General features: G+C 74.3%; 111 protein-coding genes and 4 tRNA genes (1 of these 115 running past the window's edge). 91 read left to right on the top strand and 24 right to left on the bottom strand.

The window, feature by feature from the left end; translation table 11 throughout:
- The 4 genes from ACI79P_RS04245 to ACI79P_RS04230 form a co-directional block, all read left to right on the top strand.
- A protein-coding gene (locus ACI79P_RS04245) for an asparaginase (RefSeq protein WP_456579778.1) crosses the window boundary here: on the top strand, positions 1-732 show its 3' portion. It extends 243 nt beyond the left edge of the window; only the last 732 of its 975 coding nucleotides appear in the window; the start codon falls outside the window, past its left edge; its stop codon occupies positions 730-732.
- 88 nt (positions 733-820) lie between these two features.
- Complete coding sequence (locus ACI79P_RS04240) at positions 821-1285, top strand: helix-turn-helix domain-containing protein (RefSeq protein WP_456579777.1); 465 nt, start codon at positions 821-823, stop codon at positions 1283-1285.
- A 34-nt stretch (positions 1286-1319) separates the two neighbouring features.
- Complete coding sequence (locus tag ACI79P_RS04235) at positions 1320-2093, top strand: hypothetical protein (RefSeq protein WP_456579776.1); 774 nt, start codon at positions 1320-1322, stop codon at positions 2091-2093.
- Positions 2094-2227: 134 nt separating this feature from the next.
- A complete protein-coding gene (locus ACI79P_RS04230; RefSeq protein ID WP_456579775.1) occupies positions 2228-2515 on the top strand; it encodes a DUF2516 family protein in 288 nt (95 codons plus the stop codon).
- Between the two features lie 25 nt (positions 2516-2540).
- On the opposite strand, the gene ACI79P_RS04225 is transcribed toward ACI79P_RS04230, so the two are convergent.
- Positions 2541-2744, bottom strand: coding sequence for a PspC domain-containing protein (locus tag ACI79P_RS04225; protein WP_456579774.1), 204 nt, complete (start codon positions 2742-2744; stop codon positions 2541-2543).
- Positions 2745-2785: 41 nt separating this feature from the next.
- Positions 2786-3625 carry a spermidine synthase gene (locus ACI79P_RS04220; protein ID WP_456579773.1) on the bottom strand — a complete coding sequence of 280 codons (840 nt, stop codon included), beginning with the start codon at positions 3623-3625 and terminating at the stop codon, positions 2786-2788.
- Between the two features lie 101 nt (positions 3626-3726).
- Here ACI79P_RS04220 and ACI79P_RS04215 point away from each other — a divergent pair, with 101 nt between their 5' ends.
- Complete coding sequence (locus ACI79P_RS04215) at positions 3727-4074, top strand: hypothetical protein (RefSeq protein ID WP_456579772.1); 348 nt, start codon at positions 3727-3729, stop codon at positions 4072-4074.
- Between the two features lie 7 nt (positions 4075-4081).
- On the opposite strand, the gene ACI79P_RS04210 is transcribed toward ACI79P_RS04215, so the two are convergent.
- Positions 4082-4945, bottom strand: coding sequence for a class I SAM-dependent methyltransferase (locus ACI79P_RS04210; RefSeq protein ID WP_456579771.1), 864 nt, complete (start codon positions 4943-4945; stop codon positions 4082-4084).
- 34 nt (positions 4946-4979) lie between these two features.
- Between ACI79P_RS04210 and ACI79P_RS04205 the strand changes: the two genes are divergently transcribed.
- Positions 4980-5987, top strand: a complete 1008-nt coding sequence (locus ACI79P_RS04205; RefSeq protein ID WP_456579770.1) for a UDP-N-acetylmuramate dehydrogenase — start codon at positions 4980-4982, stop codon at positions 5985-5987.
- A 79-nt stretch (positions 5988-6066) separates the two neighbouring features.
- Here the strand turns inward: ACI79P_RS04205 and ACI79P_RS04200 are convergent, their stop codons facing one another.
- Positions 6067-6855 carry an SDR family oxidoreductase gene (locus tag ACI79P_RS04200; RefSeq protein WP_456579769.1) on the bottom strand — a complete coding sequence of 263 codons (789 nt, stop codon included), beginning with the start codon at positions 6853-6855 and terminating at the stop codon, positions 6067-6069.
- An 84-nt stretch (positions 6856-6939) separates the two neighbouring features.
- Here ACI79P_RS04200 and mshA point away from each other — a divergent pair, with 84 nt between their 5' ends.
- The 4 genes from mshA (at position 6940) to ACI79P_RS04180 (ending at position 11216) form a co-directional block, all read left to right on the top strand.
- Positions 6940-8277: a D-inositol-3-phosphate glycosyltransferase gene (gene mshA, locus ACI79P_RS04195; protein WP_456579768.1), complete on the top strand. Its 1338-nt coding sequence runs from the start codon at positions 6940-6942 to the stop codon at positions 8275-8277.
- Positions 8274-8804, top strand: a complete 531-nt coding sequence (locus tag ACI79P_RS04190; protein ID WP_456579767.1) for a YbjN domain-containing protein — start codon at positions 8274-8276, stop codon at positions 8802-8804. The genes mshA and ACI79P_RS04190 overlap by 4 nt, the downstream gene beginning before the upstream one ends.
- A complete protein-coding gene (locus ACI79P_RS04185; RefSeq protein WP_456579766.1) occupies positions 8801-10384 on the top strand; it encodes an MFS transporter in 1584 nt (527 codons plus the stop codon). Before ACI79P_RS04190 ends, ACI79P_RS04185 begins: the two co-directional genes overlap by 4 nt.
- 70 nt (positions 10385-10454) lie before the next feature.
- On the top strand, positions 10455-11216 hold the full coding sequence (locus tag ACI79P_RS04180; protein WP_456579765.1) for a phosphoglyceromutase: 762 nt from the start codon (positions 10455-10457) through the stop codon (positions 11214-11216).
- 68 nt (positions 11217-11284) lie between these two features.
- On the opposite strand, the gene phoU is transcribed toward ACI79P_RS04180, so the two are convergent.
- Positions 11285-11950 carry a phosphate signaling complex protein PhoU gene (phoU, locus tag ACI79P_RS04175; protein ID WP_456579764.1) on the bottom strand — a complete coding sequence of 222 codons (666 nt, stop codon included), beginning with the start codon at positions 11948-11950 and terminating at the stop codon, positions 11285-11287.
- Positions 11951-12117: 167 nt separating this feature from the next.
- Between phoU and ACI79P_RS04170 the strand changes: the two genes are divergently transcribed.
- Both ACI79P_RS04170 and ACI79P_RS04165 read left to right on the top strand, forming a co-directional pair.
- The gene (locus ACI79P_RS04170) at positions 12118-13323 is read left to right on the top strand and encodes a sensor histidine kinase (RefSeq protein ID WP_456579763.1); all 1206 of its coding nucleotides are present in this window, start codon (positions 12118-12120) and stop codon (positions 13321-13323) included.
- Positions 13320-14009 carry a winged helix-turn-helix domain-containing protein gene (locus ACI79P_RS04165; RefSeq protein WP_456579762.1) on the top strand — a complete coding sequence of 230 codons (690 nt, stop codon included), beginning with the start codon at positions 13320-13322 and terminating at the stop codon, positions 14007-14009. The genes ACI79P_RS04170 and ACI79P_RS04165 overlap by 4 nt, the downstream gene beginning before the upstream one ends.
- Positions 14010-14073: 64 nt before the next feature.
- On the opposite strand, the gene ACI79P_RS04160 is transcribed toward ACI79P_RS04165, so the two are convergent.
- Entirely contained in the window at positions 14074-14262 is a 189-nt protein-coding gene (locus ACI79P_RS04160) for a DUF3072 domain-containing protein (protein WP_456579761.1), read from the bottom strand.
- 10 nt (positions 14263-14272) lie between these two features.
- The gene (locus tag ACI79P_RS04155) at positions 14273-14491 is read right to left on the bottom strand and encodes a hypothetical protein (RefSeq protein ID WP_456579760.1); all 219 of its coding nucleotides are present in this window, start codon (positions 14489-14491) and stop codon (positions 14273-14275) included.
- 81 nt (positions 14492-14572) lie between these two features.
- On the opposite strand from ACI79P_RS04155, the gene ACI79P_RS04150 reads away from it, so the two are divergent.
- Positions 14573-15658: a helix-turn-helix domain-containing protein gene (locus tag ACI79P_RS04150; protein WP_456579759.1), complete on the top strand. Its 1086-nt coding sequence runs from the start codon at positions 14573-14575 to the stop codon at positions 15656-15658.
- Here the strand turns inward: ACI79P_RS04150 and ACI79P_RS04145 are convergent.
- On the bottom strand, positions 15542-16381 hold the full coding sequence (locus tag ACI79P_RS04145; RefSeq protein WP_456579758.1) for a hypothetical protein: 840 nt from the start codon (positions 16379-16381) through the stop codon (positions 15542-15544). The genes ACI79P_RS04150 and ACI79P_RS04145 overlap by 117 nt on opposite strands.
- Before the next feature lie 82 nt (positions 16382-16463).
- Here ACI79P_RS04145 and ACI79P_RS04140 point away from each other — a divergent pair, with 82 nt between their 5' ends.
- Together ACI79P_RS04140 and ACI79P_RS04135 are read left to right on the top strand one after the other, a co-directional pair.
- Entirely contained in the window at positions 16464-17408 is a 945-nt protein-coding gene (locus ACI79P_RS04140; RefSeq protein WP_456579757.1) for a Ppx/GppA phosphatase family protein, read from the top strand.
- Positions 17408-18229: a hypothetical protein gene (locus ACI79P_RS04135; RefSeq protein WP_456579756.1), complete on the top strand. Its 822-nt coding sequence runs from the start codon at positions 17408-17410 to the stop codon at positions 18227-18229. The genes ACI79P_RS04140 and ACI79P_RS04135 overlap by 1 nt, the downstream gene beginning before the upstream one ends.
- Before the next feature lie 7 nt (positions 18230-18236).
- Here ACI79P_RS04135 and ACI79P_RS04130 read toward each other — a convergent pair whose 3' ends face one another.
- Positions 18237-18803, bottom strand: coding sequence for a type 1 glutamine amidotransferase domain-containing protein (locus tag ACI79P_RS04130; RefSeq protein WP_456579755.1), 567 nt, complete (start codon positions 18801-18803; stop codon positions 18237-18239).
- Between the two features lie 59 nt (positions 18804-18862).
- Between ACI79P_RS04130 and ACI79P_RS04125 the strand changes: the two genes are divergently transcribed.
- The 6 genes from ACI79P_RS04125 (at position 18863) to ACI79P_RS04100 (ending at position 22965) form a co-directional block, all read left to right on the top strand.
- Positions 18863-19165 (top strand): hypothetical protein, encoded by a 303-nt coding sequence (locus ACI79P_RS04125; protein WP_456579754.1) that lies wholly within the window; start codon positions 18863-18865, stop codon positions 19163-19165.
- Positions 19162-19980, top strand: coding sequence for a pyrroline-5-carboxylate reductase (proC, locus tag ACI79P_RS04120; protein WP_456579753.1), 819 nt, complete (start codon positions 19162-19164; stop codon positions 19978-19980). The genes ACI79P_RS04125 and proC overlap by 4 nt, the downstream gene beginning before the upstream one ends.
- A 357-nt stretch (positions 19981-20337) precedes the next feature.
- Positions 20338-20682, top strand: coding sequence for a helix-turn-helix domain-containing protein (locus ACI79P_RS04115; protein WP_456579752.1), 345 nt, complete (start codon positions 20338-20340; stop codon positions 20680-20682).
- A 163-nt stretch (positions 20683-20845) separates the two neighbouring features.
- On the top strand, positions 20846-20944 hold the full coding sequence (locus tag ACI79P_RS04110) for a 30S ribosomal protein bS22 (protein ID WP_012854759.1): 99 nt from the start codon (positions 20846-20848) through the stop codon (positions 20942-20944).
- A gap of 10 nt (positions 20945-20954) precedes the next feature.
- The gene (locus tag ACI79P_RS04105) at positions 20955-22061 is read left to right on the top strand and encodes an NAD-dependent epimerase/dehydratase family protein (protein WP_456579751.1); all 1107 of its coding nucleotides are present in this window, start codon (positions 20955-20957) and stop codon (positions 22059-22061) included.
- Entirely contained in the window at positions 22054-22965 is a 912-nt protein-coding gene (locus tag ACI79P_RS04100; RefSeq protein WP_456579750.1) for a lysophospholipid acyltransferase family protein, read from the top strand. The genes ACI79P_RS04105 and ACI79P_RS04100 overlap by 8 nt, the downstream gene beginning before the upstream one ends.
- 33 nt (positions 22966-22998) lie before the next feature.
- On the opposite strand, the gene ACI79P_RS04095 is transcribed toward ACI79P_RS04100, so the two are convergent.
- From ACI79P_RS04095 to ACI79P_RS04085, 3 genes are all read right to left on the bottom strand, one after another.
- Positions 22999-23901, bottom strand: a complete 903-nt coding sequence (locus ACI79P_RS04095) for an HAD family hydrolase (protein ID WP_456579749.1) — start codon at positions 23899-23901, stop codon at positions 22999-23001.
- A 112-nt stretch (positions 23902-24013) separates the two neighbouring features.
- Positions 24014-25150: a DUF5667 domain-containing protein gene (locus ACI79P_RS04090; protein WP_456579748.1), complete on the bottom strand. Its 1137-nt coding sequence runs from the start codon at positions 25148-25150 to the stop codon at positions 24014-24016.
- A gap of 112 nt (positions 25151-25262) precedes the next feature.
- Positions 25263-26015: a sigma-70 family RNA polymerase sigma factor gene (locus tag ACI79P_RS04085; RefSeq protein WP_456579747.1), complete on the bottom strand. Its 753-nt coding sequence runs from the start codon at positions 26013-26015 to the stop codon at positions 25263-25265.
- 201 nt (positions 26016-26216) lie between these two features.
- Here ACI79P_RS04085 and ACI79P_RS04080 point away from each other — a divergent pair, with 201 nt between their 5' ends.
- The 15 genes from ACI79P_RS04080 (at position 26217) to ACI79P_RS04010 (ending at position 40783) form a co-directional block, all read left to right on the top strand.
- Complete coding sequence (locus ACI79P_RS04080; protein ID WP_456579746.1) at positions 26217-27815, top strand: AMP-binding protein; 1599 nt, start codon at positions 26217-26219, stop codon at positions 27813-27815.
- The gene (locus ACI79P_RS04075; protein WP_456579745.1) at positions 27808-28047 is read left to right on the top strand and encodes a glutaredoxin family protein; all 240 of its coding nucleotides are present in this window, start codon (positions 27808-27810) and stop codon (positions 28045-28047) included. The genes ACI79P_RS04080 and ACI79P_RS04075 overlap by 8 nt, the downstream gene beginning before the upstream one ends.
- 244 nt (positions 28048-28291) lie before the next feature.
- Positions 28292-28951, top strand: a complete 660-nt coding sequence (locus ACI79P_RS04070; RefSeq protein WP_456579744.1) for a redox-sensing transcriptional repressor Rex — start codon at positions 28292-28294, stop codon at positions 28949-28951.
- Positions 28948-30300: a glutamyl-tRNA reductase gene (locus tag ACI79P_RS04065; RefSeq protein ID WP_456579743.1), complete on the top strand. Its 1353-nt coding sequence runs from the start codon at positions 28948-28950 to the stop codon at positions 30298-30300. The genes ACI79P_RS04070 and ACI79P_RS04065 overlap by 4 nt, the downstream gene beginning before the upstream one ends.
- Positions 30297-31283, top strand: a complete 987-nt coding sequence (gene hemC / locus ACI79P_RS04060) for a hydroxymethylbilane synthase (RefSeq protein ID WP_456579742.1) — start codon at positions 30297-30299, stop codon at positions 31281-31283. Before ACI79P_RS04065 ends, hemC begins: the two co-directional genes overlap by 4 nt.
- A gap of 91 nt (positions 31284-31374) precedes the next feature.
- Complete coding sequence (locus tag ACI79P_RS04055; RefSeq protein ID WP_456579741.1) at positions 31375-32919, top strand: uroporphyrinogen-III synthase; 1545 nt, start codon at positions 31375-31377, stop codon at positions 32917-32919.
- Entirely contained in the window at positions 32916-33935 is a 1020-nt protein-coding gene (gene hemB / locus ACI79P_RS04050) for a porphobilinogen synthase (protein WP_456579740.1), read from the top strand. Before ACI79P_RS04055 ends, hemB begins: the two co-directional genes overlap by 4 nt.
- A gap of 19 nt (positions 33936-33954) precedes the next feature.
- Positions 33955-34434: a hypothetical protein gene (locus ACI79P_RS04045; protein ID WP_456579739.1), complete on the top strand. Its 480-nt coding sequence runs from the start codon at positions 33955-33957 to the stop codon at positions 34432-34434.
- Positions 34431-35798 carry a glutamate-1-semialdehyde 2,1-aminomutase gene (gene hemL, locus ACI79P_RS04040; protein WP_456579738.1) on the top strand — a complete coding sequence of 456 codons (1368 nt, stop codon included), beginning with the start codon at positions 34431-34433 and terminating at the stop codon, positions 35796-35798. The genes ACI79P_RS04045 and hemL overlap by 4 nt, the downstream gene beginning before the upstream one ends.
- On the top strand, positions 35795-36427 hold the full coding sequence (locus ACI79P_RS04035) for a histidine phosphatase family protein (protein ID WP_456579737.1): 633 nt from the start codon (positions 35795-35797) through the stop codon (positions 36425-36427). The genes hemL and ACI79P_RS04035 overlap by 4 nt, the downstream gene beginning before the upstream one ends.
- Entirely contained in the window at positions 36424-36996 is a 573-nt protein-coding gene (locus ACI79P_RS04030; RefSeq protein WP_456579736.1) for a redoxin domain-containing protein, read from the top strand. The genes ACI79P_RS04035 and ACI79P_RS04030 overlap by 4 nt, the downstream gene beginning before the upstream one ends.
- Positions 36997-36998: 2 nt before the next feature.
- Positions 36999-37823: a cytochrome c biogenesis CcdA family protein gene (locus ACI79P_RS04025; protein ID WP_456579735.1), complete on the top strand. Its 825-nt coding sequence runs from the start codon at positions 36999-37001 to the stop codon at positions 37821-37823.
- Positions 37820-39439: a cytochrome c biogenesis protein ResB gene (resB, locus tag ACI79P_RS04020; RefSeq protein ID WP_456579734.1), complete on the top strand. Its 1620-nt coding sequence runs from the start codon at positions 37820-37822 to the stop codon at positions 39437-39439. The genes ACI79P_RS04025 and resB overlap by 4 nt, the downstream gene beginning before the upstream one ends.
- Positions 39432-40376: a c-type cytochrome biogenesis protein CcsB gene (ccsB, locus tag ACI79P_RS04015; RefSeq protein WP_456579733.1), complete on the top strand. Its 945-nt coding sequence runs from the start codon at positions 39432-39434 to the stop codon at positions 40374-40376. The genes resB and ccsB overlap by 8 nt, the downstream gene beginning before the upstream one ends.
- A gap of 116 nt (positions 40377-40492) precedes the next feature.
- On the top strand, positions 40493-40783 hold the full coding sequence (locus ACI79P_RS04010; RefSeq protein ID WP_456579732.1) for a hypothetical protein: 291 nt from the start codon (positions 40493-40495) through the stop codon (positions 40781-40783).
- A 23-nt stretch (positions 40784-40806) separates the two neighbouring features.
- Here ACI79P_RS04010 and ACI79P_RS04005 read toward each other — a convergent pair whose 3' ends face one another.
- A complete protein-coding gene (locus ACI79P_RS04005) occupies positions 40807-41019 on the bottom strand; it encodes a hypothetical protein (protein WP_456579731.1) in 213 nt (70 codons plus the stop codon).
- 48 nt (positions 41020-41067) lie between these two features.
- Between ACI79P_RS04005 and ACI79P_RS04000 the strand changes: the two genes are divergently transcribed.
- Positions 41068-41553 carry an Lrp/AsnC family transcriptional regulator gene (locus tag ACI79P_RS04000; RefSeq protein ID WP_456579730.1) on the top strand — a complete coding sequence of 162 codons (486 nt, stop codon included), beginning with the start codon at positions 41068-41070 and terminating at the stop codon, positions 41551-41553.
- Positions 41546-41872, top strand: a complete 327-nt coding sequence (locus ACI79P_RS03995; RefSeq protein WP_456579729.1) for a DUF4229 domain-containing protein — start codon at positions 41546-41548, stop codon at positions 41870-41872. The genes ACI79P_RS04000 and ACI79P_RS03995 overlap by 8 nt, the downstream gene beginning before the upstream one ends.
- Position 41873: 1 nt before the next feature.
- Here the strand turns inward: ACI79P_RS03995 and ACI79P_RS03990 are convergent, their stop codons facing one another.
- Both ACI79P_RS03990 and menE read right to left on the bottom strand, forming a co-directional pair.
- Complete coding sequence (locus ACI79P_RS03990; RefSeq protein WP_456579728.1) at positions 41874-42743, bottom strand: 1,4-dihydroxy-2-naphthoate polyprenyltransferase; 870 nt, start codon at positions 42741-42743, stop codon at positions 41874-41876.
- Entirely contained in the window at positions 42743-43864 is a 1122-nt protein-coding gene (gene menE / locus ACI79P_RS03985) for an o-succinylbenzoate--CoA ligase (RefSeq protein WP_456579727.1), read from the bottom strand. Before menE ends, ACI79P_RS03990 begins: the two co-directional genes overlap by 1 nt.
- 88 nt (positions 43865-43952) lie before the next feature.
- Here menE and ACI79P_RS03980 point away from each other — a divergent pair, with 88 nt between their 5' ends.
- Together ACI79P_RS03980 and menD are read left to right on the top strand one after the other, a co-directional pair.
- The gene (locus ACI79P_RS03980) at positions 43953-44915 is read left to right on the top strand and encodes an o-succinylbenzoate synthase (RefSeq protein ID WP_456579726.1); all 963 of its coding nucleotides are present in this window, start codon (positions 43953-43955) and stop codon (positions 44913-44915) included.
- On the top strand, positions 44912-46597 hold the full coding sequence (menD, locus tag ACI79P_RS03975; RefSeq protein WP_456579725.1) for a 2-succinyl-5-enolpyruvyl-6-hydroxy-3-cyclohexene-1-carboxylic-acid synthase: 1686 nt from the start codon (positions 44912-44914) through the stop codon (positions 46595-46597). Before ACI79P_RS03980 ends, menD begins: the two co-directional genes overlap by 4 nt.
- Before the next feature lie 3 nt (positions 46598-46600).
- Here menD and ACI79P_RS03970 read toward each other — a convergent pair whose 3' ends face one another.
- Positions 46601-47845: an isochorismate synthase gene (locus tag ACI79P_RS03970; protein WP_456579724.1), complete on the bottom strand. Its 1245-nt coding sequence runs from the start codon at positions 47843-47845 to the stop codon at positions 46601-46603.
- A 35-nt stretch (positions 47846-47880) separates the two neighbouring features.
- Here ACI79P_RS03970 and ACI79P_RS03965 point away from each other — a divergent pair, with 35 nt between their 5' ends.
- The 22 genes from ACI79P_RS03965 to ACI79P_RS03860 all read left to right on the top strand — a co-directional run bounded on the left by ACI79P_RS03965 (position 47881) and on the right by ACI79P_RS03860 (position 72113).
- Positions 47881-48600, top strand: coding sequence for a demethylmenaquinone methyltransferase (locus tag ACI79P_RS03965; protein ID WP_456579723.1), 720 nt, complete (start codon positions 47881-47883; stop codon positions 48598-48600).
- Positions 48597-49475 carry a DNA polymerase beta superfamily protein gene (locus ACI79P_RS03960; protein WP_456579722.1) on the top strand — a complete coding sequence of 293 codons (879 nt, stop codon included), beginning with the start codon at positions 48597-48599 and terminating at the stop codon, positions 49473-49475. Before ACI79P_RS03965 ends, ACI79P_RS03960 begins: the two co-directional genes overlap by 4 nt.
- A 61-nt stretch (positions 49476-49536) precedes the next feature.
- The gene (locus ACI79P_RS03955) at positions 49537-51063 is read left to right on the top strand and encodes a DUF222 domain-containing protein (RefSeq protein ID WP_456579721.1); all 1527 of its coding nucleotides are present in this window, start codon (positions 49537-49539) and stop codon (positions 51061-51063) included.
- Between the two features lie 128 nt (positions 51064-51191).
- Complete coding sequence (locus ACI79P_RS03950; protein WP_456579720.1) at positions 51192-51341, top strand: hypothetical protein; 150 nt, start codon at positions 51192-51194, stop codon at positions 51339-51341.
- A 7-nt stretch (positions 51342-51348) separates the two neighbouring features.
- Positions 51349-52008: a phosphoribosyltransferase gene (locus ACI79P_RS03945; protein ID WP_456579719.1), complete on the top strand. Its 660-nt coding sequence runs from the start codon at positions 51349-51351 to the stop codon at positions 52006-52008.
- 88 nt (positions 52009-52096) lie between these two features.
- Complete coding sequence (locus ACI79P_RS03940; protein WP_456579718.1) at positions 52097-53368, top strand: geranylgeranyl reductase family protein; 1272 nt, start codon at positions 52097-52099, stop codon at positions 53366-53368.
- 92 nt (positions 53369-53460) lie between these two features.
- A complete protein-coding gene (locus ACI79P_RS03935) occupies positions 53461-53823 on the top strand; it encodes an NADH-quinone oxidoreductase subunit A (RefSeq protein ID WP_091931123.1) in 363 nt (120 codons plus the stop codon).
- Between the two features lie 10 nt (positions 53824-53833).
- A complete protein-coding gene (locus tag ACI79P_RS03930; RefSeq protein WP_456579717.1) occupies positions 53834-54508 on the top strand; it encodes a NuoB/complex I 20 kDa subunit family protein in 675 nt (224 codons plus the stop codon).
- Complete coding sequence (locus tag ACI79P_RS03925) at positions 54505-55254, top strand: NADH-quinone oxidoreductase subunit C (protein WP_456579716.1); 750 nt, start codon at positions 54505-54507, stop codon at positions 55252-55254. Before ACI79P_RS03930 ends, ACI79P_RS03925 begins: the two co-directional genes overlap by 4 nt.
- 22 nt (positions 55255-55276) lie before the next feature.
- The gene (locus tag ACI79P_RS03920; RefSeq protein ID WP_456579715.1) at positions 55277-56608 is read left to right on the top strand and encodes an NADH-quinone oxidoreductase subunit D; all 1332 of its coding nucleotides are present in this window, start codon (positions 55277-55279) and stop codon (positions 56606-56608) included.
- Positions 56605-57687, top strand: coding sequence for an NADH-quinone oxidoreductase subunit NuoE (gene nuoE, locus ACI79P_RS03915; protein ID WP_456579714.1), 1083 nt, complete (start codon positions 56605-56607; stop codon positions 57685-57687). The genes ACI79P_RS03920 and nuoE overlap by 4 nt, the downstream gene beginning before the upstream one ends.
- Before the next feature lie 2 nt (positions 57688-57689).
- On the top strand, positions 57690-59018 hold the full coding sequence (nuoF, locus tag ACI79P_RS03910) for an NADH-quinone oxidoreductase subunit NuoF (protein ID WP_456579713.1): 1329 nt from the start codon (positions 57690-57692) through the stop codon (positions 59016-59018).
- Entirely contained in the window at positions 59015-61525 is a 2511-nt protein-coding gene (locus ACI79P_RS03905; protein ID WP_456579712.1) for an NADH-quinone oxidoreductase subunit G, read from the top strand. Before nuoF ends, ACI79P_RS03905 begins: the two co-directional genes overlap by 4 nt.
- Positions 61522-62991, top strand: a complete 1470-nt coding sequence (gene nuoH, locus ACI79P_RS03900) for an NADH-quinone oxidoreductase subunit NuoH (RefSeq protein ID WP_456579711.1) — start codon at positions 61522-61524, stop codon at positions 62989-62991. The genes ACI79P_RS03905 and nuoH overlap by 4 nt, the downstream gene beginning before the upstream one ends.
- On the top strand, positions 62984-63601 hold the full coding sequence (nuoI, locus tag ACI79P_RS03895) for an NADH-quinone oxidoreductase subunit NuoI (protein ID WP_456579710.1): 618 nt from the start codon (positions 62984-62986) through the stop codon (positions 63599-63601). The genes nuoH and nuoI overlap by 8 nt, the downstream gene beginning before the upstream one ends.
- The gene (locus ACI79P_RS03890) at positions 63598-64452 is read left to right on the top strand and encodes an NADH-quinone oxidoreductase subunit J (protein WP_456579709.1); all 855 of its coding nucleotides are present in this window, start codon (positions 63598-63600) and stop codon (positions 64450-64452) included. Before nuoI ends, ACI79P_RS03890 begins: the two co-directional genes overlap by 4 nt.
- Positions 64449-64748, top strand: coding sequence for an NADH-quinone oxidoreductase subunit NuoK (nuoK, locus tag ACI79P_RS03885; protein WP_246982456.1), 300 nt, complete (start codon positions 64449-64451; stop codon positions 64746-64748). Before ACI79P_RS03890 ends, nuoK begins: the two co-directional genes overlap by 4 nt.
- A 36-nt stretch (positions 64749-64784) precedes the next feature.
- Positions 64785-66692: an NADH-quinone oxidoreductase subunit L gene (gene nuoL, locus ACI79P_RS03880; protein ID WP_456579708.1), complete on the top strand. Its 1908-nt coding sequence runs from the start codon at positions 64785-64787 to the stop codon at positions 66690-66692.
- Between the two features lie 34 nt (positions 66693-66726).
- A complete protein-coding gene (locus ACI79P_RS03875; RefSeq protein WP_456579707.1) occupies positions 66727-68310 on the top strand; it encodes an NADH-quinone oxidoreductase subunit M in 1584 nt (527 codons plus the stop codon).
- The gene (nuoN, locus tag ACI79P_RS03870) at positions 68307-69845 is read left to right on the top strand and encodes an NADH-quinone oxidoreductase subunit NuoN (RefSeq protein ID WP_456579706.1); all 1539 of its coding nucleotides are present in this window, start codon (positions 68307-68309) and stop codon (positions 69843-69845) included. The genes ACI79P_RS03875 and nuoN overlap by 4 nt, the downstream gene beginning before the upstream one ends.
- Entirely contained in the window at positions 69845-70900 is a 1056-nt protein-coding gene (locus tag ACI79P_RS03865; RefSeq protein WP_456579705.1) for a polyprenyl synthetase family protein, read from the top strand. The genes nuoN and ACI79P_RS03865 overlap by 1 nt, the downstream gene beginning before the upstream one ends.
- Before the next feature lie 10 nt (positions 70901-70910).
- A complete protein-coding gene (locus ACI79P_RS03860; protein ID WP_456579704.1) occupies positions 70911-72113 on the top strand; it encodes a PQQ-dependent sugar dehydrogenase in 1203 nt (400 codons plus the stop codon).
- On the opposite strand, the gene ACI79P_RS03855 is transcribed toward ACI79P_RS03860, so the two are convergent.
- Positions 72097-72783, bottom strand: coding sequence for a pyridoxamine 5'-phosphate oxidase family protein (locus ACI79P_RS03855; RefSeq protein ID WP_456579703.1), 687 nt, complete (start codon positions 72781-72783; stop codon positions 72097-72099). The two genes, ACI79P_RS03860 and ACI79P_RS03855, sit on opposite strands and share 17 nt — an antisense overlap.
- Before the next feature lie 90 nt (positions 72784-72873).
- Here ACI79P_RS03855 and pdxR point away from each other — a divergent pair, with 90 nt between their 5' ends.
- Positions 72874-74250, top strand: a complete 1377-nt coding sequence (gene pdxR, locus ACI79P_RS03850; RefSeq protein ID WP_456579702.1) for a MocR-like pyridoxine biosynthesis transcription factor PdxR — start codon at positions 72874-72876, stop codon at positions 74248-74250.
- Positions 74251-74407: 157 nt separating this feature from the next.
- Here pdxR and ACI79P_RS03845 read toward each other — a convergent pair whose 3' ends face one another.
- Both ACI79P_RS03845 and ACI79P_RS03840 read right to left on the bottom strand, forming a co-directional pair.
- Positions 74408-75499, bottom strand: coding sequence for a 2-oxoacid:ferredoxin oxidoreductase subunit beta (locus ACI79P_RS03845; protein WP_456579701.1), 1092 nt, complete (start codon positions 75497-75499; stop codon positions 74408-74410).
- Positions 75496-77466: a 2-oxoacid:acceptor oxidoreductase subunit alpha gene (locus ACI79P_RS03840; protein WP_456579700.1), complete on the bottom strand. Its 1971-nt coding sequence runs from the start codon at positions 77464-77466 to the stop codon at positions 75496-75498. Before ACI79P_RS03840 ends, ACI79P_RS03845 begins: the two co-directional genes overlap by 4 nt.
- Before the next feature lie 215 nt (positions 77467-77681).
- Here ACI79P_RS03840 and htpX point away from each other — a divergent pair, with 215 nt between their 5' ends.
- On the top strand, positions 77682-78551 hold the full coding sequence (gene htpX, locus ACI79P_RS03835) for a zinc metalloprotease HtpX (RefSeq protein ID WP_456579699.1): 870 nt from the start codon (positions 77682-77684) through the stop codon (positions 78549-78551).
- 11 nt (positions 78552-78562) lie between these two features.
- Here the strand turns inward: htpX and pstS are convergent, their stop codons facing one another.
- A complete protein-coding gene (gene pstS, locus ACI79P_RS03830; protein WP_456579698.1) occupies positions 78563-79663 on the bottom strand; it encodes a phosphate ABC transporter substrate-binding protein PstS in 1101 nt (366 codons plus the stop codon).
- 130 nt (positions 79664-79793) lie between these two features.
- Complete coding sequence (locus tag ACI79P_RS03825) at positions 79794-80285, bottom strand: YajQ family cyclic di-GMP-binding protein (RefSeq protein ID WP_456579697.1); 492 nt, start codon at positions 80283-80285, stop codon at positions 79794-79796.
- Positions 80286-80389: 104 nt separating this feature from the next.
- On the opposite strand from ACI79P_RS03825, the gene ACI79P_RS03820 reads away from it, so the two are divergent.
- Positions 80390-80471, top strand: a tRNA-Tyr gene (locus ACI79P_RS03820).
- A gap of 59 nt (positions 80472-80530) precedes the next feature.
- Here ACI79P_RS03820 and ACI79P_RS03815 read toward each other — a convergent pair.
- Positions 80531-80962: a pilus assembly protein TadG-related protein gene (locus ACI79P_RS03815; RefSeq protein ID WP_456579696.1), complete on the bottom strand. Its 432-nt coding sequence runs from the start codon at positions 80960-80962 to the stop codon at positions 80531-80533.
- Between the two features lie 818 nt (positions 80963-81780).
- Between ACI79P_RS03815 and ACI79P_RS03810 the strand changes: the two genes are divergently transcribed.
- The 6 genes from ACI79P_RS03810 (at position 81781) to ACI79P_RS03785 (ending at position 85729) form a co-directional block, all read left to right on the top strand.
- Positions 81781-84186: a putative bifunctional diguanylate cyclase/phosphodiesterase gene (locus ACI79P_RS03810; protein ID WP_456579695.1), complete on the top strand. Its 2406-nt coding sequence runs from the start codon at positions 81781-81783 to the stop codon at positions 84184-84186.
- Between the two features lie 187 nt (positions 84187-84373).
- Positions 84374-84446: transfer RNA gene (locus ACI79P_RS03805), tRNA-Thr, on the top strand.
- Positions 84447-84502: 56 nt separating this feature from the next.
- Positions 84503-84576: transfer RNA gene (locus ACI79P_RS03800), tRNA-Met, on the top strand.
- Between the two features lie 106 nt (positions 84577-84682).
- Positions 84683-84847, top strand: coding sequence for a 50S ribosomal protein L33 (rpmG, locus tag ACI79P_RS03795; RefSeq protein ID WP_014378026.1), 165 nt, complete (start codon positions 84683-84685; stop codon positions 84845-84847).
- A gap of 31 nt (positions 84848-84878) precedes the next feature.
- Entirely contained in the window at positions 84879-85325 is a 447-nt protein-coding gene (locus ACI79P_RS03790) for an FAS1-like dehydratase domain-containing protein (protein ID WP_456579694.1), read from the top strand.
- Positions 85322-85729, top strand: coding sequence for a MaoC family dehydratase (locus ACI79P_RS03785; protein WP_456579693.1), 408 nt, complete (start codon positions 85322-85324; stop codon positions 85727-85729). Before ACI79P_RS03790 ends, ACI79P_RS03785 begins: the two co-directional genes overlap by 4 nt.
- Positions 85730-85780: 51 nt before the next feature.
- On the opposite strand, the gene ACI79P_RS03780 is transcribed toward ACI79P_RS03785, so the two are convergent.
- On the bottom strand, positions 85781-87037 hold the full coding sequence (locus ACI79P_RS03780) for a pyridoxal phosphate-dependent aminotransferase (protein ID WP_456579692.1): 1257 nt from the start codon (positions 87035-87037) through the stop codon (positions 85781-85783).
- A 239-nt stretch (positions 87038-87276) separates the two neighbouring features.
- Between ACI79P_RS03780 and ACI79P_RS03775 the strand changes: the two genes are divergently transcribed.
- The 20 genes from ACI79P_RS03775 (at position 87277) to ACI79P_RS03680 (ending at position 111379) form a co-directional block, all read left to right on the top strand.
- Positions 87277-87352, top strand: a tRNA-Trp gene (locus ACI79P_RS03775).
- Between the two features lie 70 nt (positions 87353-87422).
- The gene (gene secE / locus ACI79P_RS03770; protein WP_456579691.1) at positions 87423-87956 is read left to right on the top strand and encodes a preprotein translocase subunit SecE; all 534 of its coding nucleotides are present in this window, start codon (positions 87423-87425) and stop codon (positions 87954-87956) included.
- 48 nt (positions 87957-88004) lie between these two features.
- On the top strand, positions 88005-88910 hold the full coding sequence (gene nusG / locus ACI79P_RS03765; protein WP_456579690.1) for a transcription termination/antitermination protein NusG: 906 nt from the start codon (positions 88005-88007) through the stop codon (positions 88908-88910).
- Positions 88911-88958: 48 nt separating this feature from the next.
- Positions 88959-89390: a 50S ribosomal protein L11 gene (gene rplK, locus ACI79P_RS03760; RefSeq protein ID WP_456579689.1), complete on the top strand. Its 432-nt coding sequence runs from the start codon at positions 88959-88961 to the stop codon at positions 89388-89390.
- 97 nt (positions 89391-89487) lie between these two features.
- On the top strand, positions 89488-90198 hold the full coding sequence (rplA, locus tag ACI79P_RS03755) for a 50S ribosomal protein L1 (protein ID WP_456579688.1): 711 nt from the start codon (positions 89488-89490) through the stop codon (positions 90196-90198).
- Positions 90199-90544: 346 nt separating this feature from the next.
- The gene (gene rplJ / locus ACI79P_RS03750; protein ID WP_456579687.1) at positions 90545-91138 is read left to right on the top strand and encodes a 50S ribosomal protein L10; all 594 of its coding nucleotides are present in this window, start codon (positions 90545-90547) and stop codon (positions 91136-91138) included.
- Positions 91139-91155: 17 nt separating this feature from the next.
- Positions 91156-91548 (top strand): 50S ribosomal protein L7/L12, encoded by a 393-nt coding sequence (rplL, locus tag ACI79P_RS03745; RefSeq protein ID WP_456579686.1) that lies wholly within the window; start codon positions 91156-91158, stop codon positions 91546-91548.
- 327 nt (positions 91549-91875) lie between these two features.
- Entirely contained in the window at positions 91876-93000 is a 1125-nt protein-coding gene (locus tag ACI79P_RS03740) for an ABC transporter ATP-binding protein (protein ID WP_456579685.1), read from the top strand.
- Positions 92997-93812, top strand: a complete 816-nt coding sequence (locus ACI79P_RS03735; RefSeq protein ID WP_456579684.1) for an MlaE family ABC transporter permease — start codon at positions 92997-92999, stop codon at positions 93810-93812. Before ACI79P_RS03740 ends, ACI79P_RS03735 begins: the two co-directional genes overlap by 4 nt.
- Positions 93812-94681 carry an MlaE family ABC transporter permease gene (locus tag ACI79P_RS03730; protein ID WP_456579683.1) on the top strand — a complete coding sequence of 290 codons (870 nt, stop codon included), beginning with the start codon at positions 93812-93814 and terminating at the stop codon, positions 94679-94681. Before ACI79P_RS03735 ends, ACI79P_RS03730 begins: the two co-directional genes overlap by 1 nt.
- A gap of 7 nt (positions 94682-94688) precedes the next feature.
- A complete protein-coding gene (locus ACI79P_RS03725) occupies positions 94689-96068 on the top strand; it encodes an MCE family protein (RefSeq protein ID WP_456579682.1) in 1380 nt (459 codons plus the stop codon).
- Positions 96065-97132, top strand: coding sequence for an MCE family protein (locus ACI79P_RS03720; RefSeq protein ID WP_456579681.1), 1068 nt, complete (start codon positions 96065-96067; stop codon positions 97130-97132). Before ACI79P_RS03725 ends, ACI79P_RS03720 begins: the two co-directional genes overlap by 4 nt.
- Complete coding sequence (locus ACI79P_RS03715; RefSeq protein WP_456579680.1) at positions 97132-98151, top strand: MCE family protein; 1020 nt, start codon at positions 97132-97134, stop codon at positions 98149-98151. Before ACI79P_RS03720 ends, ACI79P_RS03715 begins: the two co-directional genes overlap by 1 nt.
- On the top strand, positions 98151-99407 hold the full coding sequence (locus ACI79P_RS03710; protein WP_456579679.1) for an MCE family protein: 1257 nt from the start codon (positions 98151-98153) through the stop codon (positions 99405-99407). The genes ACI79P_RS03715 and ACI79P_RS03710 overlap by 1 nt, the downstream gene beginning before the upstream one ends.
- Positions 99404-100663 (top strand): MCE family protein, encoded by a 1260-nt coding sequence (locus tag ACI79P_RS03705; RefSeq protein ID WP_456579678.1) that lies wholly within the window; start codon positions 99404-99406, stop codon positions 100661-100663. The genes ACI79P_RS03710 and ACI79P_RS03705 overlap by 4 nt, the downstream gene beginning before the upstream one ends.
- The gene (locus ACI79P_RS03700) at positions 100660-101928 is read left to right on the top strand and encodes an MCE family protein (RefSeq protein ID WP_456579677.1); all 1269 of its coding nucleotides are present in this window, start codon (positions 100660-100662) and stop codon (positions 101926-101928) included. The genes ACI79P_RS03705 and ACI79P_RS03700 overlap by 4 nt, the downstream gene beginning before the upstream one ends.
- A gap of 69 nt (positions 101929-101997) precedes the next feature.
- A complete protein-coding gene (locus ACI79P_RS03695; protein ID WP_456579676.1) occupies positions 101998-102621 on the top strand; it encodes a hypothetical protein in 624 nt (207 codons plus the stop codon).
- Between the two features lie 325 nt (positions 102622-102946).
- Positions 102947-103462: a hypothetical protein gene (locus ACI79P_RS03690; protein WP_456579675.1), complete on the top strand. Its 516-nt coding sequence runs from the start codon at positions 102947-102949 to the stop codon at positions 103460-103462.
- A gap of 387 nt (positions 103463-103849) precedes the next feature.
- Positions 103850-107356: a DNA-directed RNA polymerase subunit beta gene (gene rpoB, locus ACI79P_RS03685; protein ID WP_456579674.1), complete on the top strand. Its 3507-nt coding sequence runs from the start codon at positions 103850-103852 to the stop codon at positions 107354-107356.
- A gap of 117 nt (positions 107357-107473) precedes the next feature.
- Positions 107474-111379 carry a DNA-directed RNA polymerase subunit beta' gene (locus tag ACI79P_RS03680; protein ID WP_456579673.1) on the top strand — a complete coding sequence of 1302 codons (3906 nt, stop codon included), beginning with the start codon at positions 107474-107476 and terminating at the stop codon, positions 111377-111379.
- Positions 111380-111639: 260 nt separating this feature from the next.
- On the opposite strand, the gene ACI79P_RS03675 is transcribed toward ACI79P_RS03680, so the two are convergent.
- Positions 111640-112680: an LLM class F420-dependent oxidoreductase gene (locus tag ACI79P_RS03675; RefSeq protein WP_456579672.1), complete on the bottom strand. Its 1041-nt coding sequence runs from the start codon at positions 112678-112680 to the stop codon at positions 111640-111642.
- Positions 112681-113078: the final 398 nt, after the last annotated feature.

Here is a 113078-nt window from a genome sequence, read left to right as displayed (position 1 = left end):
TCGCACACCGGCGAGGACGGGCACCGCGACGTCGTCGCGGCGATGCTCGCCGCCGTGGGGCTCGGGCCCGACGACCTGGGCTGCCCGCCGGCCCTGCCGCAGCACGAGCCGACGAGGGCGGCCTGGTTGGTCGCCGGGCGCTCTCCGGAGCGGCTCGCCATGAACTGCTCGGGCAAGCACGCGGCGATGCTCTCCGCGTGCGTCGCGGCCGGCTGGCCCACGGCGGGCTACCTGGCGCGGGAGCACCCGCTCCAGCAGGCGATCGAGGCACGGCTGGGCGAGGCGGCCGGCGAGCCCGTCGCGGCCGTCGTCGTCGACGGGTGCGGAGCGCCCCAGCACGCCCTCTCGCTCACCGGCCTGGCCCGCGGCGTGCTCTCGCTCGTGCAGGCCCCCGAGGGCACGCCGTCCCGGTCGGTCGCCGACGCCGTGCGTGCGCACCCCTGGTTCGTCGCCGGCACCGGCCGCGAGGACACCGACCTCATGCGCGCCGTCCCCGGCCTGCTGGTGAAGGGCGGCGCCGACGGCGTGCACGTGGCGGCGCTGCCGGGCGCGGGCGCCGTGGCGCTCAAGCTCGACGACGGCGGCGACCGCGGCCGGACTCCGGCGCTCGCGGCGGGCCTGCGCCGGCTCGGCGTCCCGGGCGAGGTGCTTGCTCCGTGGGCGCGGACGCCCGTGTCCGGCGGCGAGGGTGTCGTCGGCGAGGCCCGGGAGTCGGCGGCGCTCGGCGCCTGACCAGCGCAACCGCGGTGTGGCCGTCCTCACGCCCGGGTGCTAGCCGCTCCGCTTGCAAGAGCTAGCACCCGGGGCTACCGTCGTAGGCGTGCAGACCCCCGGTGAGTTCGTCCGCGAGCAGGTGACCACGGTCCGCTCCACGGTGGACCGGGTCGCCGGCAGCGTCGCCGACTCGGTCGCCGACGCCTCCCACGTCTCGGCGGTCGGCTCGTCGGTGGGCGACTTCATCCGCGAGCAGCGCAGCGCCGCGCGCGTCTCGCTGCGCGAGCTCGCCCGCACCGCCGGGGTCAGCAACCCCTACCTGTCCCAGGTGGAGCGGGGCCTCCGCAAGCCGTCGGCGGAGATCCTGGCGTCGATCGCCCGGGGCCTGAAGATCTCGGCCGAGACGCTCTACGAGCAGGCGGGGATCCTCGACCGGCGTTCCGGGAACCCGGACACCGTGGCGGCGATCCGTGCCGACGACGCGCTGTCCGAGCGGCACAAGGCCGTCCTGCTCGAGCTCTACGAGACCTATGTCCGCGAGCACCGGGCTTCCTCCCCGGCCGCCGGCTGAACCTCCCCCACCTCCCACTCCCAAGGAGTCCGGCATGACCCCCACCCAGACCGTGAAGCAGTACGGCGAGTTCGCCGTGGCCCAGGGCCGCACCCTCGCCGAGCAGGCCCGCACCCCGCTGCTCGCCTTCGTCGGCGCCGGTGACCTCGCCGTCGAGCGCGCCCGCACCGTCGTCGCGCAGTTCCGCAGCACCGCCGAGGCGCTGCCGGGCGAGGCCCAGGTCCAGGCCGACCTCGCCGTCAAGGAGGCCCGCACCCGGGCCGCCGAGGCCGCCGGCAACGCCCGCACCACGGCGCAGCAGCTCGCCGTGGCCGTGCGCCCGGAGACCCTGCGCAGCACCGTCGCCGGCCTGGTCGGGACCGCCCGCACCCAGGCGCTCACCACCGTCGAGGCGCTCGCCGAGCGCGGCGCCGTCGTCGTCGAGGACCTGCGCCGCCAGCCCGGCGTCCGCCGGGTCGTCCGTCGCGCCGAGGAGACCGTCGACGCCGTCGAGGAGCGCCTCGAGGACGTCATCGAGGAGAGCGCCGAGGCCGTCGTCGAGGCCTCCAACGAGGTGACCTCGGTGGCGCAGAAGACGGCCGCCAAGGCCACCAAGGTCGCCGCCAAGGCCGAGGACAAGGTCGAGGACGCCGCCGAGGCCACCAAGGCCACCGCCGAGGAGGCCGTCGCCGCCCCCGAGCGGCCGGCCGCCAAGAAGAACACCTCCGCCGCCCGCAAGTCGCCGGCCAAGGCCACCTCGGCCCGCGTGTCCCGGGCTCGCACGGCCAAGCCGGCCGACCCGACCGCCGTGCCCGCCAAGAAGAACTGACGCCACGGCACCCCCGACCAGGGCCCCGGAGCTGCGACCAGCGCTCCGGGGCCCTGTCGCGTCCCGCCCCTGCTTCCGGGCGAGCCGCCGGCCGACCGGCCCGGCGGAGCGGTCGGCGCGGGTAGGCTCGGGTCATGGGCGTGTTCGACGGGTGGCTGCTGCTGCTCCTCTACTGGGCCTCCCTGGCGCTGACCGCCTGGGCGTTCGTGGACGCCCTCATCCGGCCGGCCGCCGGGTACGTCGCCGCCGGCAAGCTGACCAAGCCAGGGTGGGCCGCGATCACCGGCCTGGCCCTGCTCGTCATCCTCTGGACGCAGACGCCGCTGTCGCTGCTGGGCCTGCCCGCCGTCATCGCGGCGATCGTCTACCTCGTCGACGTGCGCCCCGCGGTCGGCGGGATGCGCCGCGACAACACCTGGTAGCAGGCGGGCGCTGCTCCGGCAGGGTTCAGGGCCGGTCGTCGGCCGGCATGAGGACCCAGAGCAGCAGGTAGGCGACGAACTGCGGGCCAGGGAGCACGCAGGAGACCACGAACGCCACGCGCAGGCCGTTGCGCGAGAGCCCGTAGCGCCGTGCGATCCCGGCGCAGACGCCGGCGACCATCTTGTGGCGGGTGTCCCGGCGCAGCCGGTAGGGGGCAGGCGTCGTCATGGACGCAGCCTAGGTCCACCGGCGGGGTGCCCGTGCCGCGTTCAGCGGCCGAAGACGCCCTCCGGCGGTTCGGGCGACGGCTCGGCGTCGGCGTCGGCGACCGGTCGCGCGTTGCCGGTGAAGCGGTCGAGCTCGGCGCCGTCCACCACCCGCGAGGGCATCGGGTCCCGCGCGCACGCACGGCTGAGCTCCGCGAGCGGCAGCGGCGCGTCGGAGGCGACGGCGACCAGGTTGCCGAAGCGCCGGCCCCGCAGCGTGCCCGGCTCGGCGAGCAGGCAGACGTGGCGGAAGGCGGTGCGGAGCGTGGCGACCTGGCCCCGCGCGAAGCGCAGCGGCGGCCCGTCCGCGACGTTCGCGGCGTAGACGCCGCCGGGCCGGAGGGCCCGCGCGACCTCCGCCGCGAACTCGACGGTCGTCAGGTGGGCGGGCGTGCGTGCGCCGGCGAAGACGTCGGTGACGACGACGTCGGCGCTGCCCGGGTGCAGCGCGGTCAGCGCCTCCCGCGCGTCGGCGGCCCGCACCCGTACCCGGGCCGTGCGGGGCAGGGGCAGGTACGCGCGCACCAGGTCGGTGAGCGGCTGGTCGATCTCGGCGACCCGCTGGCGGGACCCGGGGCGGGTGGTGGCCACGTAGCGGGGGAGCGTCAGCGCCCCGCCACCGAGGTGCACCACGTCGAGGGGCGCACCCGGCTCGGCGGCGGTGTCCAGCACGTGCCCGATCCGGCGCACGTACTCGAACTCCAGGTGGGCCGGGTCGGCGAGGTCCACGTGCGACTGCGGGGTGTCGTCGAGCATCAGCACCCACGATCCGTCGCGGTCGGCGTCGGCCAGGAGCTCGGCGGTGCCGCCGTCGACGGGGACCGGCCCCGGCGGCGTCCTCACCGGCGCGCCGTCCCCACCCGGCGCTCGGCCGTCCCCGCTGTCATCCGGGCCATGGTCCCACCGGCGGACTCGGGGTGCCCGGAGTGGCTACCGTCCCGGGCGTGCGCCGGGTCCACCTCTCCCCGCGGGAGATCACCGCCTTCGGCAGCCGTGGCGTCTCCATGGTCCCGCCGGCCCGGGTGCTCGAGCCGGTGGCCGGCTTCGCCGTCCACGTGGCGACCTACGCGGCCGGCGCGGTCCTGGGCCGGCACGAGACCCGCCTCTGGCAGCTGCTCGCGGTCGTCTCCGGGGACGGGTGGGCGGCCGGCGCCGACGGCGTCCGGGTGCCGCTGGCCGCCGGCGACGCCGTCCTGTGGGAGCCCGGTGAGCTGCACGAGAGCGGATCGGACGGCGGGTTCGTCGCCGTCGTCGTCGAGTGCCCGGTGGCGCCGGTCCCTCCCGAGGGCTGAGGCGCGGTCAGACGGGCGCGACCGCCGACCACCGCACGGTCACCTCGCCGTGCCGCCAGCGCCGGCTGGAGCCGACCAGCGGCCAGCCCTGAGCGCTCAGGCCCTCCACCGCGGCCGTCCAGCGCTGCCGCGGGCCGAAGGTGCCCATCCCGGCCGCGGCGGCCCAGGCGGCGTCGAAGGCGCGCAGGAACCCGTGCACGGGCTGGCCCGGCACGTTGTGGTGGATGAGCGCCTTGGGCAGCCGCTCGGCGAGGTCGGAGGGGGTCGCGATGTCGGAGACGCGCGCGGCGAGGGTGAGGGTGAGCGGGCCGTCGGCGTCCAGCGCCACCCAGGCCGAGCGGCGTCCCCACTCGTCGCAGGTGCCCTCCACGAGCAGCCCGCCGGGCGCCAGCGCGCCGCGCATCGTGTCCCAGGCCCGGGCGGCGGACTCCTCGTCGTACTGGCGCAGCACGTTGAAGGCGCGGACCAGCACAGGGCGCAGGCCGGCGAGCTCGAACCCACCGACCCGGAAGTCCACCCGCGGCGGGTCGCGGTCGGCGGCCACCGCCGCCACCCGGTCCGGGTCGATCTCCAGGCCCACGACCTCCAGGCCGTCCACCTCCGGGCCCAGGCGCTCGACCAGCTCCAGCGTGGTGACGGCGGAGGAGCCGTAACCCAGGTCGACGACGAGCGGGTGCGCGGCGTCGCGCAGCCGCGGCACCTGCGTGGCCACCAGCCAGCGGTCGACCCGGCGCAGCCGGTTGGCGTTCGTGGTGCCGCGCGTCGGCAGGCCCAGCGCACGTGCCCGCCCCGCGGCCAGCCGCGGCGCCCGGCGCTGCGCCCGCGGGGACAGCGAGGCCCGGCGCTTGTGCTCGTTCCCCGGCTCGGTCACCGGCCAGGAGCCTAGCCCCGGCTACCGTCGAGCCGTGCAGGTGCGATCCGACGTCCCCCTCGCGACGCTCACGACCCTGGCCGTGGGCGGCCCCGCCGACCGGCTGGTGGAGGCCGAGAACGCCGCCGAGCTGGTGGCGGCGGTCCGCGACGCCGACGAGTCCGGCCGCCCGCTGCTGCTGCTCGGCGGCGGCTCGAACCTCATCGCGCCCGACGAGGGGTGGCCCGGCGACGTCGTCGCCGTCCGGTCGCGGGGCGTCGTGCGCACCGGCGACGTCCTGACCGTGCAGGCGGGGGAGGACTGGGACGCCCTGGTCGCGCAGACGGTCGAGCAGCGGCTGGCCGGCATGGAGGCGCTCTCGGGCATCCCGGGCTCCACCGGGGCGACCCCGGTGCAGAACGTGGGCGCGTACGGCCAGGAGGTCGCGCAGACCATCACCGCCGTCCGGGTGTACGACCGCGCCGAGAAGGTCGAGCGCACCCTCGCGCCGGCCGAGTGCGGGTTCGCCTACCGCGACAGCCGGCTCAAGCGGGAGGCCGGCCGGTTCGTCGTCCTCGAGGTGGACTTCGCGCTGCATCCCGGTGAGGTCTCCCGGCCGGTCGGCTACGCGGAGCTGGCCCGCACCCTCGGCATCCAGGTGGGGGAGACCGCGCCGCTGGCCGCCGTCCGCGACGCCGTCCTGGCGCTGCGCCGGGGCAAGGGCATGGTCTGGGACCCGGCCGACCCCGACTCCCGCAGCGCCGGGTCGTTCTTCACCAACCCGATCGTGCCCGCCGAGCGGGCGGTCGAGGGCTGCCCGAGCTGGCCGGCCGGGGACGGGCAGCTCAAGCTCAGCGCCGCCTGGCTGGTGCAGCACGCCGGCTTCGGCCGCGGCACCCGCGACGGGCGGGTGGGCACCTCGTCGCGGCACAGCCTGGCGCTCACCACCGAGGACGGCGCCACGGCCGCGGAGCTGCTCGCCTTCGCCGGGAGGGTCGTGGCCGCGGTCGAGGAGCGGTTCGGCGTCACCCTGGAGCGCGAGCCCACCGCCGTCCGCCCCTGATCGCTGTTGATCATCGGCGAATGGCTGCCCGCCACGCCGGTGGTCGCAGCCAGATGACGATGATCAACGGGGAGTTCGGTCAGATTTCCTCCCGGTGCACCTTGTGCTGGGCGGCCTGGGCGCGGGGCCGGACCACCAGCAGGTCGACGTTCACGTGGTGCGGGCGGGTGAGCGCCCAGGCGATGCAGTCGGCGACGTCCTCGGCCACCAGCGGCTCCCGCACACCGCGGTAGACGGCGTCGGCCCGCTCCTGCGAGCCGGTCCGGTTGAGGGAGAACTCCTCCGTCCTCACCATCCCGGGGGCGATCTCGATCACGCGGACGGGGTCGCCGCAGAGCTCCAGGCGCAGGGTCTCGGCCAGCGTGTGCACCCCGTGCTTGGCCGCCGTGTACGACGCCCCGCCCTCGTAGGAGATCAGGCCGGCGGTGGAGCCCACGAACAGGACGTCGCCCGCGCCGGAGGCCCGGAGCTTCGGCAGCAGCGCCTTGGTCAGGCGCACGGTGCCGAGCACGTTGACCTCGTAGGTGCGCGCCCAGGAGTCGAGGTCGGCCTCGGCGACGGGGTTGGTGTCGAATGCGCCGCCGGCGTTGTTGACCAGCACGTCCACCCGGTCCAGGGCGGCGGTGAACGCCTCCACCGACGCGGGGTCGGTGACGTCGAGGGGCAGGGCGCGGCCCCCGGTGGAGGCGGCGAGCGCCTCGAGGCGCTCCAGCCGGCGCGCGCCGAGGACGACGTCGAAGCCCTCGGCGGCGAGCCGGCGGGCCGTGGCCGCCCCGATCCCGCTGGAGGCGCCGGTGACGACGGCGGTGCGACCGGCACCGGGCAGGGGGCCGTCCCCCGCAGGGGTCGAGGGTGAGGTATCTGACATGCCCCCATCTTGGCGCTGTTGCAAGATGGAGGACCGACAGGGGTGCTGGTCGGGGGCCCTCGCAGAGCAGAGCGGAGGTCCGTGGTGCCCGCTCGCCGCTTCCCCGCACCCGGCCGCCCGGCACGCGTCGCGACGCTGTCGGTGCACACCAGCCCGCTCGACCAACCCGGGGCGGGCGACGCGGGCGGCATGAACGTCTACGTCGTCGAGGTGTCCCGCCGGCTCGCCGCCCGCGGCATCGAGGTCGACATCTTCACGCGGGCCACCTCCAGCGAGCTGCCGCCGGTGGTCGAGATGACCCCGGGCGTCACGGTGCGGCACGTCAGCGCCGGCCCCTTCGAGGGCCTGGGCAAGGAGGAGCTGCCCGCGCAGCTCTGCGCCTTCACCGCGGCGGTGCTGCGCGCCGAGGCCCAGCACGAGCCGGGGCACTACGACGTCGTGCACTCGCACTACTGGCTCTCCGGGCAGGTCGGCTGGCTGGCGCGCGACCGGTGGGGCGTGCCGCTGGTGCACACCGCGCACACCCTGGCCAAGGTCAAGAACGAGGCGCTGGCCGACGGCGACCGCCCCGAGCCGCGCGCCCGGGTCATCGGCGAGGAGCAGGTCGTGGCCGAGGCCGACCGGCTGATCGCCAACACCGACGAGGAGGCCCGCCAGCTCGTGCGCCTCTACGGCGCCGACCCCGCGCGCACCCTCGTCGTCCCGCCCGGGGTCGACCTCGGCCGGTTCACGCCCGGCAGCCGGGGCGCCGCCCGCCGCGCCGTCGGCGTGCGCGAGGACGCCGTCGTCCTGCTCTTCGTCGGGCGCATCCAGCCGCTCAAGGCGCCCGACGTGCTGCTGCACACCGCCGCCCGCATGCTGGCCGACGACCCGGCGTTGCGGGCGCGCCTGCAGGTGCACGTGGTCGGCGCGCCCAGCGGCACCGGCCTGGACGCGCCCCGGCAGCTGGAGCAGCTGGCCCGGTCCCTGGGCATCGCCGACGTCGTCCGCTTCCACCCGCCGCAGCCGCCCGCGCGGCTGGCCGAGTTCTACCGCGCCGCGGACGTGACGGTCGTGCCCAGCCACAACGAGTCCTTCGGGCTCGTCGCGCTGGAGTCGCAGGCCTGCGGCACCCCCGTCGTCGCGGCGGCCGTGGGCGGGCTGCCGACGGCGGTGCGCGACGGCGTCTCGGGGGTGCTCGTCGACGGGCACCGCGCCGACGACTACGCCGGTGCGGTGCGCGCGGTCCTCGCCCGCCGCGAGCTGCTGGCCGCCGGCGCCGGCCGGCACGCGGCCGGGTTCTCCTGGGACCGCACCGCCGACGCCCTCGTCGAGGCCTACACCGCCGCCGCCGCCGAGATGGCGGCCCCGAGGGCGCGCTCGCTGCGGGAGCGGCGGCCCGGATCGCTGCGGGCCCTGCCCGGGATGGGGGTGGCCCGGTGAGCCGGACCGTCGAGGAGCTCGACGCCGTCATCGACCAGACGCTGCGCGAGAACGAGCTGGTGCACGACCACCCGCGGCCGGGCACCTGGCTGGTGGACCTGCCGGGGACGCAGAAGCTCAAGACGGTGTGCGGGCTGGTCGTCGGCGACCACGCGCTGCGGGTGGAGGCGTTCGTCTGCCGCCAGCCCGACGAGAACCGCGAGCAGCTCTGGACCTACCTGCTGCAGCACAACGCCCGCATGTACGGCGTCGCGTACTCGATCGACTCCGTGGGCGACGTCTACCTGACCGGGCGGCTGCCGCACGCCGCCGTCACGCCCGAGGAGCTCGACCGGGTGCTCGGGTCGGTCCTGAGCTACGCCGACGACCACTTCAACACGATGCTGGAGATCGGCTTCGGCACGTCGATCCGCCGGGAGTGGGACTGGCGGGTCAAGCGCGGCGAGTCGCTGCGCAACCTGGAGGCCTTCGCGGCGTTCGCCGACCCCGGTCGCCGCCGGACCGCCGACCCCGCCCCCGGGGAGTGACCGCGACCGACAGGCCGCGCCCGGACGCGGCCGCGTCCGGGGAGGAGCAGGGACCCGGCTACGAGCGCCGGTGGTGGGTGCTGGCCACCATGACGGTCTGCCTGCTCGTGGTGATCATGGGGAACACGATCCTCAACGTCGCCCTCCCGACGCTGCAGCGGGAGCTCGAGGCCAGCCAGGGCGAGCTGCAGTGGGCCGTCGACGCCTACATCCTCGTGTTCGCCGGCCTGCTGTTCACCTGGGGCGTCATCGGCGACCGGATCGGCCGCCGGCGGGTGCTGCTCATCGGGCTGGGCGTCTTCGCCGTGGCGTCGGTGTTCGCCGCGCTGAGCGACAGCCCCCTGGAGCTCATCGTCTGGCGGGCGGTGATGGGCATCGGCGGGGCGGCGGTCCAGCCGACGACGCTGGCGGTCATCACCAACGTCTTCCCGCCCCGCGAGCGCGGACGGGCGATCGGCGTCTGGGCGGGGACGGCGGGGATCGCCGTCGCGGGTGGGCCGCTGGCCGGGGGTGCGGTCCTGGAGCACTTCTGGTGGGGCGCGGTCTTCCTCGTCGGCGTCCCCGTCGCGGTGCTGGGCATCGCTGCCGTGCTCGCCTTCGTGCCCGAGTCGAAGGATCCCTCCCCGGGGCGGCTGGACCTCCCCGGCGTGCTGCTGTCGATCGTCGCGCTGGCCGGCCTGGTCTACGGGATCATCCACGGCGGTGGCGGCGCGGGGTGGACGACGCCGGGCGTCCTGGTGCCGCTGCTCGGTGGCCTGGTCCTGCTGGCCCTCTTCGTCTGGCTGCAGCGCCGCTCGGCCCACCCGGCGCTCGACGTCTCGCTGTTCCGCAACCCGGCGTTCTCCGCCGCCGCCGCGGCCCTGGGGCTGAACTTCTTCGCGCTCCTCGGCGCCACCTTCTACCTGGTGTTCTACCTGCAGGGCGCGCGCGGCTACTCGCCGTTGCAGAGCGGTGCGGCGCTCATCCCCGTCGCGCTGGGCATGGCGCTCATGGCGCCGCGCAGCTCCGGGCTGGCCGAGCGGTTCGGGGCCAAGGCCGTGTGCGCGTCCGGCTTCCTGCTCATCACCCTGTCCTTCCTCGGCGTGCAGCTGCTCGACCTCACCTCGCCGGTCTGGCTGCTGCTGGTGGTGCTCTCGGTGCAGGGGCTCGGCATGGGCGCGGTCATGGCCCCCGCGACCGAGTCGATCATGTCCGTGGTGCCGCGGGAGAAGGCCGGTGCCGGGGCCGCGGTCAACAACTCGGTGCGGCAGGTGGGGGGCGCCCTGGGCGTCGCGATCCTGGGCTCCCTGCTCGCCGCCACCTACTCCGCCCAGCTGGGCTCCGCGGCGGACGGGCTGCCGGCGGGTGCGCGCGACGACGCCCGGCAGTCGATCGTCGCGACGCTCGACGCCGTCCGCCGGGCGCAGGCCGAGGCGACGCCGGAGGCCGCCCGCGCCGCGGCCGCGGTGGCCGACCCCGCCCGCGAGGCCTTCGTCACCGCGATGCACCTGACGGCGATCGGCACGGCGGCCGCGACCCTCGTCGCGGCAGTGGTCGTGCTGATCTGGCTGCCCGGGCGGGCGCGGTCGGCCACGCGCTGACCCGGGAGGGCGGTGGGACCCGTCCGGGGCTCCGCTGCCCGCGACGGCGACGTCGGGCAGGATGATCGCCGTGACGACCTCCACGGGAACCCTGGTGCTGCTCCGCCACGGCGAGAGCGAGTGGAACAAGGCCAACCTCTTCACCGGCTGGGTGGACGTCCCCCTCACGGAGAAGGGGCGCGAGGAGGCCGCCCGCGGCGGGCGGCTCATGGCCGAGCACGGGCTGCTGCCCGACGTCTCGCACACCTCGCTGCTGCGCCGGGCGATCATGACCGCCGAGCTGGCCCTGCACGAGGCCGACCGGCAGTGGATCCCGGTGAAGCGCTCGTGGCGGCTCAACGAGCGGCACTACGGCGCCCTGCAGGGCAAGGACAAGGCCGCCACGCTCGCCGAGTACGGGGAAGAGCAGTTCATGACCTGGCGGCGGTCCTACGACACCCCGCCGCCGCCGATCGAGCCGGGGAGCGAGTTCTCCCAGGACGGCGACGCCCGCTACTCGTTCCTGCCGCCGGAGGCGCGCCCGGCGACCGAGTGCCTCGCCGACGTCGTCGTCCGGATGCTGCCGTACTGGTACGACGCGATCGTCCCGGACCTGCGGCTCGGGCAGACCGTGCTGGTCGCCGCCCACGGCAACAGCCTGCGGGCGCTGGTCAAGCACCTCGACGGCATGGGCGACGACGAGGTCGTCGGCCTCAACATCCCGACCGGGGTGCCGCTGCGCTACGACCTCGACGACGACCTGCGCCCGGTGAAGACCGGGGGCGAGTACCTCGACCCCGACGCCGCGGCCGCCGCCATCGAGGCGGTGAAGAACCAGGGTAAGAGGACCTAGTCGCCCCCCACGCCTCGCTGACGCTCGGCGCGGGCCCCTGCGACCAGGCCGAAGGGACCCGCACCGGGTCATGCCTGACCGGCGGCCTCGGATTCCCAGCGCTCGCCGGTGACCAGGTAGCAGACGCGGCGGGCGACGCTGACCGCGTGGTCGGCGAAGCGCTCGTAGTAGCGGCCGAGCAGCGTGATGTCGATGGCCGACTCGATGCCGTGCGGCCAGTCCTCGCTCAGCAGCTGGCGGAACAGCCCGCGGTGGATCTGGTCCATCGCGTCGTCGTCGGTCTCCAGCTCCTTGGCGGCCTGGACGTCGCGCTTGGCGATGACCGTCGCGGTCTTGGTGATGAGCAGCTCGGCGACGTTGCCGGCCTCCAGGAAGGCCGGGCGGACCTCCTGGGGCACGGCGTGGTCGGGGAACCGCATCCGCGCCACCTTGGCGATGTGCGCGGCCAGGTCGCCCATCCGCTCGAGGTCGGCGACGATCCGCATCGCGGTCGTGATGGTCCGCAGGTCACCGGCCACCGGCTGCTGGCGTGCGAGCAGGGTGAAGGTCCGCTGCTCGATGTTCTCGCGCGTGGCGTCGATCTGGTCGTCGCCCGCGATCACCAGGTCGGCGAGGGCGACATCGGCGTCCAGCAGCGCCGTGGTCGCCGTGCTCATCTGCGACCCCACGGAGTTGGCCATCTCCACCAGGCAGGCGTTGATGTCGTCGAGTTCCTCGTGGTAACTGTCCCGCACGGTCGTCCTCTCGTCGTGATTCACCGGCGACAGTAGGCGCGGCCGGGACCGATCCGGCCGCGGCGAGGTGAACTCCGGCCCTCCCGGCGGTGAACAGTGCCCGGTCGGAGCGGTGAACCTCTCGCCGGATCATGGTCCCCCGCCCACGTCCACCTAGCATCTGGGCCGTGAGTCCACTGGTCGCCCTGGTGGTCGGCCTCCTCCTGGGTGGGGTGGTGGCCGCCGCCGTCGTCATCATCCGCTCCCGTCCCGACCTGGGTCGCCACCCCCTCGACGGGGCCTCCGTCCCGCTGCCCGAGGCGACGCTGGCGCGGCGGCTCGTGGACCTCATGGACCCGGCCCTCGTGGTGGTGGGCATCGACGACGCCGTGCTGCTCGCCAACCCGGCGGCCCGGGCGCTGGGCATCGTCCGGGGCACCCGGTTGCTCGTGCCCGAGCTGCTGACGCTGGCCCGAGCGGTGCGGACCGGCGGGACCCGGCGCGCCGACGTCCGGCTGCCCGGGGACGTGGTCGGCGCCGGGCCGCGGCTGGTCGGGGTGCACGGCGTGCGCCTCGACGGCGGCACGGTGCCGTCCCCGGGCCCGGTCGCGCTGGTGCTGCAGGACGTCACCGAGGCGCGGCGGGTGGAGGCCGTGCGCCGCGACTTCGTCGCGAACGTCGGCCACGAGCTGAAGACGCCGGTGGGCGCGCTGGCGCTGCTGGCCGAGGCGATCGAGGGCGCGGCCGACGACCCCGAGGCGGTGCAGCGCTTCGCGGCGCGCATCGCCCACGAGGCCGACCGGCTGGGCCGCCTGGTGCGCGAGCTGATCGACCTCTCCCGGCTGCAGGGCGGCGAACCACTGCCCGAGCTGGTCCCCGTGGAGGTGGACCGCGTCCTCGGCGAGGCGGTCGACCGCACGCGCACCGCCGCCCGCGCCAAGGAGCTGGAGATCGTGCTCGGGGGGCAGCCGGGCCTGGTGGTCCGTGGCGTCGAGAGCCAGCTGGTCACGGCCGTGACCAACCTGCTGGCCAACGCGGTCGCCTACAGCACCGGGAAGAGCCGGGTCGCCGTCGCCGCCCGGGCCCGGTCGGGGTTCGCCGAGATCGCCGTGACCGACAGCGGCATCGGCATCCCGCGGGCCGACCGGCACCGGGTGTTCGAGCGCTTCTACCGGGTGGACCAGTCCCGAGCCAGCAGCACCGGGGGAACCGGGCTGGGGCTCGCGATCGTCAAGCACGTCGCCAGCAACCACGGTGGTTCGGTGACGGTCTGGAGCGAGGAGGGGCTGGGGTCGACCTTCACCCTGCGCATCCCGCTCGACGGTTCTTCCGAGAGCCCGGCGGCGGAGTCGTCCGCCCCCGCAACCCAGAATCTGGAGAACGAGCACCTATGACCCGTGTCCTGGTCGTCGAGGACGAGGAGTCCTTCTCCGACGCCCTGTCCTACATGCTGCGGCGGGAGGGGTTCGAGACCGTCGTCGCCGCCACCGGGCCCGACGCCCTGGCGGAGTACGACCGCGGTGGAGCCGACATCGTCCTGCTCGACCTCATGCTCCCCGGCCTGCCCGGGACCGAGGTCTGCCGGGCGCTGCGGAGCCGCGGCAACGTGCCGATCATCATGCTCACGGCCAAGGACGGCGAGATCGACAAGGTCGTCGGCCTGGAGCTGGGCGCCGACGACTACGTCACCAAGCCGTACTCGGCGCGGGAGCTGGTCGCCCGCATCCGCGCGGTGCTGCGCCGCCGCGGCGAGGCGGCCGACGCGCCGCCCGCCGAGGGCGGGGTGCTGGTCGCCGGCCCGGTGCGCATGGACGTCGAGCGGCACGTGGTCGCGGTGGACGGCGAGCAGGTGGCCCTGCCGCTCAAGGAGTTCGATCTGCTCGAGTTCCTGCTGCGCAACGCCGGGCGGGTGCTCACCCGGGCGCAGCTGATCGACCGCGTCTGGGGCTCGGACTACGTCGGCGACACCAAGACGCTCGACGTCCACGTCAAGCGGCTGCGGGCCAAGCTCGAGCCCGACCCCGCGAACCCGAAGTACCTGCTGACGGTGCGGGGCCTGGGCTACAAGCTCGAGGCCTGAAGAAGGACCCCGTCCTCCCCACCCCTCGCACGCTCGGGGTGGGACCCGGGACGGGGCCGGGGTCCTACGACTTCAGGTCGTCGATCTTCTTGGAGGCGTCGGCCTTCGAGATGTCCTCGGGGATCTCCTCGTCGGTCCCCCGGGCGAGCGTCTCGAGGTAGCTCTTCTGCGCCCCGGTGGCGGGCTCGTCCCCGGTCACCCAGTCGTCCGGGTCCTTCTCGGTGGTCTGGTCGGCAGCGGTCGGTTCGCTCATGTGTTCGATGCTAGGCCGGGTGCAGCTCGGGCGCCTGCCGGACGGGAGCGGCGGCGCGGGCGGCCTGCGTCGCCGCCCACCGCCGGCCGGTCGGGTAGACGTGGACCGCCCCGCAGGCGGGGCACTCCACGTGCAGGGCGATGTGCGTCGGGTGGTTGGTGACCGACCGGATGCGCCGGTCGGCGACCAGCTCGTCGGTCCTGGTCACGGGGCAGGTGATCAGCAACATGGGAGAAGCGTGGCGCCGGCCGTCCGCCCGCACGAGTGGCAGGAGTGACCGCTAGCGCAGCTTTTCTGCCATAGTCTGCGCATGGCATCCGGACGCCCGCTCGTGGTCAGCCTCGTGGTCGGCGAGGGCCTCGTCGCCAGCTTCGGGCTGGGGGTGAGCAACGAGGTGTTCGGCTACGACCGTCCCGAGATCGGCCTGCCCCGCTTCGACTTCGCGCTCGTCGCCGAGCAGCCGGGCGTCCTGCGCACCGACACCGGCATCGGGATCCTCGTCGAGCACGGCCTCGACCGGCTGGACCGGTCGGACATCGTGCTCGTCACCGCCTGGGAGGTGGTCGACCGGCGCCCCTCCCCGGCGCTGCTGGACGCCCTCCGGCGGGCCCACGCCCGGGGCGCGATCCTGGTGAGCCACTGCACGGGCGTCTTCGCCCTGGCCGCCACCGGCCTGCTCGACGGGCTGCGGGTGACCACGCACTGGCGCTACGCCGGCGAGCTGGCCGCCCGCTACCCGCAGCTCGAGGTCGACCCGGCGGTGCTGTACGTGGACAACGGGCGCATCCTCACCGGGGCGGGCACGGCGGCCGGCGTCGACGCGCTGCTGCACCTGGTGCGCCGCGAGTGGGGCGCCGCCGCGGCCAACGCGCTGGCCCGCGAGATGGTCGTCCCCCCGCACCGCGACGGCGGGCAGGCGCAGTTCATCGACGCCCCGGTGCCCGCGTGCTCCGACGACCTGCTCGGTCTGGTGCTCGAGTGGGCCGGGCAGCACCTGGCCGAGGAGCTCTCCGTCGACGTCCTCGCCCGGCGGGCGCTGATGAGCCCGCGCAGCTTCGCCCGGCGGTTCAAGGCGACCACCGGGACGACGCCGCACGCCTGGCTGCTCGCGCAGCGCCTGGCGGCCGCCGAGGAGCTGCTGGAGAACAGCGACGCGCCGGTCGAGGAGATCGCCCGGCTGGTCGGCTTCGGCACCGCGGCCGGGCTGCGCGAGCAGTTCACCCGCCGGCGCGGGGTCTCCCCGCGGGCGTACCGGCAGACCTTCCGGGCCGGGGCGGTCTCACGCCTCGGGACGGCGCCGGTGCAGCTGGACGGGCACCGGCCCGGCGAGGGCGGGGCTGGCCGGGTGCGGCGCGATCAGCCCCTGGTCGAGCCGCAGCTCGGCCAGCCGGCGTAGCTCGTCGTACGCCGGGCCGCCGAGCAGCGCGACCAGCTCCGCGGCGTAGGTCTGCACCAGCGGCTCGGGGGAGACGTGCGCGGTGGGCGATCCGGTGCACCACCAGTGCAGGTCGTGGCCGCCGGGCCCCCACCCGCGCCGGTCGAACTCGCCGATCGTCGAGACGAGCACCCGCGTGCCGTCGGGCCGGTCCACGTGCTCCTGCTCCCGGCGCACCGGCAGCTGCCAGCACACGTCGGGCTTGGTCGTCAGCGGGTGCAGTCCGGTGCGCAGCGCCATCCGGTGCAGCGCGCAGCCCGCGCCGCCGGCGAACCCGGGCCGGTTGAGGAAGACGCAGGCGCCGTCGACCACGCGGGTCCGCAGCGACCGCGCCGGCTCGCCGGCGGCGCCACCCTCCGGCGGGTCCTCGGCGTCGTCCTCCTCGGTCCACCCGCCGCGTCCGGCGGGGGCGAGCTGCCAGTCCTCGTCGGTGAGGTCGGCCACCGCGGCGGTGACCCGGTGGAGGTCGTCCTCGTCGGTGAAGAAGGCGCCGTGGGTGCAGCAGCCGTCGTCCGCCCGTCCCTCCACCACACCGGCGCAGCCGCGGCCGAAGACGCACGTCCACGCCGAGGTGAGCCAGGTCAGGTCGGCCCGGACCAGGTGGTCGGGGTCGGCGGGGTCGGGGAACTCCACCCATTCGCGGGCGAAGTCGGGGGCGACCTCGTCGGGGGGCTCGTTCCGCACCGGGCCAGCCTAGAAGGACCCCCCGTCGTCCCACCTGGCTGCGCTCGGCGCGAGCCCCGGGGGAGCCGGGCAGACTGGTCCCATGCGACTCGGTGTGCTGGACGTCGGCTCGAACACGGTGCACCTGCTGGTGGTGGACGCCCACCGCGGCGCGCACCCCACGCCGATGCACGACGACCGCTGGCTGCTGCGGCTCGCCGAGCAGATCGGCGACGACGGGATGCTGTCCAAGGCGGGGGAGAAGGCGCTCCTGCGCGCGGTGCAGAACGCCTGCGTCCAGGCCGAGAAGCAGGGCTGCGAGGAGCTCCTCGCGATGGTGACCTCCGCCATCCGCGACGCGGCCAACGGCCTCGAGGTGCTCGACCGCGTCCGCGAGCGCACCGGCGTCGAGCTGCAGGTCCTGAGCGGCGAGGACGAGGCGCGGCTGACCTTCCTCGCCGTCCGCCGGTGGTTCGGCTGGAGCGCGGGTCGGCTGCTGATCTTCGACATCGGTGGCGGGTCCCTCGAGCTGGCCAGCGGCGTCGACGAGGAGCCGGACGTCGCCCTGTCCCTGCCGCTCGGCGCGGGTCGCATGACCCGGCGTTTCCTGCCCGAGGCGCAGCGGGGCGGGCGGCCGGACCTGGCGGCGCTGGACGAGCTCGCCGACTACGCCGGCGGGCTGATCGAGCCGGCGGCGAAGAAGCTCCGCGGCGCCGGGGCGCCGGACCTGGTGGCGGCCACCAGCAAGACCTTCCGCACGCTCGCCCGCCTCACCGGTGCCGCCCCCTACTCGGCGGGGCTGCAGGTCTCGCGCGAGCTGACCGCCGACGGGCTGGGGCAGCTGGTCGGCTTCATCTCGCGGATCGAGAGCTCGGCGCTGGCCGAACTGCGGGGGGTCTCGCCCGACCGAGCGCACCAGGTTCCCGCCGGTGCCGTCGTGGCTGCCGCTACGCTGCGTGCGCTCGACGTACGGTGCGTGCGGATCTGTCCGTGGGCCCTGCGCGAGGGAGTCATCCTCCGCCGGCTGGACTCGTTGGGAGGGGCGTGATGACCGAACCGGACTGGAACCCGGACACGGGAGGTCGCTCGCTCGCCGAGATCCTGCGCGAGGCCGGCATCGAGTCGGCCGCCCGCACCGCCCGCCGACGGCGCTCCGACGACGACGACGAGACCGGGATCCGCCAGCGGCGCGCCGACGCGGGGGGCGACCGCGCCGGCTACGGCCGGCGCCGCAGCGACCTGCAGGGCCCGGAGCCGGCCCCGGCCGCGCCGGCCCGTGACAGCCGGGCGTCCGGGCGGGCCGCCGATCCCGTGACCGCGGCCATCCCGGGGCTGCGCCCGGACCGCAAGCCCGGTGTCCCGCACCCCTCGGGCCCCGTGCCGCCACTGCGGCGGGCCGCGGGGGAGGAGGCGGCGCGCAGCGCCCACAGCGAGGCCGATCGCGCCGGGGCGCAGCGCACGGCCACCCGCCGGGCAGCCCGGGGGGCCACGGCCGCCGGCGCGACCCCCCGCGACAACGTCGCCTCGACCGGGCCGATCCTCGTCGTCCGGGCGGACGACCCGGAGGCCGACCTCGAGACCACCCCGCGCGAGAGCGCGCTGGCCTGGCTGCGGTTCGCCGGCGAGCTGGTCATCGCCCTCGCGGCGGGGGTGGGCATCTACTTCGCCGCCACGGTGCTCTGGGAGATGATCCCGCACCTGGCCGTCTTCCTGGCGCCGCTCGCGGTCACCGGCCTCGTGGCCGGGGTCAACCTGTGGCGGGAGCGCCAGGGCGCCGAACCGGTGGGCGCCCGGCTGCTCGCCGTCCTGGTGTTCGCCGGGACGCTGCTCACGATCGCCCCGGCGGCCACCCTCCTCGCGACGTCCTGACCGCCGGTCAGGCGTCGGCCGGCTCGGCGTCGCGCGACGCGGCGAACTCGTCGACGATCGCCGCCCCGAACGCGTCGAGGTCGTCGGGCTTGCGGCTGGTCACCAGGTTGCCGTCGACCACGACCTCCTCGTCCACCCACTGGGCGCCCGCGTTGCGCAGGTCGGTCTGCAGCGAGGGCCAGGAGGTCATGCGCCGGCCACGCACGACGCCGGCCTCGATGAGCACCCAGGGGGCGTGGCAGATCGCCGCCACCGGCTTCCCGGCGTCGAAGAAGGCCTTGACGAAGGTCACGGCGTCGGCGTCCGCGCGCAGGAAGTCGCCGTTGATCACGCCGCCGGGCAGGACGAGGGCCGCGTAGTCGTCCGGGTCGGCCGAGCCCAGGTCGGTGTCGACCGTCCGCTTCTCGCCCTTGTCGATGTGCTCGTAGGCGGTGATGGTGCCCGTCGAGAACGAGACCAGCTCCGGCTCCGCACCCGCCTCCTCCAGCGCCTGCCAGGGGCGGTCCAGCTCGACCTGCTCCACACCGTCGGTGGCCAGCACGGCCACCCTCATCCCGTCCAGTTCTCCTGCCATGGGGGCGGCGCTACCCGGCACCCGGAGGCGGCACACGCCCGCGCACTACGGTTTCGGGCGTGCCCGTCCGCCTGCGCGCCCGCCGGTTCCGCGCCCGCGCGGCCCTGCGTCCCGGGGGCGCCGTCCGCGCGGCAGGCCGCTGCCTCGCCGCCCTCGTGGCGGGCGACGGGGAGCCGCCCGTCGCGATCGTCGATCCACGACAGATCGCCATCACCGGTGAGCGCGCGGCCCGGAGCGGCCGCGCGCCCGACAGCTGGGAGCACGTCATGCACTGGGGAGCCCCGACCGAGGAGCAGCACCGCCTGCTCGCCGCCGGCCACGCCGTCCGCGTGCCGGCGCCCGTCGCGGGGGTGCGGTCGTGACCGCCACCGGCCGCCGCGGCCTGGCCATCATCGGCGGCGGCAAGATCGGGGAGGCGCTGCTCTCCGGCCTCGTCCGGCGCGCCGGGGCCGACGGGCTCCTCGTCGTCGAGCGCAGCGCGGGGCGCGCCGCGGAGCTCACCGGGCGCTACGGGGTCCCCGCGGTGGGGCTCGCCGACGCCGCGGCCCGGGCGCGGGTGCTGCTCCTCGCGGTGAAGCCGCAGGACATCGAGACGCTCCTCGGCCTGGTGGCCCAGCACGTCGACACGGGGCACCTGGTCGTCTCCGTGGCCGCGGGCGTGCCCACGGCGCGCATCGAGGCGGCGCTGCCGCCCGGCGTCCCGGTCGTGCGGGTCATGCCGAACACCCCCGCGCTCGTGGACGAGGGCATGAGCGTGCTCTCGGCCGGCGCGCACGCGGGGGAGGAGCACCTCGACGAGGCCGAGGCGCTGCTGGCCGCGGTCGGGCAGGTGCGCCGGGTGCCCGAGTCGCAGCAGGACGCCGTCACGGCGCTGTCGGGCAGTGGCCCCGCCTACTTCTTCTACCTCGTCGAGGCGATGGTGGACGCCGGCATCCTGCTGGGCCTGCCGCGGGCGCTGGCCGCAGACCTCATCGTCCAGACGGCGCTGGGCGCGGCGGTGATGATGCGGGACTCGGGCGAGCACCCGGTCCAGCTCCGCGAGGCGGTCTCCAGCCCCGGTGGCACCACGATCGCCGCGATCCGGGAGCTGGAGAAGCACGGCGTCCGCGCCGCGCTGATGGCCGCCATCGAGGCGGCCCACGCCCGTTCGGTGGAGCTGGGCCGCGACGAGTCCTGACGACGAGTCGTGACGACAAGTCCTGACGTCGACCGGGCGGGACGCGGTGCCCCCGCCTTCTCGTGTCGACAGGTCGACGGGCACCCGGCGTGAGCGGACGAGCACGGTAATGCACATCTGCGCGGATCGGTACGACGCTGCGTCACCGACTTCTCACCGTGTCGCGAAACGCGCCGGGACGGGTGTGCACCGTGTTGCATACGTGTAGTTCTGCCTAGGACGGACCGGTCCGCCTGTTCGTTTCACCCATCGCTTCCGTCACGCGCGTCCCCTTACTCTCAGTACCAGCGCGTGCGTGTTCAGTTGCCGGTGGGGAAGCCGGCGCCACGACACGAGCTAGGTTCCGGAGACGAAGACATGACCATGCCCCAGCGCCACGCTGCCGCCACCGTCGTCCGTCCGGGGATGCCCATGCCCCGTCAGATGGGTCGCCCGATGAACGCCGCGGCGGTCGCCCGCCCGGTCCCGGCCCAGCACCCCGCCGCCATGCCGATCGGCCGCCCGGCCGTCCCGGCCCCCCGCGCCGCCGTCACCTTCCTGACCGTCGCCGAGGTCGCCTCGATGATGCGGGTCTCGAAGATGACCGTGTACCGCCTCGTCCACGCCGGCGAGCTCTCCGCCGTCCGCGTCGGCCGCTCGTTCCGCGTGCCGGAGCGCGCCGTGCAGGACTACCTGCGCGACGCCTACACCGACATCGCCTGAGAACGGTCCCGTCCTCCGGGACGGAGCCACGTCGTCTCCTCCGAGCCGCCCGCGGCAGCGTCGCCGCGGGGTGGCTCGGGTACGCTCGGTCGCCGGGCGAGGGCGGGACACGGTCCAGCTGCCGCGTTCGAGCTGATCATTTCGCGAAGTCGGGAGAGCACACGTGGGTTCGGTCATCAAGAAGCGGCGCAAGCGGATGGCGAAGAAGAAGCACCGCAAGCTGCTGAAGAAGACGCGCGTCCAGCGCCGCAACAAGAAGTGAGCTGAGGCTCGTGCCGCCCGCGGTCGTCCTCGTCACCGGTGTGAGCCGGTGGCTGGGTGGCGCGCTGGCGGCCGAGCTCGCCTCCGATCCGCGCATCCAGCGGGTCATCGGGGTGGACACCGTCCCCCCGTCGCCGGCCATGCTCCGCCGGCTGGGTCGCACCGAGTTCGTGCGGGCCGACATCCGCAACCCGCTGATCGGCAAGGTCATCGCCGCGGCGTCGGTCGACACCGTCGTGCACATGAACATCAGCTCCACGCCCGCCGGCTCCGGTGGGCGGGTGCCGATGAAGGAGCTCAACGTCATCGGCACGATGCAGCTGCTGGCCGCCTGCCAGCGCGCGTCGTCGGTGCGCCGGTTCGTGCTGAAGTCGACCAGCGCCGTCTACGGCGCGTCCTCGCGCGACCCGGCCGTCTTCACCGAGACCATGCAGGCGCGCCAGGTCCCCTCCGGCGGGTTCGCCCGGGACAGCGTCGACATCGAGGGCTACGTGCGCTCCTTCGGGCGCCGCCGTCCCGACGTCGACGTCGCGGTGCTCCGCTTCACCAACTTCATCGGTCCGCGCATCGACTCGCTGCTGACCGGCTTCCTCCGGATGCCGCTGGTGCCCACGGCCCTGGGCTACGACGCCCGGGTGCAGCTGCTGCACGAGGACGACGCCCTCGCGGTGCTGACCCGGGCCACCACCGGCGACTTCGTCGGCACCGTCAACGTGGGCGGTGAGGGCACCCTCCTGCTGTCGCAGGCCATCCGCCGCCTCGGTCGCATCGAGGTCCCGCTGCCCTCGCCGGCGCTGGGCTCGGTCGGGCGCCTGTCGCGCCGGTTCGGCTTCGTCGACTACTCCCCGGAGCAGATGCGCTTCCTCAACTTCGGCCGCGTCGTGGACACCACGGTGCTGCGCACCACGTTCGGCTGCACCCCCCGCTACACCACCGCGGCCGCCCTGGCGGACTACGCGCGCACGGTGCCCCCGGTCCTCGACCCGGGGGCCGTCCGGGCGGTGGGCGGCGGGCTGCGGTCGGTGCTGGGCCGGCTCGGCGACACCGCCTCGGCCGTGGAGCACCGGTTCCGGCCGGCCCCGCCGGCGCCGGGGCTGCGGGCGGTGCGCGATGCCTGAGGCCCGGGTCATCCGGCTGCGCCCCGAGGACGACGAGCCCCGTGTGGCCGCACCCTCCGCACCCCCGGGGTGGGAGGAGCAGCTCGCCGGCGGCGTCGACTTCCTCCAGCGCCGGCTGACCGGCGAGTACGAGACCGACGAGTTCGGCTTCGACCCCGACCTCGCCGACCACGTCCTGCTCCCGGCGCTGCGCCCGCTGTTCCGCCGGTGGTTCCGGGTGGAGACCTTCGGCCTGGAGAACGTGCCCGCCGACAGCGGGGCGCTCGTGGTGGCCAACCACTCCGGCACCCTCCCGGTGGACGCGCTCATGACCACCGTGGCCCTGCACGACGAGCACCCGGCCGGACGCCGGTTCCGCCTGCTCGGCGCCGACCTCGTCTTCGAGCTGCCCGGGGTCGGCGCGCTGGCCCGGAAGTTCGGGGCCACGCTGGCGTGCAACGAGGACGCCGAGCGGCTGCTGACCGGCGGCGAGCTGGTGGGCGTCTTCCCCGAGGGGTTCAAGGGCATCGGCAAGCCGTTCCGCGAGCGCTACACGCTGCAGCGCTTCGGCCGGGGCGGCTTCGTCTCCGCGGCGCTGCGCACCGGGGCGCCGATCATCCCGTGCGCCATCGTGGGCGCCGAGGAGATCTACCCGATGATCGGCAACGCCCGCACCGCCGCCCGCCTGCTGGGCCTGCCGTACTTCCCGGTGACGCCGACGTTCCCGCTGCTCGGCCCCCTGGGTCTGGTGCCGTTGCCCTCGAAGTGGCTGATCGCCTTCGGCGCCCCGATCGAGACGGCGTCCTACGGCCCGGCCGCGGCGGAGGACCCGATGCTGGTCTTCAACCTGACCGACCAGGTGCGCGAGACGATCCAGCACTCGCTGTACCAGCTCCTGCTGCAGCGCAGGAGCGTCTTCAGCTGACCGCCCGCGCCGAGCGGACGAGGGTCCTTCTTGTCACCACGGCAGCTTGTTGCGGCGGCGCAGGGCGATCGTGCCGCCGACGAGCCCACCGGAGACCGCGGCCGCGGCGACCGTGGGCAGCCCGATCTTCGCCGCCTTCCGTCCGGTACGGAAGTCGCGGATGGTCCAGCCCCGGGCGCGGGCCTCGGCGCGCAGCTCGGTGTCGGGGTTGACCGCCACCGCCGTGCCGGTCAGCGAGAGCATCGGCAGGTCGTTGGCCGAGTCGCTGTAGGCGGTGCACCGGGAGAGGTCCAGGCTCTCCCGCTCGGCGAGCGCGAGGACGGCCTCCGCTTTCGCCGGGCCGTGCATCAGCTCGCCGACCAGCCGGCCGGTGTACCGCCCGTCGACGATCTCCGAGACGGTGCCCAGCGCGCCGGTCAGGCCCAGCCGCTGGGCGATGATCGACGCCAGCTCCACCGGCGTGGCCGTCACCAGCCACACCCGCTGGCCGGCGTCGAGGTGCTGCTGCGCGAGCACGCGGGTGCCCGACCAGATGCGGTCGGCCATCAGCTCGTCGTAGATCTCCTCGCCGGCCTGCTGGATCTCCGAGACCTCACGGCCGGCGACGAAGGCCAGCGCGTTCTCCCGGATGGTGAGCATGTCGTCGGCGCTCTCGTTGCCGGCGATGCGGAACTTGGCCTGCTGCCAGACGAAGCGCGCCAGGTCCCGGTTGGAGAAGTACTTGCGCGCCGCCAGCCCGCGGGCGAACCAGAACAGCGAGGCGCCCATCATCATCGTGTTGTCGACGTCGAAGAAGGCCGCGGCCGTGAGGTCGGGCTCGACGGCGGGCGGGCTCGCGACCTCGGCGGCCGCGGCCGAGGCGGCGCCGGCGACGTGGGCGCGGATCTCCTCGTCGGTCTGCGCGGCGCGGCGACCGCGCACGGACAGTCGGGGCACGGCGACCTCCCTCACTCGATCCGTTCCGCTGCACCGGGAACTGGGCTTGGCGCCGTCCCCCTGCACCGCCCCTGCGACCCTAGCCGGGCCGGCAGCCCGGCCGAGGCGGTGGTCAGCAGTCGCCGATGGTGATCAGCGGCGGCAGGCAGACGTCCAGCGGGCCCGGCAGGGGGACGGCGACCACCGGCGGGGGCGTCGTCGTGGTCACGCTGCCCGTACCGGGGCCGGCCGGCACCGGCAGGCTCGGCACGGGGGGCGGCGCGAGGCCGGTCGGCGCGGGGGTCGCGACGGTCGTGGGCCCGGTGCCCCGCGCCGGGGGCCCGGGCTCACCCGCCGGCCCGCGGGCGGGCGGAGCGGACGGCGCCGCGGGGCCGGTGGAGACTGCCGAGGGCGGGACCTCCGTGCGGGGGTCGGCAGGCGCGGGGCCGGGCGGCTCCTCGGCGACGGTCGCCGGGCCGTCGGTGGAGCAGGGCCCCGGGACGGGGCCGAGGGCGTCGTCCCGGAGGACGGCCGGGCCCGCCTCGCACTGCAGCGCCCCGCGGAGCCCGTCGACCCGGCTGGTGAGCGCGTCCAGCAGCGCGGTGGACCGCCCGAAGGCCGGTGCGGCGTCCGCCGGCACGTCGTCGGCCAGGGTCGCGAGCGCACCCGACTGCTCGGCGGTCCAGCGGGCCAGGACGTCCAGCGGCGCGGGGTCGAGGGTCTGCACCGCTCGCCCGGTGAGCCAGCCGGCGCCCTCGGTGGTGTGCTGGTCCATGGTCTGCAGCGTGCGCGCGACCAGCGCCGGCTCCCCCGTCCCGGCCAGGCGGGTCAGCTCCTCCAGCCGGGTGGCGGCCAGCTCCAGGAGGGTCTGGCCGCGGCTGTCGCCGGCGAGGGCGAGCTGGGTCTGCTCGGTGCCGCGCTTGAGGTCGTAGAGGGGGTCGCCCGGCTGCGCGCCGGCCGCCACGGCGACCAGCGCAGCCAGGCCGGTCACGCCGACCGCCGCCCCGGCCAACCCGGCGGTGATCCGTCCCCGCCACCGCGACGGCGGCCGGTCCACCGCGCGGGCGGCGAGCAGCCGCCGGCCGAGGGAGCCGGGCGCCGGCTCCGGGGTGCGGACGGCGGCCATCGCCACGAGGCGGGCGCGCGCCCGGGCCCGGTACTGGGGGTCGGGACCCGTGTCGAGCTGCGTGGCGAGGGCCTCGAGACGGGCGGCTACCGCCGCCTCGGTGCCAGGACCGGTCAGCGTCGAGCCGTCCTCGGGCCGGATCACCCGCCACCTCCCGTCCTCGCCTCGGCGCAGCTCCCGGTTCCGGCGGGGGACCGCCAGGACCTGCCCAACGACGCAGCGGTCCCGCCGGTTACGGCCGGCCGCGCGGCACGGGTCACCGCAGCCCCTCCGGGAGCAGGCTCGCCAGCCGCCGGACCGCCCGGTGCTGCAGCGCCTTGATGGCGCCGTCCTTCTTCCCCATGATCTCGGCAGTCTCGGAGACGGAGAGACCGTGCAGGAACCGCAACACGATGCACTCCTGCTGCTCGCTCCCCAGCTGCCGCACGCAGGCGAGCAGCTGCTCGTTGGTGAGGTGCTGCAGGACGGCGTCCTCGGGGCCGTCGGTGGCCCGGTCGGCGTCCCGCATGTCCGCGGTGCTGACCTCCAGCCGGAAGCGGCTGCTCTTGACCTGGTCACGGATGATGTTGCGGGCGATCGTGACCAGCCAGGCGCCGACGTCGCGACCCTGGAACGACAGCGAGTCGATCCGCCGGAGCGCGCGCACGAAGGTCTCGCTCGTGACGTCCTCGGCCGTCGCCCGGTCGCCGACCCGGTGGTAGACGTACCGGTGCACCAGCGTCACGTAGTGGTCGTAGAGCCTGCCGAAGGCCTCGGCGTCCCCGGCCTGCGTCCGGCGCACCAGCTCCCAGACGTCGACGTCGCCGGCCGCCACCGGGCCCGGGTCGACCTCGGCGAGCTCCGCGACGACCTCGGTGGGCAGGTCGGCGGCGTCGGGCGCGGCGACCGGGGGGCCGGCGGGCGGGTGGGCCCCCACGGGCACGGGCAGGGCCTCGGAGCTCGCGCGTGGGAACGGCGTCGGACGCGGGCGGGGCTCGGCGGACCGCTCGGCATCCAGCGGGTGCGGCATGCGGGCGTTCGACCTCCTCATCGGCCCGCTGTGCCTGGACCGTTCTCGTGCGCAGGGCGCGCCGGAACCGTGCAGGGGGGCTGCGGCGCGGCCCCCATGGTGACAACATCGCCCCTGGCCGTCCACGGCAGCCTGCCCCCGCGCGCCTCCGAGCGCACGCCGGGGCACCGGCTGCGTGCCGCACCGACGACAGGAGATGCAGTGTCCGAGGCAGGCACCTCGCTGGCCGCGCTCGTCCGTGCGGCCGCGCAGCGCGACCCGGACGCCCTGGCCGTGGTGGCCGGCGACCGCCGGCTGACCTGGGGCGAGCTCGACGCCTCGGCCGACCGGGTCGCGGCGGGGTACGCCGGCCGTGGGCTGACCGCGGGGGACCGGGTCGCCGTCCAGCTGCCCAACGGGGTGGACTGGCTGCGCGCGGTGCTGGGCGGGCTGCGTGCGGGCCTCGTGGTCGTCCCGGTGAACACCGCCTACACCGACCCCGAGCTCGAGCACGTGCTCACCGACTCCGGCGCCGCGCTGCTCGTCGCCACCGGCGTGCGCGACCCGCTGGCCGGGGTCCCGGTCTGCCCGGGGCCGCCCGAGGCCGAGGGGCCGTCGCCCACGGTGGCCGACGACCCCGCGGCGCTGGCCTTCCTCTGCTACACCAGCGGGACCACCGGCCGACCGCGTGGCGCGATGCTCACCTCCGGCGCGCTGCGGGCCAACCAGGAGCAGTGCCTGGCCATGACGCCGCCGCCCGTCCGCGCCGACGACCGGGTGCTGCTGGTGCTGCCGCTGTTCCACGTCTACGGGCTGAACGCCGGCTTCGGGCTGGTGGCCGCCACCGGCGCCTGCGCGGTCCTGCAGGAGACCTTCGACCCGCGCGCGTGCCTCGCGCTGATGGCCGACGAGCAGGTCACCGCCGTCCCGGGGGCGCCGCCGATGTACCAGGCGTGGCTGGCCGTCGCCGACGCCGACAACCTCGAGGACCCCGACCACCCCGACGCCGAGCTCCGCCGCGCGTTCGCCGCCGTCCGCATCGCCTCCGCCGGCGCCGCGCCCCTGCCCGAGCAGGTGTGGACGGCGATGCGCGAGCGCGCCGGCGTCACGGTGTGGGAGGGCTACGGCCTCACCGAGGCCGCGCCCGTCGTGGCCAGCACCCTGGCCACCGGCCGGGCCAAGCCGGCCTGCATCGGCGGCCCGGTGCCCTGGCTGGAGCTCGCGCTGCGCGACACCGCCCTCGCGGCACCGCCCACGGCCGACCCGGCCGGCGGCGACGGGGGCGAGGACGGCGCCGACGAGGGCCCGGGGGAGATCTGGGTGCGCGGCCCGAACCTCTTCTCCGGCTACTGGCCCGACGGCGCCGACGGGCCGGACGCGGACGGGTGGCTGGGCACCGGCGACCTCGCCTACCGCGACGCCGACGGCGACCTCCACCTCGTCGACCGGCGCAGCGACCTCATCCTCGTCAGCGGCTTCAACGTCTACCCGGCCGAGGTGGAGCGGGTCCTCGACCAGCACCCCGCGGTGGCGGAGAGCGCGGTCATCGGTGTGCCCGAGCCGCGCACCGGGGCAGCGGTGCAGGCCGTCGTCGTGCTGGCGCCGGGGGAGCGGCTCGCGGTCGAGGACCTGCAGGCGCACGCCGCGGAGTCCCTGGCGCGGTACAAGGTGCCGACGTCGGTCCACTTCCTCCCGTCGCTGCCGCACTCGCTCACCGGCAAGGTCAGCCGGGCGCGGCTCCGCGAGCTGGGCCTCACCGGCGCCGACAGCGACGCCGACGAGACGGTGCCCGCCGCCACCGGCGAGGCCGGCGATGGCTGAGCGCCTGCAGCTGCTGGTGCGCGACGGGTGCCACCTCTGCCTCACCGCGGCCGAGCAGCTGGCCCCCCTCGCCGCGCACGCCGGCCTGCAGGTCGTCGAGGTCGACGTCGACGCCGACCCGGAGCTGCAGGCCGAGTACGGCGACCGGGTGCCGGTCCTGCTGCTCGACGGCCGGGAGCACTCCTACTTCACGCTCGACGTCCCCCGGTTGCGGCGGGACCTCGGGGTGTAGGCCCGGGCTCCGACGCCCACCCCCCGTCCGGGTGGCGGCGGCCCGGCGGCTACCGTGGTCTCCACCACATCTGTGACCCGATCGGCCCAGGTCAATGGGCCGATGCGGCCCCGGCGACTTTGTTCCTGCGTTCACAAGCGGTTACCGTGGCTGTCGCGAGCGCTTCGTGCGCCCGCGTCCCCGATGTCGTAGCCCCGCCCCCGGCGCCCGCCGGGCCCCCGGGCGCGACCGCTGTGGAGAGCCCGTGATCCAGCCGCGGCCCCGGTCGATCCCGGAGGCCACCGTCGCCCGTCTGGCCGTGTACCTGCGGGTGCTGACCAGCTTCGCCGACGGCGGCCGGACCACCGTCTCCTCCGGCGACCTGGCCTCGGCCGCGGGGGTCAACCCGGCCGGCCTGCGCAAGGACCTGTCGCACCTGGGCTCCTGCGGGGTGCGCGGGGTCGGCTACGACGTGCGCGCCCTGCGCGAGCGCATCGCCCGCGTGCTGGGCGCCGAGCGCTCCCGCGCATGCGTGCTCGTGGGTATCGGCAACCTGGGGTCGGCGCTCGCCGACTACGCCGGTTTCGGCAGCCGGGGTTTCGAGTTCGTCGGCCTCCTCGACGCCGCGCCGAGCCGGGTCGGCCAGCGCATCGGCGGGCTGACCGTGCAGGACGTGGCCGACCTCGACGCGGTGGTCGCGGCCACCCAGGCCTCCATCGGGGTCATCGCGACGCCGGCCGACGTCGCCCAGCAGGTCTGCGACCGGCTCGCCGCGGCCGGGGTGAGGAGCATCTTGAACTTCGCGCCGGTGACGCTGTCGGCCCCCGCGGGCGTCGACGTCCGCCACGTCGACCTCTCCGTGGAGCTCCAGGTGCTGGCCTTCCTCGGCCACCAGCGGGTGCCCGTGGGGGAGGAGTCAGCATGAGCCTCCTGGCGGTGGGCGTGAGCCACCAGACCGCACCGGTCGCGCTGCTGGAGCAGTTCGCGATGGGTCCCGACGAGCGGGTGAAGGCGCTGCACGAGCTGGTCGGCAGCGACCACGTCAGCGAGGCCCTGGTGCTCGCCACCTGCAACCGCGTCGAGGTGTTCGCCGAGGTCGAGCGCTTCCACGGCGGCGTCACCGACGTCAGCCGGGTGCTGGCCCGCCAGGCCGGCGCCACGGTGGAGGAGCTCTCCCCGTACGTGACCGTGCACTACGAGGACCAGGCCGTGGCCCACCTGTTCACCGTGGCCGCCGGGCTGGACTCGATGGTCGTCGGCGAGACCCAGGTGCTCGGGCAGCTGCGCGCCGCCTACGCCCTCGCCCGCGAGGAGGGCACCGTCGGCCGCGCCCTGCACCCGGTCGCCCAGCGCGCGCTGCGGGTGGGCAAGCGGGTCCACTCCGAGACCGGCATCGACCAGGCCGGCGCCTCGCTCGTCTCCGTGGCCCTGGACCGGGCCGAGGCCCGCATCGGCGCCCTCGCCGGCCGGCCCGTCCTCGTCGTCGGCGCGGGGTCCATGGGCGCGCTCGCCGCGACGACGCTGGCCCGTCGCGGCGCCGACGTGGTCGTCAGCAGCCGCACCCCGGCCTCCGCCCGGCGGCTGGCCGAGGCGGTCGACGGCCGCGCCGTTCCCCTGACCGGCGTGGGCGAGGAGCTCGCCGCCGCCGCCGTGCTCCTCACCTGCACCGGCGCGACCGGGCTGGTCGTCGGCACCGACGTCGTCGCGCAGGCGATGACCGACCGGGGCGACCGGCCGCTGGTGGTCATCGACCTGGCCCTGCCCCGCGACGTCGACCCCGGCGTGGCCGCGCTGCCCGGCGTGCACGTCGTGGACCTGGCCCTCCTGCAGGGCGAGCGGCACGACGGCGAGACCACCGCGGGGCCGGTGGCGGCCGACGACATCAGCGCCGCCCGGGCCATGATCGAGGCCGAGACGGCGCTGCTGCGCGCCGAGCGGCAGGCCGCCGAGGTCGGGCCCACCGTCTCCGCGCTGCGCAGCCAGGCCGCCGAGGTCGTGGACGCCGAGCTGCTCCGCCTGGCCGGCCGGCTGCCCGACCTGGACGGCCGGGCCCGCGCGGAGATCGCGCGCACCGTGCGCCGCGTGGTCGACAAGCTGCTGCACGAGCCCACCGTGCGGGTCAAGGAGCTGGCCGCCACACCGGGCGGCACCGACTACGCCGGCGCGCTGCGGGCACTGTTCGGTCTGGGCATCGACGCCGACGTCACCCCCGGCGCCGGCCGGCTGGCCGACGCCGTCACCGTCGACCCCGACCGCCCGGGAGGCCCGGCATGACCGCCACCGACGTGCAGGTCACCGCCGCCCCGGTGGCGGGGACCGCCGTCCCGCTGCGGCTGGGCACCCGGGCCAGCGTGCTGGCCCGGACGCAGTCCCAGGCCGTCGCCGATGCCCTGACCGCCGCCACCGGCGTGCCGGTCGAGCTCGTGCTGATCAGCACCGAGGGCGACCGTTCCTCGGCGGCGATCGCCCAGCTGGGCGGCACCGGCGTGTTCGTGACCGCGATCCGCCGCGCCCTGCTGGACGGCGAGATCGACCTGGCGGTGCACAGCTACAAGGACCTGCCCACCGCGCCCGAGCCGGGGCTGAACCTGGCCGCGGTGCCGGTGCGGGAGGACCCGCGCGACGCCCTGGTGGCCCGCGACGGGCTGACGCTCGGCGAGCTGCCGCCCGGCTCGCGCATCGGGACCGGCGCCCCACGCCGCGTCGCGCAGCTGCGGGCCCTCGGCCTCGGCCTGGAGATCGTGCCGATCCGCGGCAACGTGGACAGCCGGATGGGCCGCGTGGCCGGCTCGCCCGGCGGCCCGGGTGACCTGGACGCCGTCGTCCTGGCCCGGGCGGGGCTGAGCCGGATCGGCCGCACCGACCGGATCACCGAGACCCTCGACCCGCTCCAGGTGCTGCCCGCCCCGGCCCAGGGGGCCCTGGCCGTGGAGTGCCGCACCAGCGACGCCCGCACCCGGGAGCTGCTGGGCCGGCTCGAGGACGCCGCCACGCGCGCCTGCGTGGCGGCCGAGCGCGCCACCCTCGCCGCGCTCGAGGCCGGGTGCAGCGCCCCGGTCGCCGCGTACGCCGAGGTCGCCGAGGGGGAGAGCGGCCCCGAGCTGTTCCTCCGCGCCTCGGTGACCGCCCTGGACGGCAGCGACTCCCTCCGCGGGTCGGCCACCGGGCCGCTGACCGACGGCGCCGCGCTCGGCCGGGGCCTCGCCGCCGAGCTGCTCGACCGGGGCGCGGCCGCGCTCATGGCGGCCGGCGAGTGACCCCCCGCCCCACCCAGACCCCAGAAGACGCCCGATCGCCTCGGGCCATACCAGACGCCCGACGCAGTCGGGCCAGGATCAGGAGCACGCGATGACGCGCTTGCGCAAGACCGCAGGCCACGCCGGCCGGGTCGTGTTCGTCGGCGCCGGCCCGGGCGACCCGGGCATGCTGACCGCCCGGGCGAGCGCCGCGCTGGCCGAGGCGGCGGTGGTCCTCGTCGACCCCGACGTCCCCGCCGCAGTCCAGGACGCCGTCCGCGAGGCCAACCCGGGGACCGAGCTCACGCCGGTGTCCGGCGAGCCCGCCGAGGTCGCCAAGGGTGCGGTCGCGGCCGCCAAGAACGGCGCCGTCGTCGTCCGGCTGGTGACCGGTGACCCCTACACCTCCGACGACGTGGTCAAGGAGGTGCTCGCCGTCGGGCGCACCTCCGTGCCCTTCGACGTGGTGCCGGGCGTCGCCACCGCCACCGCCGTCCCCGCCTTCGCGGGGGTCGCGCTGGGCAGCACCGCGGTGACGGCGGACCTGCGCAGCGGCGTGGACCTCCCCGCGCTGGCCGGCGCCGCCGCGGCGGCCGGTGGCACGCTGGTCCTGCAGGGCACCGCCGACCAGCTCCCGGACGCCGCTGTGCGCCTGGTGGAGGGCGGCCTCTCCGGCAGCACCCCCGTGGTCGTGACGACCGGCGGCTCGGGCACCGGCCAGAAGAGCCTGGTCACCAAGCTCTCCGCCGTGGCGGAGAAGACCGCCGGGCTGGACCCGCTGAGCGGGCCCGTGGTGGCCACCGTCGGCACCGCCGTCGACAAGCGCGGCCGGCTGTCCTGGTGGGAGAGCCGCCCCCTGTTCGGCTGGCGGGTGCTCGTGCCGCGGACCAAGGACCAGGCCGGCGAGATGAGCGACCGGCTGCGCGCCTACGGGGCCGTGCCGGTCGAGGTGCCGACGATCGCCGTCGAGCCGCCGCGCAGCCCGGCCCAGATGGACCGCGCCGTCAAGGGCCTGGTGACCGGCCGCTACGGATGGATCGTCTTCACCTCGGTCAACGCGGTGAAGGCCGTGCGGGAGAAGTTCGTCGAGCTCGGCCTGGACGCGCGCGCCTTCGCCGGTGTGAAGGTCGCCTGCGTCGGCGAGCAGACGGCCGAGGCCGTGCGGGACTTCGGCATCCAGCCGGAGCTGGTGCCCACGGGTGAGCAGTCCAGCCAGGGCCTGCTCGCCGACTTCCCGGAGTACGACGACGTGCTCGACCCGATCGAGCGGGTGCTGCTGCCCCGCGCCGACATCGCCACCGAGACCCTCGCGGCCGGGCTGGTCGAGCGCGGCTGGGAGATCGACGACGTCACCGCCTACCGGACCGTGCGGGCCGCCCCGCCGCCGGCGGCGGTGCGCGAGGCGATCAAGGGCGGTGGCTTCGACGCCGTCTGCTTCACCTCGTCGAGCACCGTGCGGAACCTGGTCGGCATCGCCGGCAAGCCGCACGCCAAGACCGTGGTCGCGGTGATCGGCCCGGCGACCGCCGCGAGCGCGCAGGAGTTCGGGCTGCGGGTCGACGTGCAGCCGGAGACGGCCGCCGTCGCGCCGCTGGTCGACGCGCTGGCCGAGTACGCCCTGTCGCTGCGCGAGGCGGAGGGCGGCGAGGGGAAGTGACCGGCTCGGGTGGCGGGGCGGGACACGTGCAGGGCGCGAACCCGGGCTTCGCACGCGGGCGCCGGCTGCGGTCGACGCCCGCGCTGCGGCGGCTGACCGCGCAGACCCGGGTGGCCCCGGCCGACCTGGTGCTGCCGGTCTTCGTCAAGGAGGGCATCGACGCCCCGGTGTCCATCGGCTCGATGCCCGGCGTCGTCCAGCACACGCAGGACTCGCTGCGGAAGGCCGCGCACGAGGCGGCCGAGGCCGGCATCGGCGGGCTGATGCTCTTCGGCATCCCGTCGGGCAAGGACCCGGTCGGCTCGCAGGCCGACGCCGCCGACGGGGTGGTCAACGTGGCGCTGCAGAACCTGCGGGCCGACCTCGGCGACGAGCTGGTGCTCATGGCCGACCTCTGCCTGTGCGAGTACACCGACCACGGGCACTGCGGCGTCGTCACCCCGGCGGGCGTGGTGGACAACGACCCGACCCTCGACCGGTACGCCGCCGTGGCGATCGCGCAGGCGCAGGCCGGCGCCCACCTGGTGGCCCCCAGCGGGATGATGGACGGCCAGGTGGCGGCGATCCGCGCCGGGCTCGACAGCGCCGCGTTCACCGAGGTGCCGATCCTGGCCTACGCGGCCAAGTACGCCTCGGGCTTCTACGGCCCGTTCCGCGAGGCGGCCGAGGGTGCCCCGCAGTTCGGCGACCGGTCGACCTACCAGATGGACCCGCCGAACGCCGACGAGGCGCTGCGCGAGGTGGCGCAGGACCTGGCCGAGGGCGCCGACGCGGTGATGGTGAAGCCGGCGCTGCCCTACCTGGACATCGTGGCGCGCGTCGCCGAGGCCGTGCAGGTGCCGGTGAGCGCCTACCAGGTCAGCGGCGAGTACGCGATGGTCGAGGCGGCCGCCGCCAACGGCTGGGTGGACCGCGAGCGGGCGATCCTCGAGACGCTGGTCGCCATCCGCCGCGCGGGCGCCGGCCAGGTGCTCACCTACTGGGCCGTCGAGGCCGCGCGGCTGCTCACCCGCTGACCCGGTGGTGGTCGGGGACATGGCGTACGTCGAGCCCGGGGGCTCCTGGCGGCCGTTCTGGCTGGTCGCCGGGGTCCTCGCGCTCTTCGTCGTCTGGGACCTGGTGCTGCCCGGGCCCGACGTCCCGCCGCTGGTCTGGGTGGTCACGCTGGTCGCGGTGCCCGGCGTCGTCGCCATCGGCTGCCTCTCCGCCCGCCGGGTGTGGACCGTCCGGGTGGACGCCGACGGCCTGGCGGTGGGCCGCGAGCAGGTGCCGCTGCGCGAGATCGACGCGACGGCGCTGCGGGAGGCCGACGCCGGGGTCGACGCCGGCGCGCCCGTGCTCGGCGGGGGCTGGTCGCTGCCACGCGGCCGCACCGGGCTGCCGCTGCGGCTGACCGACGGCCGGACGGTGCTCGTCCCGACCCGCGACCCCGCGGCGCTGCGGGGGGCCCTGCTGGCGGGTGTGCGCCACGCCTCCGAACGGTCGCCCGGCGCAGAGGGGACACTGGGGACGTGACCTCGCTGGACAGCCCGCCCTACACCTACGAGGCCCCGGTCTCGGCCGGCCTCTTCGCCCGCGGTCAGGAGATCACCCCGGGCGGGGTGAACAGCCCGGTGCGCGCCTTCCGCGCCGTCGGCGGCACGCCGCGCTTCATGGCCCAGGGCTCCGGTCCCTGGATCACCGACGCCGACGGGCGGCGCTACGTGGACCTGGTCAGCTCGTGGGGGCCGATGATCCTGGGCCACGCGCACCCCGCCGTCGTCGAGGCGGTCACCGCCGCCGCGCGCCGGGGCCTGTCCTTCGGCGCCCCCACCGAGGGCGAGCTGGAGCTCGCCGAGGAGATCCGGGCCCGCGTGGCGCCGGTCGAGCGGGTCCGGCTGGTCAACTCCGGCACCGAGGCGGTCCTCTCGGCGGTGCGGCTGGCCCGCGGCGCGACGGGCCGTCCCCTGCTGGTCAAGTTCGCCGGCAACTACCACGGGCACGTCGACGCGCTGCTCGCCTCGGCCGGCTCCGGGGTCGCGACGCTCGGGCTGCCCGACACCCCCGGCGTCACCACCGGGGCCGCCGCCGACACGATCGTGCTGCCCTACAACGACGTCGCCGCCGTCGAGGCCGTCTTCGCCGAGCGGGGGGCGCAGATCGCCGCGGTGGTCAGCGAGGCGGCGCCGGGCAACATGGGCGTCGTGCCTCCCCTGGACGGGTTCAACGCCCAGCTGCGCCGGATCACGGCCGCCCACGGCGCGCTGCTGGTCCTGGACGAGGTCATGACCGGCTTCCGGGTCTCGCGGTCGGGCTGGTACGGCCTGGACCCGGTCGACGCCGACCTGTTCACCTTCGGCAAGGTGATGGGCGGCGGGCTGCCCGCGGCGGCCTTCGGGGGGCGGGCCGACCTCATGGACCACCTCGCGCCGAGCGGGCCGGTCTACCAGGCGGGCACCCTGTCGGGGAACCCGGTGGCGGTCGCGGCGGGCCTCGCCACGCTGCGGAACTGCACCGACGAGGTCTACGCCCGCTGCGACGAGGTCTCCGCCGTCCTGCGCGGGGCCGCGAGCGCCGCGCTGTTCGCCGCCGGTGTGCCGCACCGGGTGCAGCAGGCCGGCAACATGTTCTCGATCTTCTTCGTGCCCGACGAGCGGCAGGTGCGCGACTACGACGACGCCCGCACGCAGGACGTCTCCCGCTACACCGCCTTCTTCCACGCGCTGCTCGCCCGCGGGGTGTACCTCCCGCCGTCGGCGTTCGAGGCCTGGTTCGTCAACGCGCAGCTCGACGGCGAGGCCCTCGACCGCGTGCTGGAGGCCCTGCCCGCGGCGGCCCGCGCCGCCGCCGAGGCCGATGCCCACCGCACCGGCGCGATCGACAGCGAGCGCTCCTCGTGACCACGACCGTCGTCCACCTCCTCCGGCACGGCGAGGTGCACAACCCCGCCGGCGTGCTCTACGGCCGGCTGCCCGGCTACCGGCTGTCGGCCGCCGGCGAGGCCATGGCGGTCGCGGCCGCGGAGTGGTTCCGCGGCCGGGACGTCGTCCACCTGGTGTCCAGCCCGCTGGAGCGGGCCCGGCAGACCATCCGCCCCCTGGCCGAGGCCACCGGGCTGGAGGTCGCCGTCGACGAGCGGATCATCGAGGCGGGCAACGCCTTCGAGGGCACGGTCGTCGGCCGCGGGGGCGGCGTCTTCCGGGCGCCCCGCAACTGGTGGAAGCTGCGCAACCCCATGGAGCCCTCCTGGGGCGAGCCGTACGTCGAGATCGCCGCGCGCATGATCGCCGCCGTCGAGGCCGCCCGCGACACCGCCCGCGGCCACGAGGCCGTGCTGGTCAGCCACCAGCTCCCCATCTGGACCACCCGCCTGCACGTCGAGGGACGCCGCTTCGCCCACGACCCCCGCCGCCGGGAGTGCTCGCTGGCCAGCGTCACCTCGCTCACCTACGAGGACGACCGGTTCGTGGGCGTCGCGTACGCCGAGCCGGCCGGCGCCACCGACCCCGACGCGGTGCCGGGCGCATGAGGAAGGTGCTCACGGCCGTCCTGGCGACGGCGCTGCTCGCCGGGTGCAGCACCGGCTCCGACGCCGTCGACGTCAACAACGGCGGCGAGTTCCGCTTCGTGGCCGGCACGCCCGCCGGCGAGGTCATCCCGGCCGACGAGCGGCAGGCCGCGCCGCGGTTCACCGGCGAGCTGCTGGACGGGAGCGCCTTCGAGTCGACGACGCTGGACGGCGAGATCGCGGTGATCAACTTCTGGGGCTCCTGGTGCCCGCCCTGCCGGGTGGAGACGCCCGAGTTCGAGGAGGTCTACGGCGAGGTCGGGGCCGAGGGGGTCGAGTTCCTCGGCATCAACGTCAAGGACGACCGCCAGCTGGCGCAGGCCTTCCTCGACGGCAGGGAGATCACCTTCCCGTCGTTGTTCGACCCGCGCGGCGAGGTCGCCCTGGCGTTCCGCGACTACCCGGCCAACGCGATCCCCTCGACCGTGGTGCTGGACCGGCAGGGTCGGGTGGCCGCCGTGTACACCGCGGCGGTGCAGCAGGACGACCTGCGCGGCACCCTGGACCTGCTGCTGGCGGAAGGGGCCTGACCGTGGGGGAGACCTTCGCCGGCCTGGTCACCGACGGGCCGCTGCTCGTGGCGGCCGGCGTCGCCGCGCTCGTGGGGCTGATCAGCTTCGCCTCGCCCTGCGTGCTGCCGCTGGTGCCCGGCTACCTCTCCTACGTCACCGGGCTGGTCGGCAGCGGCACCCGGACCGCGGCCGCCGCACCCGCGCCCTCCGGGGGTGGCACGGCGACGGCGGTGCGCGCGCCGGTGGACGACCGCGCGCCCCGCGGTCGGGTGGTGCTCGGCGCGCTGCTGTTCGTGCTCGGCTTCACCCTCGTCTTCGTGGCCTTCGGCGCCGCGTTCGGCGGGCTGGGCCGGCTCCTGGTCGAGCACGCCGAGACCCTCAACCGGGTCTTCGGGGCGATCACGGTCGTCGTCGGGCTGGGCTTCCTCGGCTGGCTGCCGCTGCTGCAGCGCACCAAGCGGCTCCGCGCGCGGCCGGTCACCGGGCTCGCCGGGGCCCCGCTGCTGGGCATCGTCTTCGGCCTGGGCTGGACGCCCTGCCTGGGGCCGACCCTCGGCGCGGTCTACTCGCTGGCGGTCTCCGAGGCCACCGCCGGGCGCGGCGCGCTGCTGGGCGTCGCCTACTGCCTGGGCCTCGGCGTCCCCTTCCTGCTGGTGGCGCTGGGCGCCCGCTGGGCCGTCGGCGCCACCTCGTTCCTGCGCCGGCACGCCCGCGCCGTCACCCGCTTCGGCGGCGCCGTCCTGGTCCTCATCGGCCTGCTCCTGCTCACCGGCGCCTGGGCCGAGATGATGGGCTGGCTGCGCTCGTGGCTGGCGGCCACCGGCTTCGGGGACTCGGCGCTGTGAGCGTCGAGGCACCCCCGCGGCCGGCTGCACCCGCCCCGCCCCCCGGGCCCTCGGCGGGCCGGCGGCTGGGCGGTCTGCTGCTGCGCTGGTGGCGGCGGCTGACCGCGATGCGCACGGCGATCGTGCTGCTGTTCCTGCTGGCGCTCGCGGCCGTGCCCGGGTCGCTCCTGCCGCAGCGGGCGCTGTCGCAGAACAACGTCAACCAGTACTTCGCCGACCACCCCGAGCTCGCTCCGGTGCTCGACCGGCTCTACCTCTTCGACGTCTTCAGCTCGCCGTGGTTCGCCGCGGTCTACCTGCTCCTCTTCGTGTCGCTGATCGGCTGCGTGCTGCCGCGCGCCGCCGAGCACGCACGGTCCCTGCGCACCCCGCCGCCGCCGGCACCGCGGAACCTCCTGCGGCTGCCGGACTCCGGGCGGCTGACCGCGCCGGCGGCCCCCGGCGCCGCGCTCGACCTCGTCGAGGAGGAGCTGCGGGTGCGCCGCTTCCGGGTCGTCCGCCGCCAGGGCGCGCGCGGGCCGGAGCTCTCGGCCGAGAAGGGCTACCTCAAGGAGACCGGCAACCTGGTCTTCCACCTCTCCCTGCTGGCCCTCCTGCTCGGCCTGGCCGGGGGGAAGCTGTGGGGTTACGAGGGCAGCATCCTGGTCACCGAGGGGCAGGGCTTCTGCAACTCCTTCCAGCAGTACGACACCTACTCCGCGGGCCCCTTCGTCGACAGCGGCGACCTCAACGCTCTCTGCGTCGACCTCGACCAGTTCCGCGCCGAGTACGAGGAGAACCTCACCGCCGCCTCGTTCACCGCCGACATCCGCTACGGCGCCCCCGCCGGAGAGGAGCGCTCCCGGACCATCGGCGTCAACGACCCGCTGCGCCTCGACGGTGACCGGGTCTACGTCACCGGCCACGGCTTCAGCCCGACGTTCACCGTCACCGTGCCGGACGGGACGACGTTCACCGACCTGACCGTGCCCTTCCTGCCCACCGACCAGCAGACGATGGCCAGCGAGGGCGCGCTCAAGCTGCCCGACGTCCCCGGCCAGGAGGAGCAGCTGGCGGTGGAGGGGTTCCTCGCCCCCACCGGCCTGCTGCAGGGTGGCGTGCTCACCTCGGTCGACCCGCGGCCGCTCGCGCCGCAGGTGGCGCTCATCGCCTACTCCGGCTACCTCGGCCTCGACTCCGGCCTGCCGCAGTCGGTCTACTCGATCGACCAGAGCCAGATCGAGCGCGGCCGGCTCACCGAGGTCGGTGCCGCGAACCTGTCGGTGGGGGAGACGCTGGACCTCCCCGACGGCACCCGGGTCACCTTCACCGGGGTCAAGGAGTTCGCCGCCCTGCAGTACTCCCACGATCCCGGCCAGCTGTGGGTCCTGGGCGCGGCCATCGCCCTGCTCGGCGGGCTGCTCGGCATGCTGCTCCTCCGCCGCGAGCGCGTCTTCGCCCGGGCCGAACCGGCCGCCGGCGGCGGCGGTACCGTGCTCACGCTGGCGTCGCTGACGCGCGGCGGTGGCGAGGGCGGCTCCCGGTTCGAGGCCCTGTCCGACGACCTGCGGGACGCGCTGGCCGCGGCCCCGCCCGCCCGCACCGCACCCGATCCGGAGGTCCCCCCGCGTGACTGACCCGTCGCTGGCCGAGCTGTCGGACAGCCTCTTCTCCGTGAGCGTCGCCATCTACTCCGTCGCGCTGCTCGCCTTCTGCGCGCAGCTCGCCTTCGGCCGGCGCGTGTCCCGGACCCGCGAGCTGGCCGCCGTCGGCGCCGGCTCCGGCGGCGGCACCCCCGAGCAGGTCCCGGCCGGCGAGACGCCGCGGGGCAACCGGTGGGGGCTCGCCGCGATCGGGCTGACCGTGCTGGGCGCGCTCACCCACACCGGCATCCTCGTCACCCGCGGCCTGGCGACCGACCGCCTGCCGTGGGGCAACATGTACGAGTTCGCGACGGCGGTCGTGCTGGTCGCGGTCGTGGCGTACGTGGTGCTCGCGGTGCGCACGCCCAACCTGCGGCACATCGGCGTCTTCGTGCTCGGCCCGGTCGTGCTCTCGCTGGTGGCCATCGGGCTGGGCCTCTACACCGAGGCCGCGCCCGTCGTCGCCGCGCTGCGGTCCTCCTGGCTGGCCATCCACGTCACCGCGGCGATCCTCGGCTTCGGCATCTTCATGGTCAGCGGCATCGCCAGCGCCCTCTACCTGGTGAAGTCGCGCCCCGGCGCGGACGAGGGCACCGGCGTCGTCTCCCGGCTGCCCGCGGCCGCCACCCTCGACCGCGTCGCCCACCGCACCGCGGTGCTCGGCTTTCCGATCTGGACCTTCGCCGTCATCGCCGGCGCCATCTGGGCCGAGGCGGCCTGGGGCCGCTTCTGGGGCTGGGACCCGAAGGAGACCTGGTCCTTCGTCGCCTGGGTCGTCTACGCCGCCTACCTGCACGCGCGCACGACGCCGGGCTGGCGCGGGCGCAAGGCGGCGTGGGTGAACGTGGTCGGCCTCGCGGTCATGATCTTCAACCTGACCTTCGTCAACCTGGTCTCCAGCGGGCTGCACAGCTACGCCGGGGTCGAGTGACGGCCTCCCCCGTCCGGGCAGCGCCGCGCCGTCAATGCCGCCGGTTGTCCGGCCCCCGTGCTTCCATGCCCCCATGGAGCTGACCAGCAGCGCACCGGCAGGTGGGGAGACGTCCCGTGGGTAGGCACGAGGCCGCCGAGGGCGCGTCGCCGCACCCGCTCGTCGCCGCGGCGCTCGCCGGCCGGCCGGCCGACGCGGCCGGCGGCCACCGCCACGCGCCGCCGGCCGTGGCCGAGCAGGGCGACCTGGGCTGGCCGGGCGACGAGCCCGCCCCCGGGGGAGGCGGGCTCGGCTGGCCGGGCGACCTGGCCGCGGACGAGCAGGCGGCGGAGCCGCCGGCCGTCACGGCGGGCACACCGCAGAAGCGCGGCTGGCGACGCCTGTTCGGCGCGGCACCGGCCGCCTGAGAGGGAGACCTCTCCGCCGGGTCCTACGTGGGGGAGCCGTCGTCCCGGCGGGCCCGCCGCTCGAGCTCGCGGAGGAACTCCGGGTCGTCGTCGGGAGCCACGAACTTCACCGGGCCCCGGGGCCGCTGCGGGCGGCGGGCGGGGCGTGCGCTCCCCTCCGGGCCGGCGTTGGCCGCGGCGCGCACCACCAGGGCGACCACCACGACCGCCATCACGAGAACCACCAGGAACAACACGGGCCCACCCCCTCGTCGGACTCCAGCGTACGTCGGCGGTGATACTCGGTGCCGCACAACCGACACGGGTACCCCCGGGCAGGACGGAGAACCGCCATCGACGCCGTCGACCGGCAGCTGGTCGAGCTGCTGCGCGCCAACGGGCGGGCCAGCTACGCCGAGCTCGCCCGGCAGGTGGGGCTCTCCTCGCCCGCCGTGCACGAGCGGGTCGGCAAGCTGGAGGCGGCCGGGGTGATCACCGGCTACCGCGCCGTCGTCGACCCGGCGGCGGTGGGGCTGCCCGTGACCGCGCTGGTGAGCCTGATCGAGAGCGACGCCGTCGACGAGACCCGGGTCCAGGACGGGCTGCTCGCCCTGCCCGCCGTCGAGGACTGCTGGCGGGTCGCGGGTGGCGAGGACTACGTGGTGAAGGTCCGCGTGACCGACATCGCGGCACTCGAGGAGGCCATCGACGCGTTGAACCGCATCAGAGGGGTCGCACGCACGAGGACGACGGTCGTTCTCTCGACCAAGTGGGAGGGCCGTCATGGCTGAGCAGGACCAGACCCCGGCCGGTACGCCGGTCGGCCCCGCGGGGGGCGCGGCCTCGCCCCCGAAGGTGCTGCCCTGGCTGCTGCTCTACACCGTCGGGCGGTTCGCGATCGCCGCGGCGCTCGTGCTCATCCTCTGGTGGGCGGGTCTGGGCAGCTTCCCGGGGCTGCTGTTCGGCCTGCTGCTGTCGATGCCGGTCTCCTACGTCCTGCTCCGGCCCTCGCGCGAGCGGCTCACCGAGGCGCTCGCGGCCCGCAGCGTCGCCCGCCGCGCGGCCAAGGAGGACCTCCGGAACCGGCTCAGCGGCGGCGCGGCCGGGTAGCTCAGCTCAGCGCCAGCCCGACGGCCAGGAGGACGCCGGTGACCAAGGTCAGCACACCGGTGGAGGCGAGCACCCCGATGAGCGCCGGTCCGCGGCCGCCGGCCAGCACGGTCCGCACCGGGGCCGGCGCGAGGGGCGCGGCGGCCAGCGCGAGCAGCGCCCACGGCCGCGCGACGCCCACGGCGGCGACGACCAGGAACGGCACGACCAGCAGCGCCGCGTAGAGCAGCCGCGTGCCGCGGTCACCGAGCAGCACGGCGAGCGTGCGCTTGCCGACCCGGGCGTCGCCCTCGATGTCGCGCAGGTTGTTCACCACCAGGATCGCCACGATCAGCAGCCCCACGGGCACCGAGACCGCGAACGCCAGGGCGGGCAGGGTGCCGGTCTGCACGTAGGTGGTGCCGACGACGGCGACCGGGCCGAAGAAGACGAAGACGAAGACCTCGCCCAGGGCCCGATACCCGTAGGGCAGCGGGCCGCCGGTGTAGGTCCAGGCCGCCGCGATGCAGACCGCGCCCACCGCCACCAGCCACCAGCTCGAGAGCGCCGCCAGGGCGAGCCCCGTGACCCCGGCGACGGCGAAGGAGGCGAGCGCCGCGACCAGCACCTGCCGCGGGGTGGCGGCGCCGGAGCCGACCAGCCGCATGGGGCCGACCCGGTCGGCGTCCGTGCCGCGCCTCCCGTCCGAGTAGTCGTTGGCGTAGTTGACGCCGACCTGCAGGGCCAGGGCCACGACCAGCGCGAGCAGCGCGGGCGCCGGCCGGAAGCCGTCCAGCGCGACCGCGGTCCCGGTGCCGACGAGCACCGGCGAGACCGCCGCCGGCAGGGTGCGGGGGCGGGCGCCGGCCAGCCACTGGGCGGGGGTGGCCATCAGACCTCCGGGGTGCGGGCCGCGACGGCGCGGCGGTCGGGCTTGCCCGTGTGCAGGGTGGGGACCGCGTCGATCAGGTGCAGCTCCCGGGGCGCGGCCGCGGCGCCGAGCCGCTGGGCCACCCACGGGCGCACGTCGGCGAGGGCGGGGGTGGCGCCGGCGGCCGGGACGACGGCGGCGACGACGCGTTGCCCCCACTCCGGGTCCGGGCGGCCGAAGACGACGGCGTCGGCGACGGCGGGGTGTTCCCGCAGCGCGGCCTCCACGGCGGCGGGCGCGACGTTGACCCCGCCGGAGATGACGACGTCGTCCAGCCGGCCGTGCACGGTGAGCCGGCCGTCCCCGTCCAGCGTGCCCGCGTCGCGGGTGCGGAACCAGCCGTCGGCGAAGGCGGCCGCCGTGCCCCCGGGGTCGCCGCGGTAGCCCAGCGCGAGGACCGGGCCGGCCAGCTCCACGCCGCCGTCGGCGATCCGCACGCCCACCCCGTCCAGCGGCAGGCCGTCGTACACGCACCCGCCGGCGGTCTCGGTCATGCCGTAGGTGGTGACGACGGCGACGCCCTCGGCCCGGGCCCGGGTGAGCAGCGCCGGATCGGTGGCGGCGCCGCCCACCAGGATCGCGTCGAAGGCGCGCAGCGCGTCCGGCTCCGCGTCGAGCGCGCGGCGGAGCTGGGTGGGGACCAGCGCGGTGTAGCGGCGGTCGCCGGAAGGCATGCGGGCGAGGGCGCCGGCCAGCGGCTCGCCGTCGCCGAGGCGGGTGGCGGTGCGCCCGGCGAGCAGGGAACGGCAGAGCACCTGCAGCCCGGCGATCGCCGACACCGGCAGCGCCAGCAGCCAGCTGCCGGGGCCGCCGAGCCGGTCGAGCGTGGCCGTCGCGGAGGCCCGCAGCGCGGTGGCGGGCAGCAGCACCCCGCGCCCGCCCCCCGTGGAGCCGGAGGTGACGACGACGAGGTCGGTGCCGGCCTCCAGCGGCTCGTCGGGGCGGAGCACGGCGCGAGCGGCATCCACCACGGCCGGGGGGCCGGCGGGCAGCACGGCCAGCGGGCGCCCGCCGTCCAGCGCCGCGCGGACGTCGTCGTCGGAGAGCTCGCCCGCGGCCACGAGGGTCAGCTGCCGAGCCACGAGGGACGAGCCTATGCGGCTGCCTGCAGGGGCCCGCCACGAGCCTGCGAGGGGAGGGGAAAGGCGCCCTTCTCCTAGGCTGATCACCGTGACCGCCGTCCCCGCCGCCGCGCTGCCGACGGGGATCACCGGGCTGGCCGTCTACGAGGTGCCGTTGCGGGCCCGCTTCCGGGGCATCGACGTCCGTGACGGGGTGCTCCTGCGCGGCCCGGCGGGCTGGGGCGAGTTCTCGCCCTTCTGGGACTACGACGCCGCCGAGAGCCGCCGCTGGTGGGCCGCCGCCGTCGAGGCCGCCGTGGAGGGCTGGCCCGCGCCCGTGCGAGCCAGCGTGCCGGTGAACGTGACGGTGCCCGCGGTCGACGCGGAGCGGGCGCACGCGATCGTGACCGCCTCCGGGTGCCGCACCGCCAAGGTCAAGGTCGCCGAGCCGGGGCAGACGCACGAGCACGACCGCGCCCGCGTCGAGGCGGTGCGCGACGCCCTGGGCCCCGGAGGCGCGATCCGCGTCGACGCCAACGCCGCCTGGGACGTCGACACCGCGGTGCGGCGGATCCGCGAGCTCGACGCCGCCGTCGGCCTGGAGTACGTCGAGCAGCCGTGCGCCACGCTCCCGGAGCTCGCCGCCCTGCGCCGGCGGGTGGACGTGCGCGTCGCCGTCGACGAGGGCGTGCGCCGCTCGGCCGATCCGCTCGCCGTCGACCTGCGGGAGGCCGGCGACGTCGTCGTCCTCAAGGTGCAGCCGCTGGGCGGCGTGCGGGCGGCGCTGCGCGTGGCGGAGGCCCACGGCCTGCCGTGCGTCGTCTCCTCGGCGCTGGAGTCCTCCGTCGGCATCGCCGCCGGGGTGGCGCTGGCCGCCGCCCTGCCGGAGCTGCCGTTCGCCTGCGGCCTGGCCACCGTCGCGCTCTTCACCGGCGACGTGTCGTCGTCCCCCCTGCTGCCGGTCGACGGCGCGCTGCCGGTGGTGCGGCCGGAGCCGGATCGCGTCCCCACGGCCGGTGAGGCGACGGTCGCCCGGTGGCTGACCCGGATCGACGAGGTGCTCGCCGCGTGAACCCCTCCACCGCGTTCGCCCGCGTGCTGGTCGACGAACTGCTCCGCGGCGGCGTCACCAACGCGGTGCTCGCCCCCGGCTCCCGGTCGGCGCCGCTCGCCCTGGCGCTCGCGGCGGCCGAGCGGGAGGGCCGGCTGCGGCTGCACGTGCGCATCGACGAGCGGACGGCGGCGTTCCTCGCGCTCGGGCTGGCGAAGCGGTCCGGCCGCCCGGTGCCGGTGGTCACCACCTCGGGGACGGCGACCGCACACCTGCACGCCGCCGTGCTGGAGGCCGACGCCGGCGGGGTGCCGCTGCTGGCGCTCACCGCCGACCGGCCCCCGGAGCTCCGCGCGACCGGCGCCAACCAGACCATCGAGCAGGCCGGGCTGTACGGCGGCGCGGTGCGCTGGGCGGCCGACGTCGGCGTGCCCGAGGCCGGCCGTGAGGAGGCGCAGAACCGCTACTGGCGCTCGCTCGCCGCCAAGGCGCTCACCATCGCCTGCGGCACGCTCTCGGCCGACCCCGGTCCGGTGCACCTGAACCTCGCGCTGCGTGAGCCGCTGCTGCCCGACGACGAGCCCGCCGAGCCCGCCGGCCCCTGGGCGGGCCGTCCCGGCGGGCGGCCGTGGACGGCGGCCGAGCCGTCGGCGGGCTGGGCGGCGCAGGCTCACCGCCTGCCGCCGCGCACGCTGGTGATCGCCGGCGACGGCCCGCTGCACGCCGCACCCGGGATCTCGGAGGGCTCCGCGTGGCCCGTCGTCGCCGAGCCGAGCAGCGCGTTCTGGGGGCTGCCGGGCGGGCTCCGCGGGGGCGTGCTGGCGCTCGGGGCGGCCAGCTGGCTGGCCGCCCACCGGCCCGAGCGGGTGCTCGTGGTGGGCCGCCCGACGCTCTCCCGGCCGGTCAACGCCCTGCTGGCCGACCCGGCCGTCACGGTCGAGACGGTGAGCGCCTCCCCGCGGTGGGCCGACGCCGGGCGGTCGAGCACCGGTGTCCGGCGGCTGTTCGCCGGTGCCGAGCCCGACGAACCGGTCGACGCGGAGTGGGCCACCACGTGGCACGCGGCCGCCGAGCGGGTGGGTGCGGCGGTCGACGCGGTGCTGGACGAGGCGCCGGGGATGACGGCCGCGCGGCTGGCCCGCGACGTCGTCGCCGCGTTGCCCGCCGGCGCGCTGCTGGTGCTGGGGTCCTCGACGCCGGTGCGCGACGTCGACCGGCTGGCCGTTCCGCGGGCCGACGTGAGCGTGCTGGCCAACCGGGGGGTCGCGGGCATCGACGGGACGGTCTCGACCGCCGTGGGGGCCGCTCTGGTCCACGGGGGGCCGGCGTTCGCGCTGATGGGCGACCTGACGTTCCTGCACGACCTGACCGGGCTGCTGCTCGGCGAGGGCGAGCCGCGGCCGGACCTCACCGTGGTGGTGCCCGACAACGACGGCGGCGGGATCTTCGCCCAGCTCGAACCGGGGCAGGACCGGCACGCCGCGGACTACCGCCGGGTGTTCGGCACCCCGCACGGGCGCGACCTGGTGGCGGTGGCCGAGACGCTGGGCTGGCCGGCGGCGCGGGTGTCGACCCCGGCGGAGCTGGCGGCGGTGCTGGGGCTGGGCGGCCCGCAGGTCGTCGTCGTCCGCACCGACCAGCGCGCCGAGGCGCAGTTGGCGACCGACCTCCGTGCCGCCGCCGCCCGGGCGCTGGGCGAGTAGCCCTCAGCTCTCGAGTGCGGCCTGGAAGGCAGCGAACTTCGACTGCGTCTCGGCCAGCTCGGCGGCCGGATCGGAGCCGGCCACGATGCCGCACCCGGCGAACAGGCGCGCCCCGCCGTCACCGGTCAGCTCCGCGCAGCGCAGGGCGAGGCCGAACTCGCCGTCGCCCCGGGCGTCGATCCAGCCGACCGGCCCGGCGTAGCGGCCGCGGTCCATGCCCTCCAGCTCAGCGATCAGTGCGGCGGCGTCGGCGGTGGGGGTGCCGCACACGGCGGCCGTGGGGTGCACCGCGCCCACCAGCTCGAGCAGGCCGGCCGGGGCGCGCTGGGTGCCGACGACGTCGGTGGCGAGGTGGCGCACGTTGGCGAGGGTGAGGAGCTCGGGCTCCTCCGGCGCGGTGAGCTCGCTGCAGTAGGGCTCCAGGGCCCGCACCAGCGAGTCGACGGCGAGCGCGTGCTCGGCGCGGTCCTTCGCCGACCCGAGGAGCGCCGCGGCCAGCCGCTCGTCCTCCGCGCCCGCCCCCCGCGGGGCGGTGCCGGCCAGCACGCGGGAGGAGAGCCGCTGCCCGCTGCGTCGCAGCAGCAGCTCGGGGGTGGCGCCGAGCAGCCCGTCGACGGCGAAGGTCCAGCAGCCGGGGAAGCGCCCGGCCAGCCGGTGCAGCAGCCGCCGTGCGTCCAGGGCGGGCTCGGCGGAGACCAGCAGGTCCCGGGCCAGCACCACCTTGGCCAGGTCGCCGGCGGCGATCCGCTCCACCGCCTCGGCGACGGCGGCGCACCAGCTCGCGGGGTCCAGCGCCCCGTCGGCGTAGCGCAGGCGGGGGGCGGGTCCGGTGCCGTCCGGGACGGGCGCCGGCAGCTCCGGCGCGGTGCCGATCGCGGTGACCCACCCGACGCCGTGGCGCCGCCCCACCACCACCTCGGGGACGACGAAGACCGACGTCCCGGCCACCGGGTCGAAGGCGATGCTGCCGAAGAGCACCGGGCCGGAGCCGGGGACGCCGAGGTCGTCGCTGACCTCGAGCCCGGCCGAGTACTCCTCCCACCAGTCCGCGGCCTCGGCCAGCGCGCCGCGCCCGGACACCTCGAGCCGGGCGGCCTCGCCCCAGCCCACGAGGCCCTCGCCGCGGCGCACCCAGGACAGCCCGCCGCCGGCCGGGAGCAGGTCGAGCAGCTCGCCCGCGTCGTCCGCGCGGACCGTGCTGACGGTGCGCGCGGCCGCTGCCGGGGAGGTCAGGGCGGCCGCGGTCACGAACCCAGACTAGGCAGCCTTGTAGCGTCGACGCCGTGGCAGACCGGCGAGACAACCCGCACACCGCCGGCGTGAGGGCCGGCCTGGACAAGCGGCCGGCCGAGGTCGCGGCGATGTTCGACCGGGTCGCCGAGCGCTACGACATCACGAACACGGTGCTCTCCGGGGGCCTGGACGCCTCCTGGCGGCGGGCCACCCGCGACGCGCTGGGCGCCCGCCCGGGGCAGACGGTGCTGGACGTCGCGGCGGGCACGGCGGTCTCGACGGTGGAGCTCGCGGCCGGCGGCGTGCACGCGATCGCCTGCGACTTCTCCCAGGGCATGCTGCGCGCCGGCGCCGCCCGTCCGGTGCCGAAGGTGGCCGGTGACGCGATGGCGCTGCCGCTGGCTGACGAGAGCGTCGACGGCGTGGTCATCTCCTTCGGGCTGCGCAACGTCGCCGACCCCGACGCGGCGCTCCGCGAGTTCTCCCGCGTGACGCGGCCGGGCGGCACGCTGGTGGTCTGCGAGTTCTCCAGCCCTACTTGGGCGCCGTTCCGCACCGTCTACACCGAGTACCTGATGAAGGCGCTGCCGCGGATCGCCCGCGCGGTGAGCAGCAACCCCGAGGCCTACGTCTACCTGGCGGAGTCGATCCGCGCCTGGCCCGACCAGCCGGCGCTCGCCGCCCGCCTGCAGGAGGCCGGCTGGGCGGACGTCGCCTGGCACAACCTGACCGGTGGGATCGTCGCCCTGCACCGGGGCCGCAAGCGGTGAGCCGCGGGGCGCGGGTGATCCTCGGCGACCGGTCGCTGCCTCCCGGCTACGCCCACCCGCACGCGTCGGAGGAGGCGCGGCGGATCGCCGAGGAGGGCACGGTGCTGCGCGCCCAGGTCGGGTCAGGGGTCCACGGCACCTCGATCACCGGGCAGGACGACCGCGACGAGATGGGCCTGTGCCTGGAGCCGGCGCCGTTCGTCACCGGACTGGCCAAGGTTCCCGCGGGCGTCGGCTCCCGGGCGTGGGTCGACTTCGAGCAGTACCACCGGCACACCGCCTGGGACCGGCCCGGCGGCCTGGCGAACAGGTCTGGCGCCGGTGACCTCGACGTCGTCGTCTACTCGGCGCGCAAGTGGGCGCGGCTGGCCCTGGAGGGCAATCCGTCGGTCCTGCTCCTGCTGTTCGTGCCCGACGAGGAGGTCGTGCACCGCGACGAGGTGGGTGTCGAGCTGACCGACAACGCCGACCGGTTCGTGTCCCGCCGGGCGGGGGAACGGTTCCTGGGCTACCTCCGGGCGCAGGCGGCGGCGATGACCGGCGAGGTGGGGGCGCACACCAACCGCCCTGAGCTCGTGCTGGAGCACGGCTACGACACCAAGTACGCGATGCACGCCCTGCGGCTGGGCTGCCAGGGTGTGGAGCTGCTGACCACCGGGCGGATCTCTCTGCCCGTGCCCGAGCCGGCGCGCTCCCGGCTCCGGGCGGTCCGTCAAGGCGAGGTCCCGCTCGCCGAGGTCCGCGCCGAGCTGGCCGACGTCGAGGCGCGGCTGGTCGACCTGCAGGACAGCCCGGCGGTGCCGGCCGAGCCGGATCGGGTGTGGGTCGACGGCTGGCTGTACCGCGCCCACCTGGCGTACTGGTCGGCGGGCTGACGCCACCGGGTGTCTCCCGGGACGACCCGGAACTGTCGTACCTCGCACGTATGTTCGATCCATGACCACCGCCGAGCTGCGCCGGACCCCCGTCGAGGGTGCGCTCGTCGGTTGGTTGCTCGAGCTGCCGCCGACGGTCTCGCGGTTGCCGGTGGGGGTGCTGTCCGCCGCCGAGAAGGCGGCTGAGCTGCGGCGGCTGCAGGCGCGCCGTGCCATGGACGCTGCCTACGAGGCCGAGCTGGTGATGGGGCTGGCCGCCGACCGGCCCGACACCGACGACCCACCTCCGGGGCATCCCGGGGCGCGCCGTCGCGGGCCGGGGTCGCCGGTCCCGGGGACGAGCGAGTTCCTGCCCGACGAGCTGGCGGCGGTGCTCAACTGCTCCCGCCCGTTCGCCACCGGCGTGCTCTCCGACGCCTACGTGCTGGTGGAGCGCATGCCCGCGGTCTGGGCGGCCTGCGCGGCCGGCGAGCTGGACTGGTTCCGCGCCCGGGTCTTCGCCGGCGTGCTCGGCCATGCCTCGGACGAGGTGATCGCGGCCGTGGTCCCCGGCCTGCTCCCCGGAGCGTCGGGGCTGTCGTCCGGCCGGTTGCGCGCCCGGTTGGTGGCCGCCGGGATCGCCGCGGACGAGGAGTTCGCGGAACGGCGGCGCGTCGAGGCCGAGGCGCGGGCCGGGGTCCGGGTGCACGCGACCGGCGACGGGCTCTCCGCCCTGACCACCGAGCTGCCCTCGCCGGTGGCGGCGGCGATGTGGTCGGCGATCGACCAGGCCGCCCAGCTGGCCCGCACCGGGGGCGACGACCGGCCGATCGGGGTCCTCCGGGCCGAGGCGCACGCCGCCCTGGTCCTGCGGCCGTGGGACACCTCCCGCCCGGCGATGACCGGGCACGTCACGGTGGTTGCCCCGCTGGCGGCGCTGGCCCGGTCGGGTGGCACCGGTGCATCGGCCGGGCGTGCGGACGGCATCGGCGGCGAGACGGGGCCGAGCGTGGACGGCACCCCGATCACCGCCGCCCACCTCCGGGAGCTCATGGCGCGCCTCGGCGCGCTGGGGGTCCAGGCCCCACCGGCGGGCAGCCTGGCGGTGGCGATCACCGGCGACGACGGCGCCCTCCTCGCCGCCGCGACCGCCACCGAGCTGCGCCGGCTCGCCATCCGCGGCTGCACCACGCACGGCGCGGCTGCCGACTGCGGCTGCCCGCTGGTGGGGCGCCCGGCGGCGGTGGCCGGGCACGACCCCTCCGCGGCCCAGGAACGGTTCCTCCGGCTTCGCGACCGCACCTGCCGGCACCCCGGGTGCGGCCGACCGGCCGCGCGCACCGACGCCGACCACGTGGTGCCCTACGACTGCGGCGGTCGCACCTCCTGCGAGAACCTCTGCTGCCTGTGCCGTACGCACCACCGGCTGAAGACCTTCGCCCGCGGCTGGCGCTTCGAGTTGCTGCCCGGCGGCACGCTGCGGGTGACGACGCCCAGCGGGATCACCCGGGCGACCCGGCCGCCGGGTCTGCGCGACCTGACGGCACAACCTGCGCTGCCCGCGCCGCGCCGGGCAGGGGTGCCGACGGTCGATCCGCCGCCCTTCTGAGGGCCTCCGGCGAGAGGTGTCCAGTTCTGCGTGGTGGCGCCTCCGTTGCGGGTGCGCGGCACGTGATGCGCCGCCGTGGGTCCGCGCGCGGGGTGGGGCGGTCGGCGGAAGTGTCCTAGCGTCGGACCATGACCAGTCCCACCACGCCGCAGCCCCAGGATCCCGACCCCGCGCCCACGGACCCGGTGGAGCCGCTCCCCGACCCGATCCCGAAGCCCGACCCCGACCAGCCGGGCAACCCGCCGACCCCGGGACCGGACCCGGTCCCCGTGGTCTAGGACCGCCGTGCAGCGCGCCCGCTACGCCGACCGCCGCGACGCCGGGCGGGTGCTGGCGGGCGCGCTCACCGGGCGGGTGGGCGCCGGCGCCCTGGTGCTCGGGCTGCCCCGCGGAGGTGTCCCCGTCGCCGCTGAGGTGGCCGGCGCGTTCGGCGCGGAGCTCGACGTCCTCGTCGTCCGCAAGCTCGGCGCACCCGGGCAGCCGGAGCTGGCGATGGGTGCGCTCGCCGCGATCGGCGACCGCGTGGAGACCGTGTGGGTACCCGCGGTCCGGGATCGCTTCGCACCCGACCCGGAGGCGGTGGCCGCCGTCCGCGACCGCGAGCTCGCCGAGCTGCGCCGCCGGACCGAGGCGTACCGCGGCGACCGGCCGGCCCCCGTCGTGGCCGGCCGACACGTCCTGCTGGTCGACGACGGCCTCGCCACGGGCGCGAGCATGCGTGTCGCGGTCACCGCCGTGCGGGCGAACGGCCCCGCCCGCCTCGCCGTCGCCGTCCCCGTGGGGCCGCCCGCTGCCCTCGCCCAGCTGGCCGCCGACGTCGACGACCTGGTGTGCCCGGAGGCGCCGACGGGCTTCCGATCGGTCGGGCAGGCCTACGACGACTTCTCCGAGACCTCCGACGACGAGGTGCTCAGGGCCCTGCGCCGAGGGGGGACTGTCGGCTAGATCACACCGCGGCCTAGACTCGGGACCGACGACTTTGTGAAGTCTTTCACAAGGTGCATCGGGGTCGACGACGGACCGGAGGGGCGACATGGCGCGGACCGCAGCGGCGCACGCTGCCGACGTCGTGGTCGTCGGTGCCGGGCCGGCCGGCTCCAGTGCGGCCTGGCACCTGGCCCGCACCGGGCTGGAGGTCGCGCTCCTGGAGAAGGCCGAGTTCCCCCGGGAGAAGGTCTGCGGCGACGGGCTGACGCCGCGCGGGGTGAAGGCGCTGCACGACATGGACGTCGACACCGCCGGGCCCGGTTGGGTGCGCCGCCGCGGGCTCCGCGTGCACGGCGGCGGGCGGGTCGCCGAGGTCGACTGGCCACGGCTGGACTCCTGGCCCGACCACGGCCTCGTGCGCACCCGCCGCGAGCTCGACGCGCTGCTGGCCGACCAGGCACGCTCGGCCGGCGCCCGCCTGGTCACCGGCACCACCGTCACCGAACCGCTGCTCGACGACGACGGCCGGGTGGTCGGGGTCCGCGGGGAGGCGGGCGGCGACCGCGAGCCGGTCACCTGGCGGGCGCCGCTGGTCGTCTCCGCGGAGGGGCTGTCGGGCCGGCTGGCCAAGGGGCTGGGCCTGGTGCGCCGCACCGACCGCCCGCTGGGGGTCGCCCTGCGGGGGTACGTGCGCAGCCGGCGCAGCGACGACGACTACCTCGACATCGCCTTCGACCTCACCGCCGACGGCCCGTCGCGCGAGACCCTGCCCGGCTACGGCTGGATCTTCGGCATGGGCGACGGGACGGCGAACGTCGGCTACGGCCTGCTCGACACCCGGCGCGGCACCGGGGCGGACCGCCGCTCGGTCCTCCGCCGGTGGCTGGATCTCTTCCCCGCCGAGGATGGCCTGGGCGAGGACGACGCCGTCGGCCCGCTGCGGGGCGCCGGCCTCCCGATGGCGCTCTCCCGCGGCCCGGCCTACACCCGTGGGCTGCTGCTGGCCGGGGACGCCGCCGGCACGGTGAACCCCTGCAACGGCGAGGGGATCAGCGCCGCCCTCGAGAGCGGCCGGATGGCCGCGGAGACCGTGGTGGCCGCGCTCGCGGGCCCGGCCGGCGCGGCGCGCGAGGCGGTGCTGCAGCGCTACCCCGACCGGCTGCGCGCCGAGCTCGGCCGCCACCACCGGTTGGGGCTGGGCTTCCTCGCGCTGCTGGCCCGCCCGGCGGTGGTCCGCCTGGCCATGGCCCGCGGCCTGCGCCGTCCGGCGATCACGGACGCCATGCTGCGGGTGATGGGCAACCTCAGCGACGGCCGCGACGGGGACGTCGTCGACCGGGCGCTCGCCGTGCTCCTCCGACTGACCCCGGCGACCTGAGTGGCTGCCGTGACGACCCGCCACCCCGACACGGACGCTCCGTGGTCGGATCGTGACCCGTACGTGACCTCCATCACCCTAGGGTGCCGCTGATGCTGTCGACATACGTCCCGATCGTCGGGCTCTTCGCGCTCGCTGCGGCGTTCGCGCTGTTCTCGGTGGCCGTCGCCCCGTTCGTGGGGCCCCGGCGCCACAACCGCGCCAAGCTCGCGGCCTACGAGTGCGGCATCGAGCCGGTCGACCAGCCGCTCACCGGTGGCCGGTTCCCGGTGAAGTACTACCTGACGGCGATGTTGTTCATCGTCTTCGACATCGAGATCGTCTTCCTCTACCCCTGGGCCGTCGCCAACGACGCCCTCGGCGTCTGGGGGCTGGTCGCGATGGTCCTGTTCATCGGCACCGTCTTCCTCGCCTTCGCCTACGAGTGGCGGCGTGGCGGGCTCGAGTGGGACTAGGGGACATCTGATGGGACTCGAGGAGAAGCTGCCCAGCGGCGTCCTGCTGACCAGCGTGGAGAAGCTGGTGAACTGGACGCGCAAGTCGTCGCTGTGGCCGGCGACGTTCGGGCTGGCCTGCTGCGCGATCGAGATGATGGCGTCGGGGGCCGGCCGCTACGACCTGGCCCGCTTCGGCATGGAGGTCTTCCGCGCCTCGCCGCGGCAGGCCGACCTGATGATCGTCGCGGGGCGGGTGAGCCAGAAGATGGCCCCGGTCCTGCGCCAGATCTACGACCAGATGCCCGAGCCCCGCTGGGTGCTCGCCATGGGCGTCTGCGCGAGCTCGGGCGGCATGTTCAACAACTACGCGATCGTCCAGGGCGTCGACCACGTCGTCCCCGTGGACATGTACCTGCCCGGCTGCCCGCCGCGGCCGGAGATGCTCATGGACGCGATCCTGAAGTTGCACCACAAGATCCAGCACGAGCCTCTGGGCGCCAAGCGCGCCCGCCAGCTGGAGCGGGCGCAGGCGGACGGGACCGCGAAGGACCTGCACGTCGAGATGCCGTCGACCGTGCGCGTGGACAAGGAGGCCCGCCGCGCGTACGAGGCGGCGGCCGCCGAGGGGCGCACCGGGCAGTTCCTGATCGAGCGCCGGGACGGCAACGCGGTGCTGCTCCCGGGCGCGGGGGACCGGCGATGAGCAACGACGGCGGCGAGGTCGTCCCGGGCCGCGAGGAGGCCGGGTACGACGACGCCACGGCCCCCTCCGGCGGGTTCCGCACGGGCGCGTTCGGGGTCGCCGGCAGCGGGGACACCTCGGGGTTCGGCGGGCTGGTCCGCGTGGAGCCCGGCGGGGCGGTGGCGCTGCACTCCACCGACCGCCCCTACGGCGGCTGGTTCGACGAGGTCACCGACGCGCTGATCGAGGCCGTCGGCGAGGGCACCTACGCCGCCGCGGTCCACCGGGTGCTCGTCGACCGCGGCGAGATCACCTACTTCGTCGGCCGGGAGCACCTGCTCACCCTCGTGCGGGCGCTCCGCGACGACGAGGCGCTGCGCTTCGAGCTCTGCAGCAGCGTCTCCGGCGTCGACTACCTCGACAGCGGCGGCCCGGCGGTCGCACCGGGCCGGCCGCGGCTGCACGTCGTCTACCACCTGACCTCGATGACCTACCGGCGCCGCATCCGGCTGGAGGTGGCGGTGACCGCGGAGGACCCGCACGTCCCCTCGGTCACGGGCGTCTACCCGACGGCGGACTGGCACGAGCGGGAGACCTACGACATGTTCGGCGTCGTCTTCGACGGCCACCCGGCGCTGACCCGGATCCTCATGCCCGACGACTGGGACGGGTTCCCGCAGCGCAAGGACTACCCGCTCGGCGGGATCCCGGTGGAGTACCACGACGCGGTGATCCCGCCGCCGGACACGCGGCGGGCCTACCGGTGACCGGCGTCGAGGAGGGGCAGCGATGAGCACGACCTACGACCCCGCCGACCCGTACGCGGGTTCGCGGGAGACCACCGAAGGCCGGGTCTACACCGTCACCGGCGGGGACTGGGACGTCACCCTCGGGGCCGATCCGCACGGCGAGGAGCGCCTCGTCGTCAACATGGGCCCGCAGCACCCGTCCACGCACGGCGTCCTGCGGCTGGTCCTCGACCTCGAGGGCGAGACGGTCACGAAGGCGCGGGTGGTCATCGGCTACCTGCACACCGGCATCGAGAAGAACACCGAGTACCGCAACTGGGTGCAGGGCACGACCTTCGTGACCCGCATGGACTACCTCGCGCCGCTGTTCAACGAGGCCGGCTACTGCATGGCCGTCGAGAAGCTGCTCGGCGTCGAGGTGCCGCAGCGCGCCCAGACCATCCGCCTGCTCGTCATGGAGCTCAACCGGATCGCCTCGCACCTGGTCGCCCTGGCCACCTTCGGCATGGAGATGGGCGCCCTCACCGGTATGACCAACGGCTTCCGCGAGCGGGAGATGGTCCTCGACCTGCTCGAGGAGATCACCGGCCTGCGGATGAACCACGCCTACATCCGCCCCGGCGGCCTGGCGCAGGACCTGCCCGAGGGGGCGGTCGAGCACATCCGCGAGTTCCTCCAGGTGATGCCGAAGCGGGTGACCGACTTCCACCGGCTGCTCACCGGCCAGCCGATCTGGCAGGCCCGGCTCAAGGACGCCGGCTACCTCGACCTCACCGGCTGCGTGGCGCTCGGCGTCACCGGGCCGATCCTGCGCGCCACCGGCCTGCCCTGGGACCTGCGCAAGGTCGAGCCCTACCTCGGCTACGAGACCTACGACTTCGAGGTCCCCACGGCCGACACCTGCGACGCCTGGGGCCGCTACCTCGTGCGCATGTCCGAGGTGAACGAGTCGCTCAAGCTCATCGAGCAGGCGCTGGACCGGCTCGAGCCCGGCCCCGTGATGGTCGAGGACCGCAAGATCGCCTGGCCGGCGCAGCTCTCCCTCGGGCCCGACGGCATGGGCAACTCCCACGAGCACGTCGCGCACATCATGGGCCAGTCCATGGAGGCCCTGATCCACCACTTCAAGCTGGTCACCGAGGGTTTCCGGGTGCCGGCCGGCCAGGTGTACGTGCCGATCGAGTCGCCCCGCGGCGAGCTCGGCTACCACGTCGTCAGCGACGGGAGCACCCGCCCGTGGCGCGTCCACGTGCGCGACCCCAGCTTCGTGAACCTCCAGGCCACCGCGGCGATGAGCGAGGGCGGCATGATCGCCGACGTCATCGCCGCGATCGCATCGATCGACCCGGTGATGGGGGGAGTGGACCGATGAGTGCACTGCCAGGCAGCCCGGAGGGGACGGCGGTCACCGGGCTGGACTCCAGCCCGGTCGACGTCGGCTCCCTGGCCGAGGTGCCGCCGCTGCCCGAGCAGGCGCGGCTCGAGGCGCGGGAGATCATCACCCGCTACCCGCAGCCGCGCTCGGCGCTGCTGCCGATGCTGCACCTGGTGCAGAGCTACCAGGGCTACGTCACCCCCGAGGGCGTCGCGCTCTGCGCCGAGGAGCTGGGCCTGACCAAGGCCGAGATCGGTGCGGTCGCGACCTTCTACACGATGTACAAGCGCCGCCCCACCGGCCGGCACCTGGTCAGCGTCTGCACCAACACGCTCTGCGCCGTCCTCGGCGGGCAGCGGATCATGGACGCCCTCTCGGCCGACCTCGGCGTGCACCACGACGAGACCACCGCCGACGGGTCCATCACCCTCGAGCACGCCGAGTGCCTCGCCGCCTGCGACTACGCGCCCGTGGTCACCGTCGACTACGAGTTCTACGACCAGCAGGACGTCGAGAGCGCCCGCGCGCTGGTGGCGGCGCTGCGCCGGGGCGAGAAGCCGCTGCCCACCCGCGGCGCCCCGCTCACCGACTTCCGGGGCGTCTCCCGCCAGCTCGCCGGGTTCTCCCAGCACCCGGACGACGCGGCCGCGGCCGCCGCCGTCGACGCGCCCGGTGACTACGGTCCGACCCTGCGGGGGCTGCACCTCGCCGCCGAGCGGGGTGAGCAGGCCCCGCCGATGCGCGGGCCGGAGCCCCACCCGTCCGACGCGGGCGAGCCGCGCGAGACGGTCCGGCCGTCGGGGAGCACCGGCGAGACCCCCGGGCAGGAGGCGGCGGACGCGCGCGTCGCCGCCGCGGACACCCCGGCGGAGAAGGCCGGCGCCGCCGGTTCGCACCCCGACGCCCCCGAACCCGCCGGTCGCCGGCTGCCCGACGGCCGCTCGGGCACGGAGACGCCCGCGGGCGCCGAGCCGGGCACCGGCGACCAGAGCCCCGCCACCCCACCCCCGGCCGGCGAGGGGTCCGACGGGCCCTCCCGGACCACCCGGGGCCGAGCACCGAAGCGGAGGCGCTGACCATGCCCCTCACCCCCGTCCTCACCTCGCGCTGGGGCGCCGAGAACTCCTGGCGGCTGTCGACCTACGAGCGCCTCGAGGGGTACTCGGCCCTGCGGACGGCGCTCGCGATGGACCCCGACGAGCTCGTCACGATGGTCAAGGACTCCGGGCTGCGCGGCCGCGGCGGCGCGGGCTTCCCGACCGGCATGAAGTGGAGCTTCATCCCGCAGCCCAAGCCCGGGGAGGAGCCCTCCGGCCCGGCGGCGATGCCCAAGTACCTCGTGGTCAACGCCGACGAGGGGGAGCCCGGCACCTGCAAGGACCTCCCGCTCATGATGGCCGACCCGCACTCGCTCATCGAGGGCGTGATCATCTCCGCCTACGCGATCCGGTCGACGTTCGCCGTCATCTACGTGCGCGGCGAGGCGGTGCACGCCCACCGGCGGCTGCTCAACGCGGTGGGCGAGGCCTACGCCGCCGGCTACCTCGGCACCGACATCCTCGGCTCCGGCTACGACCTCGAGCTCGTGGTGCACGCCGGCGCCGGCGCCTACATCTGCGGCGAGGAGACGGCGCTGCTGGACTCGCTCGAGGGCTACCGCGGCCAGCCACGGCTCAAGCCGCCGTTCCCCGCGGTCGCCGGCCTCTACGGCGCGCCGACGGTCATCAACAACGTCGAGACGCTGGCCAGCGTGCCGTTCGTCGTCCGCGGCGGGGCCGAGTGGTTCAAGGCCTTCGGGCCGGAGAAGTCGCCCGGCCCCAAGATCTACTCGCTGTCGGGCCGCGTCGTCCGCCCCGGGCAGTACGAGGCCCCGATGGGGACGACGATGCGGGAGCTGCTGGAGATGGCCGGCGGCGTCCGCCCCGGGCACGAGCTCAAGTTCTGGACGCCGGGCGGTTCGTCGACGCCGTACTTCACCGCCGAGCACCTCGACGTCCCGCTGGACTTCGACTCGGTGGCCGCCGCGGGCTCCATGCTCGGCACGACCGCGCTGATGGTGTTCGACGAGACCGACTCGATCGTCGAGGCCACCCTGCGGTTCACCCAGTTCTACGCGCACGAGAGCTGCGGCAAGTGCACCCCGTGCCGTGAGGGCACCTACTGGCTGGTCCAGATCCTGCAGCGGCTGGTCGACGGCCAGGGCACCGCCGCCGACCTGGATCTGCTCACCGACACCTGCGACAACATCCTCGGCCGGTCGTTCTGCGCGCTCGGCGACGGTGCGACCAGCTGCATCTCCAGCTCCCTGAAGTACTTCCGCGACGACTACGTCGCCCTGCTGCCGCCCGAGGAGCAGGCCCGCCTGGGCCGGTCGCTCCGCCTCGAGCCGGTCGGAGCCGCCTCGTGACACTCACCCCCACCAGCCCCGACCCCGCGCCGGCCGTCCCACCCGGCGCGCCCGGTCCGCACACGCCCGAGGACGCCGTCCGCTGCACGATCGACGGCTTCGACGTCGCCGTGCCCAAGGGGACGCTGATCATCCGGGCCGCCGAGATGATCGGCGTGCAGATCCCTCGGTTCTGCGACCACCCGCTGCTCGAGCCGATCGGGGCCTGCCGGCAGTGCCTGGTCGAGGTCGAGGGCCAGCGCAAGCCGGTCGCCTCCTGCACCATGCCCGTCAGCGAGGGCATGGCGGTGCGCACCCAGCTGTCCAGCCCGGTCGCCGACAAGGCGCAGCAGGGCACCATGGAGCTGCTGCTGATCAACCACCCGCTGGACTGCCCGGTCTGCGACAAGGGCGGCGAGTGCCCGCTGCAGAACCAGGCGATGAGCAACGGCCGGGCCGAGAGCCGGTTCGAGGGGGAGAAGCGCACCTACCCCAAGCCGCTGCCCATCAGCAGCGAGATCCTGCTCGACCGCGAGCGCTGCGTGCTCTGCGCCCGCTGCACCCGGTTCTCCCAGCAGGTCGCCGGTGACCCGTTCATCGAGCTGTTCGAGCGGGGCGCCCTGGAGCAGGTCGCGATCTACGAGGACGAGCCCTTCTCCTCCTACTTCTCCGGCAACACCACCCAGATCTGCCCGGTCGGCGCGCTCACCAGCGCCCAGTACCGGTTCCGCGCCCGCCCGTTCGACCTGCGCAGCGAGCCCAGCGTCTGCGAGCACTGCGCCTCGGGCTGCGCCATGCGCACCGACTACCGGCGGGGCAAGGTCACCCGCCGGCTGGCCGGTGACGACCCCGCGGTCAACGAGGAGTGGACCTGCGACAAGGGCCGCTACGCCTTCCGCTACGCCACCTCCAACGAGCGGCTGACCACCCCCCTGGTGCGCAGGGACGGCGTGCTGGAGCCCGCCTCCTGGCCCGAGGCCTGGGCGGCGGCGGCCGACGGCCTGCGCCGCGCCCGCGCCGAGGGCGGGGTCGGCGTGCTGCCCGGCGGGCGGCTCACGCTCGAGGACGCTTACGCCTGGGCCACCTTCGCCCGGGTCGCGCTGGGCACCAACGACGTCGACGCTCGGGCCAGGGCCCACTCGGCGGAGGAGCTCGCCTTCCTCGGCGCCGCGGTGGCCGGCACCGGACCCGTGACCGGCGCCGTCACCTACGAGGACGTCGGCACCGCGCCCGCCGTCCTGCTCGCTGGGCTGGAGCCGGAGGAGGAGTCGCCGATCCTCTTCCTCCGCCTGCGCCGGGCGGTGCGCACCGGCGGCCTCGCCGTGTTCGACCTGGCACCCTTCGCCACCCGCGCCGCGCAGAAGCTGGACGCCACGGTGCTCACCACGGTGCCGGGCGCGGAGGCCCGGTCGCTGCTCGCCCTCGCCGAGGGCAGCTGGGGCGGGCCCGCCGTCGAGGCGCTCCGGAAGCCGGGCGCGGTGCTGCTCGCCGGTGAGCGGCTGGCCGAGGCGCCCGGCGCGCTCACCGCGCTGCTCGCGCTGGCCGGGGCGACCGGTGCCCGCGTGGCCTGGGTGCCCCGCCGCGCCGGGGAGCGGGGCGCGGTGGAGGCCGGCGCGCTCCCCACGCTGCTGCCCGGCGGCCGCGCCGTCGACGACCCCGCTGCCCGCGCCGAGGTGGCCGCGGTGTGGGGCATCGACCCCGCGGCGGTGCCCGATGCCCCCGGCCGCGACGTCACGGGCATCCTCACCGACGCCTGCGCCGGCCGGCTGCCCGGGCTGCTCGTCGGCGGCGTCGACCCCGCCGACCTGCCCGACCCCGCGCTGGCGCGGGCGGCGCTGGACGCGGCGGCGTTCGTCGTGAGCCTGGAGATGTTCCCGACCGAGGTGACCGAGCGCGCCGACGTCGTCCTGCCGGTGGCGGCGTCGTCGGAGAAGGCGGGGAGCTACCTGGACTGGGAAGGGCGGCTGCGTCCCTTCGACGCCACCCTGCACGGCACCGGGCGGCTGGGGGACGGCCGGGTGCTGCACGGCCTGGCCGAGGCGATGGGCACCGACCTGCGCCTCCCCGCACCCGAGGTCGCGCGGGCCGCGCTCGCCGCGCTGGGCGCTCGCCGCTCGGCCGCGGAGAGCCCCGGACCCGACGTCGCGCCCCCCGACACCCCGGTGCTCCGCGACGATGAGGCGGTGCTCGCCTCGTGGCGCCAGCTGCTCGACGTCGGCACCCTCCAGCGCGAGGAGCCCGAGCTCGCCGGCACCGCCCGGCCGCCGGTGGTCCGCGTCGGCGCCGGCACCGCCGCGCGCCTCGGGCTCGCCGACGGCGACCGGCTCACCGTGAGCGGCGCGACCGGCTCGGTCACCCTGCCGGTGGCGGTCACCGCGATGCCCGACCAGGTCGTGTGGCTGCCGATGCGCTCGCCCGGCAGCGAGATCCGGACCGCGCTGGGCACCGGGCCCGGCGGCGTCGTCCGGCTGTCGGCCTCCCCGGTGCCCACCGGCGCCACGACGCACCCGCTGGGGGACGCGCGATGAACCTCTGGGCCACGCCCGAGCAGCCGACGCTGGCCGACTTCGGCCAGGACGTCTGGTGGATCGTGCTGATCAAGGTCGTCGGCGTCTTCGCGGTCCTGGTGCTGATGACGCTGTTCGCGATCGTCCTCGAGCGCAAGGTCGTCGCCCGCATGCAACAGCGGATCGGCCCCAACCGGGTCGGGCCGCGCGGCTCCCTGCAAAGCCTCGCCGACGGGCTGAAGCTGGCGTTCAAGGAAGACATCATGCCGGCGATGGCGGACAAGCCGGTCTACTTCCTCGCCCCGGTGATCGCCACCATCCCGGCGTTCGTCGCCTTCTCGGTGATCCCGATGGGCCCGGTCGTCAGCATCTTCGGCGAGCAGACGCCGCTGCAGCTGACCGACGCCCCGATCGGCGTGCTGATCATCCTGGCCATGTCGGCCATGGGCATCTACGGCATCGTGCTCGGCGGCTGGGCCTCGGGGTCGACCTACCCGCTGCTGGGCAGCATGCGCAGCGCGGCCCAGATGATCAGCTACGAGATCGCGATGGGGCTCTCCATCGTCGCGGTGTTCCTCTACGCCGGCTCGATGTCGACGTCGGAGATCGTGGCGGCGCAGGCCGACGGCAACGAGGTCTCCTTCTTCGGCCTGGAGTTCACCGGCCCCAGCTGGTACGCCGTGCTGCTGCCGGTCTCCTTCGTCATCTACGTGATCGCCGTCGTCGGCGAGACCAACCGCGCGCCGTTCGACCTGCCCGAGGCCGAGAGCGAGCTCGTCGGCGGCTTCCACACCGAGTACTCGTCGCTGAAGTTCGCGCTGTTCTTCCTCGCCGAGTACATCAACATGGTCACCGTGTCGGCGCTGGCCGCGACGCTCTTCCTCGGTGGATGGCGGGCGCCGTGGCCGATCTCCATCTGGGACGGCGCGAACAGCGGCTGGTGGCCGCTGCTCTGGTTCTTCCTCAAGGTCGTCGCCGCGCTGTTCGTCTTCATCTGGCTCCGGGGCACGCTGCCGCGGCTGCGCTACGACCAGTTCATGCGCTTCGGCTGGAAGGTGCTGGTCCCGGTCGCGCTGGTGTGGATCCTCGTCGTCGCCGCGATGCGGACCCTCTCCCGCGAGGCCGACCTCTCCACCGGCCAGGTGGCGCTCTTCGTCGGCGTCCCCGTCGCGGTCCTGGTGCTGCTCGGCCTGGCCCTGGCCGGCCGGACGGCGAACCGGGACGCCCGGGTGATGGCCGAGGAGGCCGCGGCCGGCGGCGTGCACGCCACCGACCCCGAGCCCGAGGTCCTGCCCCCGGCCGGTGGGCGGCGCCCCGCCGGCACCCCCAGCCGGTCGGAGGGCGGCTTCCCGGTCCCGCCGATGGACCTGGTCGTGCCTCCCTCCCCCCGCCTGCGCCGGGAACCGGTCGCGACCGACGGCACGGTCGTCGGCACCGGACGACGCGCACCCACGAGCACCACTCCCCAGGAGGACGGCGATGCCTGAGAGCCGCAGCGGCGACCCCGCCCGGCGCGGGAGCGCGGAGGTCGAGCGCCCGACGGGTGCGACGGCCGCGACGCCCGCCGTGCGCCCCACCCTGCGCGACCGGCTGGTGCCGGCGCCCGTCCAGGGCTTCGGGGTCACCTTCGCGCAGATGTTCCGGACGGTGACCACGGAGCAGTACCCGTTCGAGCCGAAGGTGACCAAGCCGCGCTACCACGGCCGGCACGTGCTCAACCGGCACCCGGACGGCTTGGAGAAGTGCGTCGGCTGCGAGCTGTGCGCCTGGGCCTGCCCGGCCGACGCCATCTACGTCGAGGGCGGGGACAACACCGAGGACGCCCGCTACTCGCCCGGTGAGCGGTACGGCGCGGTGTACCAGATCAACTACCTGCGCTGCATCTTCTGCGGGCTGTGCATCGAGGCCTGCCCGACCCGCTCGCTGACGATGAGCAACGACTTCGAGCTGGCCGACGACAACCGGGCCGACCTGATCTACACCAAGGAGCAGCTCATGGCTCCGCTCCTGCCCGGAATGGAGCAGCCCCCGCACCCGATGCGCCTCGGCGACGACGAGAAGGACTACTACCTGCGCGAGCCGGAGGTGCGGTCGTGACGCCGGACGCCACCCTGGTCGTCGGCACCGGCGAGGCCGTCGTCTTCTGGATCCTCGGCCCGCTCTCCCTGGCCGGCGCCCTCGGCATGGTGCTCAGCCGCAACGCCGTGCACTCGGCGCTCTGGCTGGTGCTGACGATGCTCTCGCTGGGCGTCTTCTACGTCGTCCAGTCCGCGCCCTTCCTCGGCGCCGTGCAGATCATCGTCTACACCGGCGCCATCATGATCCTGTTCCTCTTCGTGCTGATGCTGGTCGGCCGGGACTCCTCGGACTCGGTGGTCGAGACGCTGCGCGGGCAGCGGGTGGCGGCCACGCTGCTGGGCATCGGCTTCGCCGCGCTCGTCGGCGCCGGCATCGCGCGGGCGACGCAGGACCTGCCCGTGGTGGGGCTGGAGGCGGTGCAGGCCGGGCCCGGCGGCCCCGACGCGGGCAACGTCGAGGCGATCGCCGCCCTGCTCTACACCCGCTACCTGCTGGCCTTCGAGGTCACCGGCGCGCTGCTGATCGTCGCCGCGGTCGGCGCGCTGGTCTTCACCCAGGCCGAGCGGGACCCCGCGAGCCGCAAGGGCCAGAAGGAGCTGTCGCGCGCGCGGTTCCTCACCGACCGCCCGCAGACGCTGCCCGGCCCCGGCGTCTACGCCCGCGCCACCTCGGTCGCCGCTCCCGGCCGGCTGCCCGACGGGGGCATCGCGGAGGACAGCCTCGCCACCGGCATCGAGCCGCAGCAGGTCGAGCCGCTGCCCCGGGGCACCGGCCGGCAGCAGCTCGGCTCGCCGGACGCCGCGCTGGGCTCCCTCACCCCCACGGTGAGCGACATCCCGGGCGGCCGCGAGGGCGGTGAGCACCGGTGACGCTCTCCTACTACCTCGTGCTCGCGGCGATCCTGTTCACCATCGGCGCCGTCGGCGTCCTGGTGCGGCGCAACGCGATCGTGGTCTTCATGTGCGTGGAGCTGATGCTCAACGCCGTCAACCTGACGCTGATCACCTTCGCCCGGTCGACCGGGACCGTCGACGGCCAGATCATCGCCCTCTTCGTCATGGTCGTCGCCGCCGCCGAGGTGGTCGTCGGTCTCGCGATCATCATGTCGATCTACCGGACCCGCAGGTCCGCCTCGATCGACGACGCCAACCTGCTGAAGTACTGACGGCGAGACGGGGACACCTGTGTCTGAGGCCCATTCATGAGTGACGCACTGCCCGCCGACGGGCTGCTCGGCTGGTCGTGGTTGCTGATCGCGCTGCCGCTGGCCGGCGCCGCGGTGCTGCTGCTGGGCGGTCGCCGCACCGACCGCTGGGGCCACCTGCTGGGGACGGCGACGGTCGGCGTCGCCTTCCTGCTCGCGGTCCTCTGCACGGTGCAGCTCGCCGGTCAGGACGGGGCGCCGGCCGACGTCGAGCTGTTCACCTTCATCGCCACCGGTGAGCTCGACGTCACCGCCGGGCTGCTCTACGACCCGCTGTCGGCGGTCTTCGTCCTGCTGATCACCGGCGTCGGCTCGCTGATCCACGTCTACTCGATCGGCTACATGGCGCACGACCCGGGGCGGCGGCGCTTCTTCGCCTACCTCAACCTGTTCGTCGCGGCGATGCTCCTGCTCGTCCTGGGCAACAGCTTCGTGGCCCTCTACGTGGGCTGGGAGGGCGTGGGCCTGGCGTCCTACCTGCTGATCGCCTTCTGGTACACCCGCCCCGCGGCGGCCACCGCCGCGAAGAAGGCCTTCATCATGAACCGGGTCGGCGACGTCGGCCTGGCCCTGGCGATCTTCGTGATGTTCGCCCAGCTCGGGACGACGTCCTACGACGGCGTCTTCGGCTCGGTGGGCACCCTCGCCGGGGGGACGATCACGGCGATCGGGCTGCTCCTGCTGCTGGGGGCCTGCGGCAAGTCGGGTCAGTTCCCGCTGCAGGCGTGGCTCCCCGACGCCATGGAGGGCCCGACGCCGGTCTCGGCGCTGATCCACGCGGCGACGATGGTCACCGCCGGGGTCTACCTGATCGCCCGCTCGGCGCCGATCTACGACCTGACGCCCACCGCCCGCGCGGTGGTGCTGGCCGTCGGGGCGCTGACCCTGCTGATCGGGGCGATCGCCGGGTGCGCCTACGACGACATCAAGAAGGTGCTCGCGTACTCGACGGTCAGCCAGATCGGCTACATGTTCCTGGCCGTCGGGCTCGGCCCGGCCGGCTACGTGGCGGGCCTCGCGCACCTGCTCGCCCACGGCTTCTTCAAGGCCGGGCTCTTCCTGGGCGCGGGCTCGGTCATGCACGCGATGAACGACTCGGTGGACATGCGCCGGTTCGGGGCGCTGTGGAACAAGCTGCCGATCACCTTCGCCACCTTCGGGCTGGGCTACCTGGCGCTGATCGGCTTCCCGTTCCTGTCGGGGTACTTCACCAAGGACGCGATCATCGAGGCCGCCCTGGACCGCGGCGACGTCTGGGGCTGGGTGCTCGGCGGGGTGGCCGTGCTCGGCGCCGGGCTCACCGCGTTCTACATGACCCGGCTGATGCTCATGACCTTCTTCGGCCGCGCGCGGTGGGAGGAGGGCGTCCACCCGCACGAGGCGCCGACGGTGATGACCGCGCCGATGGTCGTGCTCGCCGTGGGCTCGGTCGCCTCCGGCGCGCTGCTGGTGTCGGTGTTCCCGCTCTCGGGTTGGCTGGAGCCGGTGTACGGGGAGCCGGCGGAGGCCGAGCACGTCGTCGCCCCCGCGGTGATCGGCCTGGTCGTCACCGTCGTGATGCTGCTCGGCGTGCTGGCCGCCTGGCTCTTCGTCGGCCGCCGCGAGGTCCCGGTCACCGCCCCGGTGCGGGTCTCGCCGGTCACCCGGGCAGCCCGCAACGCCCTCTACGCCGACGCGGTGAACGAGTCGCTCTTCATGCGCCCCGGCCAGTGGCTCACCCGCGCGCTGGTGTGGGTGGACAACCGCGGCGTCGACGGCGCGGTCAACGGCCTGGCCGCCGGGCTGGGCGGCTCGTCGTCGCGGCTGGGCCGGGCGCAGACCGGCTTCGTGCGGACCTACGCCCTCGGCATGCTCGGCGGCGCGGTCGTCGTCGCGGGGGCCCTGCTGGCGGTGACGGCGGGATGAACGCCGACGGGTACTTCGGAGAGGACGTGCTGCGGTGAGCGACTTCCCCTGGCTGCTGGCGATGATCGCCGTGCCGGCCGTCGGAGCCGCGGCGGTGGCCGCCCTGCCGCGCGGGCGCGACCTGCTGGCCAAGCAGGTGACCCTCGCGGTCAGCCTCGTGGTGCTGCTGCTCGCCGTGCTGACGACGCTGGCCTTCGACGTCGGCGGGGCGCGGTTCCAGCTCACGACGTCGGTCTCCTGGATCCCCGACTTCGGCTCCGAGTTCGCCCTCGGCGTCGACGGCATCGCGCTGGTGATGGTGCTGCTGGTCGGCGTCCTGGTGCCGCTGGTGGTCGCGGCCTCCTGGCACGAGGCCGACGCCGGGCCCCGCCCCGCGCGGGTCTTCTTCGCCTGGCTGCTGCTGCTCGAAGCGATGATGGTGGGCGTCTTCGTCGCCACCGACGTCCTGCTGTTCTACGTCTTCTTCGAGGCGATGCTCGTGCCGATGTACTTCCTGATCGGCAGCTTCGGCGGGCCGCGCCGGCAGTACGCGGCGGTCAAGTTCTTCGTCTACAGCCTGGTGGGCGGGCTGGTGATGCTCGCCTCGGTCATCGGCCTCTACGTGGTCAGCGCCGGCGCGCTCGGCGAGGGCACCTTCGCCTTCGACACGCTGCGGCAGCTCGAGATCGACCCCGACGTCCAGCGCCTGCTGTTCCTGGGCTTCTTCATCGCCTTCGCGATCAAGGCCCCGCTGGTGCCGTTCCACACCTGGCTGCCGGACTCCGGTGCCGAGGCCCCTGTCGGCGGCGCGGTGCTGCTGGTCGGTGTCCTCGACAAGGTGGGGACCTTCGGCTTCCTGCGCTACTGCCTGCCGCTGTTCCCCGACGCCTCGCGGTACTTCGCGCCGTTCGTGCTGGTGCTGGCGGTGGTCGGCATCCTCTACGCCGCGCTGCTGGCGATGGGGCAGAGCGACATGAAGCGGCTGGTCTCCTACACCTCCATCTCGCACTTCGGGTTCATCGCGCTCGGCATCTTCGCCTTCACGACCGAGGCGGGCACCGGCGCGGTGCTGTACATGGTCAACCACGGCCTGGCGACCGGCCTGCTGTTCCTCGTGGTCGGCATGCTCATCGCCCGCGGGGGCTCCCGCCGGATCGCCGACTACGGCGGGGTGGCGGCGAAGGCGCCGCTGCTGGCGGGGGCGTTCCTCGTGGCGGGGCTCGCCTCGCTGGCGCTGCCCGGCACCAACAGCTTCGTCAGCGAGTTCCTCGTGCTGATCGGCTCGTTCCCCGAGCGGCCGGTGTTCACGGTGCTGGCGACGCTGGGCATCATCCTGGCCGCCCTGTACGTCCTGCTGATGTACCAGCGCACCATGCACGGGCCGCCCCGCGGCGTGCTGCTGCAGGAGGACCCGGCCGAGCCGGCGCCGGCCGGCGGGGGAGCCACCGCCGTGCTCACCGCTCCGCGGAGCACCCTGCGGGTCTCGGACCTCGGCCGCCGTGAGCTGGCCGTCGTCGCCCCGCTGGTGGTGCTGATCATCGCGCTGGGCTTCTACCCGCAGCCGCTGATCGACCTGATCGAACCGGCCGTCGTCGCCACCCTCGACGACCTGGGCGCCTCCGGAGGTATCGACCGATGATCGAGGCACCCGACCTGTCGTGGGGGGCGCTCTCCCCCCTGCTGGTCGTGTTCGGCGCCGCGTGCGCCGGCATCCTGGTGGAGGCCTTCGTGCCGCGGGGGCTCCGGCACCCCGTGCAGGTGGGCCTGGCGCTGGCCGGCACCGTGGGGGCGCTCGTCGCGACGCTGCTGCTCGCGGGCACCCGGGAGGTGACCGCCGTCGGCGCGCTCGCCGTCGACGGCGCGGCGCTGTTCCTGCAGGCGACGATCGCGGGGCTGGGGGCGCTGTCGATCCTGCTCTTCGCCGAGCGGTCGCTGGACCCGGCGGGGTCGGCGTTCGTGGTGAGCGCCGCGGTCCCGGCCGGCAGCCCGCGCGACCGCCAGCTGGCGACCGTGCCGCGCGTGCAGACCGAGGTCTACCCGCTGGCCATGTTCGCGATCGGCGGCATGATGCTGTTCGTCGCGGCCAACGACCTGCTGGTCATGTTCGTGGCGCTCGAGGTGCTCAGCCTGCCGCTGTACCTGATCAGCGGGCTGGCCCGGCGGCGCCGGCTGCTCTCCCAGGAGGCGGCGGTCAAGTACTTCCTCCTGGGCGCCTTCGCCTCGGCGTTCTTCCTCTACGGCCTGGCGCTCGTCTACGGGGCCACCGGGAGCGTCCGGCTCAGCGAGGTCCGCGAGGCGGTCAGCGCCGACGGCGGCGGAGTGCTGCTGGTCCTGGGCCTGGCGCTGCTGATCGTCGGGCTGCTCTTCAAGGCCAGCGTGGCGCCGTTCCACACCTGGACGCCCGACGTCTACCAGGGCGCGCCGACCCCGGTCACCGCCTTCATGGCCGCCTGCACGAAGGTCGCGGCGTTCGGGGCGATCCTGCGCCTGCTCTACGTCGCCTTCGGCACCGCGGAGTGGACCTGGCGGCCGCTGATCTACGCCGCGGCGATCGCCTCCATGGTCGTGGGCGCGGTGCTCGGGCTGACCCAGACCGACCTCAAGCGCATGCTCGCCTACTCGTCGGTGGCGCACGCCGGCTTCCTGCTCACCGGCGTCATCGGCCTCGGGCCGGGGGAGACCGGCTCGGGGCTCGCGGCGACGATGTTCTACCTGCTCGCCTACGGGATCACCACGCTCGGCGCCTTCGCCGTCCTCACCCTGGTGCGGGACGGCGACGGGGAGGCCAGCCACCTGTCGCAGTGGGCGGGGCTGGGCGCGCGCTCGCCGCTCACCGCCGCGGTGATGACGCTGTTCCTGCTGGCGCTCGCGGGGATCCCGCTCACCGCGGGCTTCACCGGCAAGTTCGCCGTCTTCCGCGCGGCGATCGAGCAGGGCGCCTGGCCGCTGGCCCTGGTGGCGCTGCTGGCCAGCGCCGTGGCCGCGTTCTTCTACCTGCGGGTCATCGTGCTCATGTACTTCTCCGAGCCGGTCGCCGACGGGCCCACCGTGGGCGTGCCCGGCGTACCCACCACCCTGGTCCTGGCGGTGACCGCGACGGCGACCCTCGCGCTCGGCATCCTCCCCGGGGCGGTGCTCGACGTCGCGCAGCAGGCGGCTAGATTCGTCGGTTGATGACCGGAGCCCGTGCCGCAGTCGACGGCACTCCCCCCGAGGTCTGGCACCGGATCTCCACCCCGGCGTCGACCATCGGCCCCTGGCTGCCCGAGGGCGACCTCGGGGATGCGCTCGCGGAGGGGCTGGCCCGGGTGGAGGCCGAGCTGGCCGTCGCGGTCGGCAGCGAGCACCCGTTCGTGCGGGAGGCCGCCGGTCACCTGATGGCCGCCGGCGGCAAGCGGTTCCGGCCGATGCTGGCGCTCCTGGCCGCGCAGCTGGGGGATGCCTCCGCCCCGGAGGTGACGCAGGGCGCCGTGGTCTGCGAGCTCACCCACCTGGCGACGCTCTACCACGACGACGTCATGGACGAGGCCGCCGTGCGCCGGGGGGCGCCGAGCGCCAACAGCCGGTGGAGCAACAGCATCGCCATCCTCACCGGCGACCTGCTCTTCGCCCGGGCCTCCGACATCCTCGCCGACCTGGGGCCCGAGGCCGTCCGGATCCAGGCGCGGACCTTCGAGCGGCTCGTCACCGGGCAGATCAAGGAGACGGTCGGCGCGCAGCCGGGCGACGACCCGATCGCCCACTACCTGCAGGTGCTCGCCGACAAGACCGGGTCGCTGGTCGCGACGTCGGCCCGCTTCGGCGCCTCCTTCGCCGGGGTGGACGCCGCCCTCGTCGAGGCGCTCACCGAGTTCGGCGAGGAGGTCGGCGTCGCCTTCCAGATCTCCGACGACCTGATCGACATCGTCAGCACCGACGGCGTCTCGGGGAAGTCGCCCGGCACCGACCTCCGCGAGGGGATCGCGACCCTGCCGGTGCTGTTCGCGCTGGCCGGCGACGACCCCGCGGAGACCCGGCTGCGCGAGCTCGTGGCCGGCCCGGTCACCGACGACGCCCGGCACGCCGAGGCGCTCATGCTGCTGCGGTCCTCCCGCTCGCTGGCCCGCGCCACCGGCGTGCTCCGCGAGTACGCCGACCGGGCGCGCGCCCGGCTGGCCGGGGTGCCCGAGGGCGACGTGCGCGACGCGCTCTCGGCCCTCTGCGACTACGTGGTCACGCGCACCAGCTGAGAGGACCCCCATGCCGCCCTCCGCTCGCCGGCTCGCGGCGGGGCCGTGCGTGGGGGCCGCCCTCCTCCTGGCCGCCTGCTCGGGTGGGTCGGAGGAGGACGCCGGCTCGGTCTCCACGCCGCCGACGACCGAGGCGCCCGTCGGCGCCCCGTCCCTGCAGGTCGAGGTCGTGGCCGACGGGCTGGACCACCCGTGGGACGTGGTGCAGACCGAGGACGGCACGCTCCTGGTCGACGAGCGTGCCGGCGGCCTCACCGCGGTGCTGCCGGACGGCACCGTGCAGGAGGTGCGGGCCGACTTCGGCGACCTGTTCGCGGTCGGGGAGACCGGCCTCATGGGGCTGGCGCTGGACCCGGGCTTCGCGGAGGACCGGCGGTTCTACACCTGCCAGGGAGTGACCGGCGGCGGCGGTTCCTCGATCGAGGTGATCGCCTGGACCGCGGCCGAGGACTGGAGCGCCGCCACGCGCGTCGACGACCCGCTCATCGGCGGGATCCCGGTCAACGATCGCTCCGGGCGCCACGGCGGCTGCCGGCTGGCGTTCGGCCCGGACGGCGCGCTGCTCGTCGGCACCGGCGACAACGCCGTCGGCACCACCCCGCAGGACCTCGGCTCGCTGGCCGGCAAGGTCCTCCGCGCCGATCCGGAGACCGGGGAGGCGCTGCCCGACAACCCGTTCGTGGCGCCCGACGACGGCGCCGAAGACCTGATCTGGACCTACGGGCACCGCAACGTGCAGGGCCTCGCCGTCCGGCCCGGCGCGGACCAGACCTACTCGGTGGAGCACGGCCCCGACCGCAACGACGAGGTCAACCTGCTGCGGCCGGGCGGCAACTACGGCTGGGACCCCGTGGGGGACGGCGGCTACGACGAGAGCGTCCCGATGACCGACCCGGAGATCGAGGGGGCCCTGCCGGCGGTCTGGGACTCCGGCGCCCCGCCGATCGCGCCCAGCGACGGCACCTTCCTCGACGGCGAGCAGTGGGGCGACTACGACGGGCTGCTCCTGCTGGGCGCGCTGCGCGGGCAGCACGTCCTGGCCCTCCGGCTCGACGAGTCGGGGTCCCTGGTCGAGCAGTTCCGGCTGCCCGAGCTCGACGGCACCTACGGGCGGATCCGCACCGTCGAGCAGGGCACCGATGGCGCGCTGTACGTGACCACCGACAACGGCGACGACCGCGACCAGCTGCTCCGCGTCACCCCGCAGGGCTGAGGACCCGGCCGCCCACCCGCGGCGGGACAGCGGTCCCGGCGGGCAGCAGCGGGCACGGTTGCGGCTCGCCCGGCACGGTCACCAGGGGCAGGACGCCGGCCCACACCGGGTCCGCGACCTCCGCGCCCTCGATGTCGCGCTCGTCGTCCCCGGGTGGGCCGGTGCGGATCTTCACGCTGGCCTCGGCGAGGTCCAGGGCCAGCACCGCGGTGGCGGCCAGCTCCTTGCGGTCGGGGCGGCGGGTGGCCGCCCACGACCCGGGCGCCAGGTGCTCGGTGAGCACCTCCAGCGCGAGCAGGCGCTCGTCGGGGTCGGTGACCAGGCGGGCCCGCCCGTGCACGACCGCGCAGCGGTAGTTGACCGAGTGGTGGAAGGCCGAGCGCGCGTAGACGATGCCGTCCAGGTGGGTGACCGTGAAGCAGACCGGGGCCCCCGTCGCCGCCGACCGCAGCGTGGCCGCCCCGGTCGAACCGTGCAGGTAGAGGGTGTCGCCGTGCCGCCCGTAGCCGGTGGGCAGCACCACGGGGGCGTCCCCGAGCTGCACGCCGAGGTGACCGATCGGCCCGGCGTCCAGCACGGCGTGCAGGTCGGCCCGGTCGGTGCGGGCGCGCTTCGCACCCCGGCGCACGGTGCTGCGGGCGGTGGGGGAGAGCGGCGCGTCGGTGTCCACGGCACCGATCCTGGCCGGTGCAGGTGGACCCCCGGAACGGCCAATCCGCTAGATTCCCGGCAGTCCACCTCTCCGCCTGTCAGGAGCGCCGTGATCGACGTCCCGCCGGTGCTGCTCGACCGCGCCTCGGGGACGCCGCTGTCGGTGCAGCTGGCCGAGGCGCTGCGCGCCGCCGCCGCCGACGGCACCCTGCGCCCCGGCGACCGGTTGCCTTCCACGCGGGCGTTCGCCGCGGCGCTGCGAGTGAGCCGCACCGTGACCGTCGCCGCCTACGACCAGCTGCTCGCCGAGGGGTGGCTCGGCGGCCGCCGGGGCGCGGGCACCTACGTCCTCGGCGCGGTGACGACGGCCCCGCCGTCGGCTCCCGCCCCGGCTGCCCGGCGACCGGACACCGCAGCGCTGGTCGACCTGCGCGCCGGCTCTCCGTGCCTGGAGGTGCTCGACCGCGCGGCCTGGCGACGCGCCTGGCGGGCAGCCGGTGACGGTGCGCCCGATGGCCGCCCCGACGCCGCCGGGGACCCGGTCTTCCGGTCGGCGGTGGCCGGGCACCTGCTGCGGCACCGCGGCCTGGGCGCCGGCCCGGAGGAGGTGCTGGCCACGGCGGGCACCTCCGCGGCGGTCGGGGAGGTCGCCCGCGTCCTCCCTCCGGGCAGCCGCGTGGGGGTCGAGGACCCGGGCTACCAGCGGGTGGGCGGCGCGCTGCGCGAGGCCGGTGTCGAGGTCGTCCCGGTCCCGGTCGACGACGACGGCCTGGTCGTGGAGGCGATCCCGTCCGGGGTGTCCGCCGTCTACTGCACGCCGGCCCACCAGTACCCGCTCGGACGCCGGATGTCGGCCGCCCGACGGCTGGCGCTGGTGGCCCGGGCCCGCGCCGAGGGGTGGTGGGTGCTGGAGGACGACTACGACGGGGAGCTGCGTTACGACGTCGCGCCGCTGCCGCTGCTGGGCGCGCTGGGGCCGGACGTCGTCGTCCACCTGGGCACCACGAGCAAGATCCTCAGCCCGACGCTCGGCGTGGGGTGGGTGGTGGCCCCCGAGCCGCTGCGCGCGGCCCTGCTGACCCGCCGGACCGCCACGGGCACCCGGCCGGCGCGGGCCGGGCAGCGGGTGTTCGCGGCGTTCGCGGCCTCGGGGGATCTCGCCCGGCACCTACGGCGCCTGCGGCGGGAGCTCGTCGCCCGGGCCGGCGAGGTGCGCGCGGTGGTGGCTGCCGCCGGCTGCCGGGCCGAGGGCGACGCGGCGGGGGCGCACGTCCTCGTGCCGCTGCCCGGCCCCGCCGTGGAGGACATGGTCCGGAGCGCGGCCGCGGCGCGGGGCGTGGCGCTCGACGGCCTGGCCCGCCACACCGTCGGCGCGGGCGACCGGCGCGCCGGCCTGGTCGTCGGGTTCGCCGCTCCCACCCGGGAGGAGCTGCGCGGCGCGCTGACCGTGCTCGGCGACGTCTTGGCGGCGTCGCACGGGAGGTGACCGCGATCCGTCGTGCCGAGTGAGGGCCCGGAGGGCCTTCGCGCAGGCGCGACGCAGCGGCTCAGCTCACCGGGGGACGGCAGGTGGTCGCGGTGCCGTCCGGAGGACGGCAGTGTCGTGGCAGTGTCGTGGCGGTGTCGTCCGGAGGACGACCGGGTCATTGCACTTCCCAGGTGTCGCCGCCGGCGAGGAGGGCGTCGAGGTCGCCGGGGCCCTGCAGCCGCGCCTCGTGCAGCTGCTCGGCCATCATCGCCTCGTACGAGGGCTTCCGGACCGACCGGAAGACGCCCATCGGGGTGTAGCGCAGGTCCTGAGAGGACAGCCGCGACAGCGCGAACGCGTAGGACGGGTCCTCCCGGTTCGCGTCGTGCACGACGATCTCGCTGGCGTCGACCTGGTTGGTCTCGGCGATCCGCAGCCCGCCGAAGTCGTCGCGGACCACGCACGAGGCGCCGTCCGGGCCGAACACCAGCGGCTTGCCGTGCTCCAGCGGGATCGTCCACATCGGGCCGGTGGACGGGTCCTTGAGCAGGTCGAACGCACCGTCGTTGAAGATGTTGCAGTTCTGGTAGATCTCCACCAGCGCGGTGCCCTGGTGCTCGGCGGCCTGCCGCAGCACCTCGGTGAGCCCCTTCCGGTCGGAGTCCATCGCCCGGCCGACGAAGGTCGCGTCGGCGCCGATCGCCAGGGACACCGGGTTGAACGGGTGGTCCAGCGAGCCCATCGGCGTGGACTTGGTGACCTTGCCGACCTCGGAGGTGGGCGAGTACTGGCCCTTGGTGAGGCCGTAGATCCGGTTGTTGAACAGCAGGATCGTCATGTTGACGTTCCGCCGCAGCGCGTGGATCAGGTGGTTGCCGCCGATGGAGAGCGCGTCGCCGTCACCGGTGACGACCCACACCGACAGGTCGGGGCGCGAGGCGGCCAGGCCCGTGGCGATCGCCGGGGCGCGGCCGTGGATCGAGTGCATCCCGTAGGTGTTCATGTAGTACGGGAAGCGGCTCGAGCAGCCGATGCCCGAGACGATGACCATGTCCTCGCGGGCGATGCCGAGGCTGGGCAGAAAGCTCTGGACCGCGTTCAGGATGACGTAGTCACCGCACCCCGGGCACCAGCGCACCTCCTGGTCGGTCTTGAAGTCCTTGCCCTTGAGCTCGGTCTGCTTGGGACCGTGCTGCTCGAGCGAGCGGGCGATGGCGGCGTCGATCGGGGTCGGCGCGTCCGGCATGCCGAGTTCGACGGTGGTCACTGGAGAGCTCCGTTCACAGCAGCGGGGGTCACGGTGTCGATGGCGTCCTGGATCACCGCGGCGAGCTCGGCGGCGCGGAACGGCAGCCCGCGCACCTGGGTGTGGCTCTGCACGTCGACCAGGTACTTCGCGCGGAGCAGCAGCGCCAGCTGCCCGAGGTTCATCTCCGGGCAGATGACCCGGTCGTACCGGGCCAGGACCTCGCCCAGGTCGGCGGGGAACGGGTTGATGTGCCGCAGGTGGATCTGGGCGACCGGGCGGCCGGAGCTCCGGATCCGGCGTGCGGCGGCGCCGATGGGGCCGTAGGTGGAGCCCCACCCGATGACGGCGACGCGCGCGTCGCCGTCGGGGTCCTCGACGTCGGTGGCCGGGATCGAGGCGGCGATGCCGTCGATCTTGGCCTGCCGGGTGCGGGTCATGAAGTCGTGGTTGGCCGGGTCGTAGGAGATGTTCCCGGTCCGGTCGGCCTTCTCCAGCCCGCCGATGCGGTGCTGCATCCCCGCGGTGCCCGGGATCGCCCAGGCGCGGGCCAGGGTCTCGGGATCGCGCAGGTAGGGGAGGAACTCGCCGTCCTCGCCGTTGGGCTCGGTGGCGAACGCGACCGCCGACGTCAGGTCGGGCAGCGAGTCGGCATCGGGGATCTGCCACGGCTCGGCGCCGTTGGCGAGGTACCCGTCCGACAGCAGCATGACCGGCGTCCGGTAGGTCAGCGCGATCCGCGCCGCCTCGACGGCGGCGTCGAAGCAGTCACCGGGGGAGCGCGGGGCGATGACCGGCACCGGCGCCTCGCCGTTGCGGCCGAACATCGCCTGCAGCAGGTCCGACTGCTCGGTCTTCGTCGGCAGCCCGGTGGAGGGGCCACCGCGCTGCACGTCGACGATGACCAGGGGCAGCTCGGTCATGACCGCCAGCCCGATCGTCTCGGCCTTGAGCGCCACGCCCGGGCCCGACGTCGTCGTGATGCCGAGCGCGCCGCCGAAGGAGGCGCCGAGCGCCGCGCCGATGCCGGCGATCTCGTCCTCGGCCTGGAAGGTGCGCACGCCGAAGGCCTTGTGGCGGGACAGCTCGTGGAGGATGTCCGACGCCGGGGTGATCGGGTACGCGCCCAGGAAGACCGGCAGGCCGGAGCGCTGCCCGGCGGCCACGAGCCCGAGGGCCAGCGCCTGGTTGCCCGAGATGTTGCGGTAGCGCCCGGGCTTCATCGGGGCGGGCTTGATCTCGTAGGAGACGGCGAAGGCCTCGGTGGTGTCGCCGTAGTTGTAGCCGGCGCGGAAGGCGGCGATGTTGGCCGCGGCGATCTCCGGCTTGCGGCGGAACTGGCGCTCCAGGAAGCGGATCGTGCCCTCGGTGGGCCGGTGGTACATCCACGAGAGCAGGCCGAGGGTGAACATGTTCTTGCTGCGCTCGGCCTCCTTCTTCCCCAGCCCGGAGTCGGCGAGCGCGTCCAGCGTCATCGACGTCAGCGGCACGCTGACCGTCTGCCACCCCTCGAGCGAGCCGTCCTCGAGCGGGTTGGTCGCGTAGCCGACCTTCGCCAGGTTGCGCGGGGTGAACTCGTCGGAGTCGAGGATGAGCAGACCGCCGCCGGGGAGCTCGGCGAGGTTGGCCTTGAGCGCGGCCGGGTTCATCGCCACGAGCACGTCCGGGGCGTCGCCCGGCGTCATGACGTCGTGGTCGGCGAACTGCAGCTGGAAGGAGCTGACGCCCGGCAGGGTCCCCGTCGGCGCGCGGATCTCGGCGGGGAAGTTCGGCAGCGTCTTGAGGTCGTTGCCGAACGACGCCGTCTCGCTGGTGAAGCGGTTGCCGGTCAGCTGCATGCCGTCGCCGGAGTCGCCGGCCAGCCGGATCACGACGCGGTCGAGCTCCACGACGCTCTTCACGAGCCCACCGGGCGCGGAGCCGGACACCGGGGTGGCCGGGGCGCCGTGCGGGTCCGACGGCGCGACGGTCGGGTTGGTGCCAGTCATCAGCGGTCTACCTCCACCGGGCGAGGTTACGTGCGTGTGTACGCGCCCGGGATGTGCAACCGGACACTCCGCAGCGGCGAGGATGTCACCGCGTCCACAGGGGGCAACGGCAGTGGCACCCCGGGCATTCCACGGGGGCACCCGAGCGGGGGAGCGGCGGCCGGCCCGCCGGGAACGGGGGGTGCGGGGACGGCGTTGGACGAGGCGTGCAACGCATGACCAACGGACTGAAGACCGCCCTCCTGCTGGGTCTGATGGGCGGGCTGATCCTCATGGCCGGGGCGCTCATCGGCGGGCGCGGGGGTCTGCTCATCGCGCTGTTCGTCGCGCTCGCGGTCAACGGCTACGCCTACTTCAACTCCGACAAGCTGGCGCTGCGCGCGATGCGGGCCTTCCCGGTCACCGAGACCCAGGCCCCGCAGCTGTACGCGATCGTGCGCGAGCTCGCGACCGACGCGCGCCAGCCCATGCCCCGCCTCTACGTCAGCCCGACGAACCAGCCGAACGCGTTCGCCACCGGGCGCAACCCGCGCAACGCGGCCGTCTGCGTCACCCAGGGCATCCTCGAGCTGCTCGACCGGCGCCAGCTGCGCGGGGTGCTCGCCCACGAGCTCTCCCACGTCTACAACCGGGACATCCTGATCAGCTCGGTCGCCGGCGCCATGGCCACGGTGATCACCTACCTGGCGCACATGGCGATGTTCGCCTCGCTGTTCGGCGGCCGCTCCGACGCCGACCGGGGGGGCGGCAACATGATCGGCGGGCTGCTGCTCATGCTGCTCGGCCCGCTCGCCGCCGGGATGGTCCAGATGGCGGTGAGCCGCAGCCGCGAGTTCCAGGCCGACGCCTCCGGTGCCCAGCTGTCGCAGGACCCGCTGGCGCTCGCCGACGCGCTGCGGGTGATCGAGCGGGGGACGGCGGCCCGCCCGCTGCCGCAGGAGGAGCGGCTGGTCACCCAGAGCCACCTGATGATCGCCAACCCGTTCCGGGGTCAGGGCATGGCCTCGCTCTTCGCCAGCCACCCGCCGATGGCCCAGCGCATCGCCCGCCTGGAGCAGATGGGGCGCGAGCTCGGCCAGCGCTGACGGGCGCCGGCTCAGATCGGGCGGACCGCGTCGATCGCGTCCAGCGCCTGCTCCCGGAGGCCGTCGGAGATGGGGGCCGACCCGGCGACCTCGGCGGCGGCTCGCTGCCCCTCGGGGCTGACCACGTAGGTCATGAACGCCCGGAGCCGCTCGGCGACCTCCGGGTCGTCGTACTTCATGCAGCCGATGTGGTAGCTGACCAGCACGATGGGGTACTCGCCGGACCCGGCGGTGTCCCTGTTCAGCTCGATGACGACGTCGTGCTCACCGCGGCCCTCGAGGCGCGGGGAGTTCTCCACGACGGCCGCGGCGGCCTCGGCCGACGGAGCGACGAACTCCCCACCCACGCCGATGTTCGCGACGCCGAGGTCGCCGGCCTGGCTCAGGTCGGCGTAACCGATGGTGCCCTGCCCACCGCGGACGGCGGCCACGACCCCGGAGTTCCCCTGGGCCGCCTCGCCGCCGGGCACCGGCCAGCTGCCGTCGGGCTCGTGCGGCCACCCGCCGTCCGCCGCCTCGGCCAGGTACTCGGTGAAGTTCTCGGTGGTGCCGGACTCGTCCGCGCGGTTCACCGGGGCGATCGCCAGGTCGGGTAGGGCGGTCCCGGGGTTGTCGGCGGCGATCGCCGGGTCGTTCCAGCGGGTGATCCGCTGGTCGAAGATCCCGGCGAGGGTCGCCGGGGAGAGGTTGAGCTCGTCGACGCCGTCGACGTTGTAGACGACGGCGATGGGGGAGATGTAGTTCGGCAGCTCGAAGACGCCGGAGGGGCCGCAGCGCTCCGCGGCCTGCGCGAGCTCGTCGGCGTCCAACGCGGCGTCCGAGCCGGCGAAGTCGGTCCCACCGGCGAGGAACTGCTCGCGACCGCCGCCGGAGCCGATGGGGTCGTAGCTGACGTCCAGCCGGGGCTGGACGGCGCTGAAGCCGGCCGCCCAGCCCTGCATGGCCGCCTGCTGGGCGCTGGAGCCGGCCCCGACGAGGGAGCCGCTGAGCAGCTCTGCCCCCTCGTCCACCCTGGCGCGCTCGTTGGGCGGGACGTAGTTCGCCGCGAAGACGACGAAGCCACCGATGGCCACCGCGCCACCCAGGGCGGCGATGCGTCTGCGGGTAGTCACTCCGGCCTTCCACGGGTCGTCGGGCGTCCGGGACGGACACCGACCCACGAGGGTACGGCCCGGTGCAGCGAAGCCGTGCTCGCCGTCCGGTGTCGCGCGCCCGGCCTCCGGCGTCGGCCCAGGCGGGGGCTCAGCGGTAGTTGTCGAACTGCAGGGCGACGTCGAGGTCCTTGCCGCGCAGCAGCTGCTGGACGGCCTGCAGGTCGTCGCGCTTCTTGCCGCTCACCCGCAGCTGGTCGCCCTGGATCTGCGCCTGGACGCCCTTGGGCCCCTCGTCCCGGATGATCTTCGCGATCTTCTTGGCGGTGTCGGACTCGATGCCCTGCTTGATCTTCGCGCCGATCTTGTAGCTCTTCCCCGAGGCCTGGGGCTCGCCGGCGTCCAGCACCTTGAGCGAGATGTTGCGCTTGATCAGCTTCTCCTTGAACACCTCCAGCGCCGCCGCGACGCGCTCCTCGGTGTCGGCCTGCAGCGTGACGCCGTCCTCGCCGGCCCACGCGATGGTCGCGTTGGTGCCGCGGAAGTCGAAGCGCTGCGAGAGCTCCTTGCCCGCCTGGTTGAGGGCGTTGTCGACCTCCTGGCGGTCGACCTTGCTCACGACGTCGAAGGATGCGTCGGCCATGTCGTTTCCTCTCCGTGCGGGACGGGGCGCCACGGCGGCCCGTCGGTGGGGACCCGTCACGTGCCGGGGCCCTCGTCTTGTAGTCTCTCCCGCGTACCAATCGCGGCGGGTTGCCCGAGTGGCCAATGGGAGCGGACTGTAAATCCGTCGGCTTAGCCTACGAAGGTTCGAATCCTTCACCCGCCACGCCCGGTACGACGGCCCCCGACCACCCGGTCGGGGGCCGTCGCCGTCCCGGGGCCGGATCAGGGCGCCGTCGGTGCCCGCGCGCTGGAGACGGCGGTCCGCTCGAGCTGCTGCCCGGCCAGGAACAGCCAGCCGAACGCGATGTCCACGTACCGGGTGCACCGCACGGTCACCTCGGCCCCGTCGGTCTCGGCCGCCCAGCTGTCCAGCGCGAGGTCGCCGTCGGCCAGCTGGTCGGCCACCGCGGCCTGGGCGGCGGCGCGGCTGAGCGGGAGCTCGGTGCCCACCCCCTGCGCGTAGAGCACCGCCTCGTCGGCCCGGTTCGCCGCGGCGAGGGCGGCGCTGTCGCAGACCGACTGCACCTCCTGCTGCTCGAGGAAGGCGTCGGACGCCGCGATCGCCCCGACGGCCATCAGCGCGGCGACCAGCCAGCACACCAGGACGAACGGGAGCGTCGACCCGCGCTCGCGGTCGTCCTGGTCGGGGTGCACGCGCGGCAGCGTAAGCACCGACCCGCGGTTGTCCACGACCTGTGGACACGATCTGTGGACACTGTGGACGACGGTTCACCCGTCCTCGTGGCACCCGGCGGTTCCTGTGGACGGCGCGGGTGCGTGGATCACCCTCGGCGGTCCGGGGGCCGATCGCGCCGCCGGCGTCGACGGCCGTGGACCGCCGCCCGCCGGTGAAGCGGGTCACCCCTCGTGTGATCAATGTGGCGCAACGTCACGACTCGGCGTCGCCAGCGGCGTGTCGTGACCCTGATGCTTGTGGCGACCCGTGACGGGAAGGAGTGTCGCCCGCGCGGTCCGTATTCGACGACGCTCTGCCCCCGCGCGTGGATGGCTGCCGCATTCAGCCATTTTGTCGTGCCACGAGGGAGGCGCCATGAACAGCAGCATGCAGCGTGAGGACAGCTCGGCCCGCGGAGTCCGCTGGGGTCGGGGTGTGCGTTGGGGTCGTGGCGTCCGCTGGGGTCGCCAGGCCTGATCGGGCCGTCCCCCCTGGTCCAGAAGGGGCAGTCGTCCCTCCGGGGCGGCTGCCCCTTTCTCATGTTCGGGGCAGTTCCTGCCGATCACCTCGGCGAGCGGGTTCCTCTCCCGCGTGCGGAGAGGGTGGCGGTGATCGACACCGCTGCTAGCCTTTCGCCCGCCCAACGACCGGGGAGAGTGCCGTGCACGTGGCTGAGCAGGAGGTTAGCGAGCGTAGTCGCTCGCGTACCGTCCGCAGCCCCTGGGTCGCCACAGGACTCGCGCTGGCCATTGCGGCGCCGTTGGGCGCGGCCCTGCTGACGCGCGGGGTGGATCCTGTGAGCGGCATCCTGCTGGGCGCCGTCTTCCTGGCCGCGGTGCTGGGGGAGTGGGTCTACGTCCACATCGAGTTCCGCCGCCAGAGCTTCGTGAACTCCGCCAGCGAGCTGGCCCTCGTGATCGCCCTGCTCGAGCTCGGTGGCGCCTGGACGGCGGTGACCCGAGCGGCGGCCGTCGGACTCGTGCTGGCGCTCCAGCGGTTCTCGCCGGCCAAGATCCTCTTCAACGTCGCCGTCGCGGTCATCGACAGCGCCGTCGCGGTGTTCGTGCTCGACCTGATGTCGGGCGGCGACGTCAGCCAGCCCTGGACCTGGATCTCCTGCCTGCTGGCGGTCTTCGCGGCCAACGCCGTCGCCGCCGTCATGGTGGCCGGGGCGATCACCGTGACCCAGGGGTACCCCGGGCGCTCGATCTGGACGAGCCTGCTGGTGCCGGTCGTCGTCGTCTCGCCGGTCGCCGTGCTCGTCGGCCTGGCGATCCTCCTGGTGCTGCACGTCACGCTGTGGTCGCTCCTCATCCTCGCGCCCCTCACGGCGGCCCTGGTCCTGCTGTACCGCCGGTTCGCGGAGGTGACCCGGGAGAGCCAGTCCCTGGAGCGCGTCTACGAGTTCGCGCGGCGGGTGGAGCAGGTCCAGCCCGACGAGGTGGGCACCCGCCACATCGTGCAGGCGGTGCAGGAGCTGCTGAACGCGGAGCGGGTCGCCCTCTGGCTGCCGCCCTACCTCGACGAGGGCCCGCGGTTGGTGGTCGCCACCGAGAGCGGTGCCGACTGGTACGACGGGCCCGGCGACCCCGACGACGTGCTGCGTCGCCGCGCGGTCGCCTCGTCGGGGGCCGTCCACGTCTCGGCCGGGCGTGCCGACGAGGCCCAGGCGGCGGCGCTCGCCCGCCGGGGGGTCGCGGAGGTGCTGGGCGCACCGGTCACCACGGCCGCAGGGGAGCCGGGCTACCTGGAGGTCTGCGACCGCCGCAGCGACGCCGTCTCCTTCGGCAGCACCGAGCGTGGCGCCCTGGAGTCGATGCTCACCCACGTCAACGCGGCGATCCGGCAGCAGCAGCTGCTCACGCGCATCCGCTTCGACGCCGACCACGACCGCCTCACCGGGCTACCCAACCGGCAGCGGCTCGCGGCGGAGATCGACGCGCTCGTGACCGCGGACCCGGCCGGTGACCGGGCCGGGCTCATCCTCGCCTCCCTGGGCACCTACGCCGACGTCACCGACACCCTCGGGCACGCCGCGAGCGACGAGCTGCTCCTGGTCACCGCCGGCCTGCTCCGCGAGCACGCCCCGCCGCGCGCCCTGCTGGCCCGCATGGAACGGGAGCAGTTCGCCGTCCTGCTCCCCGGCCTGTCGTTGAAGGCCACCGAGCAGGCGGCCCGGCGGCTGCGCGAGGCCGCGGCCACGCGCGTCCGGGTGGCCGGGCTGGACCTGGAGGTCTCGCTGACCATCGGCGTCGCGGCAGCCCCCGTGCACGGCACCGACGCGGGCACGCTCATGCAGCGCGCGGACGTGGCCCTGCTCGCGGCCGCGGAGTCGGGCGGCGTGGCCAGCTACCACCCGGTGCTCGACCAGCAGAGCCTGCGCCGCCTGCAGCTGGGCACCGAGCTGGAGCAGGCCATGGCAGATGGGCAGATCGGCGTCGTCTTCCAGCCGGTCATCGACGCCCAGACGTCGGACATCGTCTCGGTGGAGACGCTCGTCCGCTGGACCCACCCGCGCTACGGCAGCATCCCGCCCGAGGACGTCATCGGCCTCGCCGAGCAGATCGGCCGGATCGGCGCGGTCACCGACCACGTCCTGGACCTCGCGCTGGCCCGGTGCCGGCGCTGGCTGGACCAGGGCATCTCGCTCTCCGTCGCGGTGAACGTCTCCGCGTTCTCGCTGAGCGAGCCGCACCTGGTGGGCCGCATCCGCGGCGCACTGGAGCGCCACCGCGTCCCCGGGGAGCTGCTCATCCTGGAGCTGACCGAGAGCAGCGTCGTCGACGACTCCGTGCGCGAGAGCCCCGTGCTGGACGAGCTGCACGACCTGGGGCTCCGGCTCTCCATGGACGACTTCGGCACCGGCTACTCGTCGCTCTCCCAGCTCCGGCATCTCCCCATCGACGAGTTGAAGATCGACAAGTCCTTCGTCCTCACCATGGCCACCAGCCAGGGGGAGTCCTTCATCGCGCGCTCGATCATCGAGCTGGCCCACAACCTGGGGCTGTGCGTCGTCGCCGAGGGCGTCGAGGACGAGATGACGCGCAACCAGCTCATCACCATGGGCTGCGACAAGCTCCAGGGCTTCCTGATCAGCCGCCCGCTGCCCGAGGACCGGCTGGAGAAGTGGCTGCTGGCACGCACCGGTGTGCGCTCGGCCGCCCCGGGGGCCACCTACCGCCGGCTGTTCGTCCGCACCTGAAGACGGACCCACGGTCCCCCCACCGCTCGCGACCCCGCGGCGGGGCCCCGACGCGGGGCCGTGCCAGCACGTCGCCGACCTCCGGACGGGCCGCCCGGAGCGGCTGTTACAGTCTTCCCGCACGGTCCGGAGGGCCCCCGCCGGTCGCCACGAGCGGCTTGGTAGAGTCTTCGACGGCTCCGAGCACGCCCCTTTAGCTCAGTCGGCAGAGCGTCTCCATGGTAAGGAGAAGGTCTACGGTTCGATTCCGTAAAGGGGCTCTGGCAGTAACCTGACCTACCGGTCCTGTCGCGAGACCGGCCCGGGTGGTCATCCCGGCGGTGTAGCTCAGCCTGGTAGAGCAAGCGGCTCATAATCGCTGTGTCACCGGTTCAAGTCCGGTCACCGCTACTCCCGACGGACCCGGCATCCCGGGTCCGTCGCCGTGTCGGCATCCAGCCGGTTCGGCAGCAGGGCCCGGTCCCGGGTCCTGTCCCACAAGGCTAGGAGCGCTCCCGTGGCAGCCACCGACGTCCGTCCGAAGATCACCCTGGCCTGCCAGGAGTGCAAGAACCGCAACTACATCACCCGCAAGAACCGGCGGAACGACCCCGACCGGCTCGAGCTGAAGAAGTACTGCCCGCGCGAGCGCAAGCACACGCTGCACCGCGAGACCCGCTGACGGTTCGCGGCTGCTGAGCGAGGGCGGGAGCATGGCGTTGGACCGGGCACTGGTCGGGCGCAGCTACCCGCCCTCTGCCGTCTACGAGGTCGGCCGGGCGAAGATCGCCGAGTTCGCGACCGCCGTCGGCGCCACCGACCCGGTGCACCACGACGCCGACGCGGCCCGTGCGGCCGGCCACCCCGACGTCGTGGCGCCGCCGACGTTCGCCGTCGTGGTGAGCCTCGAGGCCGCCTTCGCGGTGCTCGCGGACGACGAGGTGGGGCTGGACTACAGCCGCGTCGTCCACGGCGAGCAGAAGTTCACCCACCACCGCCCGATCCGGGCCGGCGACCGGCTGGTCGCCACCACCACGATCGACGCCGCGCGCACCGTCGCCGGCAACGACCTGCTGACGGCCCGGGTGGAGCTCGCCACGGAGGACGGCGAGGCGGTCTGCACGGCCACCTCGATGCTCGTGGCGCGAGGTGCGGCATGACCGCCGAGGTCGGGACCGAGCTCCCCGAGCTGGTCCTCCGGGTCACCCGCGCCGACCTGGTCCGATACGCCGGTGCCTCCGGCGACTTCAACCCGATCCACTGGAACGAGCGGGTGGCCCGCGAGGTCGGCCTGCCCGGCGTCATCGCCCACGGCATGCTGACCATGGCGCTCGCCGCCCGGGCGGTCACCGGCTGGACCGGGGATTCGGCGGCGCTGGTCGAGTACCAGGTCCGCTTCGGGCGGCCCGTCGTCGTCCCGGACGACGACCGGGGAGCGGAGCTGACCGTCCGCGGAAGGGTGGCCGCCCTGCTGGAGGACGGGCGGGCGCGGGTCGACCTCACCGTCACCAGCGACGGCGAGAAGGTGCTCTCCCTCGCTCGCGCGGTCGTCCGGCTGCCCTGACCGCCCGCGCCGCCGCCACGCCCGCGGTCGGGCAGGCAGCGGCGCCGCTGCTCAGCCGGCCGTGGAGAGCAGCCGTTGCAGCCGCGAGACGCCCTCGACCAGGTCGTCGTCGCCCAGCGCGTAGGACATCCGGATGTACCCCGGCGTCCCGAACGCCTCGCCCGGGACGACCGCGACCTCCGCCTGGTCGAGGATCAGCTCGGCCAGCTCCGCGCTGCTGCCGGCCGTGCGCCCGCTGATCGAGCGGCCGAGCAGCCCCTTGACCGAGGGGTAGACGTAGAAGGCGCCGTGCGGCTCGGGGCAGGCGACGCCGGGGATCTCCCGCAGCATCGACACGATGGTCTGCCGGCGCCGGTCGAACGCCGTCCGCATCTCGGCGACCGCCGACAGGTCGCCGGTCAGCGCGGCGATGGCCGCGGCCTGCGACACGTTCGCGACGTTCGACGTCGCGTGCGACTGGAGGTTCGTGGCGGCCTTGACGACGTCGGCCGGGCCCGCGATCCAGCCCACCCGCCAGCCGGTCATGGCGTAGGTCTTGGCGACGCCGTTCACCACGACGCACCGGTCGGCGAGCTCGGGCACCAGCACCGGCATCGACGGCGCCGAGGCCCCGCCGTACGTCAGGTGCTCGTAGATCTCGTCGGTCAGCACCCAGAGGCCGGCGTCGAGCGCCCAGCGGCCGATCTCCTCCACCTGCTCGGCCGGGTAGACCGCGCCCGTGGGGTTGGAGGGGGAGCAGAAGAGCAGGGCCTTGGTGCGCGGGGTGCGCGCCGCCTCGAGCTGCGCCGCCGACACCAGGTAGCCGCTCTGCTCGTCGGCCACCACCGGCACCGGCACGCCCCCGGCCAGCCGGATGGCCTCCGGGTAGGTCGTCCAGTAGGGCGCCGGCAGCAGGACCTCGTCGCCGGGGTCGAGCATCGTCGCGAACGCCTCGTAGACCGCCTGCTTGCCGCCGTTGGTGACCAGCACCTGCGCGGGGGTCAGCCGCAGGCCGGAGTCGCGCGCCGTCTTGGCGACGATGGCCTCCTTCAGCGCGGGGAGGCCGCCGGCGGGGGTGTACCGGTGCATGGCCGGCGTCCGGGCCGCGGTGATCGCGGCCTCGACGACGTAGTCCGGCGTCGGGAAGTCCGGCTCGCCGGCACCGAAGCCGATCACCGGCTTCCCGGCGGCCTTGAGCGCCTTCGCCTTGGCGTCCACGGCCAGCGTCGCGGACTCGGCGATGGCGCCGATGCGACGGGAGATGCGGCGCGCGGTGGGCGGCAGCTCGGTCGACTGGGAGGCGGACCCCGGTGCGGAGACGTCGGTCATGGGGCCATCGTGTCAAAGACCACGGCCGCGGGCTGCCCGCCCGGTCCCGCGCGGGGTGGCCGACCGGGGGAGATGCCCCGGCCGGGGGCAGGCCCGGTGGGACGTTCGCTTCCGCCCGTCACGGTCCCGTACACTGGCTTCACCGGGGCCTGTTGACCCCGCCACCGGCGTGCCCCGGATCCCTTCCCGGGGCCGGCGCCACCGTGGCGGCGAGACGCTCCGGGGCCCACCCAGGGCATAGGGGTGTAGCTCAATTGGCAGAGCAGCGGTCTCCAAAACCGCAGGCTGCAGGTTCAAGTCCTGTCACCCCTGCCAGCAGGACACCGGCACGACCGACCGACGGCCCTCGCGGGAGAGGCCACCACGACGAGGCGAGCGAGGCGCAGTGAGCGACGAGAAGCCGGGCCGCGAGGACGACGCGCGCGCCGCCTCCGACGCCGAGCTCACCGACGAGCAGCTGGACCGCGAGGCGCCGGGGGTCGACGACGCCGCCGCCCTCGAGGCCGCCGAGGACCAGGTGGCCGGCGAGGCGGAGGCCGACGAGGACAAGGTCGTCGCCGCGCGGGACCGCAGCACCCGCCGGCGGGGCCGCATCACCGTCGACGGGGACGAGGACGACGAGCCCGCCACGCGGTCGCGTCGCGCCGCCCGGTCGGCCACCGAGCCGGCTCGCGACGGCAGCCCGACCCGCTCCCGGGCGGCTGCGGAGCGGGCGCGCGCCGAGGAGCACCAGCCCCGCCGCTCGATCATGCGCTTCCTGCGCGAGGTGGTCGCCGAGCTGCGCAAGGTCATCTGGCCGGGCCGGCGGGAGCTGATCACCTACACGACCGTGGTGATCGTGTTCGTCGCGTTCATCGTCGCGCTGGTGGCCGGGCTCGACCTGCTCTTCGCGCAGGCCGTGCTCGCCGTCTTCGGTTGATCCGCCGTCCCCGCGCCTGAACGCCCCCTGACAAGGAAGAGACACCCTGTGACCGACCCCCGCGAGCCCTTCGAGACCGACAACGCGGTCGAAGGCACCGATCTGGACGACGCCCGATTCGACGAGCGCGGCACCGCCGACGTCGAGACCGGCGCCGGTGAGTCGGGTGCCGCCGAGGGGTCCAGCGACACCGCCGACCTGGGCGCGGGTGCCGCCATCTCCGACGGCGAGGTCGCCGACGCGACGCCGGAGATCGAGACCGGGAACCCCGACACGCTCGCCACCGACCCGGAGGCCGCGCCGGCCGGGGACTCCGAGGTCGCGGTCGAGGAGGACGAGGACCCGGTCGAGTCGCTGCGCAAGGCGCTGCGGATCGCCCCCGGCGACTGGTACGTCGTCCACTCGTACGCGGGCTACGAGAACAAGGTGAAGACCAACCTCGAGGCGCGCATCCAGTCCCTCGACGTGGAGGACTACATCTACCAGATCGAGGTGCCCACCGAGGAGGTCACCGAGATCAAGAACGGCAAGCGCTCGCAGGTCAACCGCAAGGTCCTGCCGGGCTACCTGCTGGTCCGCATGGAGCTCAACGACGAGTCGTGGGGCGCGGTGCGCAACACCCCCGGGGTCACCGGCTTCGTCGGCGCGACCTCCAAGCCGTCCCCGCTGACGATCGACGAGGTCGTGAAGATCCTCGCCCCGGCCACCACGCCGCAGGCGCCGCGGGCCGCCGAGGCCGCCGCCGCGAGCTCGGGCGGCGCCGCCGCCGCGCCGGCCGCCGTCGTCGACTTCGAGGTGGGCGAGTCGGTCACCGTCATGGACGGCCCGTTCGCCACGTTGCCCGCCACCATCAACGAGATCAACGCCGAGCAGCAGAAGCTGCAGGTGCTGGTCTCCATCTTCGGCCGCGAGACGCCCGTCGAGCTCTCGTTCAGCCAGGTCCAGAAGATCTGACGGACGGGTCCGAAGACCTCACCACCCAACTGAACCGGAGAACAGAGCATGCCCCCCAGGAAGCGGTTGACCGCGGTCATCAAGCTCCAGATCAACGCCGGTGCGGCCACCCCCGCCCCGCCCGTGGGTCCGGCGCTGGGTCAGCACGGCGTCAACATCATGGAGTTCTGCAAGGCGTACAACGCCGCGACCGAGTCGCAGCGCGGCAACGTCATCCCCGTGGAGATCTCGGTCTTCGAGGACCGCACCTTCACGTTCGTCACCAAGACCCCGCCGGCGGCGCGCATGCTGCTGAAGGCCGCTGGTGTCGAGAAGGGCTCGGGCGAGCCGCACAAGACCAAGGTCGCCACGGTCACCCGTGACCAGGTCCGGGAGATCGCCACCACGAAGATGGCCGACCTCAACGCCAACGATCTCGACCAGGCCGAGAAGATCATCGCCGGCACCGCCCGGTCGATGGGCATCACCGTCACGGGCTGACCTCAGCCCGCACCCGCACCACCTGCACTCGTGGGAGGGCCACGCCTGGCCCGCGAACCACACAATCCCCGGCACCGTCCGGGCGAGAGGAATCACCATGGCGAAGCACGGCAAGAAGTTCCGCGCAGCGGCCGAGAAGGTCGACCGCGACAACCTGTACAGCCCGCTCCAGGCAGCCTCGCTGGCCAAGGAGACGTCGACGACCGCCTACGACGCCACCGTCGAGGTGGCCATGCGCCTGGGTGTCGACCCGCGCAAGGCCGACCAGATGGTCCGCGGCACGGTCAACCTGCCGCACGGCACCGGCAAGACCGCCCGCGTCATCGTCTTCGCGACCGGTGACAAGGCTGCCGAGGCCGAGGCCGCCGGCGCCGACGTCGTGGGCTCCGACGACCTGATCGAGCGCATCCAGGGCGGCTTCCTGGACTTCGACGCCGCGATCGCGACGCCGGACCAGATGGCCAAGGTCGGTCGCATCGCCCGCATCCTCGGCCCCCGTGGCCTGATGCCCAACCCGAAGACCGGCACGGTGACCCCCGACGTCACCAAGGCCGTCAACGACATCAAGGGCGGGAAGATCAACTTCCGCGTCGACAAGCAGGCCAACCTGCACCTGGTCATCGGCAAGACCTCGTTCGACGAGGCCAAGCTGGTCGAGAACTACGCGGCCGCACTCGACGAGGTGCTGCGCGCCAAGCCGTCGTCGGCCAAGGGGCGGTACCTGAAGAAGGTCACCATCTCGACCACGATGGGTCCGGGCATCCCGGTCGACCCGAACCGCACCCGCAACCTGACGGTCGACGAGTAGGAGGGCCACCCTTCCCCCACGCCTCGCATGCTCGGCGCGGGCCCCTGAAGGGTGGCCGTTCCATCGCCTCGCCACGGCCCCGCTGCGCACCCGCGCGGCGGGGCCGTCGTCGTGTGGGGTACTCTTGCCACCGTTCCCCCCAAGACCGCTGGTCGTCGCACGTCCGCGTGCGATCGAAGGTCCCGGAGCACCGGGCGACCCGCGCAGGAGGACGGTTCGATCGGCAGGCGCTCGCGCCCGCCCCTCGCCCCGTGCGCCCTGCGCCGGGGCGTTCCTCGTCTCCGGGCCCCTCGACGCACGCAGTCGTGCAGCGTCCAGCAGTCGCCCGACAGACGAGAGGAGGCCCATGCCCACGCAGGCGAAGGCCGCGGTGATCGACGAGATCACCGAGCGGTTCCAGTCGTCCAGCGCGGCGGTGCTCACCGAGTACCGCGGGCTGACCGTGGCGCAGCTGACCCAGCTGCGTCGTTCCCTCGGTGAGGGCAGCAGCTACGCCGTCGTCAAGAACACCCTGACGAAGCGGGCGGCGGACTCGGTCGGGCACCCCGACCTGGCCCCGCTGCTCAACGGCCCGACCGCGATCGCCTTCATCGAGGGTGACGTCGTCGAGGCCGCCAAGGCCATCCGCGACTTCGCGCGCGCCAACCCGCTGCTCGTCGTCAAGGGCGGCGTCGTCGAGGGCCGCACCGTCGGCCCCGCCGAGGTCACCGCCCTGGCCGACGTCGAGCCGCGCGAGGTGCTGCTGGCCAAGCTGGCCGGCGCCATGAAGGGCAACCTGACCAAGGCTGCCGGGCTGTTCCAGGCCCCGCTGTCGCAGGTCGCCCGGCTCGCCGAGGCGCTCAAGGAGAAGAAGCCGGCCGAGGCCGGCGCTCCCGAGGCTGCTGCTGCTGACACCACCCCCGACGCTGACGCCGCGGACGCCGCGGCCAGCACCGACTGACCCCAGAAGGAGACATCATGGCCAAGCTTTCCACCGCGGATCTGCTCGACGCGTTCAAGGAGATGACCCTCCTCGAGCTGTCCGACTTCGTGAAGCAGTTCGAGGAGACCTTCGAGGTCACCGCTGCTGCCCCCGTCGCCGTTGCTGCCGCCCCGGCCGCCGGTGGCGGCGACGGTGGCGCTGCCGCCGCCGAGGAGCAGGACGAGTTCGACGTCATCCTCGAGGCTGCCGGCGACAAGAAGATCCAGGTCATCAAGGAGGTGCGCGGTCTGACCTCGCTCGGCCTCAAGGAGGCCAAGGACCTGGTCGACAACGCGCCGAAGCCGATCCTGGAGAAGGTCGCCAAGGACGCCGCCGAGAAGGCCAAGGCCGCTCTCGAGGGCGCCGGCGCCACCGTCACCGTCAAGTGAAGGACCCCGTCCTCCCCACCCTTCGCTAGCTCAGGGTGGGGCCCGGGACGGGGCCGTTCCACCGCCTCACCACAGGGGCCGTCCTCCTTCGGGAGGGCGGCCCCTGTCGCATGTCCGGGTGGTTGCGCACCCCGAACGGGGAGACGCGGGTCACGGGAACTCCGTGACACACGTAACCTTCGCCGGACCGCGTCGTTACTGACCGGTAGGAGCGCAGGCCAGGGCCCCGGACCACGGGACCCACCACGGTCGAGCGCCCCGCCGGGGCCCGCCGACGCGGCGGGGCGGGGACCGGGCGGGCCGGCCGGAACGGGAGGCAGGGGACACGTGGGCGTCGCAGTCGAGGTCTCGGGGCTGACCAAGTCGTTCGGCAGCCAGAACATCTGGAGCGACGTCACGCTCACGCTCCCGCCGGGGGAGATCTCGGTGCTCCTGGGGCCCTCGGGCACCGGCAAGTCGGTGTTCCTCAAGTCGCTGGTCGGCCTGCTGAAGCCCGAGCGGGGCTCGATCGTCATCTCCGACACCGACATCGTGAACACCAGCGAGTCCCGCCTCTACGAGGTGCGCAAGCTCTTCGGCGTGCTGTTCCAGGACGGCGCGCTCTTCGGCTCGATGAACCTCTTCGACAACATCGCCTTCCCCCTGCGCGAGCACACGAGGAAGAGCGAGTCGGAGATCCGGCGGATCGTCCTCGAGAAGATGGACATGGTCGGTCTGCAGGGCGCCGAGGGGAAGCTGCCGGGGGAGATCTCCGGCGGGATGCGCAAGCGCGCTGGCCTCGCCCGGGCGCTGGTGCTGGACCCCGAGATCATCCTGTTCGACGAGCCGGACTCCGGCCTCGACCCGGTCCGCGTGGCCTACCTCAACCAGCTGATCGTCGACCTCAACGCGCAGATCGACGCCACCTTCCTGATCGTCACCCACGACATCGGCACCGCCCGCACGGTGCCCGACAACCTCGGCCTCCTGTTCCGCCGCCACCTGGCCATGTTCGGCCCGCGGGAGCAGTTGCTGACCTCGCAGGAGCCGGTCGTGCGCCAGTTCCTCAACGGCCGCCGCGAGGGCCCCATCGGGATGAGCGAGGAGAAGGACGTCGCCCAGGTCGAGGCCGAGATGGCCGCACTGGAGGCCCGCGGCGGCGACCGGCACAACGGCATCGGGCCCAAGGGCGCCAGCGGCGGGGATGCCGTGCCGCCCCAGCTGGACCCCTCCCCAGGCCTGCCGGAGCGCAAGGCCGTGCGCCGCCGGCAGGAGCGGGTGGCCCGCATGCTGCACCAGTTCGACCCCGCCACCGCCGATGCCATCCGCGCCTCGCTGCCGCCGGACCTGCTCGCGCAGGCCGACGCCGGCCTCTTCCGCCCGACCCCCGGCGCGGGTGGCCGGCACTGGGCTCCCGAGCCGGGGAGGCCGGCCCCCGCGGTGGTGCTGCCCCGCGTCGGCGGCGCCGGGTGACCGCGACCGAGAAGCCGGTCGCCCCGGGCCTGCTGGACGGGAAGTACTCGCCGACCCGGCCGCTGGCGGCGAGCGGGAAGCTGTTCGCCTTCGCCCTCGACGTGCTGCGGGCGCTGCCCAAGCGGCCGTTCCAGGTGCGCGAGTTCGTCCAGCAGACCTGGTTCGTCGCCAGCGTGACGATCCTGCCGACGGCGCTCGTCGCGATCCCCTTCGGGGCGGTCATCGCTCTGCAGCTGGGCTCGCTGACCCGGCAGCTCGGGGCCCAGTCGTTCACCGGATCGGCCTCGGTGCTCGCCGTCCTGCGGGAGGCCAGCCCCATCGTCACCGCGCTGCTGATCGCCGGCGCCGGGGGGTCGGCGATCTGCGCCGACCTCGGCGCCCGCAAGATCCGCGACGAGATCGACGCCATGGAGGTCCTGGGGATCAGCCCGATCCAGCGCCTGGTCGTGCCCCGGGTGCTCGCCTCGATGCTGGTCGCCGTCCTGCTGAACGGACTGGTCAGCGTGGTCGGCGTGGCCGGGGGCTACTTCTTCAACGTCGTGCTGCAGGGCGGTACGCCGGGCGCCTACCTGGCCTCGTTCAGCGCCCTGGCCCAGGTGGAGGACTTCTGGTCGGGCGAGATCAAGGCCCTGGTGTTCGGCCTGATCGCCGGGATCGTCGCCGCCTACAAGGGGCTGAACGCCGGGGGCGGCCCCAAGGGCGTGGGTGACGCGGTGAACCAGGCGGTGGTCATCACCTTCCTGCTGCTGTTCGCGGTGAACTTCGTGATGACGGCGCTGTACTTCCAGCTCGTCCCCCCGAAGGGGGCGTGATGGCGCTCCTCTCACCCACCGACCGGGTCCGGGTCCGGGTCCGCCGGCTCGCCACCACCGTCTACCGGCGGCCGCTGGACACCCTGGACGACCTCGGCGACCAGCTGAGCTTCTACGGGCGGGCGCTCGGCTGGGTGCCGCGCGCCCTGCGGCGCTACAAGCGGGAGACCTTCCGGCTGCTGGCCGAGGTGACGTTCGGGTCCGGCGCGCTGGCGGTCATCGGGGGCACGGTCGGCGTGATCGCCTTCCTGTCCTTCTTCACCGGGACGGAGGTCGGGCTCCAGGGCTACGCCGCGCTGGACCAGCTCGGCACCTCGGCCTTCACCGGCTTCCTCTCGGCCTACTTCAACACCCGGGAGATCGCCCCGCTGGTGGCCGGGCTGGCGCTCTCGGCGACGGTCGGCTGCGGTTTCACCGCGCAGATCGGCGCCATGCGGATCAACGAGGAGATCGACGCCCTCGAGGTCATGGGGGTGCCCTCGCTGCCCTTCCTCGTGACCACCCGCATCGTCGCCGGCTTCATCGCCGTCGTCCCGCTGTACGTGCTGGGGCTGCTCAGCAGCTACTTCGCCACGCGCACCATCACCACGCAGGCCTACGGGCAGTCAGCCGGCACCTACGACCACTACTTCAACCTGTTCCTGCCGCCGCAGGACGTGTTCTGGTCGTTCCTCAAGGTCCTGGTCTTCGCCGTGGTGATCATCCTGAGCCACTGCTACTACGGCTTCCGCGCCGGCGGGGGGCCCGCGGGCGTGGGGCTGGCGGTCGGCCGGGCGGTGCGCTTCTCGATCGTCGCGGTGATGGTCATCGACCTGTTCCTGTCGCTGGCGATCTGGGGTTCCACGACGACGGTGCGGATCGCGGGGTGAACGGAGCATGAGCGGAGCGAGAGGGATGGTCGTCCGTCGGCGGCTGCAGGGGCTGGCCTTCCTGGTCGTGCTCGCGCTGCTGCTGGGCCTGGCCGTGGCGGCCTACCAGAAAGCGTTCACCGAGGTGGCCCGGGTGACGCTGCTGGCGGACACGGCCGGCAACCAGCTGCAGGAGGCCTCCGACGTCAAGGTCCGGGGCGTCATCGTGGGCGACGTCCGGGAGGTGCGGGCCGGCAGCGACGGCGCCGAGCTCGAGCTCGCGATCAGGCCCGAGTACCTGGAGCAGATCCCCGCCGACGTCACCGCCCGGCTGCTGCCCAAGACGCTGTTCGGCGAGCGGTTCGTCTCGCTGGAGCTCCCCGAGCGACCCAGCGCCGAGCGGCTCGCCGACGGCGACGTCATCGGCCAGGACCGCAGCGAGAACGCGATCGAGCTGCAGCGGGTGATCGACGGCCTGCTGCCGCTCCTGCAGGCCGTCCAGCCGCAGGACCTCTCCACGACCCTCGGCGCGGTCGCCGACGCGCTGCGCGGCCGGGGCGACCGGCTCGGCGCCAACCTGGCCGCGGTCGGGGAGTACACCGCGCAGCTCAACACCGTGCTGCCGCAGCTGCAGGCCGACATCTCGGGACTCGCCGACTTCGCCGACACCTACGAGTCCGCCGCCGACGACCTGCTCGCGGTGCTCGACAACCTCGCCGTGACCAGCACGACCCTGGTCGACCAGCAGGAGCAGCTGCGCCGGACCTTCACCGTGGGCCGGTCCGCAGGCGACGCCGCGGCCGGCTTCCTGGAGGCCAACGAGCGGACCATCATCTCGCTGGCCGAGACGTCCCGGCCGGTGCTGGGCCTCTTCGCCGAGTACTCCCCGGTCTACCCGTGCCTGCTGGAGGGGCTCACCCGGTTCAACCCGATGATCAGCGAGGCCTTCGGCGCCGACGGCGATCCGTCGCTCAACCTGAACATCGTCGTCACCCTGCCGCCGCGCAACCCCTACGTGCCCGGCGACCAGCCGGCCTACCTGGACCGGAGCGGCCCCGACTGCCAGGGCCTCGACGACATCGACGGTCTCATCCGGGCCGCCGAGCGCGGCGAGTACTACTGCCCGACCCCACCGGAGGACGGCGTCGACTCCGCGGACAACCCCTTCTCGGGGAACCCCGTCTGCCTCGGTGGCCGCGGCGCCGAGGACGTGCCCGAGGGAGCGGGGGACCCCAACCCCAGGGCCGGCAACTCCCTGCCCTACGACCTCGCCGGATCGACAGCGGAGCTGGACTTCGTGCGCAGCATCCTCGCCCACCAGACCGGGACCGGACCCGAGCAGGTCTCCGACCTCGCGGTCTCCACGCTGGCCCCCCTGCTCCGCGGCACCCAGGTGGCCCTGCGATGAGGGGCGCGCTGCGCGGGCTGGCCGCGCCGCTGACCAAGCTGCTGGTGTTCGGGCTGGTGACCGTGCTGGCCAGCTACGTGCTCATCAGCACCATCACCAACGCCGGCTACGGCGACCAGGTGCGGTACCGGGCGCAGTTCACCGACGTCGCCGGCCTCGTGGAGGGCGACGAGGTGCGCATCGCCGGCGTCCGGGTGGGCCAGGTGACCGGCATCGGGCTGGCCGAGGGGATCGACCGCCCGGTCGCCGAGGTGGTGCTGCAGGTCAGCGCCGACGTGCCGCTGCCGGCCGGGGTCGAGGCGACCATCCGCTACCGCAACCTCGTGGGTCAGCGGTACGTCGCGCTGGAGGAGGGCGACGGCTCCGCGGGCCGGGTGCTCTCGGAGGACGCGCTCATCCCGCTGGCGCAGACCACCCCCGCCCTGGACCTGACCACGCTCTTCGGCGGGTTCCAGCCGCTGCTGCAGGCGCTGTCGCCGGCGGACGTCAACCGGCTCTCCTTCGAGATCATCCAGGTCTTCCAGGGCGAGGGCGGGACGGTGCAGAGCCTGCTCGCGCACGTCGCCTCCCTGACCGACTCGCTCGCGGACAAGGACGCCGTCATCGGCAGCGTCATCGACAACCTCACGACCGTGCTCGGCAGCGTCGCCGCCCGCGACGAGCAGCTCTCGGGGCTCGTCGTGAGCCTGCAGCAGTTCGTCACCGGGCTGGCCGGTGACAGCCAGGCCATCTTCGACTCGCTGCAGACCATCGACGGGCTGGCCCGGTCCACCACCGACCTGCTGGTCGACGTCCGCGCTCCCCTCACCGCCGACATCCGCGCGCTGGAGGACCTGTCGACGACCCTGGCCGACAGCGGGGACGTGATCGAGGACTTCCTCCAGCTCGCGCCCACCAAGCTCGACCTGATCACCCGGACCGCCGTCAACGGCAGCTGGTTCAACTTCTTCCTCTGCGGGGCCTCGGGCAACGTCGTGCTGCCGGTCAGCAACCCCGACGGCACCGAGAACGCCGTCGAGGTGCCCACCGGGGGGCTGCGCAACGGCGAGCGGGGGTGCAGCTGATGGCCCGCGAGCCGCGTCCCTTCCGCAGCCGCAACCCCGTGACGATCGGCGCGGTCAGCCTGACGGTGATCACCGCGCTCGTGCTGCTGGCGTTCAACGCCCAGTCCCTGCCGCTCATCGGCGGCGGCACGGTCTACCGGGCGCAGTTCTCCGAGGCGGCCGGCCTGCGGCCCGACGACCCGGTCCGGGTCGCCGGCGTCAAGGTGGGCACCGTCGAGGGCCTGGCCCTGGAGGACGGCGCGGTCACCGTCGAGTTCCGGGTCCGGGACGCCTTCGTGGGCGACCGCTCCGAGGCCGCCATCAAGATCGAGACGGTGCTCGGCGCGAAGTACCTCGCCCTCGTGCCGCGCGGATCCGCCGAGCTGGACCCCGACGAGCGGATCCCGCTGACCCGCACGGCGTCGCCCTACGACGTCGTCGAGGCCTTCGCCGACCTGTCGACGACGGTGCAGGACCTCGACACCGGCCAGCTGGCCGGTTCGTTCGAGGTGCTGGCCGAGACCTTCGCCGAGACGCCGGACGAGGTGCGCAGCTCGCTGCAGGGGCTGGCCCGGCTGTCGGACACCATCGCCGCCCGCGACGCCCAGCTGCGCGAGCTGCTCTCGGCGACGCGGACGGTGACCGACGTGCTGGCCGACCGGAACGGGGAGTTCACCCGGCTGATCCTCGACTCGAACACGCTGCTCACCGCGGTGCAGGAGCGGCGGCAGCTGATCGACTCGATCCTCACCAGCACCCAGGAGCTCTCGACGCAGCTCTCCGGCCTGGTGGCCGACAACCGCGAGGCGCTCACGCCGGCGCTGGCGCAGCTCTCGCGGGTGACCGAGATCCTGGCGCGCAACCGGGAGAACCTCGCCCAGACCGTCGACCGGCTGGCGCCGTTCGTCCGGGTGTTCACCAACACCCTCGGCAACGGCCGTTGGTTCGACAGCTTCGTGGACAACCTGCTGCCCGGCGTGGTCGGCAGCATGGTGTGCGGGGGCCCCGGCGTGCCGGTGTCCTGCCAGGAGGGGAACTGATGAGTGGCTCCCTGCAGCGCGGCGTCGCGGTGGCCGCCACGCTCGTGCTGGTCGGCGCGCTGGGCTGGACGGTGCTCCGGCCGGCCGGCCAGTACCGGGTCACGGCCTGGTTCGGGCAGGCGGTCGGGCTGTACGCGGGCAGCGACGTCCGCGTCCTCGGCATCGACGTCGGGGAGATCACCGAGGTGCGCCCCGAGGGCGACCGGGTGCGTGTCGAGATGGCGATCGACGACGACTACGACATCCCGGCCGACGCGAACGCCGTGGTGCTCGCGCCCTCCCTGGTCTCCGACCGGTACGTGCAGTTCGCCCCCGTGTACGACGGCGGGCCGGCGATGCGCGACGGTGCGGAGGTCCCGCTGGAGCGGACCGCGACGCCGGTGGAGCTCGACGCCGTGTACGGCGCCCTGGACGAGCTCTCCGCGGCGCTGGGTCCCACCGGGGCCAACGCCGACGGCGCCCTGTCGGACCTGATCGACGTCGGGGCGGCGAACCTGCAGGGCACCGGGGACGACCTCAACCGCACGCTGACCGGCTTCTCCCAGGCGGTGCAGACGCTGGCCGAGAACCGCGACGGGCTCTTCGACTCGGTCGAGAACCTGCAGCGGTTCACCAGCGCGCTGGCCACCATCGACAACCAGGTCGGGGTGTTCAACGAGAACCTCGCGGCCGTCGCAGACCTGCTCGAGGGGGAGCGCGAGGACCTCGCCACCGCGATCCAGCTGCTGTCGCAGGCGCTCGGCGACGTCGCCGGCTTCGTGCAGGACAACACCGACCTGCTGCGCACGAACGTCGACCGGCTGGCCGACGTGACCCTCGCGCTGGTCCAGCAGCGGGACGCCCTGGCCGAGGTCCTGGACGTCGCCCCCGCGGCGCTGGGCAACCTGTCCCACGCCTACAACCCCGACTACGGGACGCTGGACACCCGGGACAACTCCATGGGCGCCACCAGCCCCGAGGTCATCGTCTGCCAGGTCCTGGGGGCGACCGGGCGGCTGCGGCTGGACCTGGACCTGGTGCCCGACGTGGTCACCGACCCCCTGACCCAGGGCCTCCAGCTGCCGCCGATCGAGCAGATCTGCACCCGGCTGCTGTCGGGGGACGCGGACGCCGACGGCGCCCTGGACGACCTCGACGGAGACGGCGTGAGCGACCTGCAGGAGCTGCTGACCGCGCTCTACGGCGGTGGCGCCGCCGGGGGCCGCACCGGCGGCTCGCTGATCGGCCTGCCCGACCTCGCGGGAGGACAGCCGTGACCCGGCCACTCGCCCGGGCGACCGCCCTGACCGCGAGCGTCCTGCTGCTCGCCGGCTGCGACTTCCGCGGCGCCTACTCCTTCGGCCTGCCCGGCGGGGCTGACCTCGGTGACGAGCCCTACACGGTGCAGGTGGAGTTCCTCGACGTCCTGGACCTGGTGCCGCAGTCGGGCGTGCGCGTCGCCGACGTGCCGGTCGGCCGGGTCGAGGAGATCGAGCTGGGGGAGGACTGGACCGCGCTGGTGACGCTCTCGGTCAACGGCGACGTCGAGCTGCCGGCCAACGCGGTGGCGATGGTCCAGCAGACCTCGCTGCTGGGCGAGAAGTTCGTCGAGCTGGCGCCCCCGGGGAACGAGGAGCCGCGCGGCGCGCTCGCCGACGGCGCCCGGATCGGGCTGGACCGGACCAACCGCAACGTCGAGGTCGAGGAGCTGCTGGGCGCCCTCTCCCTCGTGCTCAACGGGGGTGGGCTCGCCCAGCTGCAGACGATCACCCGGGAGCTCGGTGTGGCCCTGGAGGGCCGGGAGCAGGCGATCCGCAGCACGCTGCAGCAGCTGGACACCTTCATCGGCGGGCTCGACGCGCAGCGGTCGGAGATCGGCCGGGCGCTGGACAGCGTCGACGCGTTGTCGGCGAGCCTGGCCCAGCGCACCGAGACGATCGAGACGGCGCTGGACACCATCGGCCCCGGCCTGGACGTCGTGAACCAGCAGCGCGACCTGCTGGTCTCCATGCTCGACAGCCTGGCCCGGCTCGGTGACGTGGGGACCCGCGTGATCGACCAGGCGGGCGCGAACACCGTGGAGGACCTGCGGCTGCTCCAGCCGATCCTCACCCAGCTCGCCTCGGCCGGGCCGGACCTCGCCGGCTCGCTGGACCTGCTGCTCACCTACCCGTTCCCGGCCAGCTCGCTGTCGGCGCTGAACTACCGGCAGGACCTGCGGACCGGGGGCTACGGGTTGTTCACCAACATGACCGCCAGCCTGGACCTGGACCTCACCGAGGTGCTCTGCCGCTACTTCGTCGACCCGCTCACCGGTGCCCTCGAGGAGGCCGCGCCCGCTGACTTCACCGGGGAGCGGTGCGGCGTGCCGGGCAGCCCGCCGGGGAACGCGTCCGGCGCACCGGCCGGGGGACCGGGGACGCCGGCGCCGCAGGCCGGCCCGGGCGCCCTGCTGCCGGAGGGCATCGTCGGCCGGGTGCCCGGCCAGGGCGGCCTCGCCGGCCTCCCCGACCTGCTGGGAGGCCGGCCGTGATCACCCGGACCACCAAGCTGCAGCTCGCGGCGTTCGCCATGGTGGCCGTCCTCGGGATGGCGTACCTCGGCTTCACCTACGTCGGCCTCGACCGGCTGGTGCTCGGCACCGGGTACGAGGTGGCCGCCGACTTCCGCGACTCCGGCGGCATCTTCGAGAACGCCGAGGTCACCTACCGCGGGGTCTCCGTGGGCCGGGTCACCGACATGGAGCTGGTCGACGACGGGGTGCGCGTGACGCTCACCATCGACCCGGGCGCCGAGCCCATCCCCGCCGACGCCAGGGCCGTGGTCGCCACCCGCAGCGCGGTGGGGGAGCAGTACGTCGACCTCGTGCCCGACGACGCCGAGGGCCCCTACCTCGAGGAGGGCGCGGTCATCCCGCAGGAGCGCACCGCGATCCCCGTGCCGGTCGAGCAGCTGCTGCTGAACGTCGACGAGCTGGTCGGCTCCCTGGACCAGGAGAACCTGCGGATCGTCGTGGACGAGCTGGGCCGGGCCTTCGCGGGAGCCGGTGACGACCTCGGCCGGCTGATCGACAACGGCGACCTCCTGCTCACCCGGGCCCAGGAGTCGCTCCCCGAGACCCTGCGGCTGATCACCGACGGCCGGACGGTGCTCGAGACCCAGGTGGCCAGCCGCTCGGCGATCGAGCAGTGGGCCGCCGACCTCCGGCTGGTGAGCGACACGCTCGTCTCCAGCGACCCCGACCTGCGCAGCCTCCTGGTCACGGCCCCGGACGCCGGCGACGCGCTGCAGCGCCTGGTCGCGGAGGCCGGCCCCGGGCTCGGCCCGCTGATCCGCAACCTCGACGTCCTCAACCGGGTCACCGTCCCGCGCCTGGACGGCGTGGAGCAGTTGCTCGTCACCTACCCCGACGTCGTCTCCGGTGGTTTCACCGTCGTCCGGGACGACGGCGGGACCATGCGGGCCCACTTCGGGTTCGTGCTCAACGCCGGCGACCCCCACGCGTGCACCAGCGGCTACGTGTCGACGGGGTCCCTCTCCGGGCCCGGAGCGGTGCAGGCGCTGGACACCGAGGCGGTGCGGTGCGAGGTCGTGAACGGGGCCGACCCGGCCCCCGGGGACGGCGTCGACGAGACCGGGTCGAACATCCGGGGCGAGCAGAACATCGGGCGCTCCGGCGGGGTCGGCGGGACGGGGACGCAGAGCGGCGGGGGCACGCGCCCGCCGGTGCTCACCGGCCTCGACGAGCTCCTCGGCGAGCTGCTGAGCGCCAGCCCGTTCGCCCGCACCGGCGCGTGAACCACCCATCCGGGTCGATCACGGTGCGCCGTCGGCCCGGCCCACGAGACGACAGAGGAGGATGCGCGGGTGATCAGTGACGCGCGGTCCCGGACGCCCCGGGGCGACCGGGGGAGCGACGCCCCGGTCGCCGTCGCCGAGGAGACGGCGCTCGCCGACGTGGACGCCGGGGAGCAGCCGGCCGACGAGCCGGCGTCCGGCGTCCCGGCCACCCGGCCGGCGGTCCCGGTCGTGCCGCTGCTGGCGGGCCTCCTGGTGCTGCTCGTGGCCGCCCTGGCCTTCCTGTGGTCGACCCGGCCCGAGCCGTCGTCCATCCGCACCGACGACTACGTCGACGCGCTGCAGGCCGCCCGGGCCCACGTGGTCGACCTCACCTCGTTCGACCACGTCACGCTCGACGAGGACATCCGGCAGATCGAGCAGGTGGCGACCGGCGAGCTGGGCGAGGAGACGATCGCCCAGCTCGAGGCCCGACGCCAGCAGATCGTCGAGTCCGAGGCCGTGGTCAGCACCGAGGTCGTCGGGGCCGGCGTCACCCGGGCCGACGAGGACGAGGCGGCCGCGCTCCTGGTCATCGAGTCCGCCCAGAAGAGCAACGTCGACGAGCAGGCCCAGCTGCTGCGCTACCGGATCGAGGTCGAGCTGACGAAGGTCGACGGCCGGTGGCTGCTGTCCGCGATCCGGGGAGCGTGAGGTCGCGATGAGCCAGACACCGGAGGAGCGGCCGCGGCCCACGGCACGCCCCAGGCCCGCGGCCCGGCCCAGCCCCCGCCCCCGGGTCGCCGGGAGCCGGCGCGAGCGGGAGGACGGCGCCCCGCCGGCCGGTCCGGCCGGCGCGCCCCCCGCAACCGGCCATGCGGACACGGCCCCCGGCCCGGCGGACACGGCCATCGGCCCGGCGGACACGGCCGGTCCTGCCGCCCGGCGGGCGGGCTCCGCCCGGCGCCACGCGGCCCGCGGCAGCGCGCCGGCCGCCGACGCGTCGTCCGCGGGCCGCCGGCGTCCGGGCCGGGCGCTCGTGGCCGTGCTCGCAGCGCTCTGCCTGCTGGCCGCCGTCGGCACCGGTCTCCTCCTGCGGGAGCGGCTGGACCCCGGCTACGTGCAGACCGCGGTGATCGACGCGGCCGGCGACGGCGTGCGGGCGCTCTACGCCTACGACTACGAGGACTCGGAGGGCAGCGTCCAGGGCAAGCTCGCGGTGCTCACGGGCGAGCTGCGCGAGCAGTACGAGCGGGACCTGTCCCAGGGCGGGATCATCGACACCTACGAGCAGGTGTCGGCGACCACCAGCTACGAGGTGAACGACGTCGGGCTGCAGCAGATCAACGACGCGCAGGACACCGCGACGCTCGTCGTCTTCGGCCAGTACGTCGTCCGCTCGGTCACCACCGGGCAGCAGCAGCCGCCCGAGGGGTCGGAGTGCCAGATGACCCCCGAGGGCGCGCAGTCCTGCGTGCAGACCGTCCAGGTCCGCATGGTGACGGTCGACGGCGAGTGGAAGATCAGCGAGCTGACCTTGCTCACCACGAGCTGAAGGACCCTGCCGGAGGGCCGGTCCGGCGGTCGCCGCTCGGCGTGGCGGTACCACCGAGGTGCGTCCGCTGTCATGATGGATCCGGCACACACCCCGTCGGCCCTGCCGGCTGCGCGACCCGCGGATGTGGCACCGCTCGCACCGGTACCCCCGACGTGGACTTAGCGCAACAGCAGGGGTAGGGTCTCCTGTTGCGCTGCCCTCTGACTGCCTGCCCGCCCAGACGGGTCACGACGGGTGCCCGGGAATCCCCCGGGCAGCTCCCGTGCTGACCTGTCCGGCGGGCTCTCGCGGCCGTCGCGGACAGCCTCGCCATTACCGACGACGACCCAGGACGACCCCGCAGCCCACCGCCCGCACGTCGTGAGGTCCTTGGAAGGACGCATCTTGGCAGGCTCTCGCCCCACCAGCATCACCCCCGGCACCACCGAGTCCGGCACCACCCAGACCACCCCGGCCCCGCAGAGCGGTCCCCGCACCGGCGAGGCCGACCAGCAGAAGATCCCCGGCGCGCCGCTGCGGGTCTCGTTCGCCAAGATCTCCGAGCCCCTCGCGGTCCCGGACCTCCTCGCGCTCCAGACCGCGTCGTTCGACTGGCTCGTGGGCAGCCCCGAGTGGCGGGCCACGCTCTCGCCCGAGGAGCAGGCCGACGCCGTCGGCGGCCTCGCCGAGATCCTCGAGGAGATCTCCCCGATCGAGGACTTCAGCGGCTCGATGTCGCTGTCCTTCTCCAACCCGCGCTTCGAGGACGTCAAGGCGTCCCTCGAGGAGTGCAAGGACAAGGACATGACCTACGCGGCGCCGCTGTTCGTCACCGCCGAGTTCATGAACAACACCACCGGCGAGATCAAGAGCCAGACGGTGTTCATGGGCGACTTCCCGATCATGACGAACAAGGGCACGTTCGTCATCAACGGGACCGAGCGCGTCGTCGTCTCCCAGCTGGTCCGCAGCCCCGGCGTCTACTTCGACAAGACCCTGGACAAGACGTCGGACAAGGACGTCTTCAGCGCCAAGGTCATCCCCAGCCGCGGCGCGTGGCTGGAGTTCGACGTCGACAAGCGCGACACCGTGGGCGTCCGCATCGACCGCAAGCGGCGCCAGCCGGTCACCGTGCTGCTCAAGGCGCTCGGCTGGACCGAGGACCGCATCCGCGAGCACTTCCAGTGGTCGCCGACCGTCCTCGCCACCCTGGAGAAGGACCACATCGCCGGGCAGGACGAGGCCCTGCTCGACATCTACCGCAAGCTGCGGCCGGGCGAGCCGCCGACGCGTGAGTCGGCGCAGGCGCTGCTGGAGAACCTGTTCTTCAACCCGAAGCGCTACGACCTGGCGAAGGTCGGCCGGTACAAGGTCAACAAGAAGCTGGGCGTCGAGGTGCCGCAGAGCACCAGCACGCTGACCGAGGACGACATCGTCGCCACCATCGAGTACGTCGTGCGCCTCCACGCCGGCGAGCCCGACCACGGCGTCGACGACATCGACCACTTCGGCAACCGCCGCCTGCGCACCGTCGGCGAGCTGATCCAGAACCAGATCCGGGTCGGCCTCTCCCGCATGGAGCGCGTGGTCCGCGAGCGGATGACGACCCAGGACGTCGAGGCGATCACGCCGCAGACCCTGATCAACATCCGGCCGGTCGTCGCCTCCATCAAGGAGTTCTTCGGCACCAGCCAGCTGTCCCAGTTCATGGACCAGACCAACCCGCTCGCGGGCCTGACCCACAAGCGCCGCCTCTCGGCGCTGGGTCCGGGTGGTCTGTCCCGTGAGCGGGCCGGCATGGAGGTCCGCGACGTCCACCCCAGCCACTACGGCCGCATGTGCCCGATCGAGACGCCGGAAGGCCCGAACATCGGCCTGATCGGATCGCTGTCCTCGTTCGGCCGCGTGAACGCGTTCGGCTTCATCGAGACGCCGTACCGCAAGGTCGAGAACGGCCAGGTCACGACGCAGATCGACTACCTGACCGCCGACGAGGAGGACCGCTTCGTCGTCGCGCAGGCCAACAGCCCGCTCGACGCGCAGGGCCGCCTCGCCGAGGAGCGGGTCCTGGTCCGCACCAAGGGTGGCGAGGTCGACTACCTGTCGCCCGAGCAGGTCGACTACATGGACGTCTCCCCGCGGCAGATGACCTCGGTCGCGACGGCGATGATCCCGTTCCTCGAGCACGACGACGCCAACCGCGCGCTCATGGGCGCCAACATGCAGCGTCAGGCGGTGCCGCTGCTGCGCAGCGAGGCCCCGCTGGTCGGCACCGGCATGGAGCTGCGTGCCGCCGTCGACGCCGGTGACGTGGTCGTGGCCGAGAAGGCCGGTGTGGTCGAGGACTCCACCGCGGACTACATCACCGTCATGGCCGACGACGGGACCCGGCAGACCTACCGGCTGCTGAAGTTCCGCCGCTCGAACCAGGGCACCTCGGTCAACCAGACCCCGCGGGTCGACGAGGGCCAGCGGGTCGAGGTCGGCCAGGTCATCGCCGACGGTCCCTGCACCGACCAGGGCGAGATGGCGCTGGGCAAGAACCTGCTCGTCGCCTTCATGTCGTGGGAGGGCCACAACTACGAGGACGCGATCATCCTGTCGCAGCGCCTCGTGCAGGACGACGTCCTGTCCTCGATCCACATCGAGGAGTTCGAGGTCGACGCCCGCGACACCAAGCTGGGCGCCGAGGAGATCACCCGGGACATCCCGAACGTCTCCGAGGACGTGCTGGCCGACCTGGACGAGCGCGGCATCATCCGCATCGGTGCCGAGGTCGTCCCCGGCGACATCCTGGTCGGGAAGGTCACGCCCAAGGGCGAGACCGAGCTGACCCCCGAGGAGCGCCTGCTGCGCGCGATCTTCGGCGAGAAGGCCCGCGAGGTCCGCGACACCTCGCTCAAGGTGAAGCACGGCGAGTCCGGCAAGGTCATCGGCGTCCGGGTGTTCTCCCGTGAGGACGGCGACGAGCTGCCCGCCGGCGTCAACGAGCTGATCCGGGTCTACGTCGCCCAGATGCGCAAGATCTCCGACGGCGACAAGCTCGCCGGGCGCCACGGCAACAAGGGCGTCATCTCGAAGATCCTGCCGCAGGAGGACATGCCCTTCCTCGAGGACGGCACCCCGGTCGACATCGTCCTCAACCCGCTCGGCGTGCCGGGCCGCATGAACGTCGGCCAGGTGCTGGAGATGCACCTCGGGTGGATCGCCAAGCAGGGCTGGGAGGTCGACGGCGACCCGGACTGGGCGAAGAGCCTGCCCGAGGCCGCCAAGGCCGCGGCCCCGGGCACCCGGACCGCGACGCCGGTCTTCGACGGCGCCAAGGAGGACGAGATCATCGGCCTGCTGGGCTCGACGATCCCGAACCGCGACGGCAAGCGGATGGTGGCGCCGACCGGCAAGGCGCGGCTGTTCGACGGTCGCTCCGGGGAGCCCTTCCCCGAGCCGATCGCCGTCGGCTACGTCTACATCCTGAAGCTGCTGCACCTGGTCGACGACAAGATCCACGCCCGCTCGACCGGCCCGTACTCGATGATCACGCAGCAGCCGCTGGGTGGTAAGGCGCAGTTCGGTGGTCAGCGCTTCGGCGAGATGGAGTGCTGGGCGATGCAGGCCTACGGCGCGGCCTACGCGCTGCAGGAGCTGCTCACCATCAAGTCCGACGACATCCTCGGCCGCGTCAAGGTGTACGAGGCGATCGTCAAGGGCGAGAACATCCCCGAGCCGGGCATCCCGGAGTCGTTCAAGGTGTTGCTCAAGGAGCTGCAGTCGCTCTGCCTCAACGTCGAGGTGCTCTCCGGCGACGGGCAGGCGATCGAGCTGCGCGACACCGACGACGAGGTCTTCCGGGCCGCGGAGGAGCTGGGCATCGACCTGTCCCGCCGCGAGCCGTCGTCCGTCGAAGACGTCTGAGAAAGGACCCCCTCCCTCCCCACCCCTCGCACGCTCGGGGTGGGACCCGGGGAGGGGGCCTTCCAGCCACAACATTTCCAGAATGTGCAGTAACGATCCCCTGAAAGGGGTCACACCTTGCTCGACGTCAACTTCTTCGACGAGCTCCGCATCGGGCTGGCCACCGGCGACGACATCCGCCAGTGGAGCCACGGTGAGGTGAAGAAGCCCGAGACCATCAACTACCGGACCCTGCGTCCGGAGAAGGACGGTCTCTTCTGCGAGAAGATCTTCGGTCCCACCCGGGACTGGGAGTGCTACTGCGGCAAGTACAAGCGCGTCCGGTTCAAGGGCATCATCTGCGAGCGCTGCGGCGTCGAGGTCACCCGCGCCAAGGTGCGTCGTGAGCGGATGGGGCACATCGAGCTGGCCGCGCCGGTCACCCACATCTGGTTCTTCAAGGGTGTGCCGTCCCGCCTGGGCTACCTGCTCGACCTGGCGCCCAAGGACCTCGAGAAGATCATCTACTTCGCGGCCTACATGATCACCTCGGTCGACGACGAGGCGCGCCACCGCGACCTCCCGACCATCGAGGCCGAGATCAGCGCCGAGAAGTCCAACCTCGAGAACCGGCGCGACGCCGACGTCGAGGCCCGCCAGCAGAAGCTGGAGGCCGACCTCGCCGAGCTCGAGGCCGAGGGTGCCAAGTCCGACGTGCGCCGCAAGGTGCGCGAGGGCGGCGAGCGCGAGATGCGCCAGCTGCGCGACCGCGCGCAGCGGGAGATCGACCGCCTCGACGAGGTGATGGACACCTTCCGCAAGCTCGAGGTCAAGCAGCTCATCGCCGACGAGGGCCTCTACCGCGAGCTGCGGGACCGCTTCGGCGAGTACTTCGAGGGCGGCATGGGCGCCGCGGCGCTGCAGAAGCTGCTGTCCGGCTTCGACCTCGACGCCGAGGCCGCCTCGCTGCGCGAGACCATCCGCAGCGGCAAGGGCCAGCGCAAGCTGCGCGCGCTCAAGCGGCTCAAGGTGGTCGCGGCGTTCCAGCAGACCCGCAACTCGCCCATGGGCATGGTGCTGGACTGCGTCCCGGTCATCCCGCCGGACCTGCGCCCGATGGTGCAGCTCGACGGTGGCCGCTTCGCCACCAGCGACATGAACGACCTGTACCGCCGCGTGATCAACCGGAACAACCGGCTGAAGCGTCTGCTCGACCTCGGCGCCCCCGAGATCATCGTGAACAACGAGAAGCGGATGCTCCAGGAGTCCGTGGACGCGCTGTTCGACAACGGCCGTCGCGGCCGGCCGGTCACCGGCCCGGGCAACCGTCCCCTGAAGTCCTTGAGCGACCTGCTCAAGGGCAAGCAGGGCCGGTTCCGTCAGAACCTGCTCGGCAAGCGCGTCGACTACTCCGGCCGTTCGGTCATCGTCGTCGGGCCGCAGCTGAAGCTGCACCAGTGCGGTCTGCCCAAGCAGATGGCCCTGGAGCTCTTCAAGCCCTTCGTCATGAAGCGGCTGGTCGACCTCAACCACGCGCAGAACATCAAGTCCGCCAAGCGGATGGTCGAGCGCGCCCGCCCCGTCGTCTGGGACGTGCTGGAAGAGGTCATCACCGAGCACCCGGTGCTGCTGAACCGCGCGCCGACGCTGCACCGCCTGGGCATCCAGGCCTTCGAGCCGCAGCTGGTCGAGGGCAAGGCCATCCAGATCCACCCGCTGGTCTGCACGGCGTTCAACGCGGACTTCGACGGTGACCAGATGGCGGTGCACCTGCCGCTGTCGGCCGAGGCCCAGGCCGAGGCCCGCATCCTGATGCTGAGCTCGAACAACATCCTGAGCCCGGCCGACGGTCGTCCGATCACCGCGCCGACCCAGGACATGGTGCTGGGCCTCTACCACCTGACGACCCTGGTGCCCTCGCGGCACGAGGCCGACGGTGGCCGGCCGGCGGCGTTCTCCTCGGCCTCCGAGGCCGTCATGGCCTACGACCTGGGTGCCCTGGGGCTGCAGGAGCGGGCCTACATCCGCCTGGACGAGGTCTTCGGCGTCGACAACGGCAAGGTCAACGAGCCGTGGGAGCAGCCGGAGGACTGGACGCCGGGTCAGCCCGCGGTCGTCGAGACCAGCCTGGGCCGCGTGCTGTTCAACGAGGCCCTGCCCGAGGATTACCGCTTCGTCAACTACCAGGTGCCGAAGAAGGAGCTCGGGGCGATCGTCAACGACCTCGCCGAGCGCTACCCCAAGGTGCAGGTCGCGGCCACGCTGGACGCCCTCAAGGCGGCCGGGTTCCGCTGGGCCACGCGGTCGGGCGTCACCATCGCCATCGACGACGTCGTCACGCCGCCGGTCAAGCAGGAGATCCTCGACCGGCACGAGGCCGAGGCGGCCAAGATCGAGAAGCAGTACGAGCGGGGCGTCATCACCGACGCCGAGCGTCGTGGCGAGCTGATCGAGATCTGGACCCGCGCGCGGGCCGAGGTCAGCCAGGCGATGGTGGACAACTTCCCGACCACCAACCCGGTCTGGGTCATGGTCAACTCGGGCGCCCGAGGCAACATGATGCAGATCAGCCAGATCGCCGGTATGCGCGGTCTGGTCGCGAACCCCAAGGGCGAGATCATCCCGCGGCCCATCAAGGCCAACTTCCGGGAGGGTCTGTCGGTGCTGGAGTACTTCATCTCCACGCACGGTGCCCGCAAGGGCCTGGCCGACACGGCGCTGCGGACCGCCGACTCCGGGTACCTCACCCGTCGTCTGGTGGACGTCTCGCAGGACGTCATCATCCGCGAGGAGGACTGCGGGACCGACCGCGGCGTCCTCATGCCGATCGGCACGCTGGTCGACGGCGTGGTCACCCGTGACCCGCACGTGGAGACCAGCGTCTACGCCCGCGCCCTGTCCGCCGACGTGGTGGCCGAAGATGGCACGGTCATCGCCCCGGCGAACGCCGACCTGGGCGACGTGCTGATCCAGACGCTGATCGACGCCGGTGTCGCGGAGGTCAAGGTCCGCTGCGTCCTGACCTGCGAGTCGCTGCTCGGCACCTGCGCCACCTGCTACGGCCGGTCGCTCGCGACCGGCAAGCTGGTGGACGTCGGCGAGGCGGTCGGCATCATCGCCGCCCAGTCGATCGGTGAGCCCGGCACCCAGCTGACGATGCGCACCTTCCACACCGGTGGTGTCGCGGGTGAGGACATCACCCACGGTCTGCCGCGAGTGGTGGAGCTCTTCGAGGCCCGTGTCCCCAAGGGCAAGGCCCCGATCGCCGAGCTGGCCGGCACGGTCCGGATCGAGGACGGCGAGCAGTTCCGCAAGCTCACCATCACCCCGGACGACGGCTCCGACGAGGTCGTCTACGACAAGCTGTCGCGTCGCTCGCGGCTGCGGGTCGAGGACGGCGCCCACGTCGAGGTCGGCGAGCAGCTCACCGAGGGTGCGGTCGACCCGCACGAGGTGCTGCGGATCATGGGCCCGCGCGAGGTGCAGCTGCACCTGGTCCGCGAGGTCCAGGAGGTCTACCGGTCGCAGGGTGTGTCGATCCACGACAAGCACATCGAGGTGATCATCCGGCAGATGCTGAAGCGGGTGACCATCATCGACTCGGGCGCCACGGAGTTCCTGCCGGGTGCGCTGGTGGAGCGGACGATCTTCGAGACCGAGAACCGCCGCGTCGTCGCCGAGGGCGGCGAGCCGGCCTCGGCGCGTCCGGTCCTCATGGGCATCACCAAGGCCTCGCTCGCGACCGAGTCGTGGCTGTCGGCCGCCTCCTTCCAGGAGACGACCAAGGTGCTCACCGACGCCGCGATCCAGGGCAAGAGCGACAGCCTGCTCGGCCTCAAGGAGAACGTGATCATCGGAAAGCTGATCCCGGCGGGTACGGGCATCAGCCGCTACCGGAACATCACGGTCGAGCCGACCGAGGAGGCGCGCGCCGCCGTCTACACCATGGCCGGCTACGAGGACGGGCAGTACTACAGCCCGGACGTCTTCGGTCAGGGCACCGGCGAGGCCGTCCGCCTCGAGGAGTACGACTGGCGGGGCTGAACAAGGACCTCCCTCTCCCCACCGCTCGCACGCTCGCGGCGGGCCCCTGAGGGAGGCCGTTCCAGCACGTCACGGGAGGGCCCCGCAGGTCGTCAGACCTGCGGGGCCCTTTCGTATCCCCGACCGCCCCCCGCGCCGGGATCAGGTGACCTGATCATCGCGTGTCCTCCCTCGGGGCAGGCGGTGGGGGAGGACACGCTGCGGTGAGGGAGGACGGCCGGGACGGCGCCTGGCCGCGGTGTCGTCCGGGGGACGACAGATCACGCAGCGAGGCGCTTCATCGTCTCCACGGTGCGCAGGCGGGCCTCGCGGCTGCCGTCGAGCGGCTGGAGCATCAGCGTCGTGACGCCGGCCTCGGCGAACGCGGCGATCCGCTCGGCCACGTACCCCTCCGGGCCGATGAGCGACGACGCGCGCACCAGCTCGTCGGGCACCGCGGCGGCGGCCTCGTCCTTCCGGCCGTCCAGGTAGAGGTCCTGGATCGTCTTCGCCTCGGCCTCGTAGCCGTACCGGACGGCGAGGTCGTTGTAGAAGTTCTTGCCGCGCGCTCCCATGCCGCCGATGTACAGGGCGAGGGAGGGGCGCACGAAGTCCAGCAGCCCCTCGACGTCCTCGCCGATCGCCACGGGCACCCCGGTGATGATCTGCAGCTCACCGAGGGCGGCGTCCCGCTTGGCCTTGCCGGCCGCGAGCGAGTCCCCCCAGACCGAGGCAGCCTTCTCCGGGACGAAGAAGATGGGCTCCCACGCCTCGGCGATCTCGGCGGCCAGCTCCACGTTCTTGGGGCCCAGGGCGGCCAGCATCACCGGGACGCGCTCGCGCACCGGGGTGTTGATCAGCTTGAGCGGCTTGCCGAGCCCGGTGCCCTGGTCGGCAGGCAGCGGCACCGTGTACTTCTTGCCCTGGTGGTCCAGGCGCTCCCGGCGCCAGACCTGGCGGCAGATCTCGACCACCTCGCGGGTGCGCTGCAGCGGGGCGTCGTAGGCGACGCCGTGCCAGCCCTCGATCACCTGCGGCCCCGACGCCCCCAGCCCGAGGGTGAAGCGCCCACCGGAGACGAAGTCGAGCCCGGCCGCCGTCATGGCGGTCAGCGCCGGCGTGCGGCTGTAGATGGGCAGGATGGCGCTGAGCAGCTCGACCCGCTCCGTCACGGCGGCCAGGTAGCCGAGCTGGCTGACCGCGTCGAAGGTGTAGACCTCGGCGACGGCGGCGACGTCGAGCCCCGCCGACTCGAGGTCGCGGATCTCCGCCGCCGTCTCCTGGAAGCCACCGCTGTAGCTGGCCTGGATGCCGATGCGCACGTGCACTCCTCTGTGTCGCGGCACCATCGTTGGCGCCGTCCCGCACGCTATCGGTCGCCGTACGGGACAGCGGAGGAGCTGTGCCGAGGGCGCGGGCGGGGGTAGTCTCCGCAGGGTTCCGGCCCCTGCCCGGCCCCTCCGGTCGACGTGTCGACCGGTGTGAGGGACCCGGCTTTGACCGCCTGTTCAGGCACGGGTATCGTGGTCAGCCGTGCCCAGGGTGCCCTGGGCCTGCTCCCGTTCGCGGTGCGTCTGGGGGGCCGGAGGTGACAGCCTCCCGGTCACCGAGGACCACCTCCCGGCCTCGCCGGAAGGTGGCGGCGCCGGAGTCGCGAGGGGCAACCGAGTTCGGTCTGACACCGGACCGGTCCTGGGAAGGGCAACACGCCCGACCGCGT

This window comes from Blastococcus sp. SYSU DS0510 (assembly GCF_054050835.1).
The sequence above is the reverse complement of the archived record's forward strand: the minus strand, read 5'-3'. Positions and strand labels throughout refer to the sequence as shown.

Bases quoted from the DNA above. Each gene is read 5' to 3' on its own strand.
- ACI79P_RS04235 (WP_456579776.1), top strand. From the start codon at position 1,320: ATGACCCCCACCCAGACCGTGAAGCAGTACGGCGAGTTCGCCGTGGCC.
- ACI79P_RS04230 (WP_456579775.1), top strand. From the start codon at position 2,228: ATGGGCGTGTTCGACGGGTGGCTGCTGCTGCTCCTCTACTGGGCCTCC.
- ACI79P_RS04225 (WP_456579774.1), bottom strand. From the start codon at position 2,744: ATGACGACGCCTGCCCCCTACCGGCTGCGCCGGGACACCCGCCACAAG.
- ACI79P_RS04200 (WP_456579769.1), bottom strand. From the start codon at position 6,855: ATGTCAGATACCTCACCCTCGACCCCTGCGGGGGACGGCCCCCTGCCC.
- ACI79P_RS04165 (WP_456579762.1), top strand. From the start codon at position 13,320: ATGACCCGTGTCCTGGTCGTCGAGGACGAGGAGTCCTTCTCCGACGCC.
- ACI79P_RS04160 (WP_456579761.1), bottom strand. From the start codon at position 14,262: ATGAGCGAACCGACCGCTGCCGACCAGACCACCGAGAAGGACCCGGAC.
- ACI79P_RS04155 (WP_456579760.1), bottom strand. From the start codon at position 14,491: ATGTTGCTGATCACCTGCCCCGTGACCAGGACCGACGAGCTGGTCGCC.
- ACI79P_RS04150 (WP_456579759.1), top strand. From the start codon at position 14,573: ATGGCATCCGGACGCCCGCTCGTGGTCAGCCTCGTGGTCGGCGAGGGC.
- ACI79P_RS04140 (WP_456579757.1), top strand. From the start codon at position 16,464: ATGCGACTCGGTGTGCTGGACGTCGGCTCGAACACGGTGCACCTGCTG.
- ACI79P_RS04135 (WP_456579756.1), top strand. From the start codon at position 17,408: ATGACCGAACCGGACTGGAACCCGGACACGGGAGGTCGCTCGCTCGCC.
- ACI79P_RS04130 (WP_456579755.1), bottom strand. From the start codon at position 18,803: ATGGCAGGAGAACTGGACGGGATGAGGGTGGCCGTGCTGGCCACCGAC.
- ACI79P_RS04115 (WP_456579752.1), top strand. From the start codon at position 20,338: ATGACCATGCCCCAGCGCCACGCTGCCGCCACCGTCGTCCGTCCGGGG.
- ACI79P_RS04100 (WP_456579750.1), top strand. From the start codon at position 22,054: ATGCCTGAGGCCCGGGTCATCCGGCTGCGCCCCGAGGACGACGAGCCC.
- ACI79P_RS04085 (WP_456579747.1), bottom strand. From the start codon at position 26,015: ATGCCGCACCCGCTGGATGCCGAGCGGTCCGCCGAGCCCCGCCCGCGT.
- ACI79P_RS04075 (WP_456579745.1), top strand. From the start codon at position 27,808: ATGGCTGAGCGCCTGCAGCTGCTGGTGCGCGACGGGTGCCACCTCTGC.
- ACI79P_RS04065 (WP_456579743.1), top strand. From the start codon at position 28,948: ATGAGCCTCCTGGCGGTGGGCGTGAGCCACCAGACCGCACCGGTCGCG.
- hemC (WP_456579742.1), top strand. From the start codon at position 30,297: ATGACCGCCACCGACGTGCAGGTCACCGCCGCCCCGGTGGCGGGGACC.
- ACI79P_RS04055 (WP_456579741.1), top strand. From the start codon at position 31,375: ATGACGCGCTTGCGCAAGACCGCAGGCCACGCCGGCCGGGTCGTGTTC.
- ACI79P_RS04045 (WP_456579739.1), top strand. From the start codon at position 33,955: ATGGCGTACGTCGAGCCCGGGGGCTCCTGGCGGCCGTTCTGGCTGGTC.
- ACI79P_RS04030 (WP_456579736.1), top strand. From the start codon at position 36,424: ATGAGGAAGGTGCTCACGGCCGTCCTGGCGACGGCGCTGCTCGCCGGG.
- ACI79P_RS03995 (WP_456579729.1), top strand. From the start codon at position 41,546: ATGGCTGAGCAGGACCAGACCCCGGCCGGTACGCCGGTCGGCCCCGCG.
- ACI79P_RS03990 (WP_456579728.1), bottom strand. From the start codon at position 42,743: ATGGCCACCCCCGCCCAGTGGCTGGCCGGCGCCCGCCCCCGCACCCTG.
- ACI79P_RS03955 (WP_456579721.1), top strand. From the start codon at position 49,537: ATGACCACCGCCGAGCTGCGCCGGACCCCCGTCGAGGGTGCGCTCGTC.
- ACI79P_RS03950 (WP_456579720.1), top strand. From the start codon at position 51,192: ATGACCAGTCCCACCACGCCGCAGCCCCAGGATCCCGACCCCGCGCCC.
- ACI79P_RS03940 (WP_456579718.1), top strand. From the start codon at position 52,097: ATGGCGCGGACCGCAGCGGCGCACGCTGCCGACGTCGTGGTCGTCGGT.
- ACI79P_RS03935 (WP_091931123.1), top strand. From the start codon at position 53,461: ATGCTGTCGACATACGTCCCGATCGTCGGGCTCTTCGCGCTCGCTGCG.
- ACI79P_RS03930 (WP_456579717.1), top strand. From the start codon at position 53,834: ATGGGACTCGAGGAGAAGCTGCCCAGCGGCGTCCTGCTGACCAGCGTG.
- ACI79P_RS03925 (WP_456579716.1), top strand. From the start codon at position 54,505: ATGAGCAACGACGGCGGCGAGGTCGTCCCGGGCCGCGAGGAGGCCGGG.
- ACI79P_RS03920 (WP_456579715.1), top strand. From the start codon at position 55,277: ATGAGCACGACCTACGACCCCGCCGACCCGTACGCGGGTTCGCGGGAG.
- nuoE (WP_456579714.1), top strand. From the start codon at position 56,605: ATGAGTGCACTGCCAGGCAGCCCGGAGGGGACGGCGGTCACCGGGCTG.
- nuoF (WP_456579713.1), top strand. From the start codon at position 57,690: ATGCCCCTCACCCCCGTCCTCACCTCGCGCTGGGGCGCCGAGAACTCC.
- nuoH (WP_456579711.1), top strand. From the start codon at position 61,522: ATGAACCTCTGGGCCACGCCCGAGCAGCCGACGCTGGCCGACTTCGGC.
- nuoI (WP_456579710.1), top strand. From the start codon at position 62,984: ATGCCTGAGAGCCGCAGCGGCGACCCCGCCCGGCGCGGGAGCGCGGAG.
- nuoL (WP_456579708.1), top strand. From the start codon at position 64,785: ATGAGTGACGCACTGCCCGCCGACGGGCTGCTCGGCTGGTCGTGGTTG.
- nuoN (WP_456579706.1), top strand. From the start codon at position 68,307: ATGATCGAGGCACCCGACCTGTCGTGGGGGGCGCTCTCCCCCCTGCTG.
- ACI79P_RS03865 (WP_456579705.1), top strand. From the start codon at position 69,845: ATGACCGGAGCCCGTGCCGCAGTCGACGGCACTCCCCCCGAGGTCTGG.
- ACI79P_RS03860 (WP_456579704.1), top strand. From the start codon at position 70,911: ATGCCGCCCTCCGCTCGCCGGCTCGCGGCGGGGCCGTGCGTGGGGGCC.
- ACI79P_RS03840 (WP_456579700.1), bottom strand. From the start codon at position 77,466: ATGACTGGCACCAACCCGACCGTCGCGCCGTCGGACCCGCACGGCGCC.
- htpX (WP_456579699.1), top strand. From the start codon at position 77,682: ATGACCAACGGACTGAAGACCGCCCTCCTGCTGGGTCTGATGGGCGGG.
- ACI79P_RS03825 (WP_456579697.1), bottom strand. From the start codon at position 80,285: ATGGCCGACGCATCCTTCGACGTCGTGAGCAAGGTCGACCGCCAGGAG.
- ACI79P_RS03790 (WP_456579694.1), top strand. From the start codon at position 84,879: ATGGCGTTGGACCGGGCACTGGTCGGGCGCAGCTACCCGCCCTCTGCC.
- ACI79P_RS03785 (WP_456579693.1), top strand. From the start codon at position 85,322: ATGACCGCCGAGGTCGGGACCGAGCTCCCCGAGCTGGTCCTCCGGGTC.
- ACI79P_RS03780 (WP_456579692.1), bottom strand. From the start codon at position 87,037: ATGACCGACGTCTCCGCACCGGGGTCCGCCTCCCAGTCGACCGAGCTG.
- rplK (WP_456579689.1), top strand. From the start codon at position 88,959: ATGCCCCCCAGGAAGCGGTTGACCGCGGTCATCAAGCTCCAGATCAAC.
- rplA (WP_456579688.1), top strand. From the start codon at position 89,488: ATGGCGAAGCACGGCAAGAAGTTCCGCGCAGCGGCCGAGAAGGTCGAC.
- rplJ (WP_456579687.1), top strand. From the start codon at position 90,545: ATGCCCACGCAGGCGAAGGCCGCGGTGATCGACGAGATCACCGAGCGG.
- rplL (WP_456579686.1), top strand. From the start codon at position 91,156: ATGGCCAAGCTTTCCACCGCGGATCTGCTCGACGCGTTCAAGGAGATG.
- ACI79P_RS03730 (WP_456579683.1), top strand. From the start codon at position 93,812: ATGGCGCTCCTCTCACCCACCGACCGGGTCCGGGTCCGGGTCCGCCGG.
- ACI79P_RS03725 (WP_456579682.1), top strand. From the start codon at position 94,689: ATGAGCGGAGCGAGAGGGATGGTCGTCCGTCGGCGGCTGCAGGGGCTG.
- ACI79P_RS03720 (WP_456579681.1), top strand. From the start codon at position 96,065: ATGAGGGGCGCGCTGCGCGGGCTGGCCGCGCCGCTGACCAAGCTGCTG.
- ACI79P_RS03715 (WP_456579680.1), top strand. From the start codon at position 97,132: ATGGCCCGCGAGCCGCGTCCCTTCCGCAGCCGCAACCCCGTGACGATC.
- ACI79P_RS03710 (WP_456579679.1), top strand. From the start codon at position 98,151: ATGAGTGGCTCCCTGCAGCGCGGCGTCGCGGTGGCCGCCACGCTCGTG.